This window comes from Parabacteroides sp. AM17-47 (assembly GCF_003434625.1).
Taxonomy (GTDB): domain Bacteria; phylum Bacteroidota; class Bacteroidia; order Bacteroidales; family Tannerellaceae; genus Parabacteroides; species Parabacteroides distasonis.
This window is the reverse complement of the sequence record NZ_QTLI01000007.1, coordinates 115,344-230,686: the sequence shown is the minus strand read 5'-3', so window position 1 is coordinate 230,686 and position 115,343 is coordinate 115,344. Positions and strand designations below refer to the sequence as shown.

106 protein-coding genes and 2 pseudogenes (2 of these 108 cut by a window edge) are annotated in these 115,343 nt (G+C 46.1%); 47 read left to right on the top strand and 61 right to left on the bottom strand.

The window, feature by feature from the left end:
• The 11 genes from DW205_RS07630 to bioD form a co-directional block, all read left to right on the top strand.
• On the top strand, nt 1-2,452 hold the 3' portion of the coding sequence (locus tag DW205_RS07630; RefSeq protein ID WP_008778166.1) for a TonB-dependent receptor. The gene continues 947 nt to the left of window position 1, outside the view; only the last 2,452 of its 3,399 coding nucleotides appear in the window; the start codon falls outside the window, past its left edge; the stop codon is at nt 2,450-2,452.
• A 56-nt stretch (nt 2,453-2,508) separates the two neighbouring features.
• Entirely contained in the window at nt 2,509-4,125 is a 1,617-nt protein-coding gene (locus DW205_RS07625; protein ID WP_227793820.1) for a RagB/SusD family nutrient uptake outer membrane protein, read from the top strand.
• 234 nt (nt 4,126-4,359) lie between these two features.
• Entirely contained in the window at nt 4,360-5,427 is a 1,068-nt protein-coding gene (locus DW205_RS07620; RefSeq protein ID WP_005854780.1) for a DUF4831 family protein, read from the top strand.
• A gap of 26 nt (nt 5,428-5,453) precedes the next feature.
• Nucleotides 5,454-7,109, top strand: coding sequence for a peptide MFS transporter (locus DW205_RS07615; RefSeq protein WP_005864865.1), 1,656 nt, complete (start codon nt 5,454-5,456; stop codon nt 7,107-7,109).
• Between the two features lie 17 nt (nt 7,110-7,126).
• Nucleotides 7,127-7,588, top strand: coding sequence for a hypothetical protein (locus tag DW205_RS07610; RefSeq protein ID WP_005864863.1), 462 nt, complete (start codon nt 7,127-7,129; stop codon nt 7,586-7,588).
• 10 nt (nt 7,589-7,598) lie between these two features.
• On the top strand, nt 7,599-8,582 hold the full coding sequence (gene bioB / locus DW205_RS07605; protein ID WP_005864860.1) for a biotin synthase BioB: 984 nt from the start codon (nt 7,599-7,601) through the stop codon (nt 8,580-8,582).
• A complete protein-coding gene (bioA, locus tag DW205_RS07600) occupies nt 8,579-9,859 on the top strand; it encodes an adenosylmethionine--8-amino-7-oxononanoate transaminase (RefSeq protein WP_005864858.1) in 1,281 nt (426 codons plus the stop codon). Before bioB ends, bioA begins: the two co-directional genes overlap by 4 nt.
• 30 nt (nt 9,860-9,889) lie before the next feature.
• Complete coding sequence (locus tag DW205_RS07595) at nt 9,890-11,095, top strand: 8-amino-7-oxononanoate synthase (protein WP_005864856.1); 1,206 nt, start codon at nt 9,890-9,892, stop codon at nt 11,093-11,095.
• A gap of 25 nt (nt 11,096-11,120) precedes the next feature.
• Complete coding sequence (locus DW205_RS07590; protein ID WP_005864854.1) at nt 11,121-11,786, top strand: DUF452 family protein; 666 nt, start codon at nt 11,121-11,123, stop codon at nt 11,784-11,786.
• The gene (gene bioC / locus DW205_RS07585; RefSeq protein WP_005864852.1) at nt 11,777-12,538 is read left to right on the top strand and encodes a malonyl-ACP O-methyltransferase BioC; all 762 of its coding nucleotides are present in this window, start codon (nt 11,777-11,779) and stop codon (nt 12,536-12,538) included. The genes DW205_RS07590 and bioC overlap by 10 nt, the downstream gene beginning before the upstream one ends.
• Before the next feature lie 219 nt (nt 12,539-12,757).
• A complete protein-coding gene (gene bioD, locus DW205_RS07580) occupies nt 12,758-13,438 on the top strand; it encodes a dethiobiotin synthase (RefSeq protein WP_005864849.1) in 681 nt (226 codons plus the stop codon).
• Between the two features lie 7 nt (nt 13,439-13,445).
• On the opposite strand, the gene DW205_RS07575 is transcribed toward bioD, so the two are convergent.
• Nucleotides 13,446-13,838 carry a YkvA family protein gene (locus tag DW205_RS07575; RefSeq protein WP_005854762.1) on the bottom strand — a complete coding sequence of 131 codons (393 nt, stop codon included), beginning with the start codon at nt 13,836-13,838 and terminating at the stop codon, nt 13,446-13,448.
• 237 nt (nt 13,839-14,075) lie between these two features.
• On the opposite strand from DW205_RS07575, the gene DW205_RS07570 reads away from it, so the two are divergent.
• Both DW205_RS07570 and DW205_RS07565 read left to right on the top strand, forming a co-directional pair.
• Nucleotides 14,076-17,162, top strand: coding sequence for a TonB-dependent receptor (locus DW205_RS07570; protein ID WP_005864848.1), 3,087 nt, complete (start codon nt 14,076-14,078; stop codon nt 17,160-17,162).
• A gap of 33 nt (nt 17,163-17,195) precedes the next feature.
• Entirely contained in the window at nt 17,196-18,710 is a 1,515-nt protein-coding gene (locus DW205_RS07565) for a RagB/SusD family nutrient uptake outer membrane protein (protein ID WP_005864847.1), read from the top strand.
• Nucleotides 18,711-18,736: 26 nt separating this feature from the next.
• On the opposite strand, the gene DW205_RS07560 is transcribed toward DW205_RS07565, so the two are convergent.
• The 3 genes from DW205_RS07560 to trxA form a co-directional block, all read right to left on the bottom strand.
• Nucleotides 18,737-19,318 (bottom strand): DUF417 family protein, encoded by a 582-nt coding sequence (locus DW205_RS07560; protein WP_005864846.1) that lies wholly within the window; start codon nt 19,316-19,318, stop codon nt 18,737-18,739.
• Between the two features lie 93 nt (nt 19,319-19,411).
• Nucleotides 19,412-20,248: a helix-turn-helix domain-containing protein gene (locus tag DW205_RS07555; protein ID WP_005864844.1), complete on the bottom strand. Its 837-nt coding sequence runs from the start codon at nt 20,246-20,248 to the stop codon at nt 19,412-19,414.
• A gap of 119 nt (nt 20,249-20,367) precedes the next feature.
• Complete coding sequence (trxA, locus tag DW205_RS07550; protein ID WP_005864842.1) at nt 20,368-20,838, bottom strand: thioredoxin; 471 nt, start codon at nt 20,836-20,838, stop codon at nt 20,368-20,370.
• A 191-nt stretch (nt 20,839-21,029) separates the two neighbouring features.
• Between trxA and DW205_RS07545 the strand changes: the two genes are divergently transcribed.
• On the top strand, nt 21,030-22,082 hold the full coding sequence (locus DW205_RS07545; RefSeq protein ID WP_008778167.1) for a hypothetical protein: 1,053 nt from the start codon (nt 21,030-21,032) through the stop codon (nt 22,080-22,082).
• Nucleotides 22,083-22,129: 47 nt separating this feature from the next.
• Here DW205_RS07545 and DW205_RS07540 read toward each other — a convergent pair whose 3' ends face one another.
• From DW205_RS07540 to DW205_RS07525, 4 genes are read right to left on the bottom strand one after another with little or no spacing between them, the layout of a single operon-like run.
• On the bottom strand, nt 22,130-23,035 hold the full coding sequence (locus DW205_RS07540) for an outer membrane beta-barrel protein (RefSeq protein WP_005864838.1): 906 nt from the start codon (nt 23,033-23,035) through the stop codon (nt 22,130-22,132).
• Nucleotides 23,036-23,056: 21 nt separating this feature from the next.
• Nucleotides 23,057-23,521 (bottom strand): hypothetical protein, encoded by a 465-nt coding sequence (locus tag DW205_RS07535; protein ID WP_005864834.1) that lies wholly within the window; start codon nt 23,519-23,521, stop codon nt 23,057-23,059.
• Between the two features lie 13 nt (nt 23,522-23,534).
• Entirely contained in the window at nt 23,535-24,080 is a 546-nt protein-coding gene (locus tag DW205_RS07530) for a hypothetical protein (RefSeq protein ID WP_005864833.1), read from the bottom strand.
• The gene (locus tag DW205_RS07525) at nt 24,071-24,622 is read right to left on the bottom strand and encodes an RNA polymerase sigma factor (protein ID WP_005864832.1); all 552 of its coding nucleotides are present in this window, start codon (nt 24,620-24,622) and stop codon (nt 24,071-24,073) included. Before DW205_RS07525 ends, DW205_RS07530 begins: the two co-directional genes overlap by 10 nt.
• Nucleotides 24,623-24,691: 69 nt before the next feature.
• On the opposite strand from DW205_RS07525, the gene DW205_RS07520 reads away from it, so the two are divergent.
• The 5 genes from DW205_RS07520 (at nt 24,692) to DW205_RS07500 (ending at nt 28,579) form a co-directional block, all read left to right on the top strand.
• Complete coding sequence (locus DW205_RS07520) at nt 24,692-25,144, top strand: PepSY-like domain-containing protein (protein WP_005864829.1); 453 nt, start codon at nt 24,692-24,694, stop codon at nt 25,142-25,144.
• A gap of 77 nt (nt 25,145-25,221) precedes the next feature.
• Nucleotides 25,222-25,902: a response regulator transcription factor gene (locus DW205_RS07515; RefSeq protein WP_005854737.1), complete on the top strand. Its 681-nt coding sequence runs from the start codon at nt 25,222-25,224 to the stop codon at nt 25,900-25,902.
• A gap of 2 nt (nt 25,903-25,904) precedes the next feature.
• Nucleotides 25,905-27,176: a HAMP domain-containing sensor histidine kinase gene (locus tag DW205_RS07510; RefSeq protein ID WP_005864828.1), complete on the top strand. Its 1,272-nt coding sequence runs from the start codon at nt 25,905-25,907 to the stop codon at nt 27,174-27,176.
• Between the two features lie 67 nt (nt 27,177-27,243).
• Nucleotides 27,244-27,687 carry a PepSY-like domain-containing protein gene (locus DW205_RS07505; RefSeq protein ID WP_005864826.1) on the top strand — a complete coding sequence of 148 codons (444 nt, stop codon included), beginning with the start codon at nt 27,244-27,246 and terminating at the stop codon, nt 27,685-27,687.
• A gap of 49 nt (nt 27,688-27,736) precedes the next feature.
• Complete coding sequence (locus tag DW205_RS07500) at nt 27,737-28,579, top strand: PepSY-like domain-containing protein (protein WP_005864824.1); 843 nt, start codon at nt 27,737-27,739, stop codon at nt 28,577-28,579.
• Between the two features lie 109 nt (nt 28,580-28,688).
• Here DW205_RS07500 and DW205_RS07495 read toward each other — a convergent pair whose 3' ends face one another.
• The 3 genes from DW205_RS07495 to truA are packed head-to-tail and all read right to left on the bottom strand — an operon-like array spanning nt 28,689 to nt 30,988.
• Entirely contained in the window at nt 28,689-29,318 is a 630-nt protein-coding gene (locus DW205_RS07495) for a DUF3256 family protein (protein WP_005864822.1), read from the bottom strand.
• Between the two features lie 11 nt (nt 29,319-29,329).
• Nucleotides 29,330-30,226 carry a DMT family transporter gene (locus DW205_RS07490; RefSeq protein ID WP_005864820.1) on the bottom strand — a complete coding sequence of 299 codons (897 nt, stop codon included), beginning with the start codon at nt 30,224-30,226 and terminating at the stop codon, nt 29,330-29,332.
• Between the two features lie 3 nt (nt 30,227-30,229).
• The gene (gene truA, locus DW205_RS07485) at nt 30,230-30,988 is read right to left on the bottom strand and encodes a tRNA pseudouridine(38-40) synthase TruA (protein WP_005854725.1); all 759 of its coding nucleotides are present in this window, start codon (nt 30,986-30,988) and stop codon (nt 30,230-30,232) included.
• A gap of 130 nt (nt 30,989-31,118) precedes the next feature.
• Between truA and DW205_RS07480 the strand changes: the two genes are divergently transcribed.
• The 4 genes from DW205_RS07480 (at nt 31,119) to DW205_RS07465 (ending at nt 37,333) form a co-directional block, all read left to right on the top strand.
• On the top strand, nt 31,119-32,717 hold the full coding sequence (locus tag DW205_RS07480; RefSeq protein ID WP_005864815.1) for an aspartate:alanine exchanger family transporter: 1,599 nt from the start codon (nt 31,119-31,121) through the stop codon (nt 32,715-32,717).
• Between the two features lie 27 nt (nt 32,718-32,744).
• Entirely contained in the window at nt 32,745-34,712 is a 1,968-nt protein-coding gene (locus DW205_RS07475) for an alpha-L-arabinofuranosidase C-terminal domain-containing protein (protein WP_005864813.1), read from the top strand.
• 21 nt (nt 34,713-34,733) lie between these two features.
• Nucleotides 34,734-35,096, top strand: coding sequence for an MmcQ/YjbR family DNA-binding protein (locus tag DW205_RS07470; RefSeq protein ID WP_005864811.1), 363 nt, complete (start codon nt 34,734-34,736; stop codon nt 35,094-35,096).
• Nucleotides 35,097-35,188: 92 nt separating this feature from the next.
• The gene (locus tag DW205_RS07465) at nt 35,189-37,333 is read left to right on the top strand and encodes an HRDC domain-containing protein (RefSeq protein ID WP_005864809.1); all 2,145 of its coding nucleotides are present in this window, start codon (nt 35,189-35,191) and stop codon (nt 37,331-37,333) included.
• On the opposite strand, the gene DW205_RS07460 is transcribed toward DW205_RS07465, so the two are convergent.
• Nucleotides 37,304-38,671, bottom strand: coding sequence for an MFS transporter (locus DW205_RS07460; protein ID WP_005864807.1), 1,368 nt, complete (start codon nt 38,669-38,671; stop codon nt 37,304-37,306). The genes DW205_RS07465 and DW205_RS07460 overlap by 30 nt on opposite strands.
• Before the next feature lie 6 nt (nt 38,672-38,677).
• Nucleotides 38,678-39,301, bottom strand: coding sequence for a DUF4923 family protein (locus DW205_RS07455; protein ID WP_005864805.1), 624 nt, complete (start codon nt 39,299-39,301; stop codon nt 38,678-38,680).
• Nucleotides 39,302-39,390: 89 nt separating this feature from the next.
• Here DW205_RS07455 and DW205_RS07450 point away from each other — a divergent pair, with 89 nt between their 5' ends.
• Nucleotides 39,391-41,397, top strand: coding sequence for a hypothetical protein (locus DW205_RS07450; RefSeq protein WP_005864803.1), 2,007 nt, complete (start codon nt 39,391-39,393; stop codon nt 41,395-41,397).
• Between the two features lie 70 nt (nt 41,398-41,467).
• Here the strand turns inward: DW205_RS07450 and DW205_RS07445 are convergent, their stop codons facing one another.
• A complete protein-coding gene (locus DW205_RS07445) occupies nt 41,468-42,466 on the bottom strand; it encodes a class II fructose-bisphosphate aldolase (RefSeq protein WP_005854709.1) in 999 nt (332 codons plus the stop codon).
• 223 nt (nt 42,467-42,689) lie between these two features.
• Here DW205_RS07445 and DW205_RS07440 point away from each other — a divergent pair, with 223 nt between their 5' ends.
• Complete coding sequence (locus tag DW205_RS07440) at nt 42,690-42,944, top strand: type B 50S ribosomal protein L31 (protein WP_005854707.1); 255 nt, start codon at nt 42,690-42,692, stop codon at nt 42,942-42,944.
• 89 nt (nt 42,945-43,033) lie between these two features.
• Nucleotides 43,034-44,131, top strand: coding sequence for a phosphotransferase enzyme family protein (locus tag DW205_RS07435; RefSeq protein WP_005854705.1), 1,098 nt, complete (start codon nt 43,034-43,036; stop codon nt 44,129-44,131).
• Nucleotides 44,132-44,196: 65 nt separating this feature from the next.
• Here DW205_RS07435 and DW205_RS07430 read toward each other — a convergent pair whose 3' ends face one another.
• From DW205_RS07430 to DW205_RS07405, 6 genes are all read right to left on the bottom strand, one after another.
• Nucleotides 44,197-44,589, bottom strand: coding sequence for a Dabb family protein (locus DW205_RS07430; RefSeq protein ID WP_121963072.1), 393 nt, complete (start codon nt 44,587-44,589; stop codon nt 44,197-44,199).
• Nucleotides 44,590-44,901: 312 nt separating this feature from the next.
• Nucleotides 44,902-46,203, bottom strand: a complete 1,302-nt coding sequence (locus DW205_RS07425) for a PAS domain-containing sensor histidine kinase (RefSeq protein WP_005864800.1) — start codon at nt 46,201-46,203, stop codon at nt 44,902-44,904.
• Between the two features lie 12 nt (nt 46,204-46,215).
• Nucleotides 46,216-47,586: a sigma-54 dependent transcriptional regulator gene (locus tag DW205_RS07420; protein WP_005864797.1), complete on the bottom strand. Its 1,371-nt coding sequence runs from the start codon at nt 47,584-47,586 to the stop codon at nt 46,216-46,218.
• A gap of 12 nt (nt 47,587-47,598) precedes the next feature.
• Nucleotides 47,599-49,080 (bottom strand): TolC family protein, encoded by a 1,482-nt coding sequence (locus DW205_RS07415; RefSeq protein WP_005864795.1) that lies wholly within the window; start codon nt 49,078-49,080, stop codon nt 47,599-47,601.
• Nucleotides 49,081-49,205: 125 nt separating this feature from the next.
• Entirely contained in the window at nt 49,206-49,910 is a 705-nt protein-coding gene (locus DW205_RS07410; protein ID WP_005864793.1) for a LytTR family DNA-binding domain-containing protein, read from the bottom strand.
• A 1-nt stretch (nt 49,911) separates the two neighbouring features.
• On the bottom strand, nt 49,912-50,952 hold the full coding sequence (locus DW205_RS07405; protein ID WP_008778169.1) for a sensor histidine kinase: 1,041 nt from the start codon (nt 50,950-50,952) through the stop codon (nt 49,912-49,914).
• A 218-nt stretch (nt 50,953-51,170) separates the two neighbouring features.
• Between DW205_RS07405 and DW205_RS07400 the strand changes: the two genes are divergently transcribed.
• Together DW205_RS07400 and DW205_RS07395 are read left to right on the top strand one after the other, a co-directional pair.
• On the top strand, nt 51,171-51,548 hold the full coding sequence (locus DW205_RS07400; protein ID WP_005864789.1) for a diacylglycerol kinase family protein: 378 nt from the start codon (nt 51,171-51,173) through the stop codon (nt 51,546-51,548).
• A 4-nt stretch (nt 51,549-51,552) separates the two neighbouring features.
• Nucleotides 51,553-52,110, top strand: coding sequence for a phosphatase PAP2 family protein (locus tag DW205_RS07395; RefSeq protein ID WP_005854688.1), 558 nt, complete (start codon nt 51,553-51,555; stop codon nt 52,108-52,110).
• 98 nt (nt 52,111-52,208) lie between these two features.
• Here DW205_RS07395 and DW205_RS07390 read toward each other — a convergent pair whose 3' ends face one another.
• The 6 genes from DW205_RS07390 to DW205_RS07365 all read right to left on the bottom strand — a co-directional run bounded on the left by DW205_RS07390 (nt 52,209) and on the right by DW205_RS07365 (nt 60,150).
• Nucleotides 52,209-53,471, bottom strand: a complete 1,263-nt coding sequence (locus DW205_RS07390) for an ABC transporter permease (protein ID WP_005864786.1) — start codon at nt 53,469-53,471, stop codon at nt 52,209-52,211.
• A gap of 43 nt (nt 53,472-53,514) precedes the next feature.
• Nucleotides 53,515-54,804: an ABC transporter permease gene (locus DW205_RS07385; RefSeq protein ID WP_005864784.1), complete on the bottom strand. Its 1,290-nt coding sequence runs from the start codon at nt 54,802-54,804 to the stop codon at nt 53,515-53,517.
• 53 nt (nt 54,805-54,857) lie between these two features.
• Nucleotides 54,858-56,156, bottom strand: a complete 1,299-nt coding sequence (locus DW205_RS07380; protein ID WP_008778170.1) for an ABC transporter permease — start codon at nt 56,154-56,156, stop codon at nt 54,858-54,860.
• 17 nt (nt 56,157-56,173) lie between these two features.
• The gene (locus DW205_RS07375) at nt 56,174-57,493 is read right to left on the bottom strand and encodes an ABC transporter permease (protein ID WP_008778171.1); all 1,320 of its coding nucleotides are present in this window, start codon (nt 57,491-57,493) and stop codon (nt 56,174-56,176) included.
• A gap of 77 nt (nt 57,494-57,570) precedes the next feature.
• A complete protein-coding gene (locus tag DW205_RS07370; protein ID WP_005864777.1) occupies nt 57,571-58,839 on the bottom strand; it encodes an ABC transporter permease in 1,269 nt (422 codons plus the stop codon).
• A 9-nt stretch (nt 58,840-58,848) separates the two neighbouring features.
• A complete protein-coding gene (locus tag DW205_RS07365) occupies nt 58,849-60,150 on the bottom strand; it encodes an ABC transporter permease (RefSeq protein ID WP_005864774.1) in 1,302 nt (433 codons plus the stop codon).
• Nucleotides 60,151-60,291: 141 nt separating this feature from the next.
• On the opposite strand from DW205_RS07365, the gene DW205_RS07360 reads away from it, so the two are divergent.
• A complete protein-coding gene (locus DW205_RS07360; RefSeq protein WP_005864772.1) occupies nt 60,292-60,627 on the top strand; it encodes a DNA-binding domain-containing protein in 336 nt (111 codons plus the stop codon).
• Between the two features lie 121 nt (nt 60,628-60,748).
• Here DW205_RS07360 and DW205_RS07355 read toward each other — a convergent pair whose 3' ends face one another.
• The 10 genes from DW205_RS07355 to DW205_RS07310 all read right to left on the bottom strand — a co-directional run bounded on the left by DW205_RS07355 (nt 60,749) and on the right by DW205_RS07310 (nt 71,482).
• Complete coding sequence (locus DW205_RS07355; protein WP_005854666.1) at nt 60,749-61,414, bottom strand: ABC transporter ATP-binding protein; 666 nt, start codon at nt 61,412-61,414, stop codon at nt 60,749-60,751.
• Between the two features lie 227 nt (nt 61,415-61,641).
• Nucleotides 61,642-62,913, bottom strand: coding sequence for an ABC transporter permease (locus tag DW205_RS07350; protein WP_005864766.1), 1,272 nt, complete (start codon nt 62,911-62,913; stop codon nt 61,642-61,644).
• 4 nt (nt 62,914-62,917) lie between these two features.
• Entirely contained in the window at nt 62,918-64,180 is a 1,263-nt protein-coding gene (locus tag DW205_RS07345) for an ABC transporter permease (protein ID WP_005864764.1), read from the bottom strand.
• A gap of 198 nt (nt 64,181-64,378) precedes the next feature.
• Entirely contained in the window at nt 64,379-64,657 is a 279-nt protein-coding gene (locus DW205_RS07340) for a hypothetical protein (protein WP_005864762.1), read from the bottom strand.
• Between the two features lie 61 nt (nt 64,658-64,718).
• Nucleotides 64,719-65,000, bottom strand: a complete 282-nt coding sequence (locus tag DW205_RS07335) for a hypothetical protein (RefSeq protein WP_005864759.1) — start codon at nt 64,998-65,000, stop codon at nt 64,719-64,721.
• Nucleotides 65,001-65,050: 50 nt separating this feature from the next.
• The gene (locus DW205_RS07330) at nt 65,051-66,319 is read right to left on the bottom strand and encodes an ABC transporter permease (protein ID WP_005864757.1); all 1,269 of its coding nucleotides are present in this window, start codon (nt 66,317-66,319) and stop codon (nt 65,051-65,053) included.
• Between the two features lie 62 nt (nt 66,320-66,381).
• The gene (locus DW205_RS07325; protein WP_005864755.1) at nt 66,382-67,653 is read right to left on the bottom strand and encodes an ABC transporter permease; all 1,272 of its coding nucleotides are present in this window, start codon (nt 67,651-67,653) and stop codon (nt 66,382-66,384) included.
• Between the two features lie 30 nt (nt 67,654-67,683).
• Nucleotides 67,684-68,937: an ABC transporter permease gene (locus DW205_RS07320; protein WP_005864752.1), complete on the bottom strand. Its 1,254-nt coding sequence runs from the start codon at nt 68,935-68,937 to the stop codon at nt 67,684-67,686.
• A gap of 25 nt (nt 68,938-68,962) precedes the next feature.
• Nucleotides 68,963-70,234 (bottom strand): ABC transporter permease, encoded by a 1,272-nt coding sequence (locus DW205_RS07315; protein ID WP_005864750.1) that lies wholly within the window; start codon nt 70,232-70,234, stop codon nt 68,963-68,965.
• Nucleotides 70,235-70,237: 3 nt separating this feature from the next.
• Nucleotides 70,238-71,482 carry an efflux RND transporter periplasmic adaptor subunit gene (locus tag DW205_RS07310; protein ID WP_005864748.1) on the bottom strand — a complete coding sequence of 415 codons (1,245 nt, stop codon included), beginning with the start codon at nt 71,480-71,482 and terminating at the stop codon, nt 70,238-70,240.
• Nucleotides 71,483-71,665: 183 nt separating this feature from the next.
• Here DW205_RS07310 and DW205_RS07305 point away from each other — a divergent pair, with 183 nt between their 5' ends.
• Nucleotides 71,666-72,508 (top strand): PepSY-like domain-containing protein, encoded by an 843-nt coding sequence (locus DW205_RS07305; RefSeq protein ID WP_005864747.1) that lies wholly within the window; start codon nt 71,666-71,668, stop codon nt 72,506-72,508.
• 94 nt (nt 72,509-72,602) lie between these two features.
• Here DW205_RS07305 and galB read toward each other — a convergent pair whose 3' ends face one another.
• On the bottom strand, nt 72,603-75,107 hold the full coding sequence (galB, locus tag DW205_RS07300; protein ID WP_005864745.1) for a beta-galactosidase GalB: 2,505 nt from the start codon (nt 75,105-75,107) through the stop codon (nt 72,603-72,605).
• A gap of 87 nt (nt 75,108-75,194) precedes the next feature.
• Between galB and DW205_RS07295 the strand changes: the two genes are divergently transcribed.
• A complete protein-coding gene (locus tag DW205_RS07295; RefSeq protein ID WP_005864743.1) occupies nt 75,195-76,505 on the top strand; it encodes an anaerobic C4-dicarboxylate transporter family protein in 1,311 nt (436 codons plus the stop codon).
• A 71-nt stretch (nt 76,506-76,576) separates the two neighbouring features.
• Here DW205_RS07295 and DW205_RS07290 read toward each other — a convergent pair whose 3' ends face one another.
• Nucleotides 76,577-76,936: a thioredoxin domain-containing protein gene (locus tag DW205_RS07290; RefSeq protein WP_005854641.1), complete on the bottom strand. Its 360-nt coding sequence runs from the start codon at nt 76,934-76,936 to the stop codon at nt 76,577-76,579.
• A 97-nt stretch (nt 76,937-77,033) separates the two neighbouring features.
• On the opposite strand from DW205_RS07290, the gene ilvA reads away from it, so the two are divergent.
• Complete coding sequence (ilvA, locus tag DW205_RS07285) at nt 77,034-78,233, top strand: threonine ammonia-lyase (protein WP_008778176.1); 1,200 nt, start codon at nt 77,034-77,036, stop codon at nt 78,231-78,233.
• Nucleotides 78,234-78,351: 118 nt separating this feature from the next.
• On the opposite strand, the gene DW205_RS07280 is transcribed toward ilvA, so the two are convergent.
• The 4 genes from DW205_RS07280 to DW205_RS07265 are packed head-to-tail and all read right to left on the bottom strand — an operon-like array spanning nt 78,352 to nt 82,023.
• Nucleotides 78,352-78,636 carry a transcriptional regulator gene (locus tag DW205_RS07280; protein WP_005864739.1) on the bottom strand — a complete coding sequence of 95 codons (285 nt, stop codon included), beginning with the start codon at nt 78,634-78,636 and terminating at the stop codon, nt 78,352-78,354.
• Nucleotides 78,621-79,250 (bottom strand): hypothetical protein, encoded by a 630-nt coding sequence (locus tag DW205_RS07275; protein WP_005864737.1) that lies wholly within the window; start codon nt 79,248-79,250, stop codon nt 78,621-78,623. The genes DW205_RS07280 and DW205_RS07275 overlap by 16 nt, the downstream gene beginning before the upstream one ends.
• An 18-nt stretch (nt 79,251-79,268) precedes the next feature.
• Nucleotides 79,269-81,647 carry an outer membrane beta-barrel family protein gene (locus DW205_RS07270; RefSeq protein ID WP_005864735.1) on the bottom strand — a complete coding sequence of 793 codons (2,379 nt, stop codon included), beginning with the start codon at nt 81,645-81,647 and terminating at the stop codon, nt 79,269-79,271.
• A gap of 4 nt (nt 81,648-81,651) precedes the next feature.
• Nucleotides 81,652-82,023, bottom strand: a complete 372-nt coding sequence (locus tag DW205_RS07265) for a DUF2141 domain-containing protein (RefSeq protein ID WP_005864733.1) — start codon at nt 82,021-82,023, stop codon at nt 81,652-81,654.
• A gap of 334 nt (nt 82,024-82,357) precedes the next feature.
• On the opposite strand from DW205_RS07265, the gene DW205_RS07260 reads away from it, so the two are divergent.
• On the top strand, nt 82,358-82,885 hold the full coding sequence (locus DW205_RS07260; protein ID WP_005864731.1) for an O-acetyl-ADP-ribose deacetylase: 528 nt from the start codon (nt 82,358-82,360) through the stop codon (nt 82,883-82,885).
• Here DW205_RS07260 and DW205_RS07255 read toward each other — a convergent pair.
• Nucleotides 82,866-83,525, bottom strand: coding sequence for a DUF5715 family protein (locus DW205_RS07255; protein ID WP_005864729.1), 660 nt, complete (start codon nt 83,523-83,525; stop codon nt 82,866-82,868). The genes DW205_RS07260 and DW205_RS07255 overlap by 20 nt on opposite strands.
• Nucleotides 83,526-83,751: 226 nt before the next feature.
• Between DW205_RS07255 and DW205_RS07250 the strand changes: the two genes are divergently transcribed.
• The 4 genes from DW205_RS07250 to DW205_RS07235 are packed head-to-tail and all read left to right on the top strand — an operon-like array spanning nt 83,752 to nt 87,218.
• Nucleotides 83,752-84,744: a PhoH family protein gene (locus DW205_RS07250; RefSeq protein ID WP_005854625.1), complete on the top strand. Its 993-nt coding sequence runs from the start codon at nt 83,752-83,754 to the stop codon at nt 84,742-84,744.
• 11 nt (nt 84,745-84,755) lie between these two features.
• Complete coding sequence (locus DW205_RS07245) at nt 84,756-85,706, top strand: phosphoribosylaminoimidazolesuccinocarboxamide synthase (protein WP_005864727.1); 951 nt, start codon at nt 84,756-84,758, stop codon at nt 85,704-85,706.
• A gap of 10 nt (nt 85,707-85,716) precedes the next feature.
• Nucleotides 85,717-86,460: a bifunctional demethylmenaquinone methyltransferase/2-methoxy-6-polyprenyl-1,4-benzoquinol methylase UbiE gene (gene ubiE, locus DW205_RS07240; RefSeq protein WP_005864725.1), complete on the top strand. Its 744-nt coding sequence runs from the start codon at nt 85,717-85,719 to the stop codon at nt 86,458-86,460.
• Nucleotides 86,461-86,474: 14 nt separating this feature from the next.
• On the top strand, nt 86,475-87,218 hold the full coding sequence (locus DW205_RS07235) for a shikimate dehydrogenase (protein ID WP_005864723.1): 744 nt from the start codon (nt 86,475-86,477) through the stop codon (nt 87,216-87,218).
• A gap of 109 nt (nt 87,219-87,327) precedes the next feature.
• Here the strand turns inward: DW205_RS07235 and DW205_RS07230 are convergent, their stop codons facing one another.
• From DW205_RS07230 to mutY, 5 genes are read right to left on the bottom strand one after another with little or no spacing between them, the layout of a single operon-like run.
• Entirely contained in the window at nt 87,328-87,945 is a 618-nt protein-coding gene (locus DW205_RS07230) for a 4'-phosphopantetheinyl transferase superfamily protein (protein ID WP_005864721.1), read from the bottom strand.
• Between the two features lies 1 nt (nt 87,946).
• The gene (locus DW205_RS07225) at nt 87,947-88,528 is read right to left on the bottom strand and encodes a hypothetical protein (protein WP_005864719.1); all 582 of its coding nucleotides are present in this window, start codon (nt 88,526-88,528) and stop codon (nt 87,947-87,949) included.
• A 6-nt stretch (nt 88,529-88,534) separates the two neighbouring features.
• Complete coding sequence (gldE, locus tag DW205_RS07220; RefSeq protein WP_005864717.1) at nt 88,535-89,887, bottom strand: gliding motility-associated protein GldE; 1,353 nt, start codon at nt 89,885-89,887, stop codon at nt 88,535-88,537.
• Between the two features lie 25 nt (nt 89,888-89,912).
• A complete protein-coding gene (locus tag DW205_RS07215) occupies nt 89,913-90,422 on the bottom strand; it encodes a single-stranded DNA-binding protein (RefSeq protein WP_005864715.1) in 510 nt (169 codons plus the stop codon).
• A gap of 48 nt (nt 90,423-90,470) precedes the next feature.
• Complete coding sequence (gene mutY / locus DW205_RS07210; RefSeq protein WP_005864713.1) at nt 90,471-91,550, bottom strand: A/G-specific adenine glycosylase; 1,080 nt, start codon at nt 91,548-91,550, stop codon at nt 90,471-90,473.
• Between the two features lie 189 nt (nt 91,551-91,739).
• Here mutY and DW205_RS07205 point away from each other — a divergent pair, with 189 nt between their 5' ends.
• The 5 genes and pseudogenes from DW205_RS07205 to DW205_RS07185 form a co-directional block, all read left to right on the top strand.
• Complete coding sequence (locus DW205_RS07205) at nt 91,740-92,012, top strand: HU family DNA-binding protein (protein WP_005854607.1); 273 nt, start codon at nt 91,740-91,742, stop codon at nt 92,010-92,012.
• A gap of 224 nt (nt 92,013-92,236) precedes the next feature.
• The gene (locus tag DW205_RS07200; protein ID WP_005864710.1) at nt 92,237-93,814 is read left to right on the top strand and encodes an Rne/Rng family ribonuclease; all 1,578 of its coding nucleotides are present in this window, start codon (nt 92,237-92,239) and stop codon (nt 93,812-93,814) included.
• A gap of 201 nt (nt 93,815-94,015) precedes the next feature.
• Complete coding sequence (gene dnaK, locus DW205_RS07195) at nt 94,016-95,947, top strand: molecular chaperone DnaK (RefSeq protein WP_005864708.1); 1,932 nt, start codon at nt 94,016-94,018, stop codon at nt 95,945-95,947.
• A gap of 210 nt (nt 95,948-96,157) precedes the next feature.
• Nucleotides 96,158-96,718: a helix-turn-helix domain-containing protein gene (locus tag DW205_RS07190; RefSeq protein ID WP_005864705.1), complete on the top strand. Its 561-nt coding sequence runs from the start codon at nt 96,158-96,160 to the stop codon at nt 96,716-96,718.
• Nucleotides 96,715-97,806 (top strand): annotated as a pseudogene (locus DW205_RS07185) (site-specific integrase); the annotation flags it as partial. The gene DW205_RS07190 and the pseudogene DW205_RS07185, both read left to right, overlap by 4 nt.
• A 160-nt stretch (nt 97,807-97,966) precedes the next feature.
• Here the strand turns inward: DW205_RS07185 and DW205_RS07180 are convergent.
• The 10 genes from DW205_RS07180 to DW205_RS07130 all read right to left on the bottom strand — a co-directional run bounded on the left by DW205_RS07180 (nt 97,967) and on the right by DW205_RS07130 (nt 109,804).
• Nucleotides 97,967-98,581, bottom strand: coding sequence for a hypothetical protein (locus DW205_RS07180; protein ID WP_016662248.1), 615 nt, complete (start codon nt 98,579-98,581; stop codon nt 97,967-97,969).
• A 366-nt stretch (nt 98,582-98,947) separates the two neighbouring features.
• Nucleotides 98,948-99,406, bottom strand: a complete 459-nt coding sequence (locus DW205_RS07175) for a hypothetical protein (protein WP_016662247.1) — start codon at nt 99,404-99,406, stop codon at nt 98,948-98,950.
• A gap of 17 nt (nt 99,407-99,423) precedes the next feature.
• Entirely contained in the window at nt 99,424-101,196 is a 1,773-nt protein-coding gene (locus tag DW205_RS07170; RefSeq protein WP_057328986.1) for an AAA family ATPase, read from the bottom strand.
• Between the two features lies 1 nt (nt 101,197).
• Nucleotides 101,198-102,121 carry a hypothetical protein gene (locus DW205_RS07165; protein ID WP_117741760.1) on the bottom strand — a complete coding sequence of 308 codons (924 nt, stop codon included), beginning with the start codon at nt 102,119-102,121 and terminating at the stop codon, nt 101,198-101,200.
• A 5-nt stretch (nt 102,122-102,126) separates the two neighbouring features.
• Nucleotides 102,127-104,634 (bottom strand): Hsp70 family protein, encoded by a 2,508-nt coding sequence (locus DW205_RS07160; protein WP_117741759.1) that lies wholly within the window; start codon nt 104,632-104,634, stop codon nt 102,127-102,129.
• Nucleotides 104,635-104,647: 13 nt separating this feature from the next.
• Entirely contained in the window at nt 104,648-105,544 is an 897-nt protein-coding gene (locus tag DW205_RS07155) for a hypothetical protein (RefSeq protein ID WP_117741758.1), read from the bottom strand.
• Nucleotides 105,541-107,169: a hypothetical protein gene (locus DW205_RS07150; protein WP_117741757.1), complete on the bottom strand. Its 1,629-nt coding sequence runs from the start codon at nt 107,167-107,169 to the stop codon at nt 105,541-105,543. Before DW205_RS07150 ends, DW205_RS07155 begins: the two co-directional genes overlap by 4 nt.
• Nucleotides 107,170-107,426: 257 nt before the next feature.
• Nucleotides 107,427-108,635 carry a site-specific integrase gene (locus DW205_RS07145; protein ID WP_117741756.1) on the bottom strand — a complete coding sequence of 403 codons (1,209 nt, stop codon included), beginning with the start codon at nt 108,633-108,635 and terminating at the stop codon, nt 107,427-107,429.
• A 1-nt stretch (nt 108,636) separates the two neighbouring features.
• Nucleotides 108,637-109,056 carry a conjugal transfer protein MobA gene (gene mobA, locus DW205_RS07140; protein WP_117741755.1) on the bottom strand — a complete coding sequence of 140 codons (420 nt, stop codon included), beginning with the start codon at nt 109,054-109,056 and terminating at the stop codon, nt 108,637-108,639.
• Nucleotides 109,057-109,336: 280 nt separating this feature from the next.
• Nucleotides 109,337-109,804, bottom strand: a complete 468-nt coding sequence (locus DW205_RS07130) for a DUF3408 domain-containing protein (RefSeq protein ID WP_117741754.1) — start codon at nt 109,802-109,804, stop codon at nt 109,337-109,339.
• Nucleotides 109,805-110,257: 453 nt separating this feature from the next.
• Here DW205_RS07130 and DW205_RS07125 point away from each other — a divergent pair, with 453 nt between their 5' ends.
• Nucleotides 110,258-110,569 (top strand): helix-turn-helix domain-containing protein, encoded by a 312-nt coding sequence (locus DW205_RS07125; protein WP_117741753.1) that lies wholly within the window; start codon nt 110,258-110,260, stop codon nt 110,567-110,569.
• 46 nt (nt 110,570-110,615) lie between these two features.
• The gene (locus tag DW205_RS07120; RefSeq protein WP_117741752.1) at nt 110,616-110,921 is read left to right on the top strand and encodes a helix-turn-helix domain-containing protein; all 306 of its coding nucleotides are present in this window, start codon (nt 110,616-110,618) and stop codon (nt 110,919-110,921) included.
• Between the two features lie 222 nt (nt 110,922-111,143).
• Here the strand turns inward: DW205_RS07120 and DW205_RS07115 are convergent, their stop codons facing one another.
• From DW205_RS07115 to DW205_RS07105, 3 genes are read right to left on the bottom strand one after another with little or no spacing between them, the layout of a single operon-like run.
• On the bottom strand, nt 111,144-111,518 hold the full coding sequence (locus DW205_RS07115) for a hypothetical protein (RefSeq protein ID WP_117741751.1): 375 nt from the start codon (nt 111,516-111,518) through the stop codon (nt 111,144-111,146).
• Between the two features lie 28 nt (nt 111,519-111,546).
• A complete protein-coding gene (locus tag DW205_RS07110; protein WP_117741750.1) occupies nt 111,547-112,758 on the bottom strand; it encodes a site-specific integrase in 1,212 nt (403 codons plus the stop codon).
• 21 nt (nt 112,759-112,779) lie between these two features.
• Complete coding sequence (locus DW205_RS07105) at nt 112,780-114,009, bottom strand: site-specific integrase (RefSeq protein WP_117741749.1); 1,230 nt, start codon at nt 114,007-114,009, stop codon at nt 112,780-112,782.
• A 286-nt stretch (nt 114,010-114,295) separates the two neighbouring features.
• Here DW205_RS07105 and DW205_RS22820 point away from each other — a divergent pair.
• The 3 genes and pseudogenes from DW205_RS22820 to DW205_RS07090 form a co-directional block, all read left to right on the top strand.
• Nucleotides 114,296-114,478 (top strand): annotated as a pseudogene (locus DW205_RS22820) (tyrosine-type recombinase/integrase); the annotation flags it as partial.
• Between the two features lie 292 nt (nt 114,479-114,770).
• Complete coding sequence (locus DW205_RS07095; protein WP_005864702.1) at nt 114,771-115,130, top strand: helix-turn-helix domain-containing protein; 360 nt, start codon at nt 114,771-114,773, stop codon at nt 115,128-115,130.
• Nucleotides 115,130-115,343 carry the beginning of a DUF3987 domain-containing protein gene (locus DW205_RS07090; protein ID WP_005864700.1) on the top strand. 1,163 nt of this gene lie beyond the right edge of the window, so only the first 214 of its 1,377 coding nucleotides appear in the window; the start codon lies at nt 115,130-115,132; its stop codon lies off the right edge, out of view. Before DW205_RS07095 ends, DW205_RS07090 begins: the two co-directional genes overlap by 1 nt.

Here is a 115,343-nt window from a genome sequence, read left to right as displayed (position 1 = left end):
GAATATAGGTTTCCAAGAAGCGTCTAAAGAATATGACCTTTTAGATGCAGAAGGATTTATGGAATACAAGAACCGTGCATATGCTGCCGCAGGGAAAGAATTAATCGAAGATTTCGCAACTCCAGAAAAGCGAGAAGCAATTCTTTCATTCCTCGATAAAAATGGTGGACGTGAAGGTACGAATTGGTGGAATGCCATCAACAGGAAGCCGAGCGAAGCCATTAATCAAACCTACAACTTAGCCTTTTCCGGAGGTATGAACAAACTCAGATACCGCTCTAGTTTCAGCTATATGAATCATAAAGGTATTTTGAAAGGATCTGATTACGAACGCTTATCCGGAAGATTAAACGTGGATACAGAAGTAACTAAATGGTTAAACCTGTCGGCGAATGTAAATGTTATTTATCAATCCCGTAGAAATGTGCAAGAAAACGACTCTTATAACGCAACCGCATTCATAGCGGCGGCGGCAGATCCAATCACTCCAATCTATAGAGACAACCTAGTAGATGTCCCAGACTTTTTAAAAGATAGGATCTATAATGGTTATGAACCAACGAACCCTTGGTCTCGCTATACGGGCGTATTATATTCAAACAAGCAAAACTCACTAGCGCAAGTGGAGCGTTCCGCCCAAAACAAATGGCACGGGATCGCGACCAAGAGCAATATCACCGGAGAATTCAAATTATTCCCATTCTTAACCTTCAAATCCAGTATCGCCGTAGATCTTAAACGTGAGCAAAGCGATGGCTTTACCCCTAAATATTATCTGGATGGTGATGAATATAGCTCGTACGCCACTGTCAGTAGAAATATCTATAATACAGATTACTGGGTATTTGATAATTATTTGACATACACAGATAAATTTGGAGATCATAGCGTCTCCGTTATGGCTGGAACATCCGCGGAGAAAGAACGCTATGAGGAAATAGCCGCTTCCAAACAAGGATTAGCCAATAATGATTCGAATCTACAGATATTAAATGCAGGTACAATAAATCCCGGAGCAAGTGGGTATTATAATATCAATACTTTAAACTCATACTTCGGTCGCGCATTTTATTCTTATGACAATCGCTATATGATCACAGCGAATATTCGATGGGATGGCTCCTCAAAATTCGGAGCAGGCAATCGTTGGGGTTTCTTCCCGTCTGTATCCGGAGGATGGAACTTCTCAGAAGAACATTTCTTGGAGAGTACGAAAAGTTGGTTGTCGCAAGGAAAATTAAGAGCAGGTTGGGGAGAGATTGGAAACCAAACGATTCCATCCGGAGCTTATCTGAGCCAATATAGTAACGGTAATCCTTCCATGTGGTATGCACAGTATTATATGCTAGGATCTGGTAATCCCGTACTATTCGCTTCACGCTCACAAGTAGGTAATCCTAATCTGAAATGGGAAACAACTCGCCAATTAGATTTAGGCTTAGATCTCGCCTTCTTCAATGGAGCCTTAAGAGCCACTTTCGATTATTACTCTCGTGATACGAAAGATATGCTTGTACAAGTTCCTAGTCCCGCAGGCTTGGGATTCCCTAATACACCGTGGGTAAACGCAGGTAGCATTAGCAACAAAGGCTTTGAGGTTTCGATCGGTTATGATGGCCAAATCGGACAAGACTTTACTTACCACTTGAATGGAAACGTTTCTACATACAAGAATAAGATCAAAGACCTAGGAAGCGAAGCGAATATCCCGGGTAAAGGAGTTCATTTGGGGTATTATACTTATACCATGACAGAAGTAGGTAAACCTATTGGATATTATTATGGATATAAGACAGATGGTGTTTTCCAAACACAAGAGGAGATCGATAATTATAAGAATAACGATCAAGTCGTAATGCCTAATGCCAAACCGGGAGACTTAAAGTTCATGGACTTGAATAAAGATGGTAAATTAGATGATGAAGATCGCACGATGATCGGTAATCCACACCCCGATTTCACATTTGGTTTAACACTTGGAGCTGAATATAAAGGTTTTGACTTCTCCGCATTCTTCCAAGGATCGGTTGGAAATGACCTATTAAATATCGTTAAATATGACCTCTATGGTGGTGTAGGTTGGTACAATGCACCAAAAGATATCCTGACAACTTTCTGGAATGGGCCAGGTAGTACAAACGAGAATTTCGCAATCGATGCCGATAGCCGTTTAAACCGAGAAATGTCTGAATGGTTTGTTGAGAACGGTTCTTATGTACGCTTGAAGAATTTACAGATCGGTTACACGATTCCATCTTCTATCACCAAGAAGATTACGCTTAACAATTTGCGAGTATTTGTCGCAGCTCAGAATTTATTCACGATTACCGGATATTCCGGATTAGACCCGGAAATCGGAGAGTTCAATCAAAATCCCATTTATAAGGGCGTTGATATGGGATATTATCCGCAAGCAAGAACGTTTATGTTTGGTATTAGCATGAAACTATAATTTTTAAAACTGATATAATTATGAAATCAATTATAAATAGAAGCAAATCGTGTCTTATGGCACTACTAACAGGGGTTCTTGTAGTAAGTTGTAACTCAGACTTTTTGGATCGTCCGACTATGGGTTCCATGGACGAGTCTACCTTCTTAAAAACGGAAGACGCAGGATACAAGCTATTAGTAAACTGTTACCAACCGATGCTGGATATTTGGACATTTGAGCAAATGTGGTTCGACCTTGGCGATCAAATTACAGATGATTGTTCCAAAGGTGGCTCAGATGCGGCAGACCGTGTTACCATAACAGAGCTAACAAGAGGTAATCCTCCGACAACCAATTCTATGTTGACCGATCTTTGGAACCACCGTTACAAAGTGGCGATTTCAAATTGTAACGTGTTCTTGGCGAATGTAACTCCAGAAACTGAACTTATCGCAAGCGGTGGTTCTTTCGTCAGCGCAGCAACAAAAGAGCGTTGGATAGCGGAAGCTAAATTCATGCGTGCTTTTTATTACTTCGACTTAGCAAGCGTATTCGCCAATATTCCTATTATCGACAAACCTTTAGGAGCAGAAGACAAAAACGCTATCACAAAAGCGGATAAGGCTGATGTACAAAAATTTATCCTTTCCGACTTAGATGCAGCCATCAATGGAAATCAATTACCCAAGGCACAAAATCTAAGCGCGGATGAACTAGGGCGCATTACACATGAGGCCGCCCTGTCGTTCCGAGCTCGTGTAAAAATGTTCTTTGGAGATTATGAGGGTGCTAAATCAGATCTAAAAGCCGTTGTAGAAAGTGGAGCCTACGAATTGGTTCCCGACTATCAAACTTTATTCAATAGCAAGGCAAATGGCTACATGTCAAAAGAGGCTATATTTATTACATTACGTTCTTACCAACCCCCTTACAATTCATTAGCCTCCGTGGGTCCGCAAATGGATATGGGACGAAATGCTACCGGTGGTTGGGGAGGCGAATGTCCCACCAACGATCTAGTGAATGAATATGAGGTAGGAGATCCTCGCTTGACACATACGATTATTTCTCATGGTGACGTGTTCTATAAAGCGGATATGGAAACGACAGAAACTCATGATTATTCTGGTTACGATAATTTCCCCAGACAACATAGCCGTAAGCATTGGATCGATTATTCCAGAAGACCTACGGGTAATTTACAAGAAACAGATTGGTCATTCTATTACATTCGTTACGCAGATGTTTTATTAATGTACGCGGAATGCTTGATCGAGACCGGTGATAATAAACAATTGGCTGTAGACTTAATCAACCAAGTACGTTATAGGGCATTTGTTACCACCTCTCCGACCGATAGTTTTGCTAAGTATCGAAAATTCAATGTAACAGAGGATCAAAAAGTTACGGAAGAGATCTTTAATTCAAAATATAAAATAAAGGTCACTGACGATTTACGCAAAGCCGTACGTCACGAACGACGCGTAGAGTTAGCTTGCGAAGGACGTCGCTATACTGATTTACTCCGCTGGGGTACTTTTGTCCAGACAATGCAGGCTTTCAACAAAACTGAAGAAGGTAAGTATTCCGGAGCAGGAAGTAATGTCACCGACAAGACTTGGCCTTACCCAATCCCTCAAAACGAGATTGACTTCGTAGGAGGATCCTTGATACAAAACGACAATTATTAAGAGATTAGTTTATTTTAAGAAGGGGTACGCCAAGTATTTTCAGCGTACCCTTTTTTCATACACGCCATTTAATCCTAACGGCACTCACCTATTTACGTAGATATTTAAAATCTTTACCAGAAGGTTATTGAATGTACAATTTCAAGGCAACCCCATGTTTTCAAAATCATTTGGTTTTAAGCAAAATATTTCCTAGTTTTGCCCAATAATATACAGAATTAAATAAACTGGGATATGAAGAATATAATCATTATAGCTAGTTTACTCCTCGGAATGCCGCTTATGGCACAAACCAAGGTGGTAAAAAAGAACGCCGTAAAAGCCAATAATTTCGGAATCACCTACTCGTTGCCCAAGACCTCGCTAGTCGTAGACGCCGAAGTGACGAAAGTAACTTGCAAAGCCGGGCCTTACTATCAATATGCAGAGAAGTATCTAGGCGTAAAGGATGCGGTCACGGAAGACAAGGTTTATTTCGATCTCGGAAAAATCAGTCTGATCAACCGGGGATTACCCGATGCGGATAATACCTATATCGTAGAATTCAAACAAGGTACGGTCGCCCCTTACGCTTATCTTACCGAAGATGGATTATTATGCTCGATAAACGCAGAATATACACCAGTTGAATCCGAGCTAGATGCCGCAAAGAAAAATAAAGGCTCCCAACAAAAAGTGACAGACGCTTCCGTTTTCTCAGAGGAATTACTAATGGCAGGCTCCACCGCCAAACAAGCGGAGGTGGCCGCTAAACAAATTTACCGTATCCGGGAAAGCCGTTTGAACATCTTGACCGGCGAGGCGGATAATTTACCTCCCGATGGTGAAGCCATGAAACTGGTGATCCAGCAATTGGAGGAGCAAGAAAAAGCATTAACAAACCTATTCACCGGAATCTTGACCAAAGAAACCGAGCATTATGAGGTAAGTATCATCCCCCACGACAACCTAGACAAAGAAGTATTGTTCCGTTTCTCCAAGCAGCTAGGTATCGTAGACGCTGACGATTTGGGCGGTACCCCTGTCTATATGAACTTGAAAGCGACAGAAAGAGCTCCGATCCTTGATGCCAAGGAAGCCGAGAAGAAAGACAAATCATTGAAAGGAATCGTCTACAATGTTCCGGGAAAAGCCAGCATAGAAATACTAATGAACAAAAAAACACTCTACAAAGGAGAGGCCCAAATCACTCAATTCGGAACACGGGAAGGATTAGCCCCTGTTATGTTTGAGGATAAGAAAGCCCCTGTCAAGGTTCTTTTCTATCCGGAAACCGGCGCCATAAAGCAAATTATTCAATAAGTATAAACTAATATTATCTAAAACACATGTTACAAGGACAACCTAAAGGTCTCTATGCCCTAGCACTCGCGAACACGGGCGAACGCTTCGGTTATTACACGATGCTTGCGATTTTCACATTATTCTTGCAAGCGAAATTCGGCTATACGGCCGCTGAGACATCAACGATTTTCGCTAGCTTCTTAGCGTTCGTGTATTTTATGCCATTGATTGGCGGTATGATGGCCGATAAGTTCGGTTATGGAAAGATGGTTACCTCGGGTATCATCATCATGTTTGTCGGTTATCTTTTATTAGCCATCCCAACAGATGCCGCCTCGGGAAAAATCATGATGTTCGGCTCGCTAGCGCTAATCGCTTGCGGTACCGGATTATTTAAAGGTAACTTACAAGTGATGGTAGGTAATCTTTATGATGCCCCGGAATATAGAAGTAAACGTGACCAAGCCTTTAGTTTGTTTTATATGGCGATTAATATCGGTGCCATGTACGCACCTACGGCTGCCACGAAAATGACAGACTGGATGTTGGGTAAGTATAACCTTTTCTACGAGTCACAAATTCCGGCACTCGCTCACCAATTCTTAAACGGAACCATCTCCGCAGAGAACAAAGAGGCACTCGCCGCTCTGCAAAGCGCACAAGGTTTCACCGGCGATATGGCTACGTTCTGTTCCACGTATATCGAGAAGTTGTCCGAGGCATACAACTATGGATTCGGCGTAGCTTGTATCTCATTGATCATATCGATGGCTATCTATATGGGATTCCGCTCTACCTTTAAGCATGCGGATGTCAATACCAAACAAGCACAGGCTTCCCACGCTCCGCAAGAGGAATTGTCACCTGCCGAGACGAAACAACGTATCACCGCCTTGCTGCTGGTATTCGCCGTGGTATTGTTCTTCTGGATGGCTTTCCATCAAAATGGTCTGACAATGACGTTCTTTGCTCGCGACTATACGGCCAACCAAGTGACCGGACTGGATCGTATCGGCTTTGATGTGATTAACTTAACATTATTGGTTATCGCCGTGTATGGAGGATTCGCTATCGCACAATCCACAACGAGCAAAGGCAAAACGATCGCCGGCATCGTGACCGTGGCCGCATTAGCCGCTCTAGGTATCAAATATATGGCTATGCCGGAAACCGTAACGATCCTTCCGCAGACCTTCCAGCAATTTAACCCGTTCTTCGTGGTTGTATTGACTCCGGTATCATTGGCGCTCTTTGGTTACCTGGCTAATAAGAAGAAAGAGCCGTCCGCTCCTCGTAAGATCGGATTGGGTATGATGATCGCCGCTTGCGGTTTCTTGATCTTAGCGATCGGTTCTATGGGCTTGCCTACACCGGACGCTTTAGCGGCAGATAGCAAATTGCAGGTATTGGTTTCTCCGAACTGGTTGATCTCGACTTATCTGGTATTGACCTTCGCCGAATTATTGCTTTCTCCGATGGGTATCTCTTTCGTATCCAAAGTGGCTCCTCCTAAATACAAAGGTATGATGATGGGTGGGTGGTTCGTGGCTACGGCTATCGGTAACTATCTGGTCGCTATCATCGGCTATTTGTGGGGAGGCATGCAGTTATGGATGGTATGGAGCGTGTTGATCGTTCTTTGTTTACTGTCCGCGTTGTTCATGTTCTCTATCATGAAGAAACTGGATAAAGTGGCTTGACAATTGAAAATTAGAGGATGAGAAAGTCGTATACATATCGTTCGCAGGCACTCCGTTTCAGAAGATGGAGCCGGAAGGCGTATGCGGCTTTCATCAGTGTACAGAGGGCTGTTACGATCGGACAATTATCCTTTTCTGTAGCCGATCGCTTCGAGAAAAAGAACCAGTCTTTACATACCGGTATCGGTACGTTCACGGACGGATTTTTCGAAGAGGATGACGAGGAGAGGGAGAATACCGAGGAGAACAAACGGAGCCTTGCGGTATCGCATGGACTGTTTACGGCATTACTCCCGGTATTGGTATCAAATGAGATCGCTCATCCGGCTCATCGTGTAGCTCACTATACATTATATAATTATAGTAAAGGCGGGAAGTATCCGAAAGAATACTTCCCGCCTTTCTTATTTCCATCCGGTTGTAGAGACGGGGCGTGCCCCGTCTCTACAACTGGGTATATATATACACGGAATTATTAAATGAGAGAAAATGACAATAGAAGAAGCAAAGCAGTACATCCTAGAGGGTGGGAAGATTACTGAGGAACAGGCTTTAAGCTTGGCGAATCACCCGGACAAAGAGGCGCTTTACGAGGCCGCCCACCAAATCACCCGCCATTTTATGGGGAATAAGTTCGACACTTGTTCCATCATCAACGCCAAAAGCGGTAATTGCAGCGAGGATTGTAAATGGTGCGCACAATCGGGACATTACAAGACCCTCGTAAACTTATATCCTTTGCTTCCGGCCAAGGAATGTGTCTATCATGCGGTATATAACCGGAAACAGGGCATCCGGCGTTTTGCCTTGGTGACTAGCGGTAAGCGAGTATCGGATAAAGAATTGGAACAGATCACCGATACGATCCGGCAAATCAAGCGGCAAAGCGATATTAAATGCTGTGCCTCCATGGGATTGCTAACCCGCTCCCAACTCCAATCGCTTTACGATAGCGGAGTGGAGAATTATCACTGCAATATCGAGACCGCCCCTTCCTATTTCCGTCAACTTTGTTCCACGCATACGATCGAGCAGAAGATGGAAACCATCCATACCGCCCGGGAAATCGGTTTCCGCATCTGCTGCGGTGGTATTATCGGCATGGGCGAGACGATGGAGGAGCGAATCGAGATGGCTTGTTTCTTACAAAAAGAAGGTATCTTATCCATCCCTCTCAATTTATTACAGCCGATACCGGGAACTCCTATGGAGAATACACAGATCCTAGAAGAAGAGGAATGGCTAACAACGATCGCCCTTTTCCGCTTGATCAATCCGAACGCATTTCTCCGTTTCTCCGGCGGACGGGCACAATTAAGCGAGGCCACGCAACGGAAATCCCTATATATAGGGATTAACTCTGCGATCATCGGAGACTTATTAACGACTATCGGAAGCAAGGTAGAGGAAGACAAAGTCTTATTTACCTCCGAAGGCTATTCACTCACCGAAAACACCGATTGGGAAAAATGACAACAACCGAACTTTTACAATACGACCGGGATCATCTATGGCATCCCTACACCTCGACCATCGATCCACTTCCCGTCTATCTGGTATCCAAAGCGGAGGGCGTAACGATAACCCTTGCGGACGGCAGGGAGCTAATAGACGGAATGTCTTCTTGGTGGGCGGCAGTCCACGGATACAACCATCCGGTACTTAACGCGGCGGCTAAAACCCAACTGGATAAGATGAGCCATATCATGTTCGGGGGATTCACGCACGAGCCGGCTGTCGAGTTGGCCGCTAAATTACTACCGCTATTGCCCCCTTCCCTAGAAAAGATATTCCTAGCGGATAGCGGCTCGGTCGCCGTGGAGGTAGCCTTAAAGATGGCGATCCAATACTGGCAGTCCAAAGGCATACCGGGAAAACATACCTTCGCCACGATCCGTAGCGGTTATCACGGGGATACTTGGCACGCCATGTCGGTATGCGATCCGGTGACAGGTATGCATGGGATCTTCTCCGGAAGCCTACCCATCCAATACTTCATACCTCAACCTTCGGTCCGATTCGGCGAGGAATGGAGAGAGGAGGCCATGGCTCCCTTGCGGGATTTACTAGAGCGGCATGCCGACGAGATCGCCGCCTTGATCTTGGAACCGGTCGTACAGGGGGCAGGAGGCATGTATTTCTACTCCCCCACTTTCCTCGTTCGTGCCCGGGAACTTTGCGACCGGTATAACGTCTTATTGATATTCGACGAGATAGCGACTGGCTTCGGGCGTACCGGAAAGTTGTTCGCATGGGAACATGCGGGAGTCGAACCCGATATCATGTGTATCGGAAAGGCATTGACGGGAGGTTATCTTACGCTTTCCGCCACGATCACGACAAAGCCGATAGCCGACACGATCTGTTCCGGCGAGGCGGGATGCTTTATGCATGGACCTACGTTTATGGGAAATCCCTTGGCATGCGCTATCGCTTCGGCCTCGATCTCTTTATTGATCGCCAGTCATTGGCAGGAGAAAGTGAAGCTTATAGAGGAACAATTGCGGGCGGAGTTAGCGCCAGCCGCCAAGCTGCCTGAAGTCGCTGAGGTACGGGTATTGGGGGCGATCGGGGTGATCGAGATGAAGCATCCGGTGGATATGGCGGTATTGCAACGTCGATTCGTAGAGGAAGGGATATGGGTACGTCCGTTCGGACGGCTGGTTTATCTCATGCCTCCTTTCGTTATCTCCACGTATGAACTATCCAGACTAACCTCCGGATTATTGAGAGTATTAACGCATAATTAACATATCTACAACCGGGTAATATATAGATATATGAAATCATATAACGAGCAACTTACGGCTTTACGAGCCTCCGGGAATCTTAGGCACCTACCGGAAGTCGAGCATCAAGGAATATGGATATTAAAAGAGGGAATGCGTATGCTGAATCTCTCTTCCAACGATTATCTTGGATTAGCCAGCCGGCAGGATTTACAAGAGGAGTTTCAAGCATCCACACAAGACCGCTTCTATCCCTACTCCTCCTCATCATCCCGCTTGCTAACGGGTAATTTCTCCGTATATACGAAACTGGAGAAACAGATCGCCCGCTCCTTCGACCGGGAAGCCGCATTGATCTTCAATAGCGGCTATCATGCCAACACCGGAATCCTCCCGGCCTTAACCGATAAACAGACCTTATTACTCGCCGACAAGCTGGTGCACGCCAGCATCATCGATGGCATCTTGTTGAGTGGCTCCCCATTCCTCCGTTACCGCCACAACGACTATGACCAACTGGAACGCCTCGTACAAAAGAACGCCTGTCAATACGAGACGATCATCATCTTGACCGAAAGCATTTTCAGCATGGACGGGGATGTAGCGGATTTAAACCGCCTGATAGCTATCAAAAGGCAATATCCCAATATCCTATTGTACGTAGACGAGGCTCATGCCATCGGAGCCCGTGGAAAGACGGGGCTAGGTATCGCCGAGGAACAAGGCTGTATCCAAGAGATCGATCTATTGGTCGGTACTTTCGGCAAGGCGTTAGCATCTATGGGGGCCTATTTGGTTTGTTCCCATACGATACGGGAATATCTGGTCAATACGATGCGACCGCTCATATTCAGTACGGCCCTGCCACCGTTCCAAATCGCATGGACTTCCTTCATCTGGGAGCAACTCCCCTCGTTCACGAAGGAACGGGAGAATCTTCTAGCGTATAGCCGATTGTTAGCGGAAGCTTTAACGAGCAAAGGTGGCGAGATCAGCCAAAGCCACATCATCCCTTTCATCGTGGGAGAGAGCGAGGATTGCGTACGGAAAGCGGAAGAGCTACAACGAAAAGGCTTCTACTGTCTCCCGGTTCGCCCGCCGACAGTGCCCAAAGGTACCTCCCGTATCCGCTTCTCCCTTACGGCAAACCTCACGATAAAAAATATGCATCAACTGATTGTAGAGACGGGGCGTACCTCGTCTCCCACCGGGACACGCCCCGTCTCTACCCCCCCGGATAGAGAACTGGATAGATAGTATGTATATAAATTGAATTGATAGTATGTATATAGATAAGATAATAAATAAGCGATCCCCTAGTCTGATCCTCTGTCTCGCCGGCTGGTCCACCTCGCCGGAGCTTTTCCGCCATCTGGAAGTACCGGAGCAGACAGACCTATGGATTGCCTACGATTACAGGACGCTCGGGTTCGAAGAGACGTTCGCCCCCTATAAGGAGGTGCATCTGGTCGCTTGGTCTTTAGGCGTATGGGTAGCCACCCGGCTCTGGGCAGGCCACCGATCCTTTACCACGGCGACCGCCCTGAACGGTACCCCTTTTCCCATGCACGATACGCTAGGCATCCCGACCGCAATCTTCGAGGGAACCCTCCATCATATCAGCGAGGAAGGCATGCGTCGCTTTAACCGCAGGATGTGCGGAGACAAGGAGACATTCAATCGCTATTCGGAACTCTCACCACGTCCGCTGGAAGAGATCAAGGAGGAACTGGAATCTCTATATAATCAGATCCTCCCGGAAAAGCTCGAATCAGCCGATCCGCGGATATCCGCCTTCTGGGATCAAGCCATCCTGTCCACCGAAGATAAGATATTCCCGGCAACCAACCTCCGGAACTACTGGCAAGGCCGTTGCCCCATCCAAGAGATCAAGGCGCCTCATCTTCCTTTTTACCACTATCAATCATGGAACGAATTATGGAAGTAATCGAACAAGAACGGATCCGCCGGCGTTTCAGCCAAGCGGTGAATACATACGACGATCACGCGGAAGCCCAGAAACGGATATGCGCCCATCTGGTACAGCTATTGACCGTATACACCTCCTCTCATTTCCGCAGGGTGCTGGAAATCGGTTGCGGAAGCGGCGGATTCACCCGTTTATTAAAACAAGAATGCCAAATCGAGGAATGGGTACTCAACGATCTTTGCGAGACTTGGCAAAGCGCCATCGAGGAGTTGTTTCCTTCCGCCCCTCCTCTATTCTTGGCCGGTGATGCCGAGCGACTGGCTTTTCCCGGCACGTTCGACTTGATTGCCTCGGCCTCCGCCCTGCAATGGATGAAAGACCTTCCGCGTTTCCTCCATAAGCTATCGTCCACCCTATCGCCCGGAGGCATACTGGCTTTCAACACCTTCACGCCGGACAACCTTCACGAGATCAAGGAACTGACCGGAGAAGGGCTCACCTATCCTACCGCCGGACAATTAAGGGAGTGGTTATCCACCTACTTCCGGATCGTCCATGAAGAGGAAGGAAATATCGCCCTGACCTTCCAGCATCCGCTGGAGGTGCTGAGACATCTAAAGTACACGGGTGTCACGGCCAACGCCTCTAGCGTCTGGACACGGGGAAAACAGGAACGTTTCTGCCGGGATTATCAAGAGAGATTCCCCTCGGCGGATGGTGGAGTCACATTAACTTACCGTCCACTCTATATCTTAGTGGTCAAAAGATAAAGGTGAGGTAGGTCGCCTCTTCCGAAGTATTGATCCTTTCACCTATATGATATGATCGTATCACAAGGGTGAAACGATCTTTTCACCTAGGTGATACGTTCTTTTCACAAGGGTGAAAAGATTAATAGCACAGAAGAAAAGGAATAAATCTCTTAGAGACAAGGGGGAATATCCATAGAGACAAAAGATTAATCAAGCAACTATTTAAACAACAGAACAATGAGCCATCAAACGAAAGAAAATGTATTATTTATCTCCGGCATAGACACGAACGTCGGAAAGACCGTAGCCACCGGAATGATCGCCAAGGCATTGGCGAAAGCCGGAAAGAAAGTGATCACCCAAAAGATGATACAGACCGGATGCGAGCACGTATCAGAGGATATAGAGGCACACCGCCAAATCCAAGGGATACCCTTTACCGACGAGGACACGCGAGGGTTGACTTGTCCTTATATCTTCACCTATCCTTGCTCTCCCCATATGGCGGCGGCGAAAGATGGAAGACGTATCGATTTAGACACGATCACCCAATCCACCCGGCGATTGCGAGAGACCTACGAGTATGTATTACTGGAAGGAGCCGGAGGACTGATGGTGCCGAACGACATGGAATCCCTTACGATCGATTATGTAAAGGAACAGGCGTATCCCTTGATACTAGTCACGTCCGGTAAGCTGGGAAGTATCAATCATACTTTGCTCAGCCTGTACGCCTGCGAGCGATACGGCATCGAGGTAAAAGCCATCGTCTATAACCAATATCCAAGCATCGACCCCTTGATCGAGGCGAATACCTTGGAGTATCTAAAGGCCAAATTCCCGGAGATCCCCTTAATCCTCCTTCCGGAAATGAAAAAGGGAAGCGAGGAGCTTCCCGATATTCGCCCGTTGCTATAACGCCCTATCAAGCCGGATCAGGAAATAGATCCAGTATTTTCTGATCCGCTTTTCTCCGGATCTCCGGTGTAATGCTATCCTTCACCATTTTCAATACGAAAGTCATCACCGCCACATCGTCCGTGAAGCCGATAATGGGGAGCACGCTCTCCGGGATCAAGTCGAAAGGCAGTATAAAGTACCCTAAAGCCCCGATTATATAAGCCTTATGTTGAAGAGGCACCTTTTCATCCTGCAACATATAATACAGCGTGAAGACAGGACGCAATACCGTAGCCCCCACTTTCTTCGCTACCCGCTCTATCTTCTTCCAGAAACTCTTCTCCGAGAAATAAGTCCCATATCTTTGTATCTCATGTACTTCCTCGAAAGGAACATCCTCAATCTTTCTTGTGTCCATAAACGAATCCTATTAAATCATCTTTCACAAAGATAACAAGTAGTGTAGAAAAATTGCACATCAAATGAGGAAATATTACACAATGCCACCTCCACACCCGTATTCAAAGCTTTTCGTAATAATCTCATAAGAAAACAATTATAAAGAAACCTACAGGATTTATCACATCTGGCACGCCTTTTTCAGATAATCCTCTAGTTAGTATAGGTATTAATAAGACGTTTTAAACAAAAAGAGATGAGAAATGTAAAAACATGGGGCATACTATTCCTATGTCTACTTCTATTGCCCGGGGTAGCGTATGCCCAAAAAAGACAGATCGAGGGAACGGTGATTTCCCAAGAGGACAAGGAGCCTCTGATCGGAGCGACCGTTATCGTAAAAGGGAGCCTGTCGGGAGCGGAGACCGATCTCGACGGACATTTCACGCTGGAAGTTGATCCTGACGCCAAATTCATTATTGTCGATTACATCGGCATGAAGCAGACCCAAGTATCTATCCCGAAAAGCGGTATCTTAAACGTGGCTTTACAACCGGAGGCGATGAACCTCGATGAGGTCGTGGTAACCGGTTACGGTAACTTCTCACGTTCTTCCTTTACCGGTTCCGCCAACACTTTACGGGCTGACCTACTGAAAGAGATGCCGGTGGTTTCCATAGAACAGAAACTACAAGGCATGACCTCCGGTGTCAATATCACGGGAAGCTCCGGGCAACCGGGAGCGAACGCATCCATCCGTATCCGTGGTATGGGCTCGTTCAACGCATCGAACGAACCTTTGTTTGTGATAGACGGAGTTCCCGTCACCTCGGGCAACCTAAGTACCGGAAGCGGATCGGAGGCCTCCTACATGAACAATGCCAAGACCAACATCATGAGCACGATCAATCCCTCCGATATCGAGAATATCACGGTTATCAAGGATGCCGCCGCCGCCTCCCTTTACGGTTCCCGTGCGGCCAACGGTGTTATCTTGATCACGACCAAACAAGGATCGAAAGGACGTACCCGGGTCACGTTGAACGCTAGCGCCGGATTCTCGGACGCAGCGGTAGACTTCCGCCCGACCCTCAACGGAGAGCAACGCCGGGAACTACTTTATGAAGGCTTGGTTAATTACGCGCAAGACCAGATCGCCAAAGATCCCGCATCTTTCACCCAGACTCCGGAAGAGTACGCCAACGCCAATATCGGGGCATACACCTCTGTTCCTGCTTTAGGCTATACCGATTGGAAAGACGTGTTGATGAGACGGGCCGTACATCAAAATTATGAGGCTTCCATTTCCGGCGGTTCCGAGAACACGACGGTCTACAGCTCCTTGGGTTATCAAAAACAAGAGGGTCTGGTGGAGAACTCATCGATGGAACGGTACTCCGGACGCTTTAACGTGCAACAAAAGATCGGCAAACGAGGCGAGGCCGGAGCGAACCTCATGTTCTCGCAAGTGAATCAAGAGATGAACGAGGAACGTACATCCAGTATCAATCCTTTCTATTGCATGGCGGTAGCCACTCCTCCCTCCTACCCGGTATTTAACGAAGATGGTTCCTACGCCAATACCTATCCCGGAACGAACGTAAATCCTTTGCGGGATATGCGTACCGACTATAACCGGGTTCGTATGACCCGTATCTTCGGTACGGCGCACGGTGCGGTAGAGATTATCAAAGGACTTAAATTAAAGGAAGTACTCAGCTATGATTATAGCATCCAAAAGGATGCCCGCTATTTCAACGCATTAAGCGGGGCGGGTCCCAAGAGCGGTAGCGATGCCCAATCGTCCAAAGGTTTTATCGAATACGGGAAATTGATCTCTTCTACCTCGTTGAACTACGTGAAGACATTCGCCAACAAACATCATCTGGATGTACTAGCCGCTTATGAGGCGGAAAGTTTCCAGACGGATAAAGCCGCCGGTGAGAAAAGCAAGATGCCGTCCGACCAATTATTCGAGCCGGACAATGCCGCCGTTATAAACAGTTTCGTATCCTCTACACAGGATTATCGGTTGCTTTCTTATCTAACCCGCTTGAATTACGATTACGACAACCGGTATTATATCGCCGGAAGTTTCCGCCGGGATGGTAGTTCCCGATTGGCGCCGGAACATCGCTGGGGTAATTTCTGGTCGGTCTCAGGCATGTGGCATCTGGGAGCCGAGGATTTCATGAAAGCCGTAAAGCCGGTGTTGAGCGATGTCAAGATCCGTGCCTCTTATGGCGTGAACGGTAATCAGCCGGGATCTTATTACGGTTATATGGGCTTATATAGTTACGGAAAGAACTATATGGATAACCCCGGTTCGTATGAAAGCACACAAGCCAATCCCAATCTAAAATGGGAGAAGAACTATAATATGAACCTCGGACTAGACCTCGCGTTTATCGATCGCATCTTCGTAACGCTCGAGTATTACAATCGTGACACCAAGGATTTGCTTTACAACCGTCCGATCAGCGCCACGACCGGATTCCTGAACTATCTGGGTAATCTGGGGCAGTTAAACAATAAAGGTGTCGAGCTGGAGGTTCGTTCCTTGAATATCTCGAACGCAGATTTTAATTGGACTACGGTATTGAACTTGACACATAACAAGAATAAGATCGTGGCCCTTGATGGTAATCTCGATCAAGTGGTAGAAAGTAGTTGGTTTATCCGGAAAATAGGATTGCCATTCAATACATTCTATGTAAAGGAATTCGCCGGGGTAGATCCCTCGAGCGGAAATGCGCTGTATTATAAAAATACGGAAGACGAGAATGGCAATCTAGACCGCACCTTGACCCAAGATGTCAATGAGGCGCAAGCGGTTCCTTATAAACAAGTAGATCCGAAGATATCCGGAGGCCTTACCAATATCCTTTCTTATAAATGGTTCGACTTGGCCTTTACGCTCTCTTATTCATTGGGCGGCTATTCTTTCGACAAGACCGGTACGTATATCGAGACAGACGGAGCCAGCGAAGGAAACCGCAACCTGCCCATCTATGAGTTAGACCGTTGGCAAAAGCCCGGTGATATCACCGACATTCCCCGTTTCGTATTGGGACGCTCCGACAAAGTGAGCGGTGGTTCTTCTCGCTTCGTACATAGTACGGATCACTTGCGGTTAAAGAACCTGACGTTCGGGTTTACCCTGCCTCATAACTGGACCGATAAAGTCTTGCTGGATAAAGTCCGTGTCTATTTCTCCGGCAGCAACTTGCTGACTTGGGCGAAATGGAAGCAATATGATCCGGAAGTGCCCGTATCCGGCGAGGTATTCTGTGAGACACCGCCCATGCGAACCTTTAGCTTCGGCGTGGAAGTTAATTTCTAAACACAACAATTCATTCGATAAAAAAGAAATACAATGAAATGGTCAATTAAATATATCGTAAGCGCTCTTCCTTTCTTATTCACGGCTTGCTCCGGAGATTGGCTGGATCTGGATCCCTCCACTTCCGTGACCAGCGATAACGCTATTCAGTCACTGGAAGACGCTAAAACCGCATTAAATGGAATCTATCGCATAGCATCCGAGCATAGTTATTATGGAGACAACTACCTCTATTATGCCGACTGCCGTGGCGAAGACGTACAAGCTCGTATTGACAAAGGTCCCGGCAGACGTGTATCTCCGTACTATCTGTTCAACGTAGCCGCCGACGACGCTTTTAATATCACGAGAGTATGGAACCAACCCTATATCGTGATTCATCAAGCGAACAGCTTAATCGAGAAAATAGACAACGGTAACGTCCAAACCTCCGACACGCAAGAAATCGCCCGTATAAAAGCAGAGGCGTTGGCTATGCGTGGCTTGGCCTTATTCGATTTAACCCGCCTCTTTGGCATGCCTTATACACTGGATAATGGGGCGTCCTTGGGTGTGCCCATCGAGATCAAGACGGAGTTGCCGACTCACCAACCGTCTCGCAACACGGTAGCCGAATGCTACAACCAAGTGATCAAAGACCTGACCGAAGCCTTACCCAACCTTGTTACAACCAAATCCGACGGTCACCAAAATGTATGGAGCGTGAAAGCACTTCTATCTCGTATCTATTTATATATGAACGACAACGAGAACGCCCTTAAATACGCTCAAGAAGTAATCAATAACGGAGGTCTTTATACCTTGTTCACGCACGATGAGTATACCTCCGTATGGGGAAAAGACTTCAATTCCGAATCCCTGTTCGAGTTCTACTTTACGCTTACCGAGCCTTCCGGCGGTAGTGGCGGAGAAGGCGCTCCCATGGTATATGCCGATAACGTGAAAGATTGGAACAATTTGGTCTTGACGAAAGATTTCTTGGATTTACTGGGTGAAGACCCGGATGATGTTCGCCATGCCTTATGCCGCTTACCTCAAAAACCGGACGAGGATATCCTTCCAACCGGTTCGACCGGACATCCTAAATATCTGACGAAGTATCCCGGAAAAACAGGAGATGTATTGACCGGCAATCCGCAAGACAATGACCTATGCATCATCCGTCTGTCCGAGATATACTTAAATGCGGCCGAGGCGGCTTTCAAGCTAGGAAAACGTAGCGAGGCGTTAGGCTACCTGAATCAAATCGTAAGCCGAGCCAACCCCAATAAATCCGTTAGCGACTCCGAGCTTTCCCTAGAGAGAATCCTTAAAGAACGCCGCAAAGAATTGGTTGGCGAAGGACATGCGTTCTTTGATTACATGCGTAACAATATTCCGGTAATCCGCAAGGGCGGTTGGCATTTGCCGCAATTACCTACCGACGCACAGGTGATCAACGCTTCCGATCCCCGGGTAGCACTCCCGATTCCGCAAAGCGAGATCGACGCAAACCCGAATATCGTACAGAATAAACGTAACCAACAAGAAAAAGGGGAATGGCATTAAAACCATTCCCCTTTTTCTTGTTTCGCTTATTTCTTTTTCAAGATCCGTTGCGCCGAATCCGACAGCACCACGATCGCACCGGCCAGTATCGCCGTATCTTTTATCACCAATCGCCCGGCCCCCGATAATAACGGGAAACCAAATTCCCCGCTGCCAAGATTAGGTACCCAGACCTCCGGAGTCGTGACCAAGAAGGACAACGTCCCGAACGTCATGATTATAGCCAACCCCGCTCCTACCAAACCGATCTTCGGCGAGAAAATGCCGAGGAAAGTCAAGATACCGATCGCCATGATCAAGATTCCCAAGCCACGAGAGAAGCCATACGTGTTATTCTCTTGATGCCACTCATGCTTCGCTTGATCGAACTCACCCTCTTTTAATTTATACGTCTTATATTCGGGAGCGCTTTTCGTATAGAAGAAACTCATGAAAGGGCTGTTCGCCACAAACGGAACGATGCCTTCCGCTTCATAATTCCAGAACTTCAAACCGCCGATCCACACAAATATGATCAAGATCGATATACGGATCAAATGAATACCTAGCTTCTGAGTAGAGGCCGCCACTTGCAAAAACGAGTAAAACAGGTCATTCAACTTTTTCATCTTATTATTTGTTTTATAGTATTGAACTTATACCGCAAAGATCGGTAGAAACACCTATCCCGTAAATGGCGATTTTACCGGATGAGTTAGCAATTATTCCCGTTTCTCTCTTTTCCGGTACTCAGAGACGCTTTCTCCCGTCATTTTCTTGAAAAAACGGCTGAATGTGGCTTGATCCTCGAAGCCCAAGATCTCCGTGATTTCCTTCGCGCTCTTCTGGCTATATAATAGCAATCGTTTGGCCTCAGCCTCAATTCGTTCGTGAATGATCCGTAACGGAGAAGGTAATCCGCAAGTCGTAAAAAGGTTGGATAGGGTTTTTGGGGAGCGATGCAGCATATCCGCATAATCTTGGACCATCTTCTTTTCCTTAAAATGGTTATCTACCAATACATAGAACTGGCGAACCATATCGAACGCCTTTTCCCGTTCCGGGCTTACCGAAAACTTCTCACGTGCGATCCGGGTGCACAAAATAATGAAACGTTTCAGTAAGATACGCAGCATCTCCTCTTGCAAATTATCCTTTATGGCGTACTCACTCGTTAGGCTGTCTGTGATATCGCGCAAAGAGGCAACTTGGGATTCGCTCAATTTCAATTGCATCACATTGGAAGTCCCGTTAAAAAGAAAACCATTACACGACACCTCATTGTCATGTCCGAAAATACAATAGAAATTACTGTTAAACAGAAGGGTCAAGTACTCGCCATTGATCGCCTTGAACTCGATATGGTGCAAAGGAGTCAAGGGAATAATCTCACCTTTCACTAAGGTAGTCGGTACGTGATCGATCTCCAGTTGCAACGAACCGCTTTGTACCCAAATAAACTTGTAAAGCGTATTATCTTTCTGCAAAGCAAGGTTCGTGTGATACGAATCGGTCAACGCTATATTACCTCTTAAGCGAGTATTAAAAATATATTCCATAGATTTCTTCCGGATTTTAAGACGGATAAAGATAACAATATTATATAAACAAAAAGCGGAAGTTCACTTTATTCCCAGCAAACTTCCGCGTCACTAATCCCCAAAACACACTATACGAGTTATTTCGACTCTAATAAAATATCATCAACCAATTTCTTCAACTCATTCTTCTGCATAGCCCCTTGAACCATACTCGGTTCTTTCTTCATCGGTACAAACAATAAAGAAGGAATACTACGGATACCGAAAACACTCGCTAAATCCGCCTCTTTATCGACATTCACCTTATATATGTTGATTTTACCCTCGTACTCTTTGCTGATCTCATCCAAGATAGGAGACATCATCTTACAAGGGCCACACCAAGTGGCATAGAAATCGATAACCGCAGGTTTATCACCCTCGAACTTCCATGCGTTCGGGTTTGTCTCAAAGTCATACACTTTCTTTACGAAATCTTCTTGTGTTAATTCTGTTACTGTCATTTTATTTTCTGTTTTATTGTTATTATTCTTATTTCCATTACTAGCGTTCGCCATTCCTACCAAAAGACTTGCGAACAATACGGCACCGACCTTAATAAAACCCATCTTGAACCTCCTTTTTATTTATTACTTTGTCTTCTATTTATATTGCAAAGTTCATCTTATTTCCACGATTAAGAAATGGCCATATCGCCGGATAAGTTTGCAATACTTCCCGATCCCCATCAAAAAAGTATAAAATAAGTTTTTTCAAGATAAATGCCGTACCTTTGCGACGTTTTCCCAAAGAACACATTATGAGCAATAAACAATTATTCAACGACCCTGTTCAACGTAAACGATATATTTGCGCTTTATTAATGATCTTATTAATGGTGGGTGTCTCTGAGCTTATGGGAGAGAAAGAGATTATCTTCCCGGAGATGGCGGCGCTCACGATCGGAATGTGGATCGTAGATAAAAAAGTATGGACCGTAAGTCGTCTTAAATTAGTTCTGTTAATGTCGATCGGGGCCATCGTCGGTGTCTGTATCGTACGCTATTCTCCTTTTCCCTTGATCGTAAATCTATGTATCTCGTTCGCGTTCTCGGCGATATGCCTACAAGTCTCCCGGACCACATTGATTCCACAGATATCAGCCTGTATGCTCCCGATCCTTTTAGGGACGGAGAGTTGGGTATATCCGATAGCCGTGACGGTTATGTCGTTGGTGGTCGTTGGCGGACAAAAGTGGATGGAGAAAAATAAGTATAGAAAAGAGATTACCTATACCCCGGTTCAACGAGACCCGAAGAAGAATTGCCTCAAATGGGGAACCTTGCTGGCAACGATACCTCTTATCGCCGCAATTCCCATTCATACCGGTTATTTGTATTGTATCCTTCCCCCGTTAATCGTAACGTACGTGGAATTCTCCACCTCGAAGGCCGGATTCCGAGGACGTCCCTTGGGAACTTTCCTGCTGCTGGCAATAGCGGCTGTCTTAGGAAGTACCTCCCAATTGATCGGACATATTTATTTGCATTTACCGGAGACGGTCGTAGCCCTCTTCCTTTTCATCTGCTTATTTATCCTATTCGAGTGGTGGGGGAAATTTTTCGCTCCGGCCGGGGCGATCGCGTTAGTCCCGATGATCATTTCTCCCCAAGGGCTGATAGGGTATCCATTGCAAGTAATGATAGGTGCTGCCCTGCTCATCTTCATCGCCATGGTTCTTTTTTTAAAATGTTACAAATGGCCTAAATCACATCTGATTTATTGCTTAGTCCCCGCCCCCATACGTACTTCCCATAGATACCGATCCTATTTACGCCAACAAGAAAGAAAAACGATGCCGAACCTTGGTTAACAAGATCCGGCATATCGTACATTCTTTTTCCGTAAAACCTCAACGATCTACAAATGCAACTGCAAGCCGATAGAAACCGGATGCACCTTCGGACCTTTCCCATTTTCAAAGAGGTCGATCGGTGAGTACTTGGCGTAAAGACCGATCCAATCCCAACCGGCTTGAAATAAGAAATCCATAGTTACCGGACGGATATTCATACCGGAATCCATTTTCTCTTTGTGCTTTTTACCGGAAGCGTCATTATATACGATCTTCGAGGAAGAACAAGTCTTGATCACACCGACTACACCCGCAGACAAGAAGAATTCACTCGAACGCTTTTTAGGTTGCCATTCCAATAACAACGGAATGGTCAGACTCGTGATATTCAACTTACTCGCTTTCAACGTAACACCCTCAGGAGCCGGACGCAAAGCCGTAACACCGTCTATCTCCTTGAAATACTCATTCGTATCTATCCGGTAACGGCTCCAACGCATACCGGCACCGATCACCACCGCCCAACGATACCGAGAGAACGGGAACGCTTTTTCCAATACATTCAAATTATATTCCAATGAGTTTCCACTACGAAGGGAGACTCCGTCTACATCATTTACATGTAAACTCCCATCCGCAAAGTTCGCGAAGCCCATTCCAAAACCGGCCCAATGCGGATTGAAGTCCTTATCCCAAGTAGGCACAGGGATATTGATAGACTTCACGTGTTTACGGCGTTCATAGCTTTGTCCGTCCCGGTAATGCCCTTCGAAGATCAACTCGTCGTCCACGGAATCACCATCCTCGTCTACCTCATACACCCTGACTTTCATGCGATCGCCATTATCTTTCACCTCGATACGTTTTCTCTCAAGGGTGATAATCGTATCCCCAGCCAAAGGCTCAACCTCAGCGGCCATCAACCCGATTACTGGGAAGCAAGCCATTAAGACTAAAAGTATTCTTTTCATCTTCCTATCTGTTTTGTTTGTTTATAAATCTTTCTTCGTAAATAATAGCGTGATTAAATCATCACTATCCAAATCTCCCTCAATGTACACCAAGGTTATTACCCCTTTCTTGCTGACCTTAAAAAGGACAAAACGGTTGATATCTGCTTCTACGCCCTTCAACTGGTAATAAGCGGAGACTACCCCTCCATCGTCCGTCACCTCTTTGATCTTCCGGGCCCCTTTCTGGTCCGCTTCCAGACATTGGCGGGTAAACCGCAGGGCTTCCGGATCATCTTTGATCGTAATACTCTTATAACGAGTCATGCCATACGTTTCCAACATCTCGTTAGACAACTCCACCATCGTGACATTACGTTTTTTGCCATATCGTTGAAAGACTTCCTGAATCTTCAAGTCTTTCTGTGTCTCGGCAGCCGAGACACCACAAGGCATTAAGCAAAATACCGCCACCAGCAACCATAACATGTATTCGAACCGTCTCATATTTACAGTATTTTTATTCATTATCATCAAATAAAGAACGAAGCTCGTTCAATTGGTTATCAATAATCATACGGTCGGCCTCATCACGATCCGCTTCCGGAAAGTACTCGTCCGCAGGTGTGGCCACCTCCTGCAAAGCTTCCAGCGCCATGGAGCGAACTTTATGAATATCCGTATAACAACGACCGTTTATAACGACATAATTATCCGAACAGAAACAAGGATCTACCGGATTCAACAGATGGTTAAGCCCCAAAAGCAGCAAGAAACTGGCGGCGATACCGGATACCAAATACAACACGGATCGTAAAGTAAACGTCTTCTTTTCCTCCACCTTTTCCGCATCCAGCATAAAAAGGATATCCTCATCAATCGGAATCAATGCCTCATCCGGCTGTCGTTCCTTCCGACTCTCTTCCTCCAAATAGGTAAACATAGGCGTATAGACCGCCAACCTGTCCGGAACATTCCCGGAAGTAAAGAAGGCTCGAAGTTCCCGCTCTTCTTCCGAAGAGGTTTCTCCTTCAAAATATCGGTTTAATAACTCGTCTATGTCCATTTCTCTTGTTTATTTAATTGTAAAAACTGTTCCCGTATCTTTTTCCGAGCCCTTGAGAGATTCACCCGGACATTCTCGACCGGTGTAGCCGTGATCTCCGCAATCTCGGCTAACTCATAGCCCTCTACATCCTTCATCCGGATAATGGTTTGCTGCAAAGCGGGCAACTGGGCGATCAAGTGCCGTATGCATTCGGCGGCATCCCTTTGCTCCAGTTGTTCGTCGGGGCTTACCGCATCCGATACCAACGTAACGCTCTCCAACTCCGATCCCTGCGGCTTTCGCAACTTTATCTTATCCAATGAGAGATTTTTCGTAACCTGCATAGCCAGCGCCTCCACGCTATGGTAGGCATCCAGTTTTTCCCGGATATACCAAAGCTTTATGAATGCCTCTTGCACCACATCCTCAGCTTCGGCTGTGTCCTCAACCAGTCTCTGGGAGAAATTCAACATCTTCTGCCGGAGAGGTAGTACGGTTATTTTAAACGTCTCAAGTTCCATTTCTATAATCAAGACGACAAAGGAAGAAAAACATATCATGGAAAATTAACTTATTTGGAAAAAACTTTGCCTGTCACCCGCTTGTTTGTAATAGAAAACTTAAACGTTATGAAACTAAAAGTATCATTTACAGCTATTTTATTCATGAGCTGCTGCTTATTCCTCACCGTAGGTTGCCAACAAAAGAAACAAGGCTCCGATGACAAATCGGTCCCTCAAGCGATTCAAAAGGTTATCCAGATGAAATATCCGGGGGCGACCATTACCGATTACGATAAAGATGCCGCAGGTGTAGAAGTCGACATCAAGGATAAAGGCGTTAAGAAAGAGGTCCTGCTCGGCAAAAATAACGAGTGGCTAAGTACGAAATTCGATATCCATGCCGAAGATGTTCCCGTAGACATCATGGACAACCTAACAAATTCGGCTTATCATGAATATAAGATAGATGAGGTGACACAAATAGACAAGCCTTCGGGAACATTTTACGTATTCAAACTAGAGCATGAGAACAATGAGGTTCGCCTCACGTTTAACTCAGAGGCCCAATTATTGAAGTAGAACGGTACTGAATCTTTTCTTATTCCAGATTTTTACCAGAATATTTCAGTAGCTTTGTGTGATTAACAAGCTAGCCTATGAAAATTCTGGTAGTCGAAGATGAAAACGCATTGAGAGAAGTTATCGTTCGTTCTCTTGAGAAAGAACGATATGTGGTAGAGAGCGCTTCCTCTTTCCGGGAAGCTTCTCTTAAAATAAATGATTATGATTACGATTGTATCGTATTAGACATCATGCTTCCGGGAGGTAGCGGCCTTACCCTTTTGAAGGAATTAAGGGCCTTACGCAAGAAAGACAGCATCATCATTATCTCCGCAAAAGACTCTATCGAGGATAAAGTTACAGGATTAGATCTTGGGGCCGATGATTATCTGACCAAGCCTTTCCATCTGGCGGAATTGAACGCCCGCATCAAGAGCGTTATCCGCCGCAAGCAACAAGATGGGGAATTGCAACTGTCTTTAGCGAACCTAACGATATATCCCGATAAACATTCCGTCTATATAAACGGGAAAGAGATCGTATTGAACCGTAAGGAGTTCGATCTGCTCTACTATTTCATATCCAACCCCAACCGTTTGATCAGCAAAGCTACTTTAGCCGAGTCCGTCTGGGGAGATTATATAGACCAAGCCGATAATTTCGACTTCATCTATAGCCAAGTAAAAAACTTGCGAAAGAAATTAAAAGCCGCCGGAGCCATCCCCGAAATAAAGGCGGTCTATGGCTTCGGTTACAAAATGACCGACGAGGAATAAATATGAAGCTAATCCATTACACCCTCCGCAATTTATTTGTCCCCATATTGGTCATTTTCGCCGCTTGGGGATGTGTTTTCTGCCTTATGATTCTACATGAGGTAGAAGACGAGACGAATGACAGCCTTGAGAACTACAAAGAGATTATCATCCGCTCCGCCTTAGCGGACAGCACATTGCTGAAAGATCATGTGGATATCATGACCCGGTACTACATTCGTGAGGTTCCGGAAAGCGAAGCGAAACTAGATAAGGACGAGTTCTACGATGCTACGGTATACATAGAGATAGAGCAAGAATACGAACCGGTTCGTGCCTTACGCACTTATTTCATGACAAAAGATCGTAAATTCTACGAACTGACGCTGGAGTTATCCACCTTAGAACAAGAAGATATGATCGAGACGATTATCTGGAGCATGGCCGTCTTATATATCGCATTGATAAGTTGCATCTTATTCGTGATCCATCGAGGATTCAAAAGAAGCTTTAAGCCTTTATATAAGCTATTAAGCTGGCTGAAAAGTTTTCAAGTAGGCAAATATAATCCTCCATTAAACAACCCTACACCCATCGAGGAATTTAAGATATTAAACGAGACCGTTCAAGAAAGCGTCAACCAGAGTGACAAGCTATACAACAAACAAAGACATTTCGTAGAGAATGCCGCCCACGAGTTACAAACTCCATTGGCCGTATGCATGAACAAATTAGAATTATTAAGCGAACATCCAGATTGCACGGAAGATCAACTGAAAGAGATCGCTGGCTTGCATCAAGCGTTGAACGGCATCATCCGGTTGAATAAATCCCTCCTATTACTTTCTCGGATAGATAACAAACAATTCCCCGAGACCCGGGATATTTGCCTAAATCATCTTATCCATAAGATATTAGAAGGAATTAATGACATATACGAAAGAAAAGCTCTCCACTTACGAGTTTCAGAAAAAGAGAGTTTGGTATGCACCATGAATGAATCGCTGGCCACTACGTTAATCACCAATCTCATTAAAAACGCCTATGTCCATAATTACGAGAAAGGGGATATAGGAATCACGATCTCTCGCCGTATGCTTACGATCGCAAATACGGGAATCGACAAAACCCTTGATAAGGAATTATTATTTGCCCGTTTTGCCAGCCAAAGCAAACAACAAGAATCGACGGGCCTTGGGTTGGCCATTGTCAAATCAATAGTCGATCTATATTCGATCCGGATAGATTACCAATACGCAAATGGTATGCATACATTCACATTATTATTCTATTAACGGCCGAAATTCCCAATTTTTTCCAAAATGCATCCTTTTCTTTGCGGTATAATAAAAAACAAGGCATATGAAAAGGATCAATTATTTACTGATAGTCTTATCATTATTATCTGTCATGGCTTGTGCCGGCAACGATAAGATCACGAGTGACACCAACGTATTGCCGGTTTCCAGCCGCCAATTCATATCGGATCATTTTAAGGACATCCCGGTATCGCATATCCAAATAGAGAAAAATCTGATCCGGATTAGCAGTTACGACGTGATCCTCACGGACGGGACCAATGTTGAGTTTAACCATAAAGGAGAATGGAAAGAGATTAAACGGCATGGGCTCCCTATCCCGCAAGCGATCATTCCGGAGGTAATACAAGACCTTATCAAGAAAAACTATTCATCGAATAAGGTTGTTAAAATAGAAAAAGAGATACGGGATTATGAGATAAAGCTAGATAACGGTCTTGAGATGACATTCGACTTAAAAGGGAACTTGATTGATATCGATGACTAATAGACACTCTAAGATAAGTATTAATATATTTTTAATTAAAATCAATCGTATGAAAACAAAAGCATTCATAATGGCAACTTTGGTTTGCAGCTCATTCGTATTCATGTCATGTGATGACGATGATGACAAATTCACACCTGAGAGTATTGTAACAAAAGCCTTTGACACAAAATATCCGGATGCGCAACGTGTCAGTTGGGAGAACGAGGCAGGCTATGTCAAAGCAGAATTTTACACCGGTTCATATGAGGCTGAAGCGTGGTTTGATCCGCAAGGCAACTGGATGCTGACAGAGACCGATCTTCCTTACAAGGCTTTGCCCCAAACCGTAAAAAACAGTTTCGAGGCAAGCCTATACGCTAAATGGAAGATAGACGATGTAGATATGCTAGAACGTCCGGACGCTGGTACCATTTACGTTCTCGACGTTGAAAATGGCGAGCAAGATGCAGACCTACATTATACGGAAGGCGGTATTCTCATCAAGGAAGTAACCGATGGTAACGGCGACAACGAGCATCGTCCCTCCGTTACCCCCAGCGCTATTAAGGAACTCATTTCAGAGATGTATCCGGGAGCGACAATCCTTGAGATAGATACGGAGGCAAAAGGTACCGAGGTGGATATCCTTCATGAGAATATCCATAAGGAAGTTTGGCTGGATACCCAGAACAAATGGTTATATACAGAGTGGGAAATACGCTCTTCCCAAGTACCCGATATCGTGATGACCGCATTCAAGGCCTCCGCATATGCCTCTTATCGAATCGATGATATCCATGTCATTCAAAAAGCGGAAGGACTCTCTTATGAGTTCGAGCTGGAGCAAGGAGACCGAGATATAACGATTCTTTTTAATGAAGAAGGGATCTTAGTCTCTCCTACCCATTAAAAAAAGACTCTTTATCGCAGTACTACTGCAACCCACGTGCAGTAGTACTGCAAAGCGGGTTGCAGTAAAACCTCATGAACTATATCGGAGTGGATGGATAAGGAAAGAATTACTGAAAATGATATTTCTGCCACGTATAGACTTTCGGTTCACTGAGATACGGCTCTATTTTCTCACGAGCCTCTTGGCTCAGATACTGAGGAGTCGTATAAATGGCGGTCAAAGTCTGATCATCCGGACTCAATCGATATTGAATTAAATCCATATCCAAATGTGAGGCGGCCTCTTGATAGGCTTCGTCTTTCTTATCCATTCCCTGCTTGATATACCAATCGGAAGTTGGCTGCGTGAATAAATCGGATGTTGCCAAAGGCTCCCAATTGGTCGTGAAAAACTCGATACGGCTATCCGGAACCGGGCCGTTTACCGTAGAGATCATACAAACCACGTAGGTATTGTTTACCAAGGGAAGTAATTTCATCTCTACCGTGCTACGCTCCGTAGTCTGTAGCAAAAGGTAATCGTTCGTTAGCTTTTGCAAGGTAGAAAAGCCATTCATCGTATTTTTCAGCCGGGATTCTTTTCCTGAAGTATAAAGATCCACCAAATCCTTTCGCCAAGCGTGCTCCAATTGAGGAATGTATTGGTCTGGCATCGCCGTGAACACACTTGTCATATCTTGTGCGTTCATTCCCAACGCAAAGACACAGATCAACAACGTAACTATAACTCGTCTCATTATCTAATTTTCTATTTTGTCCCCAAATATAGGAATATCATTCCTAACAACACAAGGAATAAGTCGATCGCCTTGTTCTTTAAGTTTTTTTCATGGAAGAAGATGGCTCCCGCCAAGAATGTCACCAATACGTTACTCCGACGTACCATCGATACGATCGAGATCATGGAATCCGGGAATGTCAAAGCATAAAAGTATACCCAATCCGCCACGCATAAGAATACGGAGATAAAGATGATATTCCATCGCCATTGGAAAGGCGTGCTCTTTTTCCGGTTCGGATACCATAGAAACAACAGGATAAATGACATGATAACACATTGATAGACATTAAACCAGACTTGTACCGTCATTACATCCATACTACGCATCAAATGCTTATCATACAATCCGCTCATCGCCCCGGTCAAGATAGACAGGACCGTGAAGAAGATCCATTTATTATGGGCAAAATGAATCCCCTCTTTCTTCCCCGATGAGGAAAGGAGATAAAAGGAAGCGATAGAAAGCAAGACTCCGACCCATTGAAATAGATTCAGCCGTTCCCCGAACAGAAGCATCGCACCCAGTAATGTAAGCACGGGCTGGCTGGCCTTGATCGGCCCAGTTATCGTCAGCGGCAAATGTTTCAAGGCAAAATACCCCGATATCCAAGAGGATAAGACGATCACCGCTTTTATCAACACCTTCACGTGATCCTCCAGAGAGGCACGGGGTACATACACCATCGTCCCGTCCAAGCAATCCGTATAAAAAGAGAGCAAGATGAACGGGACGAAAATCAAACTGCTTATGAGCGTATTGAAGAATAAAACGGGAATAACGGCATTCCCATTTAACGACATTTTCTTATTGACCTCGTAACAACCTAACAAAAAGGCAGAGAGGAAGGCTAGAGCTAACCACATGATTTAACCCTCCACTGGAAAGAGTTCTTCCGGGTACGTGACGTCTACCAAGAACAGGGCATGTCCCGGCACGGAGGTTCCGGCCTTGCAACGATCCTTTGCCTCAATCACGTTTCGGAAGCCGTCTATCGTTAAACGTCCTCTTCCGACTTCCAATAAAGTACCAACGATCGCACGCACCATATTACGAAGGAAACGGTCTGCACGGATCGTAAACACCCAAATATCCCCTTCTTGCGTCCAACCCGCATGTTGGATATGGCAATTATTCGTCTTTACATCCGTATGCAACTTACTGAAACTCGTAAAATCGATATAATCGAATAAGACCTTACACGCCTCGTTCATCGCCTCGAAATCCAAACGACCGGGAAGCTTATAAACCAGCTCATAATTAAACGGATCTTTCCTGGTCGTAATATAATATTTATAGGTTCGTGAAGTGGCGTCGAAGCGGGCATGCGCTTCCGGTACGACAGGCACGATCTTATAAACGGCGATATCTTTAGGCAGCAGCCTATTTAATTTTTCCGCAAGGAAAGCCAAATCCTCGATCGGTCCTTCCCAATCAAAATGGGCGATCATTAAGCGGGCATGTACACCGGCATCGGTACGGCCGGCCCCCACAATAGGCACGGGCTTACGCATCAAGATGGCCAAGGCCTCCTCTATAGATTGCTGCACCGTCATACCATTCGGCTGGATCTGCCAGCCCCGAAAATTCTTTCCGTTATATCCCAGATATATAAAATATCGTCTCACGCTTATGCTCTTTACTTTATCTTTTCTAAAATGTGGCACAAAGGTACAGAAATCCAGCAAAGCCATTGCCTAAATGGACTAAAAAGTTTAATTTTGCATCATTAATAGCTTCATTTCAAAACAATCTGACATGTTTGAAACATTACTTCAGTCTTCTTATTTTGCCCTGTTCCTGATCATAGCGCTTGGATTCATGCTAGGACGGATACAGATCAAAGGTCTTTCGCTAGACGTATCGGCAGTTATTTTCATCGCCTTGCTATTCGGTCATTTCGGGGTTATCATACCTAAGGAATTAGGGAATATGGGGCTGGTATTATTTATCTTTACCATTGGTATCCAAGCGGGCCCCGGATTTTTCGACTCCTTCCGTTCCAAAGGCAAGACACTCATTATCCTGACGTTATTAATTGTCGGTTCGGCATGCCTGACAGGAATCTTATTCAAGTATATCTTGGATATCGATACCCCGAGTATCGTCGGTCTGATCGCCGGGGCATTGACGAGTACGCCCGGTTTGGCAGTAGCGATCGACTCCACGCAATCATCCGCCGCATCCATCGCCTATGGTATCGCTTATCCGTTCGGCGTAATCGGTGTGATCCTTTTCGTGAAACTATTACCCAAAATACTTCGCAAGGATTTGATAGCCGAGGCTAAAACGCTGGAAACCCAACGGAAAAGCCAATATCCAACGTTACATACCGCCGCATTTAAAGTCACGAATAAAAATATCTGCGGAAAGAGTTTGGCTCAATTGCAGGTACGGGCCATGACCGGAGCGGTAGTCTCCCGTATCAAGCACAACAATGTCATCTCTATGCCAACTCCCCATACCACACTTCACGAGGGTGATTTATTGAAGGCCGTAGGTAATGACAAAGCCTTGGAGCAACTGACATTATTGTTGGGAGAACGTATCGAGGGAGATTTACCGTTAAGTGGCGGACAGACTTTGCAATCCTTGTTACTTACCAATAAGAGCATTATCAATAAATCGCTAGGGCATTTAAATTTACAAGGCACTTTCGGCTGTACGGTAACCCGTGTGCGTCGAAGCGGAATCGACCTTTCCCCGGAACCTAATTTAGTGTTGAAGTTTGGAGATAAGTTGATGGTCGCCGGCGAGAAAGAAAGCGTAAACGAACTCGCCCAATTCATCGGCAATGATGAGAAACGTCTTTCGGATACGGACTTTTTCCCGATCGCTATGGGTATCGTATTGGGCGTATTGTTTGGAAAATTAAATATATCCTTCTCGGATTCTTTCTCATTCTCTCCGGGACTGACCGGCGGTATCCTTATGGTTGCCTTGATATTAAGCGCCATCGGAAAAACAGGCCCGATCATTTGGTCTATGTCCGGCTCCGCTAATAACCTGCTTCGCCAATTGGGATTATTACTATTCCTCTCCGAAGTAGGGACATCTGCCGGTGTAAACCTAGTTTCCACTTTCCAATCAAGCGGTTTAACGTTATTCGGAGTCGGTATCGCTATAACAATGATCCCTATGATCGTAGCTGTATTAGCCGGATATTATTTCTTTAAGATCAACATTCTCGATTTAGTCGGAACAATCGCCGGCGGTATGACCAGTACCCCGGGGCTTGCCGCCGCGGATTCCATGACAGACAGCCCAGCCCCAAGCGTGGCTTATGCGACAGTTTATCCGATAGCGATGGTATTCCTGATCTTGTTTATACAGATGATAGCGAATTTGATTGTCTAAATCTTTATTTATTGAAAAACACAGAATATGAGAAGAAAGAACATGAAAAAAACTGCGGCTTTATTCCTCTTAAGTGTCGGTATAAACTGCATGACCGTACAAGACATCGTGCCTGTGTATGAGTTTGACATCGATGTACAGAATGTAGGTGCGCCTATCCAATCAACTATGTATGGAATCTTCTTCGAGGATATCAATTTCGGGGCAGATGGAGGATTGTATGCGGAACTAATCAAGAACCGCTCCTTCGAGTTTGAGAATCCATGGGGAGGTTGGGAACCTTTCGGTGATGTAAGCATAGCTGAAAAGAATCCCTGTTTCGACAAAAACTCCCATTACGCACACCTGACTTATGCCGGACAAATCACCGGAACCGGTCTAGAGAACGAAGGCTTCAAAGGTATCGGTATAAAAGCTAATGAAAATTACGACTTTTCCTTATATGCCCGTACCGAGACCAATAACCCGATCAAACTACGTATCGAATTGGTAAATAGAGATAACGATATTTATGAGACACAACACCTAGAGATAAAAGGAAAAGACTGGAAGAAATATTCCGTTATCTTGTCTCCCAAAGCGACCGAGGCTAAATCACGCCTACGCATCACGATGGAAACGGCAGGTACCTTGGATCTGGAACATATCTCCCTTTTTCCTGAAAAGACATTCAATAATCGCACGAACGGCCTACGCCGCGATCTAGCACAAGCGTTGAAAGATCTAAAGCCGGGAATCTTTCGTTTCCCGGGTGGATGTATCGTTGAGGGTACAACCATCGCCACACGCTACCAATGGAAAAATACGGTAGGCCCCGTAGAGAACCGGCCTATCAATATCAACCGGTGGAATTATACATTTCCTCACAAGAAATTCCCGGATTATTATCAATCTTACGGTTTGGGATTCTTTGAGTATTTCCAATTAAGCGAAGATATCGGAGCCGAGCCCTTGCCTGTGTTGAATTGCGGGCTGTCATGCCAGTTTGAGAATGAGGACATGGACCAGCATGTGCCAGTAGATAAATTACAACCTTATATAGACGATGCCTTGGACTTAATCGAATTCGCCAATGGCCCTGTTACCTCCCAATGGGGCAAAATGCGTGCAGATATGGGGCATCCGGCTTCTTTTAATCTGAAATTTATCGCTATCGGTAACGAGCAATGGGGACCGTTATATCCCGAACGCCTCGAGCCGTTCGTGAAAGCCATCCGAGCTAAATATCCGGAGATCAAAATCATTGGTAGTTCCGGTCCTAATTCGGAAGGAAAAGATTTCGAATATCTATGGCCGGAGATGAAACGCTTAAAAGTAGATCTGGTGGATGAACATTTCTATCGCTCACCTGAATGGTTCCTAAATAGTGCCAAACGATATGATTCGTATGATCGGCAAGGTCCCAAAGTGTTCGCCGGTGAATATGCTTGCCACCCGACTAACCGGGAGAATAGCTTCCTGACCGCATTATGCGAGGCTGCGTTTATGACCGGTCTTGAGCGAAATGCCGACGTGGTCGAATTATGCACATACGCCCCTTTATTCGCACATGTCGATGCGTGGCAATGGCGTCCGGACTTAATCTGGTTCGACAACCTAAACATCGTGAAAACTCCTAACTACTATGTACAACAATTATACGGGCACAATGCCGGAACAAACGTATTGCCCCTGACGATGAACAAAGAAGCCGTTACCGGGCAAAGCGAGCTATTCGCCACAGCCGCTTTCGACAAAGGCACAAACGAGTTCATCATCAAAATCGTCAATACCAGCATCCAGAGCAAAAAGATCAAATTAAACCTAAACGGAATCTCATCCGGCAAGCATAAAGGAAAGTTGACAGTCTTACATGCCTCAGACCTGGAAGCGAAGAATACATTGGGTAAACCGGAAACAGTCATACCCATTGAATCAGCGGTGGAACTAGAGGCTCCCGTTACTGAAGTCTCCATCCAACCATTAAGTTTCTTAGTCTATAGGATATCGCTATAATCTATCATACATACGAAAGTTATGAATATTGAAAAGTTTAGGGAATATTGCCTTTCGTTGAATGGTGTTTATGAAAAAATGCCTTTCACGAATGTCCCTGATAAATACAGTCGGGACGTTCTTTGCTTTTATGTAGGAAGTAAATGGTTTTGTTTTGTGAATATCGAAGTATTTGATTTTTGTTGTATTAAATGCGATCCCAATGAGTCGGGTGAATTACAAGCCCGATATTCAGGAATAACACCCGGTTGGCATATGAATAAAAAATACTGGATTAGTGTCTATTTTAATCAAGATGTACCCGACAACAAGATCAAAGAGCTTATAAAACAATCCTACGATATCGTATATCAATCTCTTCCTAAAAAGGAAAAAGGGATGTAGATTTTAGCGCAGTTACTCCGTTTATTTTCCATTTGAGAAGGACGTTTGAAAGATTATACGTACATTTGTGAATTCACCTAAACGACTTAAATATGATGCAAACAAATTTACAATTGGACCTTGCCTTCAACTATCTGGAAAATACCGGAACCAACATCTTCCTTACCGGAAAAGCGGGAACAGGAAAGACCACATTCTTGAAAAAACTTAAAGATACTTCCCCAAAACGGATGATTGTGGTAGCACCTACCGGAGTGGCGGCGATTAACGCGGGAGGGGTAACCATTCACTCCTTCTTTCAGCTACCTTTCGGACCGTATATACCGGGTAGCGAAATGGCCTCCGGGCAAAATAAATCCTATTCTCATAAATTCAGCCGGGATAAGATCAATATCATCCGTAGTATGGACCTGCTCGTTATTGATGAGGTCAGTATGGTACGTGCCGATTTGCTGGACGCTATCAGTGATATGCTACGTCGTTACCGGGATAGGAATAAACCCTTTGGGGGCGTTCAATTATTATTGATCGGAGATTTACAACAATTAGCCCCCGTAGCGAAGGAGGACGAATGGAATTTGTTGAGAGAACATTACGCCTCTCCCTTCTTTTTTGACAGTAAGGCTCTTTCCGAAAGTGATTATCTTTGCATCGAATTAACTCAAGTATATCGCCAAGCGGACAATACGTTCGTACGCTTATTGAACAATATCCGGGAAAACCGCTTCGACGAGAATACGCTACACACCTTAAACCAACGTTATATCCCCAATTTTAAACCAAATGACAAAGCGGGTTATATCACGCTGACAACCCATAATTATCAAGCCCAGCAAATCAATAACCGGAAATTGCAAGAATTACCCGGCCCGGCTTATACGTATAAGGCAGAGATCAAGGATGACTTTCCGGCTTACTCCTACCCGACCGACGAGGTATTGGAGCTAAAGCAAGACGCTCAAGTCATGTTCGTAAAAAACGACTCTTCCGGCGAAAGAAGATATTATAACGGAAAGATCGGCCGAATTGTCTTCATCAGCCCGAGCAAGATTATCGTATCCGACGAATTAGGAAACGATATCACCGTAGACCGGGAGACATGGACAAACGTGAAATATACGATCGACGAGAACACGAAGGATATCACGGAAACAATCGCCGGCTCTTTCAGCCAATACCCACTGAAAACCGCTTGGGCGATCACGATCCATAAAAGCCAAGGCTTGACTTTTGAACATGCCATCATCGACGCATCCGCCGCCTTCTCACACGGACAAGTCTACGTTGCCTTGAGCCGTTGCAAGACATTGGAAGGAATGGTATTAAGTAGCCCGATCACTCGAAACGCCATGATTAGCGATGAGAAGATATTAAGTTATACCTCTTCCCTCTCGGAGCGTCAACCGTGTGAAGACCAACTGCGTCAAGCCCAACAACAGTATTATTTGAGATTGGCAACCGAGCTATTCGACTTCAATCCCGTACAACAAAAGTTGCAATATACATCTTACGCGGCATACACCCATCTGCAAAAACTATACCCGGAATTAAGCAACCAATATCCCCGGGTACGGGATTATTTCCGTTCGGATATAGTAGAAGTAGGCGAACGTTTCTGCCAGCAACTCACCCGTATGATCTCCAGTACGAATCTCTATGATACGGACGAGCATATACAAGACCGCATCCGAAAAGGTTGCGCTTACTTTCTGGAAAAGATCGAGACCTATTGCCTCCCTTTGATAGAGGCTTCCGATGTAGAGATCGACAATAAAGAGGCCCGTAAGGCATTTACATCCGCATTAAAAGCTTTCAGCGATGAGCTTACGATCAAGGTCGCTACATTAAAAGCCTGCCAAGATGGTTTTCGTCTCATCGACTATCTATCCGCCAAGGCTAAAGCGAACATTGAGGAGTCGGCTGTTGCCAGCAAGCGGAAATCGACACGGAAATCGACGGAAGCGGAAAAGATCCCCGTCTCCACGGATGTCTTACATCCTGAGCTATATGCCCGTTTGAAACAATGGAGATACGAGCTTGCCGTAGAAAAGGAGTTGCCTCCTTACACGATCTTGCAACAGAAAGCCTTAATTGGCGTTTGCAACACTTTGCCCACGAACTCGAAAGAACTGTTGAAGATACCCGGAATCGGCAAAAAGATCATAGAGAACTATGGTGAGACCCTATTAGAAATCGTATCTTCCTACTCACCTTCCACGCATGGGAACGGGCTGTGAGATACGGAGACAACTCACGATAGCGGCGACTAAAGCGAAACCGACCGCTACATACATACAAACCGGCATACTATAGGTCGCAGAGGTAACACTAAAGATCAAAGCGACAAATGTCGTCCCCAGCGTTTGCCCCAACAGTCGTGCCGTACCTTGCATACCGTTCGCCCCGCCACTCCGGGAACGAGGGGCGGCCGATATCATCGTGCTATTATTCGGGGTCTGGAACAGGCCGAAGCCCATACCGCAAAGCATCAATCGCCAAGCGATGTCCATATTGGTGGGTTGCCCCGGCAATAAAGCCAATAGAAGAAGTCCGGTCGCATACACCACCATTCCGATACCGCCTAACAATCCGGGATGATATTTCTCGATCAGCCTCCCGGCTACCGGAGCGGTCAAGATCGTCGCTACCGGCCAAGGAGTCAACAGCAGCCCCGTCTCCACCTCATTTCTGCCGGCTACATTTTGCAAATAAAAGGGTAATGATACCATCGCCAACAACTGTGCCGTAAATGAAGTAATCGAGGATAATACGGACAAGGCGAATATCGGAATCCGCATCAAGTCCAATGGCAATATCGGAACCTCCTGCCGTAGTTGCCTGCGGATAAAAAATGTTCCGATCACCAATAGAAGAAGAACCTGTAAAGCGATCATTCTCCAGTTCTCATGATGGGCGATGCCTTCCAACGAATAAATCAGCAATCCGAAAGTCAAGGCATTCGAGATTCCACCGATCTTATCAAACTTTCGTTTCGGCCCATCCTTGCAAGGATTTTGAGGCAAAAGAAAATAACCCGTTATAATCGCGCAAATCCCTAAAGGTACGTTGATAGCGAACAACCAATTCCAAGAAGCGACTGATAAGATAGCGCCCGCCAACGACGGCCCGGCAGCAATCGATACCGCCACGACCATGGCATTGATACTCATTCCCCGCCCTATATATTGAGGAGGATAAATAATACGAAGTAAAGCGGTCGTCACGCTCATGATAGCCGAGGCTCCGATCCCTTGCAATATTCTCGCGACCGTCAACATGGCGAAAGACGAGGATAAGGCACAAAATAATGACGTTGAGCAGAATATTGTCGTCCCGATCAAGAAAATCCGCTTATATCCATAAATATCTCCCAAAGCGGAGAACGATAAAAGAGACATCGTAATCGTCAGCTGATAAGCGTTGACAATCCAGATCGTGGTGGAAGGGGATGTCCCGAATTCACGGGACAAGGTAGGAAGCGCCACGTTGACAATCGTGCCGTCCAACACGGACATGATTAATGCCAACGCAACCGCTATTACTGCCCAATAACGCCTCGGTATAAATCGTATCATATTACATTATTTCTTCAAATCGAAACCCAGCATCATGCCATCATATTCACTTGCCAACTTATTGATGGCTTTCAAGGTCGTATTGCTGGATATAGAAGAAACCGTGCTCAAGAACTTCAGTAATTTGTCCGCGTTAAAAAGTAATGTCAGCTCATTACCGGAAAGGATGACATGGGCGGTAAGCGTAGAAACGGTCAGCTTCTTATTACCCACCGTATACCGTAACGTCACCGTTTTATCTTCCGGACTCACCGAGTAAGTACCTTTCAGGCTTCCCCTTTTCAATGCGCTCGTAAACGTACTATCCGAATTAAAGACATAATTAAATACACCTTCCACGATACCTACTTTCGCGCAATATTCCTTCATTTTCTTCTCTGCCTCGGTAGCCGCCAAGCTTCCCGCTACATTCTTCAAGGCATTATCACCTTCCAGTTGCAGGGCAGGGTTCACATACATCCAAGTTCCCTGTAAATTCTCGAAAGTCACGGCTTTCCCTCCGGTGACAGAAGTCACGGCGTTCTTTACGGCAGATGAATTTAAGATATCTTTCAAGGACTGTCCCTTCATGTTTCCGGGAATCAACAAAAGGCCGCATACGGCCAGCCACATACATAGTAACTTTTTCATCTCTTTGTTTTTTACTCAATTAGAAAAATCGGCCAAAGATACGAATATTATTCATACATTTGTTTTAAATAACTTTATACAAACATACCATGAGAAAGCAAGTCGTACGTATTTGTATGTTACTGGCCTGTGCCTTTGGCTTTATGCAAGGGCAAGCCAGCATCCAGCCTTCTATCGTAAAAGCTACGATAGACGAGCTAATAGCCAAGGACGCTAAGAATCAAGCAGGAATCACGAAGGGTGTCGAGCAAGTAGCCCGCCTCTGGCAAACCTCCGATGGGGATGAGCAAGCGTTTCAAACCTTCTGCCGGGAGAATTATCTATCCGATCCCGCCGAAAAAGACCAAGTTTTCCTCAAGATCAGCGAGTATCTTGAAGGTATCAATGGCAATTTCAACGAGATGGTACTCTGTCTGCAACGCAATTTGAACCTAGATACCGGACCTCTACACGCCATCGACGAGAAATTCGGGTCCTACAGCCCCAGTTCCCACCTAATGGACGATCTATACGCCAACAAGATCGGCTTCATCATCGCCCTCAACTTTCCCCAACTTACTCTCAAGGAGAAAGAGGCGTTAGGTGATGACCGTAAAGCATGGGCCTACGCCCGTCTGGGCGATATGTTTACGGAACGGATACCGGCGGAAGTAAAGCAAGCCGCCGCAGATACGGAAAGTGACGCAGATATTTACATCGCAGATTATAATATCTATATGGGGCATTTACTAACTCCTAAAGGAAAAACCATTTTCCCCTCCGACATGCGCTTACTTTGCCATTGGAACCTTCGCGACGAGATCAAGGCCAATTATAACAAAGGAAAAGAGGGATTGGAAAAACAACGGATGGTATATGAGGTCATGAAGCGAATCATCTCGCAAGAAATCCCGAAAGAGGTGATCAACTCGGATCGTTACGAATGGAACCCGTACGCCAATACGTTATCCCAAGCTGGAAATGAACTAGAAGGTACCCCTGAAAGCCCGGCCCGCTATCAGAAAATGTTGAATAATTTCAACGCCATGCAGCGTATAGACAAATATACGGGAAACACTTATATAGACCGTAAGTTCACGGAAGATATGGAAATAGATGTCAACGATGTAGAAGCCCTGTTCGATCAGTTCCTTTCCGCCCCCGAACTAAAGGAAGTGGGGAAAATCATCTCCAAACGCCTCGGACGCAAACTGGAAGCCTACGATATATGGTACGATGGCTTCAAGGCCCGTAGCAATCTGGACGAGAACAAGCTAAACGAGCAAACCCGTACCCTGTATCCCGATGCGGTAACGATGGAAAAGAAGCTACCGGAAATCTTACAGAAACTAGGATTCAGCCCCGATCGTGCCCAATATCTGGCGGATAAGATCGCAGTCGATCCCGCCCGTGGTTCCGGTCATGCGTGGGGAGCCTCCATGAAAGGCCAGCGTTCCCGTTTACGTACCCGTATTCCTTCACAAGGGATGGATTACAAAGGATATAATATCGCCATCCATGAGTTTGGGCACAACGTAGAGCAAACGATCTCATTATATGATGTCGATTATTATATGCTCAACGGAGTTCCCAATACGGCTTTCACCGAAGCGCTGGCCTTTGTCTTCCAGAAAAGAGACCTTGAGTTACTGGGCATAAAAGACGAGAATCCGGAAAAAGAAAAGATGGATATCTTGGATAAGATATGGAGCATGTATGAGATTTGCGGTGTTTCCATGCTGGATATCTCCGTATGGAAATGGATGTACGCACATCCTAACGCTACCGCCGGGGAATTGCAGGAGGCCGTGATCCGTCTTTCCAAGGAAATCTGGAATAAGTATTACGCTCCGGTATTCGGTGTGAAAGACGAGACCGTCCTAGCGATTTACTCCCATATGATCGGTTATCCGCTCTACCTTTCCGCCTACGCTTTCGGACAGATTATCGAGTTCCAACTTGAGAACTACCTCAACGGCAAGGATTTCGCAAATGAGGTTAGCCGTATCTTCAAGCAAGGCCGCCTCACCCCGAATGTGTGGATCAAGCAAGCTACCGGCAACGATCTTACCGTAGATCCGATGTTGGAAGCACTCCGTAAGGTATTAAAAGACTAAACTACAGACTAAAAGAAAAGCCATCCCGATACCGAGATGGCTTTCTTTATTTATATCAAGAAACTTCCGATTATAACTTGTCGTTAGAACCAAGAACGTTGATAATCTTGTGTTTGTAAAGTTTCTCCATGTTATCACGAGCCGGGCCCAGATATTTACGAGGATCGAATTCAGCCGGTTTCTCAGCGAAAGTCTTGCGGATAGCGGCAGTCATCGCCAAACGAGAGTCTGAGTCGATATTGATCTTACATACAGAAGATTTAGCAGCCTTACGCAACCACTCTTCAGGAATACCGATAGCAGCCTTCAAAGCGCCACCGAATTTGTTGATAGTCTCAACCTCTTCCTGAGGAACAGAAGAAGAACCGTGAAGAACGATAGGGAATCCCGGAAGTTTCTCCATAACAGCGTCCAAAACGTCGAATGCCAATGGAGGAGGAACCATCTTACCTGTAACAGGGTCGATCGTACATTGCTCCGGAGTGAACTTATAAGCACCGTGAGAAGTACCGATTGAGATAGCCAAAGAATCGCAGCCCGTACGAGTAGCGAAGTCGATAACTTCCTCAGGATTGGTATAAGTGTGGTGGTCTGAAGAAACCTCATCCTCAACACCTGCCAATACACCAAGCTCGCCTTCTACAGTTACATCGAATTGATGAGCGTACTCAACAACTTTCTTAGTCAAAGCGATGTTCTCTTCATAAGGAAGGTGAGAACCGTCGATCATTACAGATGAGAAGCCAGAGTCGATACAGCTCTTGCAAGTCTCAAACGTATCACCATGGTCTAAGTGAAGAACGATCTGAGGATTCGGGCAACCTAATTCCTTAGCATATTCAACAGCACCCTGTGCCATGTAACGAAGCAAAGTAGCGTTTGCGTACTGGCGAGCGCCCTTTGAAACTTGCAAAATAACCGGAGATTTTGTCTCTACAGCAGCCTTGATGATAGCCTGCATCTGTTCCATGTTATTGAAGTTGAAAGCAGGAATAGCATATCCGCCCTTGATAGCCTTAGCGAACATTTCTTTTGTGTTCACCAAGCCCAAATCTTTGTAATTTACCATAGTTGTTATTATGTTATTACGTTAATGATTAAAAACTTGCACAAAGATAATCAAGATTCACGACAAATGATGCTTCAAAGCATATAAAATAACACAAAATCAACGCTCTTGAAAAAAATAATACGATTTTCTTTGTTTGTTTGTGGCAAACCCTTACCTTTGCAAGCCAAAATACCGGTTACCAAATATATACAGAGTATAAATTAAAATAGATAATAAAGCAATGAAAAAAGGTATTCATCCTGAAAATTATCGTCCTGTAGTATTTAAGGACATGTCAAACGATGATGTATTCATCACTCGTTCTACTATTAACGCTAAAGAGACGATCGAGATCGACGGCGTAACTTATCCGTTGGTAAAGGTCGAGATCTCTAACACTTCTCACCCGTTCTACACTGGTAAGTCTAAGTTGGTCGATACAGCCGGACGTGTTGATAAGTTCATGAGCCGTTATGGTAACCGTAACAAGAAATAAGATTTCTTTCTTTAAGAAATAAAAAAAGGTCACGATTTGTATCGTGGCCTTTTTTTGTATCTTCGCGGGAGTTAACATAATGAAATATCATGGCAAAAACGAAAGAACAATTACTAAACATCTTGGATCAGTTCCAGTTGGACGAGAAAGTAGTTTCCGCTGAACCATTCGGAAACGGACACATTAATGATACATTGAAAGTGACCAACGAGAAAGGGGAGATCAAATACGTGCTACAGCGTATCAACCATTTAATCTTCACCAATGTGGATATGCTGCAAAATAACATCCATGTGGTTACCACTCATATCCGCAAGAAGCTGGAGGAAAAAGGTGAAACGGATATCGACCGTAAGGTATTAACCTTCTTGCCGACTAAAGACGGGAAAAAATATTATTTCGATGGAGATAGTTATTGGCGGGTATGCCTATTCATCCCTCGCAGCAAAAGCTATGAGGAAGTAACTCCTGAGCTTTCTTATGAGGCTGGCAAAGCGTTCGGTGATTTCCAGACCATGTTGTCCGATATACCCGAGGGTACGCTGGGCGAGACCATCCCGGATTTCCATAATATGGAGTTCCGCTTGCGACAATTCCATGAGGCTGTAGCCGCTAATCCGGCAGGCCGGTTGGAAGAGGTGAAAGATTTGGTAGAGGAGATCGAGAAACGTGCCGAAGCGATGTGCATCCAAGAACGCCTGTACCGTGAGGGCCAATTGAAGAAACGCACGAACCATTGCGATACAAAAGTTAACAATATGATGTTTGACGCTGATAGCGACAAGGTGCTTTGCGTGATCGACTTGGATACCGTAATGCCGGGCTTCGTTCTTTCCGATATCGGCGACTTTATCCGTACCGGAGCCAATACGGGTGCCGAGGACGATGAGAATCTGGATAACGTAAACGTTAACATGGAGATATTCAAAGCCTATACCCGTGGATACATGGAAAAGGCCAAGGCGTTCTTAACTCCTACCGAGATCAAATTGCTACCTTACGGTGGACGCTTATTGACTTATATGCAGACCGTTCGTTTCTTAACCGATTATATCAACGGCGATACCTATTACAAGATCCATAGCCCGAAACATAACTTAATCCGCACAAAAGCTCAATTCAAGCTACTTCAAAGTCTGGAAGCCCATGCGGAAGAGATGGATCAGTTCATGAATCAATGGTTATAATATAAAGTAACTAAGGAATATAAAAACGGGCGGGGTGACTCATTGATTCATCCCGCCCATTCTTTTTATTTCGTCCAATAATCCAACACCGTAACCGCCGATGCCTTCCCTCCTAACACCTTGCCAAATGCTTTATGCGCCGGATGTACCAAATAGGCGTCCCGATCCGCATCCGAATGAAAAGTCAAGAAAAAGCAATGAGTCAAGCCCTGTTGCAATCCCTCCGGACTACAATCCGTTCCCCACTCATATCCTTTGATCAAGTCGATTTGAGAAGGCAACTTACAAAAGGCATCCTCAACCTCTTTCACCTGCGCCTCAGACACATCCGGCTTAAAACCGAACATAACAACATGGCGAAGAACTTTCTCCGGCTTTTGATCACTCGAATAGCTTACCATTAATACAGGAAATACGATAATCGCAAGGATAAATAATACAGATACTACTTTCTTCATGATATTCAAGATTAGATTTCTATTGCTTTGTTATACGGCCCAAAGATAGTATAAAATCCAGTACAGCTTGCCCAAAACCTCCGTATCCTTTAGTCCTTTCCATCCCTATCTTTAGACTTTTCCTCTAGAGACATCCATCATCTATCAACTGTTGGACGATCATGCAACGGCTGGTAGAAGATCGTGCAACAGTTGGTAGATGATCATGCAACGGCTGTTGCATGATGAATACAAGCAGACAAAAAGGCTAACACCTGTAAGGATACAGCCTTAGCCTACAAGGGAAAAACCTCAAACCATAAAGGGATTATTTCAACTAAACCAAATCTTAAACCTTGTCAATCCATCCGCGTAAGAGCGGAGAGAGAATCGGCAATCATGTTTTAACAGTACCTCACGGATAAAGATCAAGCCGATACCTTGTCCGTTCGGTTTCGTAGAGAAGAACGGACTGAATAGTTTAGTTTCCGTTTCCTTGTCGATGCCCTTGCCCGTATCGGCTATCTCCAAGCAGGTGGGACGCACAGTCGTCCGGATATAAATCTTTCCATCCCGCTCGATGGATTCGGCGGCATTCTTGATAATATTGACCAAGACTTGCTCGAATAATGAATTATCCAAATTCACGACTGGAGATTCCTCGCTCAGATCCATAACAATCTCGATATTCCGGTTCTGGCAAACCGTCTCCATAAAGCGTTTACAAGCGGACACCACTTGGTTCAATTCTTGCGGACGACTTTGGGGTTCGGGTATACGCACCACATCTGCGAAATTGGTGATGAAATGGCTCATGCTATAGCAGCGTTCTATGGAGACCCGCAAAACCTCGCAGACATCCTCCATATCTTCCATCCCGCTGAAAGTAGACTCCAACGTATCCAAGGTAGAGGTGATACCCGCGGTCGTATTATTCACCTCATGAGAGATCATACGTATCACTTTCTCATACGCTTTCTTCTCGGCCTTGAACACCTCTTGGGTCAACGTCTCTATCAAATAAAACTGGTGGTGAAAGCCCCGGTCCACGAATGAAGAATGCGTACATTTATAAATATTAGCGTCGTTCAACCGGACGGTTTGCGCTTGATACATCGGAACCCGTACCAATTCTTCCGCCAAGGGAGAATCTAGTTGAAGAAAACGTTTTCCCACCATATCCTCCGAGCTTTGCGCGCCAAACAATTTACATGCGGCCGGGTTCATGGATAGAATCTCCTCATCCAAGTTCAAGATGATCACTCCCATCGGAGAGGCGTTGACCAGCAAGTCCAAGAAATGGTTTTGCTCCCGGAGGTGCAAACGCTCATTCTTCAACTGCTCCATCATCTTATTAAACACATCGACCACCCGGTCCGCCTCCGTTTGCCCGACCTTTCCCAAGCGGGAACTAAAGTCTTGCTCTTTCAATAACTCCATACCGTTACCGATGATATGCAAGGGCTTTATGATACGGCGATAAAAGACAAATAAATAGATGATCGTAAGCAAGACCAAGGCTTCTACCGCGAAAAACATCCGGATAGAAGACGTATAAAAGACATAATAAGTCACCACCGCCAATATAGTCAACAGCAGCGTCGTCAATATCCAGAATAGTCCTTTCAGCCTCATCCTTGCCTCTTCTTATTTATCGATCGGGATTCCGTATTTCTCTAATCTCCGGTACAAGGCGGCACGACTGATTCCCAGCGCCGTAGCGACATGCGATAAATTCCCTCCATGCGCTTCCAAGGAGCGTAAGATGGTTTGCTTCTCCAACTCATCCAAGGTCAGGCCCTCCAAAGAAGACGGAATCGTTGATTTAGAGCCGGATGTATTCATGCAATGAACCTCGAAATCAGCGGCATCCAAAAGCGTCTTACCCGACACAAGGATCGTCCGCTCCACCAAGTTCTTCAACTCACGGATATTACCGGGAAAAGGAAGACGGCTTAAATAGGTCTGGGCATCCGATGAGAACTCCACCCTCGGTAGCCCATTGACCTCCGATTGCTTATCCGCGAAATACCGAGCCAGCAATGGGATATCCTCCCTTCGCTCACGCAAGGCTGGTAAATGTACCGTGATCAAATTGATCCGGTAAAAAAGATCCTCACGGAACGTACGGTCCGCCACCATCGATCGTAAATCCCGGTTCGTAGCGCTTACGACCCGTATATCCACCTTCCGGGGGCGGCTATCCCCCAAGACCTCAAAGGTCTGGTCTTGCAATACCCGAAGTAGCTTTACTTGGCAAGACAGTTCTAAATCGCCGATCTCATCCAAGAAGATCGTACCTTTGTTCGCCATCTCGAAACGTCCTACCCGATCCATGTATGCGTCCGTAAAAGCCCCCTTCTTATGTCCGAACATCTCGCTTTCAAAAAGACTCTGGGATAGTCCGCCTAGGTTTACCTTTACGAAAGCCTCTTTCGACCGGGGGCTATTCGCATGGATCGCTTCCGCTATCAGCTCTTTACCCGTACCGCTCTCGCCGGTAATCAAAACAGAGGCGTTTGTCGGAGCGATACGCGAGACCGTCCCCAAGACATCCATCAAAGCGGCACTTTGCCCCACGATCTTATCAAAATGAAATTTATGATCGGCATCCGAACGGTTCAAGGGAGCGTTTGCCTCCTTCTTCTGCTCGCTCAGTTCCAAGGCGGTCCGGATCGATTTTAATAATACCAAGTTATTCCAAGGCTTCGTGATAAAATCGAAGGCTCCGGCTTGCATTCCCTGCACGGCCAAAGAGATCGATCCCCAAGCGGTCATCAAGATCACGGGTACATCAGGACGAAAGATCTTCACCTGTCTCAATAATTGAATCCCCTCCTCGCCCGTGGTAGTCAGCGTGAAGTTCATATCCATCAAGATCAGCTCCGGCGCCGTGGTACGGACTACCTCCAAGGCCTCCTTCGGCCCCGGAACCGCCTCCGGCCGGAAACCCGCACGTTTTAGCAGGAACGTAAGCGAGGAACGAACAGCCGCGTCATCATCTATTATCAGTATCATATAATCAATTTATCATTTCACGATTTCCTCGAAATCGGCATCTAATGTACGATTATTCAAGAAATCATACAATGTTATACTACGGATGTTATAAAAATAGCGCCAATAATAATACAGTTCTTGGATATGCTTTTGCTTCGCATCATCCTTCGAACTCTGGGCGTCATTCAAGTCTAGGATATCGATCTTTCCGATCATGAAAGTCTCGATCGAGGTCTTGTAACGCTTTTCCGCCAACGTGTCCACCTCGGCGGCTATCTCCAATTGAGCGGCTTGATTATTGAAATTCTCCACCAAGAGGAAGATATCTTGATTAAAATCCATTTGCTCCTGACGGATCTTGGAAAGTACGACATCCCGATTCGATTCGGCTACTTTTACCTTTCCCTTCCGTTTTCCCCAGTCCAAGATAGGAATAGAAAGCCCGACCTCTACGATCTGGTTATCTTTCAACGGGTTGTAAGCTCCTCGCATGGACATATCCTTACCGGTATAACCCACGGAGGCAAACAGGTTAATACTTCGACGGTTTCCCTTGGCGGTCGCCACATCATAATCCGCTTCCAACTGGCGGCGCATGATATTCTTTGAGAATGAGTTATTTTCTTGAGCCTTCTCCAATACCGCCTGATAATCCATACGGACCCCTTCTATCGCCTCGGGAAGAACAGGCTCGATCACGTCTTGCTCGCTCATCCCTAAAAAGGAACGGAGCTTGAACATCATCGCGTTATAATTGGATTGAGCCTCGGTTAGCTTACCTTTCGCTTGCAAGGCCGACTGTTTCAAACGCATCAACTCGCTCTCCGAGATATGCCCGATCTTACGCTTCGCTACCGCTATGTCATAGAGTTTATTGGCGTTCAACAAGTTCTGATTACAGATATCCAGATTATCTTCCGCCAACAGTAAGTTGAAGTAATTCGTGATGGTAGCGATCGTTACATTCTCCACGTTCTCCATATAAGCGGCCTTAGCCTCTTGGTAACGAACAGGCTCGATACGACGTTTCCATTTTTGGTCATTCACGCCGAAGATCGGTTGCGTCAATGTCAAACTAACAGGTACGCTCATAAACTCGTTGTAAGCGCCACTACCTAGCTGACGGGTAAAATCCAAAGAGGTATTCAAGGCGATCTTACCTCCGGTCAAGGCTATGTTCTGGGCGATAGAGATCTCTCCATTTAAGCCTAAGGCATTGTTTTGCACATAGGTATAAGAACCATCCGATTGCTGGTACTTCGAGTATTGCTTGCTATATGAAGGCAGAGTCCCCGTAAATATCACTTCCGGCAACTGATCCGCCCGATGCGTACGGAATTCCCAATAGGCCGTTCGCAACTCATTGAGCGCCACGGCAGCGTCTACGGATTGAAGCTGTGCGATCTGGATCGCTTGCCGCAGGGTTATTCGAACTTTATTCGTATTGTCTTGGGCACATACTCCCGAAATCCCCGCCCACAGACAACACATCGCTATATAGATCCTTCTCATCTTAGTATAAGTTTTTTTATCCTGCCTAAAGCAAAAGGCATGCCAAAAACATATACTATTGATAATCCGACAAATAGAAATATTTAAAGTGTTCGATAATGAACAGTGTGTCCGTTTTTGGATACTTATCTTTGAATGAGTTGATTATTGACGATCGATTTATAGACCTCTTCCCGTAAAGGGCGCGACACCGGTATTTTATGCTCCCCAATGATTAATAGATTTCCTTCTATCGCTTGTACATAAGAAAGATTCACGATGAAAGAGCGGTGCACTTGCATAAAAATTTGTGCCGGCAACGTTTCCAATATACTCTTCAACCGGAGATGAACGATCTCTTTGGAAGTGAGGGTATGGATAACAATATAGTTCTCCATGCCCTCTATAAATTGAATCTCCTTTAAATAAAGCCTTTTAAGTTGCTTCTCCGTCTTGACAAAGATATAAGCAGGCTCCTCGCTTTTCGATGTAGATTCCATCAACGCATGTGCTTTATTGACCGATTTCAGGAAACGGGAAAAAGAGATTGGTTTCAATAAATAGTCCACCACGTCAAACTCATATCCTCTCAACGCATACCGCTCGTATGCCGAGGTGATAATTACCTTAGGAGCGTTCTGAGCACTCTCCAAAAAGTCCAGTCCAGACATATCCGGCATCTCTATATCCAGAAAAAGCAAATCCGCTTGAACCGAATTCAGCATATTATTGAGTTGTATAGCGTCCTCACATTCTCCGACGATGGTCAGAAAATCAATTTTACCGATGTGTCGCCGAAGTCCTTTTCTGGCGATTGGCTCATCATCCGTTATGATACACTTTATTTCCATATTATTCTGATAAATCAATACATAACTCAACCCTAAAACGGGTATTGTCTTTTTTTATACGTAGCTCATGTTTATCCGGGTACAATAGCTCCAATCGTTTTCTCAGATTGTCGATCCCAATGCCTTTCCCCTTTCTTTGTTCCAAGGAGTCCGGATTGAAAGTATTGCTTACTCCAAAGCAGACCTTTGACCTCTCTTTCCGCATAGATACTTGTATCCAATACGCTTCGCCCACATATTTAAACGCATTCTCCAATAATGGAAGGAAAAGCAACGGATGTATTTTTTGTCCGGTCAATTCCGGGTCAAAGGACTCCTCGAACTGTAAGCGTTTCGTCATACGAAGTCGCTGGAATTGAATATATGTTCGCAAATAATCAATCTCCTCTTCGATCGTCACTTTCGTATTTATATCATATAATTGATAACGGAGTAAGTCCGAAAGTAACTCTACAGCCTCAATCGCTTCCTCATTTTCCTCATCAATCAAGAAATAGATCGTATTCAAGGCATTAAACAGGAAATGGGGATGGTATTGCATCTTCAGCAACTTTAATTGGGTTTCCAATTGATCTACTTTCATTTTCTCCAATTGGACGATTTTCTCCGAATAGCGTTTGGCTAATATATTATTACGGATCAAGAAATAGTATAGGAGAAAGATCGGCACAGCTACCGCATTGATCATTAACGCCTCTCCCCACCGATAGGTCGTTCCATTTATAGAATAGATCACGATATATAAGCCGATATTGAGCACGACTAAATTAAACAAGACCACCCATAGATATTCCCGGAACACCGGGCGGGACCTCCGCTCTTTATTCCTATCTAAAAAAGTATTAGCCAAGTAATTAAAAAACAAATAAGATAAGCTAACGCCGATCAATATAATAGCAAGGGCCTTGATACGCCCGATCCATGCGTCCACTCCCAGTTCCCACATGCGGACACCATAAGCGACATCCGTAACAATCCACAGGCAACAGATCGCCAATATCGCCATTAGCAACGGACTTAGAAAGTTATATTTTATCTTCATATCTGATTTCAAGCCATAAATTTATTCTTTTACTTTGATCTATGCTCGTATCACGGGCACTTTTTTAATCAACGAAGTTATCGTTCCAGATAAAAACCAACAAATAATCTTGACGAATTGCGGAATATGAAAGGTGAATATCCTGTTTGTTCGTCAGGATATGCGATAAAGGCAAAAAATACCTATATTTGCCCTCCTCAATAAGAGATGCTATAAAAATGAAGAATGACGGTTTCACATTTCGAAAGAGAGCCAGAAGCTTTAAATTCGCTTTCAACGGAATCAAGCTATTGATCACGAAGGAGCATAACGCTTGGATCCATTGTTTCGCGGCAGTTTGCGTACTTATCGCCGGAATGGTATTTGGACTTTCCCGCATGGAATGGATCGCAGTAACGATCGTGATCGGGGCGGTATTAGCTGCCGAGGCGGTCAATTCATCCATCGAGGCCCTAGCAGATTTGGTCTCCCCTGAGTATAATGAGGCTATCAAGCGAACGAAAGACTTGGCGGCGGGAGCTGTATTATTGATGGCGATAGCGGCAGCGATCGTCGGGTTCGTCATTTTTATACCTAAAATAGCAACTATATTTTAAATCTATGAGACATATCCTTTTCGCAATTACAATGCTCATGCTATGCCTGTCCGTTAACGGACAAGAATTGAAGGTGACCGGTAGCCGGAAAGCCGTACGGACCTCGGGAGACGTATTGGTGTTTATCACTCCGGTGGCGAGTCTAGCAACCGTATTGGCAACCCAAGACTGGCAAGGGCTGAAACAAGGCGTATTCACCGGGGTTACGACATTGGGCGTAACCTATGCGCTGAAATACCTAGTGAAGAAAGAGCGGCCCGACTTCAGCGATAATCATTCGTTCCCATCCATGCATACCTCCGTATCCTTCGCGGGAGCCGCTTTTATCCAAAGGCGTTATGGATGGAAATGGGGTATTCCGGCTTATGCCGTGTCTACCTACGTGGGTTGGAGCCGGGTCTATGGAAAGAAGCATGATTGGTGGGACGTGGCGGCGGGAGCCGTTATCGGCGCCGGTAGCGCCTATATCTTTACCCGTCCGTTCGCGAAGAAACATAACCTGTCTATCAGCCCGGTAGCGGGAGACGGGCATTATGGGGTATATGCGTCAATGACGTTTTAACTCGCGGATTTTTGCCAAGCACGAAAACAGCCCGGCCATGTATCACTACAAGACCGGGCTTTCAATTGTGTGTATGTGTGAAATATGTAAGTTAACTCTTATTCATAATGCAACGCCTCCGCTGGCTCCAAGCGGGCTGTCGAGCGGGCGGGATACCATACGCCACAGATGATCATGAGGACGATCAAGACAAACGTAATCCCTCCGCAAATCGCAAAGCGCAGCCACGTGAACGGAAGCTGATAGGTATCTATCAAATCCATATGGGCGATGTTGAAGCTGATGAGTAAGGACGGGATGAACGCCAAGACCAGCAATAGGACACCCTCTCCCACCATGATCGAGTTCAACTGACGGCGGGTAGAGCCTAAGGCCATCCTAAGCCCCATCTCGCCTTTGCGATATTCCGTACGGAACCAGAAGGTACCGATGATGCCGAGGAATATATTCGCCAATAGGAAGCAGGCTACCGCCACACGGGTTTTCACCTCGTTCTCTACGCCGATCGAACGGATATAACCGTTGCGAATATATGACAAGGGCTGTACGTCTAGCAGATAGAGGTTGCCTAGCCGAAGCTGTTCGGCCATATCCTTGCGGAAGCGTGCGGGGAAATCAGCATTATCGACATCCGGACGGACACGTACGCAGAGTCGCACGGCATCTATCATCCCCTCATAGTATCCTTCCTCCATCCGGCTTAGCCGCAGGGCCCTATAGACGTTGGGTTCCGCCTTGGTGTACTCATGACGGCGGATGGGGACGCTGATACCACGGATCGTCTCCTCGATCTCGTCGGTCACATTCCCCCGGTACGCCTTTTGCCCGAGTAGGGAAAGGCCGGGATTCATCGTCTCCACGTCGGCGGAGATTACGATGGAGTTGTTATCCTCGATGGCCCGTTTCAAGGAAGCCGTCTTGCCGTCCTTATCATAGATACGGAACACGTCGAAGAACTCCGGGGTGACGAAAGCATAGCGGCAGGGCACCTGCAACGTATCAATCCGCCAAACGAGGTTACGGCTTCCCATATAATAAGGCATCCCCCCATCCGTAAGGCAGGCCGATTCCACGCCGGGATAGGTGCGGATGCGATCCAACGCCGTCAGCAGATGAACACCATCCGGCCGCTCCCGCTTCTCCTTCGGGATATAATCCGGGCTTCTTTCCGAGAGGCTGCTGATCACGATGCTGTACGTATGCCGGATATCGAAGCCCAGAGGAGCCGTATACGTGCGCCCCATCACATACAGGTAGTCCACAAGGAACCAAAGGAAGACCGAGACCAGCAATAACTCAGCCCACAACCAAGCGTTTTGCTTGCGCTGGTTCCAGATCAATTGTAATAAATGTTGTATCATATCTTTCTATTATTTTAGTATAGCTATCATCCAACGCGGGAGATTAATGAACATTCTCGTTGAGAGCCGAGATGATACGCATCCTTGAGGCTCGCCAAGCCGGGATGCCGGCGCTCAGCAGGTTCAACGCAAGACAAGCAAGGAACGCATAAAGGAAGATCAATGGATTGAACATCATCTCCGCATTGACGAAGGTGCGACCGATACCCATCGATGCCGTGCCCGTATCTAGCAACCAATCGGACAAGAGCAATACGGAGGCGTATGAGAAAAACAGACCTAACACACCTCCCAGCAAGGTCTGCAACAGATTCTCGTAGAGTACCTGCGTCAGTAATTCCGAGCGTGTCGCCCCGAACGCCTTCCTCACCCCGATCTCCGCCATACGTTTACGCATCCGGCTTTGCGTGATACCGCTCATGTTGATGGCAGGGATCAGCAAAAGGACAAGAACGATGATAACATATTTCATGACCAGTTCCCGTACATTCGGCTCAGAGAAAGCATCCTCGCGAGCCAAATCGCCCAAATGGGTATCAGGTCCTCCTCCAATTTTCAGTAGGTGCGTGCTTTGCGATTCGTTAAGGCGAGCGATATTCGCCTCAGCCTCGGAGTGGATCGCATCAAAGTCGGCGGACGAACTTGCGAGGATATAACAACGGAAGCCCCCGACGAGACGGTCGGAACCATTATCATACAGGGAATTGTCGGTGGTATAAGGCAACCAGACATCGCCATAGGCAGACTCGGCTAGCAGGGAGACATCCCGCACGACGGCACGGATGGTATAGGGCACGTAGCTGATCTCGACGGTACGGCCTACAACCTCGGTCGTGCCATACAACCGGCGTGCCACGGACTCGCTTACCACAGCATCCATGATGCCACTTTGTACTTCTTCCTCGCCATAAGGCTTACCGGAGAGGAAACGAAAGTTGAAGATATTCCAGAACGCCGCATCCGTAAAGGTCACGTCGCACTTGAACTCCACCGTATGATCCGCCACTGCCGCCAAGCGTTGCACGCCATGATAGGCCATGCCTACCTTCTCGGCAGAGCGCAAGGGATAGAAACAATCTTTCACCACACGGGAAGCAAGAAAGTAGCAGTCGTTATAAGATTCGTTCTCTTTGTAGGAGGCACGGGTATCACTGACGTACATCATCCGGTCTCGATAGTCTTCCGGTGAGTAATTGGCGGTACGCATCTGCCATACGATCACGATCACCATGATCATGCAAATCGCCAAGGCCGTACCGAAGATAGAGACTCCGGAAAGGAGCTTGTTCTCTTTCAATAAGGCCCAGGCTTGTTTTAGATAGATCTTGTACATATTCATTTGATTTAATTATACGATTCAGTCGGTGGGAGACGGGGCATTATCTGTTATCCGTCATACCGCAGCGCCTCGGCCGGCTCCATCTCGGCGGCCTTGCTGGCGGGAAGCCAGACGGCGAGCAGGATGACGATAGCCAGCAGTATCCATGTCAGGATATTCACCAGCAAGAAACGGAGCGGCAGGATCGCCGGCCAGTAAAGCTCCGGCAAGGTCCCTTTGGGGATGTCCAAGAAGCCGACCATCACGAATTGGGCCTCTATCAACAAGGCGAGCGGGGTAGCCATGAGTAACAGGCATATGCCCTCACGAGCCATCTGGCTACGTATCTCTTCACGGGGCGAACCGATCGCCATGCGCAACCCGATCTCTCCCCGGCGCATCCGCACCCGGTACCAGAACGTACCCATCACGCAAAGCAGGATATTCAAGCCCAAGAAGGCCATCAACACCATACGGACCCGGTAATCGTAGGTAACGCCAAAGGAATAATCGGTATCGGCCTTGATCCGTTCATAGGAGGTCAGGCGTTTCAGGTAGAAGTTCCCCACCCGAAGCTCACGGCTCATCTTCTCCCGGAACGTATCGGCGAAACGAGGGCCTGCCACGGCAGGATCGATCCGTATGAAATAATTCATCTCGGGGATCTCCTCCGCCGAGGGACGGATCGCCAAGAAGGCGGCACCTTGGGGTAGGCTATTGTCAAAACGCTTGATATCCTCTAATACGCCCTTTACGATATAAGTCGGGCCCTCCTCGTCGAAAGGGTCTTTCACCTCACGCCCAACGGCGGATGCCTCTCCAAATACCTTTCGCTCCACCATCCGGGTGGTTACTATAGCGCGGGGGTCTCCCCAATCAAAATCGGATGTAGATACCGGACAGCCGTCTTTGGCGTACGAATGGTTGAAGACCGACAGGAAATCCGTGGTAGGATCCATCTCATACCTCAAGACCGCTTCCCGCTTGCTCGTATCGGCCGCGTTCGCCAAACCGATACCGTAATAACAGCCCGTATAAGGCGTGGAGTAACAGCCCGAGGCCGCGCCCATCGCCTGCACTCCCGGATAATCACGCAAGCGGTCTTTTATCCGCTCATAATTTCCCAGCATGGCGATCGAGTCGCTCTCGGTGGCTCGATAGTCGGGGGAGGTTTCCGGCAAGAGGCCCATTTCTACCTGCCAGACATCGGCGTAGTCGCGCCCGGAGGGGAGGCTACGGTTATAGATCTCCACGAAGAAGTAATCCACCATGTACCACGCCAAGCAAAAGGCGAGCAGCAACTCCACGCACACCCACACGTTGCTACGCCAGCGGTTCATCAATTGTATCCAAGTCATTTTCCACATATCTTTCTTCCCTCCATTTAAGCGTTCAACGAATCAACGATAGGCCGTCTTGACGCACGCCAAGCGGGCCACAACGCCGACATCAGGTTTAACAGGAAACATACGCACAAGGCGATCAAGAAGACCCACGGGTTGAACAGCATCCCCATGGAGAGCGATACGTCCACGCCATCCGGGGCGGCATCCGAGAAGCCGTTGCCGATCTTGAAGACCCACGAGCTGGCGAACGTCACCAGCAGGAAGGAGGACAGCAGTCCCACCAAGCCGCCCAGCAGCGTATACAGGAAGTTCTCCATCAAGACCTGCCCGATCAACGCCCCCTTGGGAGCCCCGAAAGCACGCCGCACGCCCAGCTCGCCCAGACGCCGCTCCATACGGGAATCGGCCATGCCCGAGAGGCTGACGGCGGGGACGAGCAGCAGGAGCAGGAAAATCACCCCATAACGGCTCAAGTCTCCCACGATATCCGGCTCCACGTTCGACCAATACCGGAAGATACTCTCCCAATGGCGATCCGGCTGCCCAAGAAGGGAGAACTCACGTTTGCCATCCACGTTCAACGATTGGTTGAAGCGACGCACGTTATCCGCCACCGCCTCCCGCACCTTGCCGATATCGGCCTTGTCCTTCACGAGCATATAGACCTTCAAGGGGCCTAGCCCGGGCATACGCGCCTCCGAGTATCGGACCCGCTCCTCGAAGTCGGGCACTTGGGTATATGGGTACCAGACCTGCGAGAAAACCCGATCCATCAGGTAAGATACGTCATCCACCACGCCCACCACACGAAATGAGGTAAAGTCGAGGCTCAAGGTCTGCCCCACGGCACTACCTTCTCCATAAAGCCTCTTGGCCAGTGAGCGGGCGATTACCGCCACGGGCATCCCCGACCGGAAATCGGCCTCGGTGAAAGGCTTGCCCTCCAGGAAACGGAAGGAGAATACTTTCCAGAACCCATCGTTTACCCCCATCTTCATGACCGGTATCTGCACGGGACTGCCCACCGGCTGCACGAAAGCGGAGGCAGCGTCATCGCAACATAGCGCCAACGCCTCCAAGCCGGGCACCCCCGCAAGGCACTCTTCCACGAAGCGGGGCGATACCGGGCCACTGCTCGTGCCCCCTTTCTCATTCTTCAGCGCAGCGCTCTTCACGGTCAGCAACCGGTCCCGGTCCATCTCCGGATAAATAGAGGCCATTTTCACGTAAAACACGATGGACAGCACCATCACCAGCGAGATCGCCAATCCCGTCCCCACGATATAGACCGAGCTGAACAGCCGTTCTTGCCGGATCAGGGCCCATGCTTGTTTTAAGTAGATCTTATACATATTCAGTCGATTTAATTATACGATTCAGTCGGTGAGAGACGGGGCACGCCCCGTCTCTACAACCGGGTGTTACCTGTTTTCTATTATCCGTCATACCGTAATGCGTCAGCCGGTTCCTGCCGGGCCGCCTTACGGGCCGGGTACCAGATAGCCAAGAAGACGACGAACGCCAAGACACCCCCTGTCAGCAGGCTAATGGCCGTGAAGCGGATCACGCCGCAGGGCACGATATCGGCCACCGCCAGATTCAGGCAGATCAGCAAGCCCGGCACGGAAGCGATCGCCAGCAGCAACAAGCCCTCGCCGATCATCAGCCCCTCTATACCCTTGCGGGTGGAGCCCATCGCCATACGTAGCCCCAACTCCGAACGGCGACGGCTCACGTGAAACCAGAACGTACCGATCACCGCCAGAAACACGTTCACCAAGAAGAACAATCCCATGGCCGATACCAGCCGATGGGCGCTCGTCCGCTCCGAGTTCTCGAGATAAAAGGCCCGTATCCCTTCGTAGTCCCTCACTTCCGATACCCAGTAATTACCCACCATCAAAGATCTACTCATTTCCTTACGGAACTTGGCGGCGTAGTTGGAGGTAGAGACCTCCGGACGGGTGCGGAACGTGATCTGCACTCGCGTGAGTCCCTTCTCGTCCAACTGGCCCTTGCCGAACATCCCCCGCAAGTCCAGTGGAGAGAAGACACTATGCTGATTCCGGGAATCGTACTCGGAGTTTCGTACCGGCTCCGTAACCGCTATCACGTGACAGGGCACGGTATCGTTGTAATTATAGATCTCGGCCCCGATCACGTCGGTATGGCCGTATAGCTTGCTCGCCAGATCGGCGGAGAGGATCATCTCCCTCCCCTCCCGAAGCCCCGACAGGGTCTGCCCCAGTCTCTCCGGGCTTTCTCCCGTAGCGGAGCGGATGCCGAACACCCGGAAATACCCCGGCGAGACGATCATTGCCCGCACCCGCTGGTTGATCGAGTCTTTCAAGACTCTGCTGCCGATGTTCGAGTCGGTATAAGGCAGCGAATAATACGAGAGCCCTACCACCTCCACGTCGGGATGCCGCTCGATACGCTCCACGATACGCTCGATGTTCCGCACCGGCTCCTCGCTCCCCTCCTCGTAGGCGATGAACGAGGGACTGTCGGACGGCCGTATGGCGAGCGTCACGTTGTACACGTGATCCAGCTTGAAGCCCACCGGCATCCGCGTCAGCATCCCTTGCGCCACGAAGTAGTACATCATGAACCACAGGATCACGAATACGACCAGCAGTTCCACCAGTATCCAGCAGCTTCCTCCCAAACGGGACCTTATCAACTTTAATAGATGTATTACCATAGCCGTATCCTATTTATCGTTCAACGCATCCGTTATACTCACCCGCACGGTACGCCAAGCGGGTATCATCGAAGAGAGCAGGTTCAGCGCCACGCAGACAGCGAACGCATAGGCGAACACCTCCATATTCAGCAGCATCCCCGGCGAGAGGAAGATATCGTTACCCGCCCCGGAGCCCATGCTATGCAAACCGGGGGAAAGAAGGATGCCCCGGAATACGGACACCAGCACGTACGAGAACAGCAATCCCGCCATGCCCCCGGGCAACATCAGCAGCATGTTCTCCCAGAAGACCTGCCCCATCAACGTCTTCCGCGACGCCCCGAAGGCCTTGCGTACGCCTAGCTCAGACACCCGGTCTTGCATCCTCGAGGCGTTCAGGCCCGAGAGGTTCAGCGCCGGGACTAGCAGGAAGAGGAAGAGGGCGACGCCCAAGACGATATACGTCTCCGGCCCGAACAACCGCGACAATAACTGGTCGCCGAACGAGCAGGGCGGCTCCACTCTCACCTGTCCCTCCCGCAAGCCGCTGTTGTAGCGTCTTACTCCCTTCTCCAACTCGGCGGAGAGGGCCGGAAGGTCCGAGGCGTCACGCAGCAGGCAGTTGGCGAGCAGCAGTCCCACCGAGCCTTCCCGCTCCTCCAAGGCGGTATCCATGATACTTGCCATCGAGGTGTAGGGTACCCACGCCTCGGCGTAAACGTCGGAAGCGACGGCGGATATATCCTCCACCACGCCGCTAATCGTATATTCTATATCGTTGATCAAGACGGTCTGACCGGCTACCTCGGTACGCCCGAGCAGGCGGCGTGCCAAGGAACGGTCGAGCACCACGCGGGGCATCCCGGAAAGGAACTCGGCACTGGCGAACGGCTTCCCGTCCAAGAAGCTGAAACGGTAGACTTGCCAGAACGCGTCGTCGCATCCCATCAATTGTACTTTCGGCGACTCGTCGCTACCCGGCGCTTGGATGAAGATGTCCCCCACCTCATAAGGCATGATGGCGGCGTTGGTGGTGACCGCCACTTTCTCGGGTGTCTCGAGGCCGTAGAGGACCTCCTTCACGAACCGGGGCCCGCAACCGCTGTTCAACGAGCCTTTGCCCCCGTTGAACTCATACGATACGTTCGATACGTAGCCCATCCGGTCCCTGCTCACCTCCGGGGCGATATTCGCCGTCCGGATATGGTAGACCACCGCTATGGCCATCACCATCGAGATCGCCAAGCCCGTACCGATGATATAAACGGCGGTGAAGAAGCGATTCTGCCCCATCAAGGCCCAAGCTTGTTTAAGGTATACCTTGTACATCGTTCATTATTTGTTAGTTTGTTTTATGGGTATCTGCCGCCTGCTTTCCGTAATTATTATACGCTTAGCATGTATTTCCAAATACTATTCATGTTATCTTTCTTATCTTTGCCACTTAATCATTCATTAAACCACGAGATCATGGATAAAGAAATACCTAAGTCGGAGCTGCCCAAGCCGTTTCGCAAGCAGAGCATCCGCGTCAGCAAGAGCCACCTGCCCGGTAACACGAGCTACAAGGGAAGCGTCGTATGGCAACGTACGCTCAGCATCGATGACATCGCCGCCCGTGTCGTAGACAAACGGAGCGAGTATCGCAAGGAGACGCTCGTCAACAGCGGGCAGCGGCTCTGCTTCGTCCCCGGCTTCGCTTTCGGGGCAGGCGAGTGGGAAGCCATCGTCTGCACCCAGTTCACCCCTACTTATCACCTTTATAAAGAGCCCCGGTATGGTACGCTTACCTTCACCGTGATGTGAGGTATCGAGACACCACGGGTGATACCTTGCCTCATACGTTTGAGGTATCGTACCTCATAGCTATGAGGCAAGGTGCCACCAGTAGTGCCTCACACATGGAGATCCTCCGTATACGGCTCCCTTACTGCACCTGCCTTCCATCGAAGAAGCGCACGGTGCGGCTGGTTTGCTTGGCCTGCGCCTCGTTGTGGGTTACCATTACGATGGTGCGGCCGTCCTCCTTGTTGAGTTGGTGGAGCAGGTCCATGACCTCGATACCCATCTTGGAGTCCAAGTTACCGGTCGGCTCATCGGCGAGGATGATGTCGGGGTTACCTACGATCGCACGGGCGATGGCCACGCGCTGGCACTGGCCGCCGGAGAGCTGCGTCGGGAAATGGCGCATACGGTGGCTGAGGCCGACCTTCTCCAGCACGGCCTCGGCCAGCTTGCGGCGCTCCGAGGAAGAGACCTTGCGATAGAGCAAGGGAAGCTCCACGTTGTCCAGCACGTTCAGGGAATTGATCAAGTGGAAGCTCTGGAACACGAAACCCAGTTGCTTGTTACGGAAAGCGGCCAACTCCTTGTCGCTCATGCCCACCGTGTTCACGCCGTTGATCTCGACCGTGCCGGAGGTAGGCAAGTCCAGCAGGCCCATGATGTTCAATAAGGTGGATTTCCCGCATCCGGAGGGTCCCATAATGCTGAGAAACTCGCCTTGCTGTACCTCTAGGTTCACGTTTTCCAACGCGACTGTCTCTATCTCTTTCGTACGGTAAATCTTCTGTAAATTCGTTAGTTTGATCATGACTGTAATATTTTAATTGTTATTGTTTGACTCTTGTTATTGTTAAACTCTTGCTATCGCTAGGCTTTGCCACCTAAAAGCAAATTACGTGCCAGAAACGTATCTCATTGATTCCATGACATCTCCATAAAAAAGTACTGTCCGTTATCGAACAGTCGATTCATTTCCGAACAGTCGGTTCGTTTCCGGACACGGATGCCCGTGCCATCCGTGCCGTCCGTGTCCGATCATTCCTGCCGCAAGGCGTCCGCCGGATGCATCCGCATGGCCCGGTAAGACGGGAAACTAATTCCCACGACAATCATCGCGGCCATCACCGCATACGAGAACACGAAGCCGAACAACAGGCGTGAGGCCATGTCGGGCGGTATCTCCGAGCCTTGCGTCACCTCCATATACAGCAGGTTGGCGAAGATGGCGGCGGAGGGGATGAAAGCGATGGTGAGTAGCGCCAAGCCCTCCTTCACCAATTGCCAGAATATGCCCTTGCGGGTGGCTCCCATCGCCATGCGGAGGCCGATCTCGGCGCTCCTTTGTTGCGTACGATACCAGAAGGTTCCCACCACGCCGAGCAGGACATTCAGCAGGAAGAAGGCGATGCCCGCCACGTAAAGGCGGACTTGATCCAACCAACGCTCAAGGAACTGGTCCCGGTAATGGGACATCGGGAAAACATCCTTCAAATAGATATTACCCACGCGCAATTGCTGCTCCATCTCCTTCCGGAAATCGGCGGCGAAAGCGGCGCCGTCCGCGCCGGGCTTCACCCGGATGAAGGTGTTCAAGCCCTCTCCGACCCAATCGCCCTCCTCGGCCACCTTGTTCTCGTCCACCAGCTTATAGTAAGCGTAATCATAGCCGGTGAACTCGCAGTAACGTTGTTTCTCGCAGACACCACCGATACGGTAGGCCACGCTATCACGAGAGCCTTGGTCGGTGATATAGATCTCTTGGCGCACGGCCGCCGCAAGATCGCCGAAGAAGCTGTCGGCGACCGTACCCGTCACCACCACTTGGTTGTCACGCAGGGCGTCCACCAACTCCGAGGGGGACCCGCCTTGTGCCGTCTTTACGTCGAACACCTCGAAATAGGTGGGCGATACGTAACGCACGAAGCCATTACGGATCAACGAGTCCTTCCGGAACGTGGCGTATTGGTTCGATCCCCGGTAATGGAAATGCACGCCGGTGGTGAAACAGATTGATTCCACGGAGGGGTTCCGGCGGATGCGATCCATCAAGGTCAGATAATCCCCGCCTCCCCGTTCGCTATGCACGGAGGTCGTGTCATAATCGGGACTTTCCTCCGGGATCACGTCGAAACTCACATGATACGTATGCTCGATGTTAAAGCCCAAGGGCTGCGAGTAGAGTCTGTACATCACGAACAAGGCGTCCGCCGCATACCAAAGGAAGATAGAGACCACGAGCATTTCCAACCAGATAAACAAGTTCCCCTTGCGCTCGTTCCAGAGTTGTTTTAGAATCATCTTATACATAGCGTCAACCATTTATAGAGTCCGTAATATTCAATCTTGACATTCGCCAAGCCGGGAGGCCGGCGGAAAACAGGTTCAGCACGAGGCAGAACAGGAAGGCGGCGATAAAGACCGCCCCGTTAAACATCCCGGTGGAAAGCCCCGTCTTCCCCAGCGAGGTGACCAGCAACCAGTCCCTCAGCAACAACATGGCGCCGTACGACATCGCCAATCCCAGCAGTCCGCCGAGCAGGGTCAAGACCATGTTCTCGGACAGCACTTGCCAGAGGATGGTGCCTTGCGTGGCCCCGAAAGCCCGACGTACGCCAAGCTCGGCCATCCGGCGGCGCATCCTCGACAGGGTGATGCCCGATAGGTTCAAGGCCGGAACCAGCAGGAGGATGAAAAGGATGATGCCGTAACGGACGTAGAGATAGAAGAGGTTCGCCCCGAACTCGCTACCGCCGCCGATCCATTCCTCGATCTGGGTGGAGGGCTGGTGAAGGATATCGGCCTTGACATCCCGGGTCTTGGCGTTGAACTCCTCGACCTTCCGCAACGCCTCGGTCCTCAACTCCTCCCTCGTGACGCCCGGTTTCAGCAGGACGCAACAGCTATACGAGCCGTTGATACCCTCTTGGTATCCCCCGTCGTCCCGCACCGTGTAAGGGATCCAGACCTCCGCCCACGCTTTCGAGGCGAACCGGGATACGTCCTTCACGACCCCGCAGATATTGTAGACGATGAAATCGAGCTTCATCTCCCGCCCCACGACTTGGTCCGTGCCGAAAAGGGCCAAGGCCACGCTCTCGCTGATCACGGCGTCGCGGATACCGCTCGTGAAAGCCGCCGGGCTGAAGGGGCCTCCTTGCAGGAAATCGAACTGGAAGATCTTCCAGAAGGCGGTATCCGTATAAGAGATGTAACTCGTCCGGTTCTTAAGCCCGTCCATGGACGAGGCGGTCAACGGCCTGTAGCGATCCATATTGATGGCGGTAACGGCCTCCGCCCCTTTCAGCGGATAGCAGCATTCCTTCACCAAGGGCAGTCCCAGCGACGAGTAGGAGATGCGCCGGTTATCATCCTTGCCATTGCTCATGACGGTCGTTATGTAGCAGGTGCGGCCACGGTTTACCTCCGGCTTGAAACTCGCCGTATTCACGACATACAGGATGACGATCACCATGATCATGCAAATGGCCAAGGCGGTACCGAGTATCGAGATCACGCTCAACAGCTTGTTCTCCCCGATCATCCTCAACGCTTGTTTAATGTATTGCTTTATCATAAACCTTTGTATTATAAATTATCTATTACCCGACCTAAACAGCGATTGTTTGTTATCATCCGACTTTGTGCCCCTACGGAGGCAAATAACGTGCCAAAAACGTAACCACCTGATTCCTAACATCACCCCGTAAAAAAAGCTGTCCGATAACGAACACTTGATTCGTTATCGGACAGCGATTATGGACAGTTTCAGATTTTATAATTCCCAACGTAAGGATCTCAGCAGTTCATCGATCTCGGCTGCCGAAATGGAGTCACGGTCGGCCTTATCGTAGATCGTGAGGAGAACAACCGTACCCTCATTATCTGCGCAGACAATGGCCTCCGTGTAAGTAATCACTCTCGCCCCATGGCTCTTTCCTTTTCCCTTGGAGGCGATGGCCATGCGTACCTTGCGAACGCCTTTGCCTAAGCTCGTCCCTTGATCGGGGTTCTCGCTCAAAGACTTACCCAAAGCCGATAAATCAGCCTTCAATGAGCTATACTTCTTACAGAGACGTTTGAACTCTTTATCGAAGTCTTAATGGGTTTTTATCCTATACCTCATTGAGCAACTCACTTAAGTCTCTAAACTTATGCCCCACATCCTTGCCCTCACGCAAATCCTTCACGTCTTGCAGGGCATTCCTTAGCCCCGCCAAGATCTCCTCCTTGGTAGGCTCCACGTAATCGTCTGCCGGCTTCTCTACCGGGGTTGCCTTACCGAAGGCAGCCATCTTCATACGGCGGACACTGTCGAGGGCCTTCTTGATCAACTGTTCATCCTCCAAAGACATCACCTCTTGCAGTAACGACATTTTTAATTCTATAGCTGTCATAAGCTTGCTCCTTTCTCATTAATAAATTGACAGACGCAAAGATAGACAATTTATTCGTAATGCAACGCCTCCGCCGGAGCCATCTTTACCGCCTTGCGGACAGGGAACCAGATTCCCATGCAGATCATGCCGGCCATCAGGAGGTAGGAGACGCTGAGGGTTACTAGAAAGCGGAGGATGGAGAGGGGCTCGCGGTAGGAATCCAGCTTATCCAAAAAGGCCATATTGAAGACGAAGACCAGTAGAATCGGAACAGTGATCGCCAAGAGACCCAGACCTTCCAGATACATGTACTCGCCCAGCCTGCCCCGGCTGGAACCGATCGCCATGCGGAGACCGATCTCGCTACGCCGCCGCTCGGTACGCAACCAGAACGTGCCTACGATACCGAAGAATACGTTCACGAGCAGGAAGGCCATCATGGAGAGTTTCTTGCTGTTCTCGTTCTTGGTAAACCGGAGTTGGTCATCACGCTGGTCGGCAAGGAGGGTGACACCGTGGACGAAGATGTTATTTACCGTCATCCGATCCGCTGTTTTCTCCAAGAAAGCGTACATCTCATCCTCGGTCATCGGGCGTTTCGTACGTACCGATAGTTCAGCGCTCCTTACGCCGAAATTCTTCACGAACTCCCGCAAGGACTCACCTTTCAATATCGTGAAAGCGCAGTTCTCCGGACGGTCGAAGTCATTGCTACGGAAGGTAGGAAGGACAGCGGCGATCGTGAAAGGCTCGGAAAGGTCGTCATTCTCCGAGATCTGCCGGCCTATGGCGGACTGCCCCCCGAAGAAGAAATCCTCCGCCTCCGCCGTCACGACGAGCGGGCGGTAAGCGTTCTCCACCAGCGGGGTGATGGCACGGCCCTCCTTATCCTTCATACGGAATACATCGAAATAAGAAGGAGATACTTTCAGCTTGTGGTAGTTCTGTCCTACCGCCTTCGAGGTATCAGCGCCCAAGGGAAGGAGCGTACCCCACGAACTTCCGTTTGAATAAGGCATGGACCAATACGTAACACATACTTCCTCGACCTCCTGCTCTTGGCGGATACGTTCCATAAGCTTCAACAAATCCTGTGTTGCGTTCGAGTCGTAAAGTGAGTCGGGCACATAACCCGGGGCGTTCGACGAGAGCGTGGAAAGCTTGAAACGCCACGTATTCGAGATATCATATCCCATCGGGGCGTTATAGCAGCGCACATCCACCCATAACTTATCCATCATAAACCAAAGGGCGCACATCACGATAACCAACTCGCCCAGTATCCAGCCGTTGCTCTTGCGCTGGGCCCATATTATTTTAAATATATGCTTAATCATAATTTGATAGTTGATAGTTGATAGTTGACAATTGACAACTCATTGTTCATTATTCATTGGATTCACTCATTCCCCTTTAACGCTTCTACGATCGGTTGCCGTGTCGTACGCCATGCCGGTATCCCGGCGCTTAATATATTCAGCAAGAACGTAAAGATAAGGGCGGAGATAAATAAGCCCGGTTTAATAAGCATAGGCGCCGTAAGGCTCACGTTCTCGCTCAACATGAAAGGCTTCCCTACCACCAGCAACACCATCGAGAGACCGATACCGATCACGCCACCGATCAAGGTCAGCACAAAGTTCTCCGATAAGATCTGCATCAAAAGATTCTGCCCCGTAGCCCCGAAAGCCTTACGTAAACCGATCTCTTCTTTCCGCTTCTGCACGGACGATTGGATCACGCCCGTTAAGTTCAGCGCCGGGACCAAGAGCAAAAAGAATAGGAAAGCGCCCGATCCGGCCAAGAAGGTAGGCCAGTCCACCTTTTGAAAAGCGCCGCTTCCCATGGCCGTATCCAACTGGGAAAGTAGCCCGGAAGGGAAACCTACGTTATAATCGGTCTTGCTGTCATTGTAGCGACGGACCTGTTGGTCTAGCTCCGAGCGTATGGCATCGAAGTCGGAAGAGGAACGAGCCAATAAGGCCACGCTGAAATAACCGGCCATATTCTCCCCATACTCCCCATTTACACGGGTCAGGGCCTCATTGCTGCTATAGGGTATCCATACCTGAGCGTAGGAGCTCATCAATGAAGAAGGTACGTCACGCACCACACCGCAGACGGTGAAAGTGATAAAATCCATCACGACCTGCCGCCCGACGGCCTGTCCCGTTCCGAACAAATCGGTCGCCACTTGTTCCGACAGCACCATCTTCGGTATACCGGATTGAAAATCAGCCTCGCTAAAGGGGCCCCCTTCCAAGAAAGGATGGTCGAATATTTTCCAATGGCCCGCGTCCGTATAACAAATCTCATACTCCTTGAAGAGCCGTCTATTGGGCAATGACAAGGAATGGCTATCACTACAATAGCCGGATACGGCCTCTGGTTTCCGCAAGGTGTAGAAACATTCCTTCACGACCTCGCTGGACATACCTCCACGGTTATACTCCGGGCCATTGGGATTTTTCGTACCGACTTCCGTACCCCAGACATACATAAACCTAGACCGATTGGACTCAGGGGCATATCCCGTGGATTTAATCTGGAACACCAATACCATCACCAACACCATGGCGATCGCAAGGGCCGTTCCCGAAATAGAGATTACGCTTACGAGCGTATTTTCACGCAGCATTTGAACCGCTTGTTTGATGTACTGCTTATACATAAATCTAATCGTTTGTTATTATTCTACATATTATTCGTAATGCAACGCCTCCGCCGGGACCATTCGGGTAACCTTGCGCACAGGCAACCAGATACCGAGGCAGATCATGCCGCTCATCATTAAATAAGTTATACCGAAAGAGATAGCGAAACGCCCCGTCGTAAACGGCAGGCGATAGGTATCTATAGCATCCGTCGCCACCATATTGATAGCGAAGAGGGCGATAAACGGAAGGGTTAACGCCAATAGGCAAAGACCTTCCAGATACAGATACCGCCGTAACGTGCCATCGTAAGCACCCAGCGCCATCCTCAAGCCGATCTCTCCCCGGCGATTCTGCGCACGGAGCCAGAACGTACCGATAATGCCGAAAAAGACGTTTACCAGCATGAAGGCCATCAAGGAGAACTTATTGCTCATCTCACGCCCCTTACCATCCAGATGAATATCCCGGAACTCCCTGATATTGCTGATGCCATAGACAAATAGATTGTCCGCCGCCAACCGGTCTCCCATCTCATTCAGAAAACGATTCATGTCGTCCCGTGTATAGTTTCTTTTCATCCGGACGCAAAGCTCCGCATTCCGGGCTCCAAACTGATTGACAGTCTCGTTAAACAATTCCCCCTCAAGGCTCTGGAAAAAACATGGCTCCGGAGATTTATACTCGTCGGTCCGGATAGAGGTTGATACGGAGGCGACCGTAAAGGTATTATCCAATTTACTATGCCTCACCTTCCTTCCACGAGCCAGCCGGCCATGATAAAACACGTCTGCCATCTCCTTGGACAAGACCAAGGCGTTATGTATCCCGGCGATCTCGTCCGCTACAGGTTTCCCCTCCGGAGTCTTGATCCGGAAAAGCTTGAAATATTCCGGGGTGACATTCCGGATCTGGAAATTCTCCCCAGATGTTAAGCTCGTGTCACCATCCAGAGGCTCTATCTCCCTCCAAGAATTTCCCATCGAGTAGGGACAGGAGTAATAAGTAGCGCAAACTTCCTCCACCTCGGACCATTGGCGTATTTGCGACATCAAGCGGGTCAGCTTCTCCGGCTCGGATAGCCCGGGAAGCGAATCCGAAGGGTTCCGTTCCTGCTCGCTTAACTTGAAACGCCATACGTTCGTGATATCGAATCCGAGGGGAGAGTAATAGGTTCGCGTGTCCACATAAAACATATCGACCATCAGCCAGAACACACCGGCCACCACCAACAACTCCGCGAATATCCAACCGTTACTTCGGCGCTGGTTCCATATTATACTTAGTATATGCTTGATCATATCATTCCTTTTCAGTAGTTATTTTTCACACGTTCGCATCCTTCAACGATTCCACGATCCGCTCCCTCGCTATCCGGAATGCGGGTAATCCCGAGCTTAGTACATTCAATACCAACGTAAAGAACAGGGCCGCCACAAACAACAAGGGCTGGAAAAGCATGCCAAAAGTTATCACCGTATCTTTTGTCAGCAAGAACGACCGGCCTACATAGAGCAATACGACCGACAAACCTACCCCCAAAACACCTCCTATCAACGTAATGATCAGGTTCTCGCAAACAACCTGCGTAAACAGACGTTCACCGGTAGCCCCAAAAGCCTTGCGAAGCCCCATCTCCGGCCGCCTTTTCTGTACGGCGGATTGTACGATCCCTGTCAGGTTCAAGGTCGGTACCAGCAGCAGGAACAGAAGCACCCAGCCAGTTGTCTTCAGGTATTCGCCCCAACCTACCCGGTTATAGCCATACCGACTACCGGAACCTAAGGCCAGTTCCAGATGGGTGAAAGGCTTGGGAATCGTCAAGATGAAATCCGCTTTGCCGGCGTTGTAGCGGGCTACCCCTTGCTGGATCTCCGCATATATGGAATCGATGTCCGAGAGCTTATGCGCCAAGATCTCCGCCCCGAAAGGGCCACACATCCCGTCGCAACCTCCGCTATTGGTGTACAGGGTATTCGCCGTATAAGGCATCCATACATCGGCGAATGCCTCGCTGGCCGCTTTCGACGGGCGCTTTACCACTCCCGCGATCGTGCAAGGCATCACGTTATTTACCAAGATATCACGACCGACCACGTCTTGGGTACCGAACAGGATACCCGCCAACTTATCGGAAATAACCACGTGAGGCAGACCGGAATTGAAATCGGCCTCCGTAAAAGGCTTGCCGGAAAGGAACTTGAAGTCAAATACTTTCCAAAAGGCGGGATCGGTATAATAGACAGTATATTCCTCGAACAATCGTTTACCCGGAATGGAGATAACGTGGCTATTCTGTGCCGTCACGGTTACGGCCTCGGGCTTTTTCAGCGTATAGAGGCATTCACGTATCGTCTCGGCGGAAAGGCCCGTATTGTTATTCTCGCTCCCATCCTTCGATTTAGTGTTCACGGAGTAGATATAAAGCATCCGGTCTCGCTTCGATACGGGGCTATAACCTACCAGCTTGATTTGGAATTGCAACACGACAACCAAGATCATGGCCACCGACAGCATCGTACCCAAGATAGAAACCACGCTTGTAAGACGATTCTCTCTCAGCGCATGGATGGCTTGTTTAAAGTATTGCTTGAACATCCTTTATTTCAATTTCAGTTTATTCTTTTCCTTGAAGCTTGTCATATCGGAAACGACTACCTCGTCGCCCGGTTCCAAGCCATTGACTACTTCGACATACTCAAAGTTGCTGTCTCCCAGCTGTACCTTCCGCTTGATCAATTGGTTTCCGTTGACAACAAACAACTCATACTCTCCTTTCCCGACGTAGAACGAGGCGTTGGAAATACGCAGCACATCGTCCTTGATGGCATTCATCACGTATACATCGGTCTTCAAACCGGAGCGCAAGCGGCGATGATTATCCTCCTCCAACTGTACCGTGAAAGAGATTACACCGTTCTTCGATAAGGGGGTAACATCGCTAACCACCCCATCCAGTTTATCGTTGCCGATCTTTACAACGGCTTTGCTACCGGCGGCGATCCGGTCACCATAGGTATCGGCGATCTCCCCCTCTATCTTGAAATGGGACAAGTCGGAGACGATAGCGACACGACTGCCTTGAGAGACTTGGGCACCTACCTCGTTGTTCACGTAGGTCAGGATCGCCTTGCGGGGAGAGCGTATCTGGGCGTCTTCCAAGGTACGCTTCGTCTCGGCTAGGCTCTTTCGGAAGATGTTCAGGTCGAGTTCTTTCACTTTATAATCGGCATCCGTCAAGGATTTCTCGTTCTCATATTTTTGCTCATCCTCTTTCAGTTTCAAGACGCTAACGTTATAGTCCAGTTCCACTTGACGGACCTTATCGGTCGTTCCGGCGCCTAGGCTATCCAGATAACGCTCGTTGCGCAACTCCACTTCCTTTCGGTTCAGTTCCATGCGAGAGACTTTCAATTGCATCTCCATCTCGGAAAGCTTATTGCGGTTTTGGATACGGAGTTGATCCAATTGGAGGCGTTTCATTTGCTCCTCGTCCAATTGTTTCTTATAATCCGTCTCGGCGCTGAGCAAGTCCAGTTTCAAGATCGGAGTACCTACATCCACGGAATCGCCTCCCTTTTTATAAATCTCGACGATACGGGAGTTGATCGGTGAGTTGATGATTTCCTCGAAAGCAGGAACCACCTTGCCTGACGCGCTAACGGAAACCTCGATCACTCCTTTATCTACCGTTGAAAAAACCAAGTCCTTCCGTTGCAGGCTGGTTTGCATGAAACCGATCACCCCGCCTATTAAGACAACGGCAATACCAATCCCCGCCCCCAGCTTTATAAACTGTTTACGCTGCTCCTTCTGCCGAACCTCTTTTGATATCTCTCTGTCCATATTTCGTTTGTTTTTATTTTCCACCCTCCAAAGAGCAAACCCCGTGCCAAAAACGTAAGTAACTGATTCTATGAGAATATCCATTTTTAGTACTGTTCGATTTCGGACACTGTGTTCGGTTTCGCTCAAAACTTTTCCGATAGGCCTGTTGTTCTATGCCCAAAACTTATAAACGCAAAATGTATGAACACAAGACTTATCCTATTCACATGTATAGCCGGTCTGACTCTCTTTTTCTCTGGCTGTAGCAAAAATGATGATGATCATCAAGGTATTATCCCTCTCCCCCCGGTAGAGAACGCTTTTCAAGAGAAATATCCCGATGCCAAGAACCCTGTTTTTGAGATCGAAGGTAACTATTATGTGGTAGATTTCAATAATGAAGGTTCCGAGACAACCGCTTGGTTCACGGATCAAGGCGTATGGATGATGGAAAAGATAGACATCTCTTTCGCCCAATTACCGGCAGCGGTATCCACCGCCTTCAAACAAGGCTTTTACTCAAATTGGACCGTGGATGACACGTACGCCATCAATCGCCTAAATATGGGAATCGTTTACAAGATCGAGGCGGAGCAGTCCAATAGCGAAGTAGACCTGTATTATTCACAGTATGGAAACCTGATCAAAGCCGTGGACGATGAGATCAATAATGACGCACCGATCGTTATCCCGAAAGAGGTCAGCAACCTGATGGAGATCACTTTCGCCAACGCCGAGTTGCTGGATATCCAACAGAACAGCCTAGGTTACGAGCTGGATATGATCGATAACCAGATTTATAAAGTGGCGCAATTGAATAAGGATTACAGGTGGCAAAGTACCACATGGGCCATGTCCGAGCAAGAGGTTCCGCAGATCGTGATGCAAGGCTTCGAATCCTCCGCTTACGCTAGCGACAAGGTACAGTCCATATATACGTTATTGAATGCCAATGGCACCTTCTACCTATTCAAGGTTTCACATAACGGGCAGGACGAGACGATTACCTTTGATGTATTCGGGAATATCGTGAAGCCTGAATAAAGAGCGGAAACAACATCCAACTGATAACAAACCGCGCGATTCACAGCCGTCTCCGGACTTGAATCGCGCGGTTTGCGTTATATGATAATCAAGCTTATTTACTGATCAATTCCAAGGTCGCCCCTTTTACTCCCGGTGCGGAAGCCTCGAAATAGATCGTTCCCGGTTCCTCGGCCGTCTGCACGATAGCGGTAAGTTGCCCGCTAAACAGTTTCATTTCCGGAAGATGGAAGAGTTCCAGACTGGCGCTATTTCCATTTGCCGCCGCACGGTAGGCTCCGGCACCACGAACCTTAAACTGGATCTGTCGGGTATCATCCGGACAAAGGTTACCGTTCTTGTCTACGACTCTAACATTGATGAAAGAAAGGTCTTTTCCGTCAGCCGTCAATTGGTTACGATCGGCGGATAACTCAATATGATGCGGCTTCCCTGCGGTATGAACCTCCTCCTCGGCCACAGCGTTACCCTCCTTATCATAAGCGACCACCTTCAAAGTTCCCGGCTCGTATTTGGTATCCATCCACATCAAGCGATACCGTTTCTGGCGCTCGAAACTCTTTTGAGCCGCTTCGGTATAACTACTATCGATACCGATGCTTAGATCTTTCGTACGTTTCCCTTGGCTCTTTCCGTTGATAAACAATTCGGCGGAAGGATAATTGGTATAAACGAATACGGGTGTCACCTCGCCCTCACGTCCCGGCCATGTCCAATGCGGCAGGATATGCAAGGTCTTGGCGCTTTTGTTCCAATGACTACGGTATAGATAGTAACGATCCTTGGGGATACCCGCCAAATCGATAATACCGAACAAGGAGCTATGGCTTGGCCAATTCGTATAATAAGGAGTAGGCTCGCCCAGATAATCAAATCCTGTCCATACGAATTCCCCGATACAATACGGAAGGTCCTCATGCTGGATAAAATCGTCTTCCGGCAGATTAGACCAGTTGCAATGCTCCACGTCGTACGAGGAACTTTGGTGATCCTCATAGACAGCCATCGCCTTACGCTCTACCGGGAATTTATAAACCCCTCGTGAGCTAACTGTGGAGGCCGTCTCGCTTCCCAAGATTATTTGCTGAGGCAGTTTCTTATAATTCACTTGATAACGGAACGGACGATAATTGAATCCAGCCACATCCATCACCGCCGCCATATTATTATTCACGACGGCATCCGGGGCATCCATACCTTGCGTCACCGGACGAGTCGGGTCTTCCCGATGGCAGATATCCTGCAAGAACCTAGAGATCTTACAACCGCTCTCATCCCATTGGTTAGGCACCTCGTTACCGACGCACCACATCACGACGCTCGGGTTATTCCGGTAATGATGTACCAAATTCACGAGGTCTTTCTCCACCCATTCGTCGAAAATCAAATTATAGCCGTTCGCGCATTTCGCCTTGTTCCATTCGTCGAAGCTCTCTGCCATCAACATCATACCCATCTCATCGCAAGCCTTTACCAACTCGGGAGCCGGCATATTATGGGAAGTACGGATAGCGTTGCATCCCATGTCCTTCAAGATCCGGATCTGACGACGGATAGCGGCATCATTGACGGCAGCCCCTAACGGGCCTAAGTCATGGTGATTACAAACGCCTTTGAATACCGTCTTCTCACCATTCAAGAAAAAGCCTTTATTCGGAATGATCTCGATCGAACGGATACCGAATGGGGTCGTATAGAGATCTTTCAGTTGATCGCCCTCATATAAACGAGTCTCCGCAGAATACAAGGCAGGCATATCCGGCGACCATAAAGTCGGGGTCTGGATGATAAACTCTTGGGAGAGGCTATTATCATTGTACTTAATCTGTGAGAGAGGCGTAGTCTGCTCCGTCAACTTTTGCCCGTTCGGATTCCATACACTGGTTTTCACGCTATACTTGCTGGCATCGGCCCCTTCCGGCAGTACGATTTTCGTCTGTACATTGACTTTCGCAAATTCCTTCGTGGCGGTCGGGGTCGTAATATAAGTTCCCCAGACCGGGATATAGGCGTTTTCCGTCACGATTACATGTACATTCCTATATAGTCCCGCTCCCGGATACCAACGGGAGGATTCCGGCAAGTTCTCAAGGCGAACCGCCAAGGTGTTCTTTTTCCCCGGGATGAGCTGTTTCGTGATATCGAAATAGAAAGAATTATAGCCATACGGCCAATATCCAACCTCTTGCCCGTTCACGTAGACCTTGGCATGGCTCATCGCACCGTCGAACAGGATCGTGGCACGCTTCCCATCCGTAAATTGAGGAACTTCAAACTCGGTCCGGTACCAGCCGACTCCCACGAAAGGCAAACCTCCGGTTCGGCCGGCATGTTCCATGGCCTCCGTTTGTCCGTCTTGGGCGATAGCGACCTCTTGCTTATCATTCTGAGAGCTGAAAGGGCCGTAAATCGCCCAATCATGCGGAACGGTCACGGATTGCCACTTACTATCATTGAAAGTAGGATTGATAAACTCCGGGCAGTCTTCCCGGGCGAACTTCCAATTCTTTTCCAACAGGAACTCACTGCGTACTTGCGAGAAAAGCGCAGGGAAAAGGCAAAACAAACCGATCAAAATAGCGAAACTTGTTCTTTTCATTCGTTTTTTGTGTTTTTGTTATTCATAGCGGAACAAAAATAAGTATTTTTGTCTCCAATACAAACTAAATCAAAAGAATTGCACAGCATGTTGTTACAATTAGCTTTCGTTTTAATAGCCATCATCATAGGTGCCCGTATCGGTGGTATCGGATTAGGCGTGTTAGGAGGTCTCGGACTCGGTATACTCACCTTTGGATTCGGGCTCCAGCCCACTTCCCCTCCTATCGATGTCATGCTTATGATCGTTGCCGTAATAGCGGCAGCTAGTTGTATGCAAGCCGCTGGTGGACTTGATCTGATGGTTAAGTGGGCGGAGAAATTGCTTCGCAAGAATCCTCAACGAATCACGATATTAAGCCCGTTCGTCACCTATTTGTTTACCTTCATAGCCGGAACGGGGCATGTGGCTTATTCGGTCCTTCCGGTAATCGCCGAGGTCGCTACGGAAACGAAGATCCGTCCCGAACGTCCGATGGCGATCGCCGTGATCGCTTCCCAGCAGGCTATTACGGCCAGTCCGATATCGGCGGCTACGGTAGCGATGCTTAGTATGTTATCCGGATATCATATCTCCTTGATGGATATCCTTATGATATCTGTTCCCTGTACTTTATTGGGGGTATTGGCGGGAGCGATCTATTCTTTAAGGGTTGGTAAAGAATTGGATCAAGATCCGGAATACTTAAAGCGGGTAGCGAACCATGAGTTCAGTACGAAGCATTACGAGACGAAAGGCGTGGAAAACCAAAAGAAAGCGGCTTTATCGGTCGCTATATTTGTTCTCGCAACGATAGCGATCGTTATTTTTGGTTCTATGGAGTCCCTACGTCCGGTCTTTACCGTCGGCACGGAAAAGGTCTCGATGCAGATGTCACATATTATTGAGGTATTAATGTTGACAGCCTCCGCTTTCATCTTATTATTCACAAAAACGGATGGAATCAAGGCCGCACAGGGTTCCGTTTTTTCCGCAGGCATGCAAGCGGTGGTAGCGATCTTCGGTATCGCTTGGATGGGAGATACATTTATCGCCGGCAATATGACTGAATTAAAGGGATCTATCGAGCATATAGTTACACAGATGCCTTGGTTATTCGGATTGGCCCTTTTCGTAATGTCCATTTTATTATTTAGCCAAGCGGCTACCATTCGTGCGTTATTGCCGCTAGGGATCGCATTGGGAATCTCACCCTATATGTTGATCGCTTTATTCCCCGCCGTAAACGGTTATTTCTTCATCCCAAACTACCCGACAGTCGTAGCCGCCATCAACTTCGATCGTACAGGCACGACCCGCATCGGTAAATACATCTTGAACCATTCTTTCATGATGCCGGGATTGATAGCGACTGGGGTTTCTGTAGGATTGGGGTTACTATTCATTCAATTCATATAATAAGAAAGCAAAAAATAGAGACGCAGCATACACGCTACGTCTCTACACCCCACACCATATATCATATTATATTACTTCAACAATTTTTCCTGAATCAACTGCTTTAACTCCAGTTTTCCCATCGTGCCAATCATCATCTCACGGGGGCCGTCTAGCGGGCAAAACATCAAAGTGGGAATCGTTCGGATATTAAAGGCTGTCTCGAGTGCCTCCTCTTGATCTACATCCACCTTATAAATATAAATCTTCCCATCAAATTCTTTGGCAAACTCATCCAATATAGGGCTTAAGCGTTTGCAATAACCGCACCAAGGAGCGTGAAAATCTATGAGGCAAGGACGACTTCCTATATATTTCCAATCTTTGGGATTCGCCTCAAAATCACCTACATTGGCGATAAAACCATCTTTCGTTAAATCGATCACTACCATACTTCTCTATATTTTGATTTATAATATAACAAAGATAAGTATGAATAGGTTGCGGTATTTTTTATACTTTCGCGGCATCGTTTTAACAACAGACAGAATGCTCACACTTGATAAAATTTATCAGGCATCATATGCCTTGAAGACAGTCATCAGACGCACTGATTTAATCAGCGCTCCCAATATCAATCCGGAATCCCATATTTTTCTAAAACCAGAGAACTTACAAGTAACCGGATCGTTTAAAGTGCGCGGCGCTTGTTTCAAGATCGCCCAGCTTACGGAAGAAGAGAAATCGCATGGCGTAGTGGCTTGCTCGGCGGGAAACCATGCCCAAGGTGTGGCATTAGCGGCTACCGCTCATGGTATCAAGTCCTTAATCTGCTTGCCCGATAACGCTCCTATCTCTAAAGTCGAGGCTACTAAATCTTATGGGGCAGATGTATGCCTTGTCGAAGGTGTTTACGATGACGCCTATAACAAGGCTTTACAATTGAAGGATGAGAAAGGATACACATTTATCCATCCGTTTGATGATGAGGATGTGATCGCCGGACAAGGGACCATCGGTTTGGAGTTATTGGAACAACTCCCGGAAGTAGAGGCCGTAATCATTCCGATCGGAGGGGGTGGGCTGATCTCCGGAGTCGCCTATGCCATCAAGAACTTGAACCCGAATATCAGAGTTTACGGAGTGCAAGCCAAAGGAGCGCCCAGCATGTTAAACTCTATCGAGCATGGGAAAATCGAACGCCTCAAAGGTGTCCGTACCATAGCCGACGGTATCGCCGTAAAAGAACCGGGAATACATACTTTCGATCTTTGCCAGCAATATGTGGACGAGATCGTATCCGTGACAGACGATGAGATTTCCACCGCTATCCTCGCATTGATCGAGCAACATAAATTAATCGCCGAAGGGGCGGGTGCCGTAGCCGTGGCCGCCGCCATGTTTAATAAAGTACCCATCAAAGGGAAAAAAGTAATCTGTTTGATTTCCGGCGGAAATATCGACGTGAATATCCTTTCCCGGGTAATCGGACGTGGTTTGCAGAAATCCGGCCGCTCTTGTTCCATGACGATCGAATTGGTAGACAAACCCGGACAACTACAGCACGTATCTGAAATCATTGCCTCTACCGGCGCTAACGTAGTATCCGTATATCACGAGCGTGTCAGCCATACGGCTGATATCAATGGCTGTTATCTGCGGTTGGAGATGGAAACAAGGAATCAACAGCAGATTAATGAGATCCGGCAATTACTCACCGTTTCGGGATATAAGATAGTGGAAGGATAAACAATTCGCCCCTAAGCATACAATTGATTGGCAAACCATTACTGTGCCACTACTTTCCATAGGCGTGGCACAGCCGTGCCATCACGGTGGCACAAGCGTGCCCTAAGAATGGCACAAGCTAAATATTAATATATTGTCTTAATGTATTCACATACTCCTCCATCGCCAAGCGTCCTTTATCTGTGATCCGGCAAACCGTTCGGGGCTTCTTCCCGGCAAACCCCTTCTCGATCTCGATATAACCAGCTTCATTAAGTTTGTCCAATTGGACGCTGAGATTTCCTGCGGTAGCGCTCGTCTTCTCCTTGATATAGACAAACTCCGCCTCCTCCACCGATAGTAAAATGGACATCACCGCTAGCCGGAGTTGGGAATGCAATAAAGGATCTAATTCTTTAAACATTGTTTTTTAGCTTTATTATTAAGAATATGCCCGGGAATAATCATCATTACCACAAATGAAAGGCCAAAATACAAATACCATAAAACTGTGACAGGATCATGATTTATCAAACTCATCAGCATGTGGATAACTAAAACGAAAGCAACCACCGGAGAGTAAATCATCCATTTCTCCCGCAAGATAATGCCATTTATAGATACCCCTAATCCACAATATAATAACGATAAAGGAAGCATCAATATAAAATTGACGGATTGCCCATAAAGCGCACAAAATACCGCGATCAAGACGAACGTCAGTCCAAACATACAGCCAAACACTTGCCATACCTTGGAGATCGTCTTGTCCGTATAAGTCACCACGGCCGGCTCACAACCTCTTTGCTTATATGAAATAACTGGTCCGACAGCAAACATGAGCATCCATCCCCAAGACCAAATATAATTTTGAGTACACAATATCAAGGAGGATATCACGACCGATAAGAGCACAGTAAAATATCCCCAATAAAGTAACACATTGCCACTCCCTACTTTCATGTTTCGCTTACTGGAGTTAATCATCTGAGTGATAATATCCAGACTTTCTTTTTCTGATAATTTTCTATCTTCCATAATTGTATTTATTTTATGTTATTTTTCATTCAGGCGACTCCGTTCGGAACCGGAACCTATCTCAATCTTACTCTTCCTTACTTTCTTTCCGCTATTGAAATTCCATGTCAACGCAACCTTAAAGACCCTTCCAGTAAGTCCGTTTTCATAACGGGATGATGTTCGATAAACATCCAACGTACTGGCGTACTCATTGGCTTGGTTAAAGATATTATCGACTGAAACTGCCAACAATAGCTTATCATTAAATAGTTTCTTTCTCGCCATTACTCCAACCGTATGCCGGGGGGCGACCTCGCTATTACCGGAATATAGCCGGCTCGTTCCACTATACCGGGCCTCCACCGTAAAACCTGCCGGCAATGCAAAGGTAGCGATCGCATTGGCAAACCCTAAATAATGAGACAAGAAAGAAGACAATTCCGTCATCCGGATATCCTGCCGTACGCCTATGAAATTCCCTGTCAAGTTACACCAAGTAAAGGGTTGATACGGCAAGCTGACCGCTACAAACCAATGGTTTTCCCGATCGTGATTTTCATACGTGATATAGGATACATCGGGATTCGCCACATCTTGTTTACAGAACTCCCGGATCAAGTCGTGGTGCAAGTTTCCTCCTACAGTCACCGTATAACGATAATTATAAACCAACGTTACACTGAAACGATTGATATAAGTAGGACGCAGATAGGGATTCCCGATCTGGTAGCTATAGTCCGAACTCTGTATACGATTCGGATTCAAGGTATAGAACGGAGGACGTTCGATATTACGAGCATATTGCCCGACCAGCATCCACCTCTTGATGGGATCGAACGCATAGGTCACGCTCAAGTTCGGAAAAAGATCCAGATAATCCCGACTAAAATCCTCACTTCTATCCGACGTCTTGGAATATTCCGCACGTACCCCCGCAGCAAACGACCAGTTCTTGATCTCCGCAGAGAAAGAGGCGTAAGCTCCTACTATATTTTCATTATATCTCAAGGTATATCCATATTCCTCATTTGGAATCCAGCTACCACTAGAGGTTACCCCCTCATACAAGGAATGATCATCCATCAATGTATAGGCATATTTGGTCCCGATTTTCAAAGACATTTTTTCACGCAAATTCTTTTGGAAAGAAATATCGGTTGTCGCCATATCATAATCCGCCGCCGCATGACTCCGGTAAACCGTGTCATAGCTCCAACTAGACTGTTCATAACAGATCGTATGGAAATTATCCCCGGTTGATCGCTTACTTACGTAATCGGCTATGACCTTAAATACCGAGCCTCGATCATCCATTTCGCGTAAGTAATTGACCGTAGCGGAAAACGTGTTATAATCATCCTTCTGTCGATAATTCCCCGTACTCTTCATAGGATAAGAGTTCTTTACTAAATCCGTTTGACTCCAAGATGTTCCATCCGAAGCTTGATTGATATATTCGATCTCAGCTCCGACACTATTCAGCGAATCGATCTCGAAAATAGCCCCGACACGTCCATTCCCATATTTGGAATCCGTATCATACAAAGATTGAGACACAAACTTATTCCCCACCGTTCCGTATTCCCTGTTGGAGTTCATCTCTCCTTTATCCCGGGGAGTAAAAGTACCCGATACCGCTCCATTCAAGCTCCATTTCCCGACACGTGCATTTACGGACGCCGATGGAATATACCCTTGTAAAGATGGAGACAATGACGTACCTAAAGATACATATCCTTGCATACCGTTATCCGGACGTCGCCGCAATGAGATCTTGATCACTCCACCCTTAGTTGAGGCCTCATACTCAACTCCCGCGATCGGTATTACCTCAATCCTTTTTATATCCTCCGATTTCAAAGACCGCAAATAAGCCAGTAGTTCCTCTCCCGTTAAACGAATCTCACGATCATCCACAAACACCTTCGTTCCTTGCGCCCCGTTTATCGAGATAGTTTCATCCGAGAGCCAGACACCCGGTGCCTGTGACAATAATTCCGTACCATCCTTTCCGGCAGATGGCATGACCGACATGATAAAGCGGTCCGCCTTCCGCTCGATATTCTTCGCTTGAACAACGACTTCCCTCAGAACATGGTTCGATAGATCTAGAATCAAGGAATCCCGCCGTTTTATCGGCAAGATCAGCTCTTTCCGTAAAGGCTCGTATCCGAGGCATTGAACAACAAGCCTATACTTCCCAGCCTCCGCCTCCATGCTAAAATCGCCATCACTATTGGCCACGGTACCCTCTACCTGTTTTTCTCCCGATAAAAGCACAGCGGTCGCATATTCCACGGCATTTCCCTCCGCATCGGAAACATGGGCTTTATAAACCGTTTGTCCCGAGATCTTTTGGGCACTACTCCCGCCTATCGCCAAAATCCAGAGCCATAGTAGTAAAAACCGTACCATGGCTCTATTGATTTACCGGATAATACAGTTTTAATTTGAAAGTCGCTTCCTCATCCTTCACCTCGCAACTTTTCAACACATATCCTTCCGCAGGCCCTTTTCCTTCCAGCATATCCATTTGCCAATTCTCGTTCTCGTCATGGAATACGGACAGATCAAACTTTTCCCAATCCACGTTTTCCAGCCGGATCGTAACCTTTCCTTTCTCAGACTTCGCCATGCCATAAACAGGCTTGGTATCTTTTCCTGACTGAGCCATAACTAGGATATTCCCATGGTTATCACGTATATTTCCAATCTCTACAATAATAGTACGTGCCTCTATGCAACCACATACCAACATGAATAAAGATAATATGAATAAAACTCGTCTCATTTTAGTATCCTCCTCTTAATTATTATCACTGTTACTGCAAACAAGTTTATTTTATAAACCATCCATGGATAAAAAAATGCAAAGGAGCTGCGCATCACTCTTTGCACATCGCAAATATAGACAAGTTTATTTTATAAACCAAATAATATTATAAAATATTCCAATAAAAATTTGACTCTGCAAAATACAGCCAAAATCCCCCACTAACCCTCCTAGAAAACACGTACATGCTTTCAAAACAACTATTTTAAGTTTGAAACAAAGCAACTTTTTCGCTATATTGCGCACATTTAGAATATATATGAACAGGACCAACATACAAATAACTAAAGATATGAACGAACGAATAATTGCTATACAAGCAGATATTACGACATTGGATGTAGACGCCATCGTAAATGCCGCGAACAATAGCTTATTGGGAGGTGGCGGCGTAGACGGTGCCATCCATTGGGCCGCCGGTCCGGAACTCCTTGACGAATGCCGGACTTTACAAGGATGCCCGACCGGAGAGGCGAAGATAACGAAAGGTTATCGATTGAAAGCCCGTCATGTCATACACACCGTCGGTCCCATCTACCGAAACGGACAACACGGAGAGCCGGAGCTACTGGAAAATTGTTATCGAAACTCCTTGCGATTGGCGAAAGAGAACAGACTGAGAACAATCGCTTTCCCATCAATAAGCACCGGCGTATATGGCTATCCTATCGAGGAGGCGGCACAGATAGCGATCCGCACGATCGATACCTTCCTAAAAGAGAATCCGGAAATCCAGCAAGTCACGATGTGCTGTTTCTCCGGATACGACAAATCGGTTTATACGAAAGCGCTGGAACAAATTACAACTCACGAGCCGTAATGTGGAAACACCCTTGCTTGCGTTCGTGCTTGATATAGCAACGATCCGCCCTGCGCAAATCACGAAGCACGGAGGCAAGCACCATTTTCAAGCGGTCCTTATCAATATTTAAGGTATCTTTCTCATCTATCTTAGTATAGCGTACCCATGATACATCGAACGTAGTTCCGTATTGGTGGGCAGAGTTGAGAGAAGAGTTCGTATTCCTTTTTCTCAATTTCTTGACATCGGCAACCGTACGGGTTACACTGGTTACCTTTATTTTATAGATGGAAGCATTCAAGTTTTTCAATGAGTCTTGGAAGTTTTTCCCGATATCCTCCAGCAGATTAGCGGCTTCCGGCACCAAATACGGAATAGAGTGCGTCAACTCCTCTACCTCGTAATAGTCATTCGTCTTGATCTCCACCATATCCCGGGAGGCGTGCTCCGCTCCTTCCCTCGAAGAGACAGGCTCTATGCCGATCTTCTTCGCGACGGACAAATGAACGTCATTCAAATCATTAAAATCACGATTATAGCTTCCATTGTACCAAATCTTCTTCAATTCACCTCTTTTCTCCTTACAAGAAGAAAAAGCCGTCGCCGACACGATCACGGCCAGCAACAACATCACATTAAACACAGTCTTCATCTTCATTACCTTCGTTTTGCCAGACAAACATACGGAAAAATCCGAAATTACCCCTTAACTCCAATTAGTTTTTCTCTAAATGGTAGACGGACGGCTGAAAGATGTGTTCCCGTGAAATAAAACTTCTCCCTTTGCATCAATGGATAAAGAATATTACTAATTTTGTAACTTGATTCGAATAATAAAAAATAGCACATCTTTTTGAAGCGTAATTTAATAAAAGGAATAGCGGATGATTGAAAGAATTTATATTCTTGAAAGCGTAGACCCGGTAATTTTCTACGGTGTGAATAACTCTAATATGCAATTGATCAAGACATTGTTTCCGAAATTGCGTATCGTTGCCCGTGGAAATGTGATGAAAGTGATTGGAGATGAGGATGAGTCCGAGCTTTTTCTCAAGAAAATCCGTGAGGTGGAAAAATACTGTGAGGAGTTTAACTCGCTCTCCGAAGACGTGATTCTGGATATTATAAAAGGGAAAGGTCCCACGGTCGTGAAGCAGGAGAACCTGATCATCCACGGCATGAATGGCAAGCCGATTACCGCACGTACCGAGAATCAACAGTTATTGGTAAAGGCTTTCGAGAACAACGATCTGGTTTTCGCCACAGGACCCGCCGGTTCGGGCAAAACATTCGTCGCTATCGCCCTAGCCGTAAAAGCATTAAAGAATAAGGAAGTACGGAAGATCATCTTAAGCCGTCCCGCCGTGGAAGCCGGAGAAAAACTGGGTTTCTTGCCGGGTGAGATGAAAGATAAGCTAGATCCCTATCTGCAACCGCTTTACGATGCCTTGCAGGATATGATACCGGCAGCCAAGCTGAAGGAATATATGGAGAATAACGTGATACAGATCGCCCCGCTAGCGTTTATGCGCGGTCGTACCTTGAACGACGCCGTCATTATATTGGACGAGGCGCAAAACACGACGACGCATCAAATCAAGATGTTCTTGACCCGCTTGGGTATGAACGCCAAGATGATCGTCACCGGAGATGTCACGCAGATAGACCTTCCGCCTTCTACCACGTCCGGATTGATACAGGCCATGCAAATATTGAAGGGCGTAAACGGGATCGGTAAGATCGAGTTCACCAAGAAAGATATTGTCCGGCATAAACTTGTCCAACGAATCGTAGAGGCTTATGATAAGTTCGATGATAAACGGAAGAAAGAGATCAAAGAGGCAAAAGAGAAGAAAACGAATATAGACAACAACTAAAAGTAAGAGTCATGAAGAAGGCATTAGTTAAAACAGACTTCAATTTCCCGCGACAAAAGAGCGTATACCATGGGAAAGTACGCGACGTGTACAACATCAATGACGAGGTATTGGTAATGGTCGCTACAGACCGTATTTCCGCTTTCGATGTTATCTTGCCGGAAGGTATTCCTTACAAGGGACAAATGTTAAACCAGATCGCCGCCAAGTTCCTTGACGCTACGACTGATATTTGTCCGAACTGGAAAATGGCGACTCCGGACCCGATGGTAACGGTTGGCGTTCAATGCCAAGGTTTCCCGGTTGAGATGATCGTACGCGGTTATCTGTGCGGAAGCGCATGGCGTGCTTATAAGAGCGGCGTGCGTGAGATCTGCGGCGTGAAACTACCGGAGGGTATGCGTGAAAACCAACGTTTCCCCGAACCCATCATCACCCCGACCACAAAGGCTGAGATCGGAGAGCATGATCAAGATATCTCTAAAGAGGAGATTCTCGCTAAAGGTTTGGTCTCTAAAGAGGACTACGAGGTTCTTGAGAAATATACGATGGCCTTGTTTAAACGCGGTACCGAGATCGCTAAGGAACGTGGCTTGATCTTGGTTGACACGAAATATGAGTTCGGTCATCGTGACGGCAAGATCTATTTGATCGACGAGATCCATACTCCGGATTCCTCCCGTTATTTCTACTCAGAAGGATACGAGGATCGTTTCGCCAAAGGGGAACCGCAGAAGCAACTTTCCAAGGAGTTCGTCCGCGAATGGTTGATGGAAAATGGCTTCCAAGGTAAATCCGGACAGAAAGTTCCTGAAATGACACCGGAGATCGTAGAAGGAATCAGCAACCGATATATCGAATTGTTCGAGCATATCACAGGGGAGACTTTCGTAAAAGGCGAGACTGATAATTTGCTGAACCGCATCGAGAAAAACGTTACCGAATATTTACAGAATAAATAAGATACCGCACATGACACAGTATGGTTCAGAGACAATACTTCCTTATAACAAAGAGGAACAAAAGGGCACGCAAGTCAAACGTATGTTCGACTCGATAGCCGAAACGTATGATCAACTCAACCATACTCTCTCATTTGGTATCGACAAGATATGGCGCAGGAAAGGGATCGCTTTCCTGCGTCCTTTCTCTCCTAAAACGATACTGGATATCGCTACCGGTACCGGAGACTTGGCTATCTCCATGTACAAAAAGCTGCGACCCGACCATATCGTCGGTGCCGACATCTCGTTAGGCATGATGGAAGTGGGACGGAAAAAAGTAGCTGCCGCCGGTTATTCGGAGCATATATCCTTCGAGCAACAGGACTGTACGGCCTTGACCTACGAGGAAAACTCGTTCGATGCCGTAACCGCCGCTTTCGGGGTTCGTAATTTTGAGAACATAGAGCAAGGTATCTCAGAGATGTACCGGGTGCTGAAACCCGGTGGGCATATCATGATCTTGGAACTTTCCACACCGGAACATTTTCCCATGAGACAACTCTACCAGATCTATTCAAAGACCGTCATCCCCTTTATCGGACGTCTACTCTCTAAAGAAAAAGTCGCGTATAATTATTTGCCGGCTTCCATCAAGGTAGTTCCTCAGGGAAAGGTCATGACGGATTTACTCACCCGCCAAGGCTTCAAGCAGGCCCGTGTACGGACCTTTACCTTCGGGATCTGTTCATTATATACAGGATCTAAAGAATAAACAATAAAAAGGTTATGCAGAAATATGGCTTACTGGGATATCCCCTCGGACATTCGTTTTCTAAAACGTATTTCAACCAGAAGTTTGAAGCGGAGAAGATCGACGCTGAGTACTTGAATTTCGAGATTCCCTCTATCAAGGAGATTAAGAACGTAATCAAAGAAAACCCTGAACTTAACGGTTTAAACGTGACCATTCCTTATAAGGAACAAGTAATCCCATATTTAGACGATTTGGATGACGATGCCCGTCAGATCGGAGCGGTAAATGTCATCAAGTTCACAAAAGGTCTTTTCGGCAAACTTAAACTGAAAGGATATAACTCGGATATTATCGGATTCAAGCAATCGATTGATCCTTTATTGAAAGAAACGCACCGGAAAGCGTTGATCCTTGGTACGGGAGGGGCGTCGAAGGCAGTCTTCCACGGACTGAAACAGCTAGGCGTTGGTGCCACGCTGGTTTCTCGCAAACCGAAAGAATTTTGTATCACGTACGATGAGATTACTCCGAAAACCATGGAGCAATATACGGTGATCGTAAACACGACTCCCTTAGGCATGTTCCCTAATATAGACTCATGTCCGGATATCCCGTACGATTTACTTACGCCGAATCATCTATTGTATGATTTACTTTACAATCCGGATGAGACCCTTTTCATGAAGAAAGGAAAAGAAAAAGGCGCCATCGTGAAAAATGGTCTGGAAATGCTTCTATTACAGGCTTTCGCCGCTTGGGAGATCTGGCAGAAATAGATCGAACGATATCTTTCCAACCACATGATTTGATGAAGCTAGCTTCGTGAGCCAATGAAGTTAGCTTCGTTAGTCAATGAAGTTAACTTCACAAGCGTATGAAGTTAACTTACTTCAACCAAGTCAATACATAGTCCGGTGTAACTTGATATGCCAACTCATATTCCCGGCATGCCTCGGTCCGGGTTTCTCGTCCCTTAAACGTCCCACTCGATAAATAAGGAAAAGGATTCACGTGAAGATGCTTTTGAAAGTCCACTCCTTCCTGCCCGATTATCTTGAACAAGGTTTCTTTGGCGCACCAATGGATTAATAGATGCTCGACCTCATGCTCCAGATCGATACCCGCCTCTTCCTCCGGATTCATAAAGCGACTTCGTATTTTCAAGATCCGGTCCGAACGATACTCGATATCGATCCCTGTCGGACGCTTATCCAAGATTACCGCCACATAATCTTTCGTATGAGATATACTTATATATAAAGGTACGCACGCGAGGAACGGGGCACCCGTAGAATGATAGTCAACCCTTACCTCCTCTCCTAAAAGCTCTTTTAAAAGCACCCGGCTGGCGAAACGTTCCTGCCTCCGCTTCTCTGCCGATACCCGCTCCAAAAAAGAAGAATAGTCCGCTTTATGCTCAAGCATCCCCAAAAGCTCATCAGAACTTTCTTCCATTTTCCAGACTCCATGCAGCGGCGAGAGTTGTTTATATAGCAAGGCCATATTATTCTTTCCAACTAAAAGTTTGTATAAGTTCTATGATATCTTCCCGGATATATTGGATAGCGGGAGCTAATGAATCCGCATTGGGTTTACAGTCAAAATACAAGGCTCCCCGGAAGAAATTCGATACACTATCTGTCAACAGGAATTGTATGGGAGAAGCCGATTCTCCATCCAGAAGAAACAGCGAGCCATAAACGTTTGCGGCAGGGTTGGAATACGCTTTCTCCGATATCCGATTCTCCGACTTTATTTGGCGGGCGACGAAAGAGCGGCTTTCCGTCTCCACCGTCACCAAGGACGCGGGAGTAATTGGCAAATAGCTGCAATAAAGCTTAGCCTCTAACTCCGGATACGAGATATTCAAGCCCGTAACACCCTTCTTTTGATCCGGCACCTCTATGACCGCAGTCTGAGAGACATCAAAATTAAAAGGCAGGTAACTGAGATCAAGCGGTTTATATTGTGCCTTCGAAGGTTCGATACGAACATAGCCCCGTGGCTTCGGCGTATATTCCACACACGAAATACAGCATATCCCTAAAAACAGAGACCCTCCTATGACAGCAGCTATCCATTTCATAAACATTTACTTCGTATCTTTCCCATTCTCATCATTCCCTGTACCTTCAAGGATACGGTTAAATTTAACCTTTAATATCCTCCTGTTATCCACTTCCAGCACTTGGAAACGATATTCCTTAAAATCTATAATCTCCCTACGGCGTGGAAAATCCCCTTTTATCTCCAACAAAAGACCGGCCAAAGTTTCCACTTCTTCCGTCAATTTACCAAAATCTGAGGGATCGGCATCGATAACCCGGAAGAAATCCGTCAATAATATCTTTGCCTCAAAGATCAAGCTACCGTCTGCTAAACGGATGAATTGTTGCTCATCCTCATCATACTCATCGGAGATCTCTCCGACAATTTCCTCTAGGATATCTTCCATCGTCACGATACCGGAGGTACCGCCAAACTCATCGACCACGATCGCCATATGAATTTTATTGGTACGGAACTCTTCCAGCAAATCATCGATCTTCTTGGTTTCCGGCACGAAATAGGCCGGTCGGATCAAGCTCTGCCAACGGAATGTATCGGGCTTGTCAATATAGGGCAATAAGTCCTTGATATATAAGATACCTTTTATATTATCCTCAGTCTCGGAATATACCGGAATACGCGAATAGCCGGATTTGATAATAAAATCAACCACCTCACGGAAACTGATCTTGATCTCGATATCTTCCATATCCAAACGAGGAGTCATGATCTCATCAGCGGTCTTATTATAAAACTTGATAATCTCCGCCAGCATCTCCTTCTCCTCCGGGATCTCGGTAGAGGTTAGCTCTAACGCTTTAGAAAGCTCATCTACAGAGATATCATATTTCTTTTTCGCTAACGCTCTATTGATGACCGATGTGGAATTAACCAAGATTTTCGAGAATGGGCGGCAGAAGCGTTCCAAACCACTTAATACGGAGGCTGAAAAACGAACAAAACGCAAAGAATTCTTCTGTGCGTAAATCTTAGGCATGATCTCCCCAAAAAGTAAAAGCAAGAAAGTCAGTAGAATCGTCTCAAGCACAAAGCCTAGAAGAGGAGCGGCCGAGAAATTAATCCAAGCGTTAATCGCATAGGTACACAACATAACGACCGCCACATTTACGAAATTATTAGCGATCAATATAGATGCCAATAGATACTCCGAACGTTCAAGGAGACGTTTGATAACAGGATCTGCCGGGCGATTCTCTTCCCCGATCTCATTTAGGTCGCCCGGGGTTAGAGAAAAGAATGCCACTTCAGAGGCCGACACGAAGCCGGAAACAAACAGCAGTAAAAAAGCGAGGCTTAATGCGATCACAGGACCCGCTGTCAGCGCCTGCACCGTTACGTTTTCAAATAAGCCCGATAAATAATAGTCCGAGTCCAAGGGAAACAGTATTAGTTAAACAATATCAGAACGGGAGATCATCCGCGTCACTGGATTCTGAGAATGCGCTAGGCTGCGAGGCGGCTGGCTGTTGATAAGCGGTATTTGGCGCCGTAGTCGGTTGAGCCGATTGTCCTTGCCCCACATTGGGCTGCATACTACCGCCTTGTGCAGTCGTATTTCCACCATCGGCCGGACGGGAACCCGTACTGTAAAACTCGATACGATCCGCATGGATCTCCGTAACATATCGTTTCACGCCGCTTTGGTCATCATAATTACGAGTACGAATCTTGCCTTCCACATATACACCGGAACCTTTACGTACCCATTTTTCCACGAAAGGAACCAAATCCCGACGAACTACGATATTATGCCACTCCGTACGTTCCGGAACCACCGTTCCATTTGCCAACGTATACCCACGTTCCGAGGTTGCCAGCGGGAAATTAGCGACAGCGGCACCACTGTCAAAATAGCGAACGTCAGGATCTTTGCCTACGTTGCCGATCAATATAACCTTATTCAATGACATAATTCAAATTCTTAATAACCATACAAAGAAACACAAATTCAATCATTCTCACAAGTTTCCGTTTAATTTCTCTAAATAAATATGTATCAGCCGGGGAACGGCATACTTCTCAATATCCCGGCAAGGCAAAGAGAGATAATTCCCCAAGGATTCCGGAACCAGCTCTATCTCTATTTGATAGAAAGAAGCGTATAAAATTTGATGGGAGAGCGTATGCTTTACATTCGATAACCCTTGGGTGATACTCAATTTTCCAGCATCTCCCAATAGGTTACGGAAGGCTTGCGTCTCACACAAACCGGAAAAATCCATCGCATGATCCGTCTCGATCAAAGGAAATTCATACAAGCCGGTCCAGATATCCTTCCCCGCCCGTCTGTTCATCCAAGTTTGTCCTTTATATATAATGTATAGATAGTGGAAATAACGATCCCTTGTCTTCGTCTTATTTTGTTTCACCGGATAAGCTTGCACATTGCCGGAAGCGAACGCCATGCATTTATCTTTTAGCGGGCACACCCCGCAGTCCGGGTTTTGAGGAACACATTGCAAAGCACCCAATTCCATGATCGCCTGATTATGCGTCCCTGCGTTCTTAGGGTCCAAGATCATTCCGGCCAGTTCCGCGAATTGCTTTTTACCCTTCGTGGTGTCGATCGGCGTATCTACGGCAAACAAACGGGAAAGTACCCGGTACACATTTCCATCCACGACCGGACACGGTTGGTTCCAAGCAAAGGAGACGATCGCCGCCGCCGTATACTCCCCGATACCTTTCAAGGATAATACCTCTTTATAATTCTCCGGGAAAACCCCGTTAAACCGCTCCATGATAGATTTAGCCGCCGCATGTAAGTTACGAGCCCGGCTATAATACCCCAAGCCCTGCCAATATTTCAGCACCTCATCCTCTTCCGCCGCCGCTAGAGATGCCACATCCGGGAAACGTTCGGTGAAACGCAAAAAATACTCCAATCCCTGTACAACCCGGGTTTGTTGCAATATAATCTCCGATATCCAGATGATATAAGGGTCTCTCGTTTCCCTCCAAGGAAGCTCTCTTTTATAGGTTTCATACCACTCAACCAATATCCGGCTGATTTCTAACTCACTTTCATACTGTAACATAACTGCTCCCTTTCTCACTTTTCAACATCATAACTATTTGATTACCGCAAACATACATATATATTACGAATCGAGAAGAATCTTTTTATTTAAAAATTGAAGCTCAATTCTTTTTCCACTTAAATAAAAAGCTATATATTTGCATTCCAAAAAATTAATAGGTCAAAATCAATTAATTAATTTATAGACATGACTAAAGCAGATATTGTTAGCGAGATTTCAAAAAGCACTGGTATCGACAAACAGACAGTGCTAGCAAGCGTTGAGTCCTTCATGGATATCGTAAAAAGTTCTTTAGCCCAAGGCGAAAACGTTTACTTGAGAGGTTTCGGAAGTTTCGTTATTAAGAAGAGAGCTCAAAAGACAGCTCGTAATATTTCAAAAAATACTACGATCATCATCCCGGAACACAACATTCCGTCATTCAAGCCGGCTAAGACTTTTATTGGTGAAGTTAAGTAATTAATTATTATACGTTTAATTTAAAATTTTAAAGCGATGCCTAGCGGAAAGAAAAGAAAAAGACATAAAATGTCTACGCACAAGCGCAAAAAGAGACTGAAGAAGAATAGACATAAGAAGAAATAAGTCTATCTAACGAACTCTAAAGAACAAACTTAATAAGTGACCTTTTAAGTTTGTTCTTTGCGTATTTTATAAGGTCTGATCTTAAAAACACATCTTAAGTGATTAGTGAATTAGTAGTTGATGTACAGCCCAAAGAGGTATCTATCGCCGTCTTGGAGGACAAGAGCCTTGTGGAGCTCCAAAAGGAGGCCCGCAACGTCTCGTTCGCCGTTGGTGATATCTATCTAGGTAAGGTTAAGAAACTGATGCCGGGCTTAAACGCTGCGTTCATTGATGTCGGTTACAAAAAGGATGCGTTTCTTCACTATTTGGACTTAGGTCCTAACTTCAACACCCAACAGAAATATTTAAAGCAATTGCTGAGCGATCCCAAAAAGGCGCCGGTACTGTCGAAAACTCAGATTCTACCGGAGATCGAAAAGAACGGGAGTATTAGCGACGTGCTGAAAGTAGGACAAGAGGTGTTGGTTCAAATTGCTAAAGAGCCTATCTCGACGAAAGGTCCCCGATTGACTTCCGAGCTTTCTTTTGCCGGAAGATATATCGTGCTGATACCGTTCGCCGATAAAGTATCTGTCTCCACCAAAATTAAATCAAGCGAGGAACGGGCTCGTTTGCGCCAGTTAATCCAAAGTATCAAACCGAAGAATTTCAGTGTTATCGTACGGACATCCTCGGAGGGCAAACGTGTCGCAGAGCTTGATCATGAACTAAAGACATTGGTGAAACGATGGGAAGATAATATCGTGAAGGTGCCTAAACTCAAAGCTCCGGCTATCGTTTACGAAGAAACGGCACGTACCGTAGCTTTACTTCGGGATATATTCAACCCCTCTTTCCAAAATATTTATGTAAATGACAAGGAGGTCTACAATAATGTCCGCGACTATGTAAGCTTGATCGCACCGGGACGGGAAGAAATCGTACAGTTATATACGGGAGAGCTTCCTATCTTTGACAACTTTGCGGTCACCAAGCAAATCAAGTCGCTATTCGGACGAACTGTCACTTACAAGAGTGGAGCTTACTTGATTATCGAGCACACGGAAGCTATGCACGTTATCGACGTGAACAGCGGGAACCGTTCCAAAGGCAGCGATGCTCAAGAGAAGACAGCTATCGACGTAAATATAGCCGCCGCCGATGAGATCGCCCGTCAGCTCCGCTTACGAGACATGGGAGGTATCATCGTTATAGACTTTATCGATATGGCAGAGGCTGCCAACCGGCAAAAGCTATTTGAACACATGACAAAGGCAATGGCAAATGACCGGGCTAAACACAACATCCTTCCTCTTAGTAAGTTTGGCTTGATGCAGATTACCCGTCAGCGGGTACGTCCGGCAATGGACGTGGATACGTCAGAAGACTGCCCATCCTGTTTCGGAACAGGAACGGTTAAGCCTTCCATCCTGTTTACCGACAGCCTGGAAGAAAAAATAGATTGCTTAGTAAACAAACATCACGTGAAGAAATTCACCCTGCATGTACATCCGTATGTCGCAGCGTATGTGAACAAGGGGTTGTTCCCCTTGAGCATGAAGTGGAAAATGAAGTACACCCATGGTTTAAAAGTTATTCCCAATCAAAGTCTCGCCTTTCTTGAATACAAATTCTTTGATGCCGACAAGAATGAGCTTGACATGAAAGAAGAAAAGGAAATAATCAACAAATAACAAGAGAAGCCCCGGGCCTATTAAAACGGTTCCGGGGCTTTTTGTATCCTGCCAAACCGTCAAAATGTCACGATTCATGACACGTATTATTTATTTTCAAACCCGAACTTCTTTGGCACGGCATTTGTTGAATACTATGTGAATCCTTTCAACAAGGAAGATGACGGACGATGAATAATAACAATTAAAATATTTACAATCATGGGAAAGATTATTGGAATCGACTTAGGAACAACCAACTCTTGTGTTGCCGTATTGGAAGGTAACGAACCGGTTGTTATTGCGAACAGCGAAGGTAAAAGAACAACACCTTCAATCGTAGCTTTCGTAGAAGGCGGCGAGCGTAAGGTAGGTGATCCCGCAAAACGTCAGGCTATCACCAATCCTGAAAAGACTATATTCTCTATCAAACGTTTCATGGGTGAAACTTATGACCAAGTACAAAAGGAAATCAATCGCGTTCCTTATAAAGTAGTGCGTGGTGATAACAACACTCCTCGTGTAGATATCGAAGGACGTTTGTATACTCCGCAGGAAATCTCAGCGATGATCCTGCAGAAAATGAAAAAGACAGCTGAGGATTATTTGGGACAGGAAGTAACGGAAGCCGTTATCACAGTACCTGCTTACTTTAGTGACGCTCAACGTCAGGCTACGAAAGAGGCTGGTGAGATCGCAGGTTTAACCGTACGCCGTATCGTAAACGAACCGACTGCCGCTTCTTTGGCTTATGGTTTGGATAAGACGAACAAAGATATGAAGATCGCCGTATTCGACTTAGGTGGTGGTACATTCGATATCTCCATCCTTGAGTTAGGTGACGGCGTATTCGAGGTAAAATCAACAAACGGTGATACTCACCTTGGTGGTGATGACTTCGACCACGTAATCATCGACTGGTTGGCTGAAGAATTCGAACGTGAGGAAGGTGTAGACTTACGTAAAGACCCGATGGCTTTACAACGTTTGAAAGAAGCTGCCGAGAAAGCGAAGATCGAGTTGTCAAGTACGACTAGCACGGAGATCAACTTGCCGTATATCATGCCAGTAAACGGTATTCCAAAGCACTTGGTTAAGACTTTGACTCGTGCTAAATTCGAGCAATTGGCTGACGGTCTGATCCAAGCATGTATCGAACCGTGCCGTCAATCCTTGAAAGACGCAGGTTTGTCAACTTCTGATATCGACGAAGTGATCTTGGTAGGTGGTTCTACTCGTATCCCGGCTGTACAGGCTATCGTTGAGAAATTCTTCGGTAAAGCTCCGTCTAAGGGCGTTAACCCGGATGAAGTAGTAGCCGTAGGCGCAGCGATCCAAGGTGGTGTATTGACAGGAGAGGTTAAAGACGTATTGCTGTTGGATGTTACTCCGCTGTCTTTAGGTATTGAGACAATGGGTGGTGTAATGACTAAATTGATCGAGTCTAACACGACAATCCCGACCAAGAAGTCCGAGACATTTACGACTGCCGTAGACAATCAGCCTTCTGTTGAGATCCACATCTTGCAAGGTGAGCGTTCTTTGGCTAAAGATAACAAGTCTATCGGTCGTTTCCACTTGGATGGAATACCTGCCGCACAACGTGGTGTTCCTCAGATCGAGGTTACATTCGATATCGACGCTAACGGTATATTGAACGTATCGGCCAAGGATAAAGGAACCGGTAAAGTACAAAGTATCCGTATCGAGGCTTCCAGCGGTTTGAGCGATGATGAGGTTAAGCGTATGAAAGAAGAGGCTGCCGCAAACGCAGAGGCCGATAAGAAAGAGAAAGAGCGTATCGATAAATTGAATCAAGCGGATAGCATGATCTTCCAGACCGAGAAACAATTGAAAGATCTTGGCGACAAGCTTCCGGCAGACAAGAAAGCTCCGATCGAAGGTGCCTTGAACAAATTGAAAGAAGCTCATAAGGCTCAGGATATCGCAGGTATCGATGCTGCTATGGCAGAATTGAACAGCGTATTCCAAGCAGCTAGCCAAGAAATGTACAACGCTCAAGGTGGCGGCGCTCAAGGCGGCCCGCAAGCAGATCCTAACTTCGGTGGTCAACAAGCTGGCGGTAACGCAGGTAGCAGCAACAACAGCAAAGACGGTAACGTTACGGACGTTGACTTTGAGGAAGTGAAATAAGTATCGGTAAACAACGATAACTAACGATAGAAAAGTAGGGTGTAGCTCAATGAGTTACACCCTACTTTTGTTTTTAACACTTTCTGATAGATTTGCTTATTTCTCGGATTTTCATCGTATATTTGTACCATATTTGTGCCGCGATAAAAAAGTAGGAAATCTGCGACAAAATACAAATGGGTTAAATGTAAACAAGTAAATATCAGCATTATGCCAGCAGCAAAGTTTGAAATAAAGCGCAAATGCCAAGTGTGCGGTCAAGAGTTCATTGCCAAGACCATAGAATCATGGTATTGTTCCAAACGCTGTTCCAACATTGCGTATAAGCGTAGAAAAGACGAGGAGAAGCGAAACCAACGATTGGATGAGATAGTGAAGAGCATCCCGAAACACCAAGATTATATTAAGGTGTCGGAAGCCTATGCCCTGTTCGGCATCAGCAAAGATACGCTGTATCGTCTGATACATAAAGGCACTATCTCACATATAAACCTTGGCACGAACCAGATTCGTGTGAGTAAAGAAGAACTGCTGAAACTCTATCCGCTACGGAAGAAAGCTCTGGCAAAACCAAAGCCTGTTGCTAAACTATATAGCTTGGAGCCTAAAGACTGTTATACTATCGGCGAAATATCCAAGAAGTTTCATTTAGAAGACAGTACAGTCTACCTGCATATTCGCAAATATTCTATCCCAACCCGACAGATAGGCAACTTCGTTTATGTACCTAAGAAAGAAATTGATAACCTATATAAAGGAATGAAGCAATGAAGAAAGCGTTGGCCAATACACGAGTTTCGGTAAAACTCCGCAAGTCGGAATACCGTGAGGAATGGTACCTGTATGTTGAAGCCTATCCGGTTTTTCAAGCGGACAAACCCACTCCCCAAAGAGTGCGTGAATATCTGAACCGTACCATCACCACTCCCATTTGGGATAAGTCGCGGAACGCCCGAACTGACAAGGACGGCAAAACCACTTATAAGCCTAAACGTGATTTGAACGGCATCATCCTATGCAAGTCACAGTTAGACCAAGAATCGTGTATCTATGCCGACAAGGTGAGAAGCCTGCGCCAAAAGGAATACGATAATGCCTTGCTTTATTCAGAAACCGATGCGGAACAGGCAGAGCAGCTGGAGCGTTCACGTTGCAACTTCATTGAATACTTCGACCATGTGCAGCGGTTACGCCACGCCCATAGCTCCGATTCCATTATCATCAACTGGAAGCGTGTGCATGAACTGTTGAAAATCTTTGCGAAAGGCGATACCATTCTTTTCTCACAGATAGACTTGAAACTGATAGAATCATTCCGTATGTTCCTATTGAACGCCCCACAGGGAGGTGGTAAGAAAGGTGTCATTTCGCAAAACACAGCATCCACTTATTTCTCCATATTCAAAGCCGCACTGAAGCAGGCTTTCATTGACGGCTATCTGACGGTTGATATTGGAGCAAAGGTTAAGGGCATTCAAGGTCAAGAAAGCCGTAGGGAATACTTGACCATAGATGAACTGAACCGTTTGGCTCAAACTCCATGCGACCCATTGTTGAAGCGTGCCGCCCTCTTTTCCGCACTTACCGGGCTTCGCCATTGCGACATTCAAAAGTTGAAGTGGTCAGAAATAGAGGTATTCAACGGCAGTTACCGATTGAACTTCACCCAGCAAAAGACTAAAGGCGTTGAGTATATGCCCATATCCGAACAGGCATTTCAATTATGTGGTGAAAGGAAAGACGGAGAACAATTAGTTTTTGCCGGACTGCCCGACCCGTCATGGATTAACCGTCCGATAAAGAAATGGGTTGTGGAAGCCGGAATTACGAAGCACATCACCTACCATTGTTTAAGACATGGCGAATTTTCTTTCTTGTTAAAATTCAAGTACTTGCAATTTTTCGCAGCTTAATAGGTAACGATTTAGAAACCAGCAAAATTCTGTATTTCACCTCGTTTTGCAGTAATTCAAAAGAACGCTTTTCCTAATTACAAAGTTAGCAAATATTTTCAATATATCACTGCTTTAGTTTGACTAATTCCGTATAAGCGATACCATCTGACAATTTATGATATTGCTTCAAGGTCTTCTCTAATCCCAAAGCCAATTCTTTCTGAATATACGATGGCACTATCGACTCATTGAACCTGTCGACAATTGATTGAATGTTTTGTAGCGGTTGACCTGTAATAACTATCTGGTTATACACAGCACTATAGTAATAATAGGCTTTATTTTCTGTTGACAATTGTATTTTTTGTTTGATATAGATCTGTTGTTCACGTATTCTTTGGGCAACCTTAAAAAAGGTATCAATTTTTTCAAATGCCTCCTGAGATATGTGCCCGACAACACTGTGAGCGTATTTATTCCACTGATTTTCTTCAAAAATTATAGTAGAGTAATGAATCGGCACTTCTTGGATGCAGCCGTTTATAAGCCCTTCAGATAATATATACTCAATGTTTTTCTCAATGTCATTTATCTGAAGCAACAAGATTGACACTGCGTTTCTCAATTCCTTTCGCTTATGGGCATAAAACTGCCATAATGCGATGCCGATTGTTGCCCCAATGGTAACAATCAGCACGAGCGTTTGAAATAAATTTGACTCCCAAAATGAGGTATTCATAATTTGTCTTTTTTGCAAAGTTACAAAAAAGACAGAAAATTCCACATGTATCTTTCTATTTTTTACCCGTTTATGATTTTGAACAATGCAGCATTAGACGGAATATTCAGTTCACAACATTGAATGTTCCTCTCGAAATATCAAAGAACCTATCGAAGAATGCTTTCAGTTTTGCAATGACAGTCTGTTTCTTCTTGCCCCAGTTATTTTACTTGATTTTCGAGAATAGAGGTATGGGCTGTAATATCTGCGTGATTTCAGTTCCGCCCTCTACATCTCCCTACCACGGAATGATGAATTTCCCTATCAACTCTTTTTGTTGCGCAAGTCTGAACTTGAATCAATGGTTTACATTCACCCATATTATTAGAAAGATATTTGTTTAAATCCTCCAACATCTTCGAAATCTTTATTTTCAGCGCAAATGTCAGGTTGTAAATAATCTTCTATGCCAGATAATTTTAATAGAATCTGTTCATCGCTTACAGTTATTCGGCTTCGGATTTTCTTGAAAAATTTAACCTCTGAATAAAGGACTTGCTTATCTGCTTCTATCATTTTTATGGCAAGGTCAATTAGTGTGATTTGTTCATCATCGGAAAGAACTGTATTTGAAAGTTCACTAAGGTAATCTTTCAAAAAGGCTTTTCCTTGACTATTAATCTGATTGACATACTCATTAATTGAGTATTCTACTTGAATCTCCTGAAAAAGGGTACTATTTTCGGTTAATTCTTTAATCATATCCACTTCTTCTTGTGCGATTTCTCCATCACAAGCACAGCAACAGAACAATGTTTTGAGATATAATTCATTTGTTTTCATATTCGTAGCATTTTTATTTAGAAACCGATTCTTCGGCGTGATTGTTGTATTTGTTCACCAGCCATTGCCGCTTTTATCCTTAAATATTTGTCAAGTTCGGATTTTGTCAATGACGGTTTGGTTTTACTAATAACATCTTCAAGAATAACCATTGTAATTCTTGATTTTTGTCGCAGAGCTATTCGTGAAGCGTCATTGACTATCATTTCCAAGTCTGCAGAAACATAATTTTCTGTCAGTTGGGCAAGCTTTTCATAATCTAAACCGAAATCATACGGTCTTGATTTCAGGTAAAGTTCAAACATTAAGGAACGAGCCTTGAAATCAGGAGTGCCAATATAATATTTTTTATCAAGACGACCAGCCCTAAGTATCGCAGGGTCGATCATATCTGGATAATTAGTTGCCCCAATAATAAATACACCACGTTCTCCTGTTCTATCCATTTGAGCAAGCATTTCATTGACAGCACTACGCGCCATCTCGTGTACATCGCTGTCACGGTTAGGTACCAATTCATTCATTTCATCAATGAAAATGATGGTAGGTGCATTTTCTTCAGCATCTTTGAACATCTGAGCAATATTCTCCTGAGTCGCATTTACGAAGCGGCTTTTGAGAGAACTTGGCTTGATTAGCATGAAATTAAAACCGACTTCTTCAGCAAAATGCTTTGCAAAAAAGGTTTTACCACATCCGGGAGGACCGTATAAAAGCATCCCATTAGGAATTGTCAAGCCATATTTCGCATACTCCTCTGGCGAATTAAGAGCGTCTATCACTTCTACGCGCATTTGCTCTTTCAGTTCTTCCATCCCAGCAATGGCGGAAAAGCCTTTCCCTTTTGGCACTGAATACGAAACTTTCTTTGTAGGAGTCTTCCCACTTTTGGCTTTCTTTTGATTGTCAATACGAGCGATTTTTATATCGCCATTCAAAGCCCGAATAAACTCATCTGCCGATTCAAATCTCTCCTCAATGTCAGATGCAAGGGCTTTCCGCATTATATTCATAATTTGTTCATCAAGCTCAAATTTATCGTTATCGGGAATATGAAGCGGCAATTCTCTTTGAGCATCAATCTTTTCGCGTTGAGCAGTAGCATCATTCTTGCAATCTGACAAGTCAACAAAATATGGTGGTATACCAAATATAAGATTATAAAGTATCGCACCGCTTGAGAAGATGTCTGACTTTACCGAAAACACACCATTCAATGCTTCGGGTGCCAAATAAAAAGGAGATAACCCGTTTTTATTAAAGGAAGAAGAACCTTGTGATAGGTAACGAGCATAGCCGAAGTCAATAATGCGAGGTACGTTAGTACCTTTCGACATATCCAGCATGACGTTTTGGATAGTCAAATCGTTGTGCATAATCGGCTCTTGTTGCGTATGAAGGAATTTAATGCCATTAAGGATGCCTAATACGATAGTCTTTGCATCATATACACTAAGACTCCCTTCACGAGCAATGTACTGTGAAGCCGTTTCACCACTGATATAATCGAATACGATATAAGCAAATTTGCGACCATCTAAAACGACCTCACCGTTATCGTGGTATTTGACGACATTAGGATGATTAAGTGTCTTTGCAATCTGCACCTCCAATATATTACCGTTTGCATCAAATTGAGTACGATGTAGTTTGGCGCAGTTGATGAGTTTGAGAAAGCGATTTTTCCCATCAGCGTCTTTCACGCGATAGGTTTCTGCATAATCACCTTCTTTGACTTGAAAGGTGATTATGTAGTTACCTAATTGTTGTCTCTTCGCAAGTGTAAACATACTATCCTCTATAAAGCCTGTCAAAAAAAATCAAAAATGCCTGACGATTCCCTAATGAGGACAACGGAATACTGCTAATATTTCCTTTTTCAATAAAGCCGAAAAATTTCTTCGAATGATTAATGTGTTCAATGACCAAGTTTCCATTAGATGTATAGATATTTTTGGTATTTGAAGGATTATATATTGTCCCATACACATCTACTTCATTACGAGAAATAGATAACGCATCAGAGTATAAAGTTTCTTCATTGAGAATACCGAATTTGACCTTCCCATCTTGGGAATGTTCAAGTACGAAGTGGGTTGTCCATACCTTTTCTACCATTTTCATCATACTGTATTCTTCATTTGCACCATTAGGATTCATTGGGTCTTTTGGATGTTTATCATCATAAGAACCCTCGGCAAAAAATATTCTGTTGAATTGATGGGTCTCCTTATCTTCTTTACCGAATATTGAAAAGTAATATTGAGTATTACTATAGGTATAATTCGTTTTTACGATGGTTTCGCCAGTAAAGAGATACTCCATGTCCTTGAAAAGATAAACATTGGAAGATGTAATGTTGTCTCTTGAATCTACAAACGATACGGTAGCAAATCCTTTATTACCTACAAAGTAATCTGTACCCGAAAAAGTGGTATCACAAACTCCAATAGTAACCAACAGAGCTATCACTGTAATTATAGCTCCCCATATATAGTGCTCATAAAAAAAAGACCAATACAATAATAAAATTATGCTACAAATTGAAATAGCAATAACCTTTCTTTTTTTAGATTCCTTGTCACTTAACTTTACGGTTTCAGGCTGATTGGTATCGCAGTATAGCACATTCCCGATTTCTGCGGGAATGTGCTTAAATATTGATGTATTAGCAGCTATTTTCTCAAGTTGCTCCGTTTTCCATATCTTTTCCATACACTTTAGAAGCTAACGCCGGGACCACTTGTTGGTGGTTCAATCATCAAATCTATGACCGAACGTACGATGGGATGAAGTGAACTTTCGGACGGATTGGTATTAGCAATTTCCTTACCTTGTTGCAGAAGTTGACGTGCTCTGGTCGCATCTTTCCATTGTATGGTATTAAAGTTACGAAGGTGGAAGTCAATGAAACCCATTAACTGATAGATGAGTGTCACTGCAACAAACAAGCTGTTAATATCATCAAGAACTATTCGTCCTTGACGAACATCCTTTGAACGGATAACGGAATCGACCTGTGAACGAACAGCGGCTACCTGTTGGTCATATTTGTTGCCAAGCTCATTATTCCCTTTTTCAAGGCGGTCGAATTCTTCCCTGATTTCAGCTTCAATGGAATCCCATTCATGCCCTTGCTCGACTTCTTCCATTTTCAGGAAAGCACGGCGAATGTCAGCCTGAAGATGCATCCTACCATCTTCGGAGCTTTTTTCACCGTCGAAACGGTCGTTAACCTCATTGATGAGTTTTTCTGCTTCTGCTGTCTCAGAATCCTTAATTGCAGAAGAAGATTTAAGGGCATGGAGTTTTAAGTTCGCAGAGTCTTTGAGCCTTTCCAGTTCATGAGATGTAATAACCGAGCGAGCTTCGATTTTTACATCTTTTTCCACGGTATCTCCACTGAAGGGAAAGAATGCTTCTAGTTTCAACATTTGCGAACGATTCACCTTGATAGTGATGTCAACATCACTTCCAACAGGGATTATTTGTCCAATCTCATCGCCTGTTATGACTACATCAAAGACATGGTCGTTATGAATCGCAGATGTGCCGTCTGCGTTGTGTTCACTTTGATAGATGGGTATCACCAAAGTGTCCTCAGTCATGCCGGGACGCAATTGATTACGAGTCTTAAGTCCATTGAGTGTACCGACAGCTGGAAGCTGCTGGTTCTTTTCAAGACCTTTTACCGACTTTACCACATTCTTTTCGAGACCACTATCGTGAGCCTCAATTGAGATATTGTAAGGCAAAACAGCATTGCCGACAACAATACCCTGCATGATATTTATCTCTTTAGGAAAGCAAGGGATAGTTGTCCCTTTTTCGTCATAAGCGTTGACAGCAAACGCATTATTTTTGCCTTCCATGAGTTGACACTCTATGACATCACCTATCTCATTGATTTCGACTTTTCCGCTTGACCAACCGTTGTCGCTACGTACAAGTTCTACAAACAGTTTGGATGGAATATAACCGGAACATTCCTCTTTTGATAGTTGTACGGTTACAAATTCGATTGGTTGAACCGAATTTGCTTCATAAGAAAGTGTGAGTGCAACAGTACCGATGGCTAACTCTTCTTTGACATCACTATCTATACCGGAAGCAAACAGTGCCGCCCCTTTTGCAACAGCTGTCATGGGGTCAATGTCGGTATCAACATCGGGCGTGACTTGTTTGCGTAGCATCTCACGAAGAACTGGAGAATAAGTTGGTCCACCTACAAGAATCAGTTTGTCAAGGTCGCTTCCGGACAAACCATTACGTTTAAGAAGCTGCTTGGTAATGTCGATTGCCTTTTGAAACACGAGTGTGAGTACAGATGCAAGCTGCTCTTGAGTGATAACCATGTCGAGTTCTATTTCTTCCCCCTCATCATCTTCGCCAAACTCATCAAGTTGAGAGGTTATGTCAGCTTGTGGTTTGAATGACAGTTGATTTTTCGCTTGTTCAGCATAGAACTTCATGGCATCACGAAGAATGTTTCTTGTGGTTTCATTCTCCATAATGTTTGTGATAGAGTAATTCTCTTTTAGGTAAGGAATGATAATGCTATCAACGATTGCATAGTCAAGGTTTTTGCCGCCGAGGTAATTGTCTCCTTCGGTGTCCTTAACTTGCATGATGCCATCCTCTACCTTGATAAGTGCAACATCAAATGTGCCGCCTCCAAAATCGAACACAAGCCATTGACCATTTTTGTTGGATGCGCTCAGACCATACGCCATAGATGCGGCAATCGGCTCTTGGAGAAGTTCGCAATGTTCAATACCAGCCTTTTGAGCAGCACGTTTAGTAGCTGCGATTTGGTCTGCTTTAAATTTGGCAGGGATTGTGATAACAGCGGATGTAATATTTTCATCACCGATAAACGATTTGAGAGCCTTCAAAACTTCGGCAGAAAGTTGCTCCGGAGAAAAAGTTTCTCCCATATTAGAACTCTCATACGATTTGTCCGTACCCATATTTCGTTTAAACTCAATGAATACGTTTTCGCGGTCATTAGACCATTTTTTCGTGGCACGTGATTTGTCTTGGCGGAGGTCGTTATAGGCACTATCTCCTACTTTTGCAATTTTCTTTTTGGTAAAAGATACGCACGATGGCAAAGTGTCTTTCAACGTGTCTGTCTTTTTAATGACAGGCTCGCCACTCTCCATTTTACAAATTGCGGAATTGGTTGTACCAAGGTCAATCCCGAATTTCATTTTAGCTTGAGCCATGTTGAATATATTTTTAAATGTTTTGACTTACTGTGATTTGAGCTGATTGAATCATCTTGCCTTTGTAATTGATTTGAGGCTTGATGATGCCCGTGATTATTTGCTTGCCTTCTGGTAGTTCCTCATCTTCAACAAAATTTGCTGTAACCTTCATACCCTCATGATAGTCTTTACCAAGCATATCTACAAGCTCATATCCATTGACAAGCAGATTGTCTTTCATTTGCTTGATTGACTTGGAAAGCTGTTTATGACCTCTTACAGAGTTATCCATTTTGTATAGTGTCATCTCCATAAAAGTGATACGGTCAGCAAGAGTGGTAATCAACTTCTGTTCACTTTCGGTATTAACTCCCGGTGCAGATACAAGTGCCCCAATTTGTTTAGAAATAACTTGTATGTCATTCATTTCAGTAGACAGTCTGTAGACTATTTCCTCGTTGAGTTTGTCGGCCTTGGCAGATAGATTTTCCACCTCGTTTTTACGTTTCGCTATTGCTTTTCCAAATATGAATGCCAGTATAATGAAAATCAGTGCAATCACAATGATAATCCATAGACCAGTTTGTGATTTTTCGCGAATCGTTTGATTGAGAGTGTTTGAACTTGCTTGAAGTTCAGAACGAGTGTTTGAGATGTTGACATTAAGACTATCAGCAAGAGCTGTGATGTCATTTTTTGCTGCGGTCAGTTCACCTTTGAGAGAGTCTGTTTCAGTCTTTTGAGTATCAATTGTTTTATTCAAAGTCCTGATTTTAGCTTTAAGCTCACGATTCTCCGTTTTGAGAGTTTGAATACCTGAATTCGCAATGTCCAATTGCTGATAGCAATGACGAAGCGAATCGTTAGCATTTGCACTTACGGCAACTTGAACTGTGAGCGCAAATAATAATGTAGTAATTTTTGTCATCCTAAAACGTTTGCTAAAAATATTATGATTGCTATTATAATAACCACCCAGCACCCTACTGGAAGTTCATCATCAGATGATGACGTTGAAGAAGATGGGGGCGTAGTACGTGGCGGCGTTGTTGTCCTCGTGGTGGTTGTGGATGCACGAGAGGAAGACTGGTAACTCGAAGAAGACGTGGAGATATGAAGAGTTTCGCACATTTCTTTGAGTGAACTTCTATTGGGAATATATCGCTTTGTGCGGAAATCAGTCTCCATGTCAAATCCATCCATAATTGTAGTTGCTTTCCATGCTTCACGTAGAACTGGTTTTACCTTACTATCTATAATTTTCGTTGGTGAATGCTCATCATCTAAATAATTTAATAGTTTTGGGTCTATTCCACTTTCTTTTATAACCTTTACTACAGCGCTAAAATAATTTTGTGCCGTGTTTATCTCTTCGATGAGATTGTATAAAGCATTTCCTACAACCTGAGTAGAAAGCGACAGATAGAACGTATTGGCCGTACCAATTTTAGCCTTTATTGTCTGAAGCAGTGGTTTGGTGTTATTAAGCAGCGTTATTGAATGTGAAATTTTATCAGGTTGCTGGCAAAAACGGCGAAGTTCCTCTTTGACTTTACGGGTTTCTATGGCAACTTCTGCTGGAGGCATATCATCAACTGCCTTTTTCAAAATATCATAGTTCTCTTGACATCTATCCTTGGTGAGCTGTCCTATTGCAATTTGTAAGGCATATGCTTGAAGGGGCATTGCTTTTCGAGGGCTTTCTACATCATCATCAGAGGCATTATTGTAGTAGTTGATACCACACTGGAGTATTTGTTTGGCAAGATTATCTGCTACCATCTGATATTTCGTACTAGTTACACCAACAATATCTCTCACTTGTTTGAGTGCTGTTTTTGTTGAATTCATCAACACCATTCCTGCGGTGAGATTTGCATTGGCATCTTTGGAATTTACTGACTTGGCGGCAGATATTGCAGCATTAATCTCTGCGATAGGTTCATTAACTGCTTTTTCGCTGATAATCGCTTTGTCCGAAGAATTGTTTACAGCTGATAATAATTTTGTAGCCGGTATCTCCGTGAGTAAGTCGGCAATGAACATTTCCGCTATCTCATTTTCTGACAAGGTAATATTTTGCAGGCCAAGTGTTTCAAGCAAATCGACTCTATAAGATTCGTTATGAATCACCTTTGAAATATTTGCATAACCTTCTGCAAAATTACCCTCAATAAACGCAAGTACTCCGAGATTGATTAAAGACGAGAATGACTCTCTCTTTTGGAATAACTCTTTAGCCTTGATAATATCTTTAGACTGTAAGTATTTCAATGCTACTCCATCTATTGGAGACGCATTTATAAACCAAAACAAGGAGTGTTTCAGTTGATAGCTGTCAAGGTTAATTGCTGTGATAGCTGCTGCGATGTTTTCTGGAGTTCTTAGAGGTACTTCCTCTATAATTCCATCGAAATCATAAGGGAATATAACCGACTTACCAATCTTAGCAAAAGCATTGAGCTTGTTTTGGTTGGCGATGCGTTCCCTTAAAGGGGTGTTTGATAACACCCCTAAAGTACGATATGGGTTATGTTTTATAAGTTTAATCATTGTCTAAAATAACCATTTATACTACCATCTCTTGCCAAGAGACGGACGAGTTACCCTATATCGTTGATATAGAGTTGTGTTTTCCTTTTTTATAGCTGATTTCGCAAAACATCTGGTATTTCTCGCAAAACAAAAAGCGTGACAACAAGTAAGATTTTCAGCGTTTTATGACTTAAGAATCATTATTTTGCGTAATTTTGCATTATAATATCCGTCTCTTGGCAAGCGTTGGGCAGATTCGCAAAACATTCACGGCTTCACAGCAAATCCAGTATTTTTTTATTGGCTTTATCCACCACTGAGGTATCCAGCGAAGCAAGATAGATTTGCGTGGTGTTCTCCGAATCATGCCCCATTCCCTCGCTAATGACAGAGATAGGCACATTGCGGCTTTTCGCAATACTTGCCCACGAATGCCGCCCGACATACATCGTCAAAGGTATCGGCAAGTCCAGCTGTTTTCCGATTTTTTTCAGCAAATGGTTCACCCGATGAAGCTCGTTGGCGTATTGTTTTCGATAATCTTCACCTCTTTTTGTGATGATTGGCAAAAGGTATTCGGTTTCGTTTACGGGATATTTGTCAACAATCTCCTGCATACATCTTTCCCATTTGATGAACAACTGCTGCCCGGTTTTGCGTCTGCGGTAGGAAAGAATGCCGTTCTGCAAGTCCTTCTTCCTCAGATAAGCCATATCAATGAACGACATACCCCTTGTGTAGAAACAGAATAGGAACATATCACGGGCAAAGTCAAGGTTTGGCTTCAACGACAAATCCAGCCCTTTGATGCATTTAAGGTCGCCAAGCGATATGGCTCGCTTCAAAGTTTTCTCCACTCCCGTATAGACAGACTTGAACGGATGCCGTTGTTCGGTCAATCCGTCTTCAGTGGCACGGTTATAAACCGCTTTCAGGATACGCATATAGAACGAGATGGTATTGGGCGAGTTGCCTCTGCCTTTTAGATAAGCCTCATATTCCGCTATCAGGTCAGCGTTAATCTGGTCAAACAAGACCTCTTTGTCATCCATAAAACTGCTGAAACTTCGGAGTGCTGCCGTATAGGTTTCCGAGGTGCGTATCTTCCCCAAGCGTTTCAATCTGGCAATCTGCTGGCGGATATAGTTGTTAAACGATGGCTCCTGCCTGTTGTCCTGAAAGCGCACGACTACATCATCCGTCACAAATGTGCCGGATTGGGATAAGGTCTGTATAATCTTGTTTAACCTGTCCTTATCCCATCTGATGCGTGAGCTTATCGAAAGCAAATGGTTGTTCCGCTCTTGCTTATTCGGAACACGATACAGTATGACCGCTTCGGAATGGGACTGCCATTCCGAAGCGAAAAGTTTATAGTCGGTATATATCTGCCTAACCACACGGTTATGAATCACCTGATAGTAGATTGTGCCCTCCTTGCCGCCTATGGTGGATGGGCGAAACTTGACCTTGACCGATGCCATGTCAGTCGGATTTGGATTGGTAACATTTCTCCATCTCCCTTGAAAGCTCTACAATCTCACGGCTCAGTTTCACAAGGTCGATGGTACACTTCTCCAGCTTGTAGAGCAACGCCATCGCCTTCTTCTCCGAGAAGTGGATGCGTAGCTCCTTGACAACCTGATTGTAGTTCGTGCCTATGTAGCGGAACTGGGCGTGGAAGTCCGACAGTTTGGTATAGTAGTCCAGCATCGTCTTGTCCACTTTCAGCACCTTGAACTTCTGACCGAAGAAGTGCGCCTTGAGAAAGACTGCCTTCGCGTACACGTTCGATTCCTCATACATCGTCAGAAACCTGTTCCATTCTACATCATCGAAGCGCACCATCACACAGTGTGTCTTCGGGTTCAACTTGGGATTTCTCCCGTACTTGCTCTTCTTCATGCTTCTTATTCTTTTAATTTTATGGCTTGTCCATTGCTTAATCTTTGATTAATGAACCCCGAAATTATCCGACTGCGGAGGATAATTCTGCCCACGGCGGTGAAGGCATTTTCAGTTACTTAGAATTATTCGGGTAACTGAAAATATATCTTGCTGTGTCTTTGAGGACACAAAAATCCTCCGCCTGTCGGATTGATTTCCGAATGTAATAACTCACTTTGTGTATCGGTCGAACCGATGGAGTACATCCAACGGCTCAACCGATTCCACCGTAATCCCGTCAGAGTTTGCGCCACTGCTCGATGTCATTCCGGTAGGCATCGAGGTGCAGGCGGACAAGGTTTTCAATCAGTCCGGATGCGCTCATGCCCTTTCCTCCGAGGTAGCGGACAACCCTGTCCAGCTCGTCACGCACCGTCTCACTGACGAACACAGGCTTGCGGTTAATAATCTTGGGAACTTGCAGATAGGTGGTGCGGTACTCCTCCAAAGACAGCCTGCGCTGTTTGCTGCTGATGCGCTTCTGCGGCATTGCCGCTTCCTCGGTCGCCACTCCTGAAGGTTCATCTGTCATAGGTATTTCTGCTTCTTCCGTGACGGTCTTGCCGAGCTGTTCCGGCTCCTCCGGTTCCAGACCGATACTCCTGTAGAAGTCGTCTATCGACTTGGAGGTGTAGGGTTCCCTGCGCCCCATTTTTTCCACGATTTCACGAGCCTGTTGCTCTGTAATGTTTGGTTCTTTTTTCATTGTAAAAACAAATTGATTAAGTTATTGAATGTGGTCTTGGTCTATACCTCGACCGATTATCGGGAGCGAAGTAAGGTGCTTTAATGCAGTCAGTCAAGCACTTGGATTTTCTTAGGCATTTTTGTTCGGTTTTGCTTTATGGAGACTGACAAATCGGTGCGGACTTCACCGATTTGCCGGATATGAATAGCTGAAAGGACAAAGGTACGATTGGGGGCTATTTTAAATTAAGCCCTTATTTTGGCTGTGGCTTCTTTATAAAACATGGGAATTAAAGGCTGAACGGAAATCGTATTCCACCGGCTTGCTCACAGATAACCGGCAAGCAGTACCCCGGACAATGACTACCGAATCGGCGCAACACGCTGCCACTTTTTGAAAATCCATTGCATGACAGCGGATAATGTATTTCTTTGTGGCAAAAGAAACAGTAACAATTAAAAGAAAGGCAATATGGAAATCGTATCAATCGAAAGAAAGACCTTTGAGGCAATGGTCGCCAAGTTCGACCGTTTCGTCAGCCGTATGGATGCCATCTGCCATCGGCACGGGGAAAAGAAAATGAGCGAATGGATGGATAATCAGGACGTGTGCCGTATGCTCAACATCAGCCCTCGCACGTTACAGACGCTTCGGGATAACGGCACGCTGGCTTATTCACAGATAAACCACAAGACGTATTACCGTCCCGAAGACGTGGAGCTCATTGTCTCCGTTGTGGAGGATAGAAGAAAGGAAGCGAAGTTCAAAGGCAGGACTATCTGATAACTAAATAGAGTGACAACAATAATTCCACTAAATCCAAAGTAATATGAACGAACTGATTAATAAAGACAACAAGTGGATAATCCACTTTATGGGCAGTCTTGACCGACTGCTTGATAATGTAGAGCACCTGACCGCCAACTACCGCCCGACATTGGGCGGTGAGCGTTTCTTCACTGACAAGGAGGTGTCGGCACGGCTGAAGGTGAGCCGCCGGACACTTCAGGACTACCGCAATGAAGGGCGTATCGCCTATATCCAGTTGGGCGGTAAAATCCTCTACCGTGAATCCGACATTGAAAAGATGCTGAATGACGGCTACCGCTCCGCCTACCGACAGGCAGCAATCTGATTTTCTTGAAGGAGCGCAGTTTGCCGTATGCCCTGTATTGCGGCAGCAATAGACTTCCGACAAAAAGAAAAAAGGAATGGCTTACAGACGAAGCGCAGTATTGACACTTCATCCGTAAGCCGTTCCTTTTCTGCTCTTATAATTACCCATCAGTTGCTTATTTTTCGTTGTCGGAGCCTTTCAAACGTGTGGCAACGGAAACAAGTGGCTGACGGGATGACCTCAACTATACCATCGGTTATTACTCCTGCCACAGGAAACAAACAACGTAACAGGCGTTTCTCTTTTGGTGGTGCTGATTTCATTTATTATAAACCGTCTGAACAAAGCACTTTCTTTACTGCATATCCTGAATGCAATGGCTATAACCATTTCAAGGTTGTAAACGTCATAACTGATACCATCCGGTTGCCTGATATATCGCATCGTATCGGCTTCATTCAGTTCATTGTTCTTATAGATTACCCGTATCGTCTTGCGGACATTGCACGAGAACACCCCGAACAGGTCGGCAATCTCAAATTGCATCATCCATACGGGTGCGGTCGGCATAGTGACTGCACCCGTTTCACTGATTGTTATTATGCCTCTGCTCATAATTCCTTTATTTTATGATGATTATTTGCTATTTCTTCTTTTCGCCAGCCGATATTTCCTTTCTTCGTTCCATCAGTTTGTCCATATCTTTGGAAATTTTATCATCGGTTATCCGTGCATATCCCTGTGTCGTTCTAATATTGGAGTGTCCCATCATCTTGGCGATACTTTCAATGGGTATATCTGCCGAAATCAAAAAAGTGCCGAAGCTGTGCCGACTTTGGTGATAGGTCAAGTTTTCCTCTTTCCCTATGGTTATTCCCAATTCGTGAACCTCAAACCATAGGGCATCACGGTTGGGAAGAGGAAACACGGGCTTCTCGTCATCGGTCGTGTTGTACAGCGACAATATCCGTTCCGCTATGGGATGTAAGGGTATGAACGCCTCCACCTTTGTCTTTTTGCGGTTGATGCGGATGTACCGTCTGCCATCAGCGTTTGTTCCGATATGGTGGGGATGAAGAAGTTTGATGTCCACATACGCCAGTCCTGTCATGGTGGAAAATATGAAAGCCCGTCTTGCCAGTTCCATACGCTTGTCATACATCGGTATGGAAAGTATCTTCTTGAACTCCTCACGGCTGATGTACCTGTGCCTTGCTTCCGGCTTTGTCTCATACTCCAGGTCCTCACAGGGATTTACACGGAGAATCTCCTTGTCTACGGCAAGATACAACAGGCGGTTCAGCCAACGCAGGCAATGGTTGGTCTGGGAAACCCCGAAGTTCTTGCATTTCTTCAAGTGGGCTTTGTAGGACTTGCCGAAATCCTCCGTCACTTCTTCAAGGGGAATGTCCTTTTTACCGATGGACGTAAGAAAATCCGTCAGGTACTTCTGATAATACATTGAACTTCGATAGGAAGAAGTCGAGTCTATTTCTTCGGAATGCTTCTTCAACCGCTCACGTTCCCATTCACCCATCTGTAGAAGAGTGGTCGGATGGATGTTGTTCAAGGATATGTGGTTCTTCAAAATTTCGGCACTGACCACACTTTGTGATTTCAGTATCTCATTGTAGGCTTCCTCTGTCAGGCGTAAATATTCTTGTAAGCGGTTATTCTCCCTTACGGATTTAATCTCGTTTTTCTTGCTGTTCCATTCTTCCGGTCGGCAATAAATTCCCGTACTGATGGCAGTCTGTTTGCCGTCAATGGTTATACGGCAGAGTATGGCGGTCGTACCGTCAGCCTTTACTTTGCTGCGGTTAATGTAGGGCAAAAGTGAAAATGTGCTTCGCATATCGTTTTCTGTATTAAAGGATTAAAGAACTAATTGAAAATCTTTGGTGGCTTCTATGAACTTGTCCATGTCCTCGAAAAGTTTCTTAGGGCTGACACGGGCATAGACCTGTGTTGTGGAAATATCGGAATGTCCCAGCATCCTGCTGATGGTTTCTATCGGCACACCAGCTTCAAGCGTAATCAGCGAGGCGAAGCTGTGCCTCGCCTGATGGTAGCACAAATCATCCTTGATGTCTGCCAGTGCCGCCAACGCTTTCATGTGTCGTCTGAGATTTGACCAATGCAGCAAAGGGAACAGGGTGTCCCTATCCTCACTATGATATTTTTCAATCAGCGCAATCGCTTCCGGTAACAGTTTCACACTGGCACGAAGTTCGTTTTTCTTTCTTCGATACTTCAACCACAAAGCACCGCCCTCATCAGTATATAGGTTCTCGTGGGTAATCGAGACAACATCCGCATAACAGACCCCGGTGTAGCACCCGAAGAGAAACATATCCCTTGCCAGTATATGGGATTTGCGGTAAGCGGGTATTTCCACATCACGGATTTTCTCAAACGATTCACGACTCAATGCCCGTGGTGTCGTTTCCGTCTTCTTTGGTAAGGTAAAATGCTGGAAGTGGATTCTGTCGGCATATCCCTCCTTATATGCCAGACGGCATATCTTCTTCAGGATGGCAAGATGATGGCGGACGGTATCAATCGCATAGCCTTTCTCTTCCGTGGCAAAAGACTGATAGTCGTGGATGAATTGTTCCGTCAGTTGTCCGAAAGCCAAATCCTTGACCTTGTACTTGCTCTCGATGAACTCCCCGAGCGTCAGACGCATATAGTGATAGCCGGGATAAGTCCCTTTCGCACGGTCTATGCCAATACGTGCCTTGATGTCGTCACAGACTGCATCTGTCATTTTCATGAGGGTCATCTGTGTTTCCATGCTTCCTTGAAAATGATTCTTCACATCGGTGGCATCAAAATCCACTTTACGGCTTACAAGGTTATCGAAGGCGTTGTTCACCGCCAACAGCAACTTCTCAATCTTGGCATTTGTTTCCACCGCTTCCTTGCTCTTGCCGTTCAGACGGCTTTCACGGGGATTCCACAGTTCCGGTGTGCAGGACAGCTTGCAACCGAACTGCGCCATTGTCCTGTTTACCGTGATGCGTCCCATAATGGGAGCTTTACCTGACTTGTCCGGTCCGCTCTTTTTGAGGTAAAGCAACACCTTGAATTTTTCTACTTTCATACGCTTATATTTTTTTAGTGCAAAGTTACTTGCCATATAAGCGCTCTTTGATACGCAAAACACTGTGTATGAGCGCAAACAAAACGGTGATGTTTTCTTTTCATCGCTTTGTGTTACCTATTCCCGTTTCGGTAACTACCCGGCTAACGGTTTGGTAACTGAACAACCTCAATATTCCGTTGTCGTTTGCATTTTCCACATTTTGCAGAATACAGAAATACAGCTCATTTCAAACGACTTACGTTTAATCTTTACCTATTCACTATTGCTTGCTTCGCCTTGTATATTCCACATCGCTAGACACTCGTATGCAACCCTGCAACTCGCCGGAGGAACAGACATTTACACGGTCAGCAAAATGCTCGGTCATACGAATGTCCGTACAACTCAAGTGTATGCAAAGGTTGTTGATGCTAAAAAGGAAGAGGCAACCAAGACGATTAAGCTGGATTTGCCAATGACCGAATAACCTCTTATATCATTTCATTTAAGTCATAAGCCATCTGCATCTTCATGTGGGTGGCTTTCTGTTTCTGTGCATTTTTATCTTCACAACCTTATGATTCAATGATGATTCGCTTATGCCGAGAGGCATAAGCGAAAAAATCTAATAATGGAATTTGTCATTATAGATGCTGATAATCAGCGCATATTGTTTATGATTCTTATGACCTGCTGATGTTTCTTTATGTGATATTTGTCACCAATAAATCAGTATTGGGATTTGCCATTACTTTGCGGCAAAATCAACTGATAATGATATGGAAGACAAGAACATTACATTTGAAGATTTGCCCAAGGCAATGTCATGGATGATGGACAAGTTGAATAAACTTGACTCCAAGATTGACGGTCTGAACAATATCCCGCAAATACGGCCTGCCGACCAGTGGATGAACCTGAAAGAACTGTGCGAATACCTGCCCAGCCATCCGGCGGAACAGACCGTTTACGGATGGACGAGCTGCCACCAGATTCCATTTCATAAGAGAGGCAAGCGCATCATGTTCCTCAAATCGGAGATTGACGCATGGCTTCATGACGGCAAACGGAAATCACAGAAGGAACTGGCGGAAGAAGCTGCACAATTCATTAATGCCAAACGAAACAGACCGTTCTAATGGATTCACTTGACTTGTGCAACAGCATCAGAATGGAGTTCGAGGGTATCATAGAGAACAAGATACCTTTGGACGTGTTTCCTGCCAAGTTGCAGGACATGGTTCTGGCATTAGCACGGCAAGAGAACTATTCCATTGAGTACACAATGGCATCCCTTATTGCAGCAGCATCAACGGCCATCGGCAATGCGGTCAACATCCGCATCCGTGGCG

What these genes read in the sequence shown, in the direction of transcription:
- DW205_RS07150 (WP_117741757.1), bottom strand. Translation starts at nt 107,169, where the DNA reads ATGATTAAACTTATAAAACATAACCCATATCGTACTTTAGGGGTGTTA.
- DW205_RS07570 (WP_005864848.1), top strand. Translation starts at nt 14,076, where the DNA reads ATGAGAAATGTAAAAACATGGGGCATACTATTCCTATGTCTACTTCTA.
- DW205_RS07475 (WP_005864813.1), top strand. Translation starts at nt 32,745, where the DNA reads ATGAGAAGAAAGAACATGAAAAAAACTGCGGCTTTATTCCTCTTAAGT.
- trxA (WP_005864842.1), bottom strand. Translation starts at nt 20,838, where the DNA reads ATGGGTTTTATTAAGGTCGGTGCCGTATTGTTCGCAAGTCTTTTGGTA.
- DW205_RS07415 (WP_005864795.1), bottom strand. Translation starts at nt 49,080, where the DNA reads ATGAGAAGGATCTATATAGCGATGTGTTGTCTGTGGGCGGGGATTTCG.
- DW205_RS07235 (WP_005864723.1), top strand. Translation starts at nt 86,475, where the DNA reads ATGCAGAAATATGGCTTACTGGGATATCCCCTCGGACATTCGTTTTCT.
- DW205_RS07110 (WP_117741750.1), bottom strand. Translation starts at nt 112,758, where the DNA reads ATGCGAAGCACATTTTCACTTTTGCCCTACATTAACCGCAGCAAAGTA.
- DW205_RS07260 (WP_005864731.1), top strand. Translation starts at nt 82,358, where the DNA reads ATGAACGAACGAATAATTGCTATACAAGCAGATATTACGACATTGGAT.
- dnaK (WP_005864708.1), top strand. Translation starts at nt 94,016, where the DNA reads ATGGGAAAGATTATTGGAATCGACTTAGGAACAACCAACTCTTGTGTT.
- DW205_RS07395 (WP_005854688.1), top strand. Translation starts at nt 51,553, where the DNA reads ATGAGACATATCCTTTTCGCAATTACAATGCTCATGCTATGCCTGTCC.
- DW205_RS07505 (WP_005864826.1), top strand. Translation starts at nt 27,244, where the DNA reads ATGAAAAGGATCAATTATTTACTGATAGTCTTATCATTATTATCTGTC.
- DW205_RS07385 (WP_005864784.1), bottom strand. Translation starts at nt 54,804, where the DNA reads ATGTACAAGATCTATCTAAAACAAGCCTGGGCCTTATTGAAAGAGAAC.
- DW205_RS07450 (WP_005864803.1), top strand. Translation starts at nt 39,391, where the DNA reads ATGAGAAAGCAAGTCGTACGTATTTGTATGTTACTGGCCTGTGCCTTT.
- DW205_RS07535 (WP_005864834.1), bottom strand. Translation starts at nt 23,521, where the DNA reads ATGAGACGGTTCGAATACATGTTATGGTTGCTGGTGGCGGTATTTTGC.
- DW205_RS07400 (WP_005864789.1), top strand. Translation starts at nt 51,171, where the DNA reads ATGAAGAATGACGGTTTCACATTTCGAAAGAGAGCCAGAAGCTTTAAA.
- mutY (WP_005864713.1), bottom strand. Translation starts at nt 91,550, where the DNA reads ATGTTACAGTATGAAAGTGAGTTAGAAATCAGCCGGATATTGGTTGAG.
- DW205_RS07460 (WP_005864807.1), bottom strand. Translation starts at nt 38,671, where the DNA reads ATGATACGATTTATACCGAGGCGTTATTGGGCAGTAATAGCGGTTGCG.
- DW205_RS07295 (WP_005864743.1), top strand. Translation starts at nt 75,195, where the DNA reads ATGTTGTTACAATTAGCTTTCGTTTTAATAGCCATCATCATAGGTGCC.
- DW205_RS07615 (WP_005864865.1), top strand. Translation starts at nt 5,454, where the DNA reads ATGTTACAAGGACAACCTAAAGGTCTCTATGCCCTAGCACTCGCGAAC.
- DW205_RS07105 (WP_117741749.1), bottom strand. Translation starts at nt 114,009, where the DNA reads ATGAAAGTAGAAAAATTCAAGGTGTTGCTTTACCTCAAAAAGAGCGGA.
- DW205_RS07465 (WP_005864809.1), top strand. Translation starts at nt 35,189, where the DNA reads ATGATGCAAACAAATTTACAATTGGACCTTGCCTTCAACTATCTGGAA.
- DW205_RS07290 (WP_005854641.1), bottom strand. Translation starts at nt 76,936, where the DNA reads ATGGTAGTGATCGATTTAACGAAAGATGGTTTTATCGCCAATGTAGGT.
- DW205_RS07410 (WP_005864793.1), bottom strand. Translation starts at nt 49,910, where the DNA reads ATGGAAATAAAGTGTATCATAACGGATGATGAGCCAATCGCCAGAAAA.
- DW205_RS07530 (WP_005864833.1), bottom strand. Translation starts at nt 24,080, where the DNA reads ATGGACATAGACGAGTTATTAAACCGATATTTTGAAGGAGAAACCTCT.
- DW205_RS07170 (WP_057328986.1), bottom strand. Translation starts at nt 101,196, where the DNA reads ATGTTTACACTTGCGAAGAGACAACAATTAGGTAACTACATAATCACC.
- bioB (WP_005864860.1), top strand. Translation starts at nt 7,599, where the DNA reads ATGACAATAGAAGAAGCAAAGCAGTACATCCTAGAGGGTGGGAAGATT.
- DW205_RS07155 (WP_117741758.1), bottom strand. Translation starts at nt 105,544, where the DNA reads ATGACAAAAATTACTACATTATTATTTGCGCTCACAGTTCAAGTTGCC.
- DW205_RS07275 (WP_005864737.1), bottom strand. Translation starts at nt 79,250, where the DNA reads ATGGAAGATAGAAAATTATCAGAAAAAGAAAGTCTGGATATTATCACT.
- DW205_RS07145 (WP_117741756.1), bottom strand. Translation starts at nt 108,635, where the DNA reads ATGGCATCGGTCAAGGTCAAGTTTCGCCCATCCACCATAGGCGGCAAG.
- DW205_RS07500 (WP_005864824.1), top strand. Translation starts at nt 27,737, where the DNA reads ATGAAAACAAAAGCATTCATAATGGCAACTTTGGTTTGCAGCTCATTC.
- bioD (WP_005864849.1), top strand. Translation starts at nt 12,758, where the DNA reads ATGAGCCATCAAACGAAAGAAAATGTATTATTTATCTCCGGCATAGAC.
- DW205_RS07215 (WP_005864715.1), bottom strand. Translation starts at nt 90,422, where the DNA reads ATGTCATTGAATAAGGTTATATTGATCGGCAACGTAGGCAAAGATCCT.
- DW205_RS07310 (WP_005864748.1), bottom strand. Translation starts at nt 71,482, where the DNA reads ATGGACAGAGAGATATCAAAAGAGGTTCGGCAGAAGGAGCAGCGTAAA.
- DW205_RS07425 (WP_005864800.1), bottom strand. Translation starts at nt 46,203, where the DNA reads ATGAGGCTGAAAGGACTATTCTGGATATTGACGACGCTGCTGTTGACT.
- DW205_RS07165 (WP_117741760.1), bottom strand. Translation starts at nt 102,121, where the DNA reads ATGGAAAAGATATGGAAAACGGAGCAACTTGAGAAAATAGCTGCTAAT.
- DW205_RS07225 (WP_005864719.1), bottom strand. Translation starts at nt 88,528, where the DNA reads ATGAAATGGATAGCTGCTGTCATAGGAGGGTCTCTGTTTTTAGGGATA.
- DW205_RS07525 (WP_005864832.1), bottom strand. Translation starts at nt 24,622, where the DNA reads ATGATATGTTTTTCTTCCTTTGTCGTCTTGATTATAGAAATGGAACTT.
- DW205_RS07315 (WP_005864750.1), bottom strand. Translation starts at nt 70,234, where the DNA reads ATGTTCAAGCAATACTTTAAACAAGCCATCCATGCGCTGAGAGAGAAT.
- bioC (WP_005864852.1), top strand. Translation starts at nt 11,777, where the DNA reads ATGGAAGTAATCGAACAAGAACGGATCCGCCGGCGTTTCAGCCAAGCG.
- DW205_RS07230 (WP_005864721.1), bottom strand. Translation starts at nt 87,945, where the DNA reads ATGGCCTTGCTATATAAACAACTCTCGCCGCTGCATGGAGTCTGGAAA.
- DW205_RS07325 (WP_005864755.1), bottom strand. Translation starts at nt 67,653, where the DNA reads ATGTATAAGCAGTACATCAAACAAGCGGTTCAAATGCTGCGTGAAAAT.
- DW205_RS07115 (WP_117741751.1), bottom strand. Translation starts at nt 111,518, where the DNA reads ATGAGCAGAGGCATAATAACAATCAGTGAAACGGGTGCAGTCACTATG.
- DW205_RS07095 (WP_005864702.1), top strand. Translation starts at nt 114,771, where the DNA reads ATGGAAGACAAGAACATTACATTTGAAGATTTGCCCAAGGCAATGTCA.
- DW205_RS07455 (WP_005864805.1), bottom strand. Translation starts at nt 39,301, where the DNA reads ATGAAAAAGTTACTATGTATGTGGCTGGCCGTATGCGGCCTTTTGTTG.
- DW205_RS07445 (WP_005854709.1), bottom strand. Translation starts at nt 42,466, where the DNA reads ATGGTAAATTACAAAGATTTGGGCTTGGTGAACACAAAAGAAATGTTC.
- DW205_RS07305 (WP_005864747.1), top strand. Translation starts at nt 71,666, where the DNA reads ATGAACACAAGACTTATCCTATTCACATGTATAGCCGGTCTGACTCTC.
- DW205_RS07270 (WP_005864735.1), bottom strand. Translation starts at nt 81,647, where the DNA reads ATGGTACGGTTTTTACTACTATGGCTCTGGATTTTGGCGATAGGCGGG.
- DW205_RS07350 (WP_005864766.1), bottom strand. Translation starts at nt 62,913, where the DNA reads ATGTATAAGATGATTCTAAAACAACTCTGGAACGAGCGCAAGGGGAAC.
- DW205_RS07620 (WP_005854780.1), top strand. Translation starts at nt 4,360, where the DNA reads ATGAAGAATATAATCATTATAGCTAGTTTACTCCTCGGAATGCCGCTT.
- DW205_RS07440 (WP_005854707.1), top strand. Translation starts at nt 42,690, where the DNA reads ATGAAAAAAGGTATTCATCCTGAAAATTATCGTCCTGTAGTATTTAAG.
- DW205_RS07205 (WP_005854607.1), top strand. Translation starts at nt 91,740, where the DNA reads ATGACTAAAGCAGATATTGTTAGCGAGATTTCAAAAAGCACTGGTATC.
- DW205_RS07245 (WP_005864727.1), top strand. Translation starts at nt 84,756, where the DNA reads ATGAAGAAGGCATTAGTTAAAACAGACTTCAATTTCCCGCGACAAAAG.
- DW205_RS07335 (WP_005864759.1), bottom strand. Translation starts at nt 65,000, where the DNA reads ATGACAGCTATAGAATTAAAAATGTCGTTACTGCAAGAGGTGATGTCT.
- DW205_RS07250 (WP_005854625.1), top strand. Translation starts at nt 83,752, where the DNA reads ATGATTGAAAGAATTTATATTCTTGAAAGCGTAGACCCGGTAATTTTC.
- ilvA (WP_008778176.1), top strand. Translation starts at nt 77,034, where the DNA reads ATGCTCACACTTGATAAAATTTATCAGGCATCATATGCCTTGAAGACA.
- DW205_RS07355 (WP_005854666.1), bottom strand. Translation starts at nt 61,414, where the DNA reads ATGATCAAACTAACGAATTTACAGAAGATTTACCGTACGAAAGAGATA.
- DW205_RS07330 (WP_005864757.1), bottom strand. Translation starts at nt 66,319, where the DNA reads ATGATTAAGCATATATTTAAAATAATATGGGCCCAGCGCAAGAGCAAC.
- DW205_RS07435 (WP_005854705.1), top strand. Translation starts at nt 43,034, where the DNA reads ATGGCAAAAACGAAAGAACAATTACTAAACATCTTGGATCAGTTCCAG.
- DW205_RS07540 (WP_005864838.1), bottom strand. Translation starts at nt 23,035, where the DNA reads ATGAAAAGAATACTTTTAGTCTTAATGGCTTGCTTCCCAGTAATCGGG.
- DW205_RS07520 (WP_005864829.1), top strand. Translation starts at nt 24,692, where the DNA reads ATGAAACTAAAAGTATCATTTACAGCTATTTTATTCATGAGCTGCTGC.
- galB (WP_005864745.1), bottom strand. Translation starts at nt 75,107, where the DNA reads ATGAAAAGAACAAGTTTCGCTATTTTGATCGGTTTGTTTTGCCTTTTC.
- DW205_RS07610 (WP_005864863.1), top strand. Translation starts at nt 7,127, where the DNA reads ATGAGAAAGTCGTATACATATCGTTCGCAGGCACTCCGTTTCAGAAGA.
- DW205_RS07265 (WP_005864733.1), bottom strand. Translation starts at nt 82,023, where the DNA reads ATGAGACGAGTTTTATTCATATTATCTTTATTCATGTTGGTATGTGGT.
- DW205_RS07510 (WP_005864828.1), top strand. Translation starts at nt 25,905, where the DNA reads ATGAAGCTAATCCATTACACCCTCCGCAATTTATTTGTCCCCATATTG.
- bioA (WP_005864858.1), top strand. Translation starts at nt 8,579, where the DNA reads ATGACAACAACCGAACTTTTACAATACGACCGGGATCATCTATGGCAT.
- DW205_RS07190 (WP_005864705.1), top strand. Translation starts at nt 96,158, where the DNA reads ATGCCAGCAGCAAAGTTTGAAATAAAGCGCAAATGCCAAGTGTGCGGT.
- DW205_RS07345 (WP_005864764.1), bottom strand. Translation starts at nt 64,180, where the DNA reads ATGATAAAGCAATACATTAAACAAGCGTTGAGGATGATCGGGGAGAAC.
- DW205_RS07495 (WP_005864822.1), bottom strand. Translation starts at nt 29,318, where the DNA reads ATGAGACGAGTTATAGTTACGTTGTTGATCTGTGTCTTTGCGTTGGGA.
- DW205_RS07555 (WP_005864844.1), bottom strand. Translation starts at nt 20,248, where the DNA reads ATGGAATATATTTTTAATACTCGCTTAAGAGGTAATATAGCGTTGACC.
- DW205_RS07420 (WP_005864797.1), bottom strand. Translation starts at nt 47,586, where the DNA reads ATGATACTGATAATAGATGATGACGCGGCTGTTCGTTCCTCGCTTACG.
- DW205_RS07365 (WP_005864774.1), bottom strand. Translation starts at nt 60,150, where the DNA reads ATGTACAAGGTATACCTTAAACAAGCTTGGGCCTTGATGGGGCAGAAT.
- DW205_RS07405 (WP_008778169.1), bottom strand. Translation starts at nt 50,952, where the DNA reads ATGAAGATAAAATATAACTTTCTAAGTCCGTTGCTAATGGCGATATTG.
- DW205_RS07280 (WP_005864739.1), bottom strand. Translation starts at nt 78,636, where the DNA reads ATGTTTAAAGAATTAGATCCTTTATTGCATTCCCAACTCCGGCTAGCG.
- DW205_RS07255 (WP_005864729.1), bottom strand. Translation starts at nt 83,525, where the DNA reads ATGAAGATGAAGACTGTGTTTAATGTGATGTTGTTGCTGGCCGTGATC.
- DW205_RS07470 (WP_005864811.1), top strand. Translation starts at nt 34,734, where the DNA reads ATGAATATTGAAAAGTTTAGGGAATATTGCCTTTCGTTGAATGGTGTT.
- DW205_RS07180 (WP_016662248.1), bottom strand. Translation starts at nt 98,581, where the DNA reads ATGAATACCTCATTTTGGGAGTCAAATTTATTTCAAACGCTCGTGCTG.
- DW205_RS07160 (WP_117741759.1), bottom strand. Translation starts at nt 104,634, where the DNA reads ATGGCTCAAGCTAAAATGAAATTCGGGATTGACCTTGGTACAACCAAT.
- DW205_RS07565 (WP_005864847.1), top strand. Translation starts at nt 17,196, where the DNA reads ATGAAATGGTCAATTAAATATATCGTAAGCGCTCTTCCTTTCTTATTC.
- DW205_RS07625 (WP_227793820.1), top strand. Translation starts at nt 2,509, where the DNA reads ATGGCACTACTAACAGGGGTTCTTGTAGTAAGTTGTAACTCAGACTTT.
- DW205_RS07370 (WP_005864777.1), bottom strand. Translation starts at nt 58,839, where the DNA reads ATGGTAATACATCTATTAAAGTTGATAAGGTCCCGTTTGGGAGGAAGC.
- DW205_RS07480 (WP_005864815.1), top strand. Translation starts at nt 31,119, where the DNA reads ATGTTTGAAACATTACTTCAGTCTTCTTATTTTGCCCTGTTCCTGATC.
- DW205_RS07560 (WP_005864846.1), bottom strand. Translation starts at nt 19,318, where the DNA reads ATGAAAAAGTTGAATGACCTGTTTTACTCGTTTTTGCAAGTGGCGGCC.
- DW205_RS07430 (WP_121963072.1), bottom strand. Translation starts at nt 44,589, where the DNA reads ATGAAGAAAGTAGTATCTGTATTATTTATCCTTGCGATTATCGTATTT.
- DW205_RS07120 (WP_117741752.1), top strand. Translation starts at nt 110,616, where the DNA reads ATGAACGAACTGATTAATAAAGACAACAAGTGGATAATCCACTTTATG.
- mobA (WP_117741755.1), bottom strand. Translation starts at nt 109,056, where the DNA reads ATGAAGAAGAGCAAGTACGGGAGAAATCCCAAGTTGAACCCGAAGACA.
- DW205_RS07590 (WP_005864854.1), top strand. Translation starts at nt 11,121, where the DNA reads ATGTATATAGATAAGATAATAAATAAGCGATCCCCTAGTCTGATCCTC.
- DW205_RS07490 (WP_005864820.1), bottom strand. Translation starts at nt 30,226, where the DNA reads ATGTGGTTAGCTCTAGCCTTCCTCTCTGCCTTTTTGTTAGGTTGTTAC.
- ubiE (WP_005864725.1), top strand. Translation starts at nt 85,717, where the DNA reads ATGACACAGTATGGTTCAGAGACAATACTTCCTTATAACAAAGAGGAA.
- DW205_RS07380 (WP_008778170.1), bottom strand. Translation starts at nt 56,156, where the DNA reads ATGTGGAAAATGACTTGGATACAATTGATGAACCGCTGGCGTAGCAAC.
- DW205_RS07125 (WP_117741753.1), top strand. Translation starts at nt 110,258, where the DNA reads ATGGAAATCGTATCAATCGAAAGAAAGACCTTTGAGGCAATGGTCGCC.
- DW205_RS07360 (WP_005864772.1), top strand. Translation starts at nt 60,292, where the DNA reads ATGGATAAAGAAATACCTAAGTCGGAGCTGCCCAAGCCGTTTCGCAAG.
- DW205_RS07320 (WP_005864752.1), bottom strand. Translation starts at nt 68,937, where the DNA reads ATGATCAAGCATATACTAAGTATAATATGGAACCAGCGCCGAAGTAAC.
- DW205_RS07130 (WP_117741754.1), bottom strand. Translation starts at nt 109,804, where the DNA reads ATGAAAAAAGAACCAAACATTACAGAGCAACAGGCTCGTGAAATCGTG.
- DW205_RS07545 (WP_008778167.1), top strand. Translation starts at nt 21,030, where the DNA reads ATGAGCAATAAACAATTATTCAACGACCCTGTTCAACGTAAACGATAT.
- DW205_RS07175 (WP_016662247.1), bottom strand. Translation starts at nt 99,406, where the DNA reads ATGAAAACAAATGAATTATATCTCAAAACATTGTTCTGTTGCTGTGCT.
- DW205_RS07595 (WP_005864856.1), top strand. Translation starts at nt 9,890, where the DNA reads ATGAAATCATATAACGAGCAACTTACGGCTTTACGAGCCTCCGGGAAT.
- DW205_RS07390 (WP_005864786.1), bottom strand. Translation starts at nt 53,471, where the DNA reads ATGATACAACATTTATTACAATTGATCTGGAACCAGCGCAAGCAAAAC.
- DW205_RS07575 (WP_005854762.1), bottom strand. Translation starts at nt 13,838, where the DNA reads ATGGACACAAGAAAGATTGAGGATGTTCCTTTCGAGGAAGTACATGAG.
- DW205_RS07515 (WP_005854737.1), top strand. Translation starts at nt 25,222, where the DNA reads ATGAAAATTCTGGTAGTCGAAGATGAAAACGCATTGAGAGAAGTTATC.